Below are 115,343 nucleotides of genomic sequence, written 5' to 3' on the forward strand. Positions count from 1 at the left end.
AGCTTTTGGATTTCTTCAATTGTTAAATCCATCCCATATTGTTTAGCCATTTTTCGAATTTCTATATCGGATTTCGATAATAAAGATTCCCAAAATTCAATAATTTGATTCATTTCGTCATCCTTTCTTTTTATCAAGCAAGAAAACTTTACAAAGAAATGCAAATCCCTTATACTTACAAAATGTAAATCGTAATGATTTTGAATTAGAAAGAAGAGAAAAGATGAAAAAACCTTTTGTCGAGTTAGAAAATATTTCTTTTAAATATGGTTCGAATCTCGTTTTAAATAACGTTTCTTTAAAAGTAGAAGAAGGGGATTTTTTAGCTCTGATTGGACCCAATGGTTCAGGAAAATCGACTTTATTAAAAATCATTTTAGGTTTGCTTAAAGCAAAAGGAGAAATCAAGCTTTTTGACGAGCCGATTTCTTCATTTCAACATTGGGAATGGGTTGGGTATGTTTCCCAAAAGTCTAATGCCTTCAACACCGCTTTTCCCGCAACGGTAAAAGAAGTGGTGCAAAGCGGGCTGACGAAAAAAGTTGGTTTATTTAAACGAATGCCAAAAGATGCGAAAAAACGGGTGTATGACGCTTTAGCCGCCGTGGGAATGGAACAATTTCTTCACCGAAATATCGGTGAACTTTCTGGCGGTCAGCAGCAGCGGGTGTTTATCGCCCGAGCATTGATTGCAGAGCCGAAATTGCTCGTTTTAGATGAACCAACAGTAGGCGTGGATATCAAGAATGTTCAATCATTTTATGATATGTTGGAGGAATTAAATAAGAAACATCATTTAACCATCATTTTAGTAACCCATGACATTGAAACGCCTTCCCATCAGATTAGCCATGTGGCGTTTTTAAATCAACGCATTTTGTTTTATGGGGAAATGGAGAAATATAATCAACTTCCTAAAGAACAAATTTACGAATGGTACGGCCATTCCGTACGTGCAGTGTAAGGAGAGCGGTTATGTTAGATGCAATTGTACATTATGAATTCTTACAAAATGCCTTTCTTTCAGGAATGATCATTGGTTTTTTTGCGCCGCTCCTCGGTGTTTTTATTGTCGTTCGTCGAATGTCTTTAATTGCTGATGCGCTCTCTCACGTTACTTTAGCTGGGATTACGGGGGGGCTTCTTCTAAATCAGCAGTTTGTGGCCTTCAGTCTCTTCAATCCAATTTATTTCGGGATCGTTGCCAGCGTGCTTGGTTCCGTTCTAATCGAGAGGTTAAGAGCTTTATATAAACATTACGAGGAATTGGCGATTCCGATTATTATGTCGTGCGGCATCGGGTTAAGCGCCATTTTTATTTCCCTTGCCAATGGGTTTACGACAGATGTGATGGGGTATCTCTTTGGCACGGTTTCTGCTGTTTCAAGGCAGGATTTATGGATTATAATCGCCATTGCATTGATTGTCTTATTTTTTTTGGTACTCTTTTTTAAAGAAATGTTCGTTTTATCCTTTGATGAAGAATATGCCAAAGCATCCGGGCTTCCGGCGAAATTAATACATTTTTTATTTATGGTGGTCGTTGCATTAACTATCGCAGCCAGCATGCGAATTGTCGGTATTTTGCTCGTTTCTTCAATGATAACATTGCCGGTTGCCAGCGCCATGCGATTGGCGAAAGGGTTTAAAGGAACGATGATCTATGCAGTTATATTTGGCGAATTAGCGGTTATTGTAGGTTTAATTTTTGCTTTCTACTTAGATATAGCGCCAGGCGGAACAATTGTCGTAACCTCTATCCTTATTTTAATGATCGTTATTTTGTTCAAAAAAGCGATTCGGAAGGAGGCGCAGCAATGAATCGGGAAAAAGCTTGGGAAATATTAAAAGCCCATGGGTATAAAAAAACGGATAAACGGGAGCTCATTTTATCGATGTTTGAAGCGACCGATAAATATTTGACTGCCCGGGATTTATTGGAAGTGTTGAAAAAGGACTACCCTGGCATGAGCTATGATACGATTTATCGGAATCTAGCAACCTTTGTAGAGTTGGGTATTTTAGAAGAAACTGAATTGAATGGAGAAAAAAATTTCCGCATGCATTGTGAAGTGGATCACCATCATCACCATTTTATTTGTATGAAATGCGGAATGGTGAAAGAAGTTTCGTTATGTCCTTTGGAAATGATGGAATCCTTGCTACCAGGTTATTCCATTGAATCTCATAAATTTGAAATCTATGGAAAATGTCCGGCATGTAATGTATAATTTTTCTTATGATGCAAACAAAGGGGCAGAAGAAATACCATTTATAAGCAAATCTGTTCCTGGAAAATAAAGAAATAAAGAGGGGTAAGAAATGAAGCTGAAGAGAATCTATTTTTTACTTGCACTTATACTTGCCTTGGCATTAGCAGGCTGCGGCAAGGATGATGAAGCGGCGCCAAAAGAAACAGATGCCAAAAAATCCGGCGATTCCTATACGGTGGTGGATGACCGCGGGGTAGAAATTACATTTGATAAAGTGCCTGAAACCGTCATTTCGTTGCAGCCAAGCAATACGGAAATTTTGTTTGAATTAGGCGTGGGAGACAAAGTTATTGGTGTTACGGAATATGACGTATGGCCGGAAGAAGTGCAAAACATTGAAAAAGTATCAGACACAATCAATGTGAACTTGGAAAGGGTTATTGAATTGAATCCGGATGTGGTATTTGCCTACACAATGGGCGGAGAGGAACAAGTGGAGCAGTTGGAAAGCGCGGGATTGAAAGTGTTTGTCATCCAATCCGCCAGCTCCATCGAGGATGTGTACGGCGACATCGGACAAATTGCCCAAGTGATGGGCGTTGAAAACAAAGGTAAAGAATTGGTTGAAAAAATCAAAGGTCAATTTGCTGAACTGAAAGAAAAAACAGATAAAATAGAGCAGAAGAAAAAAGTTTATTTTGAAATCGCTCCTGCACCGGATATTTGGTCCATTGGTTCAGGCACATTCCAGCAAGAGTTAATTGAAGCAGCGGGGATTGAAAATATTTATAGAGATCAAAATGGTTGGTTTTCAATATCTGAGGAAGACATTATCAACCGCAATCCAGATGCAATTATTACAACGGTGAATTATGGCAAAGATCCAACAGTAGAAATTAAATCTCGCCAAGGTTGGGAATCTGTTACGGCTATTCAAAATGGGGCCGTTTATGAACTGGATGCGAATATTTTGGACAGACCTGGTCCACGCATTGCAGAAGCAGCCGAATTAATGGCCAAAACAATTTATCCGGAAATATTTGAATAATAAAACTAGAAGGGTGTCGTCTCAAAAGTACTTTTGAAACGACACCTTTTTTATTTTTGAAAGTATCTGTACTAAATGGAGAAGTAAACGCGCAAAAGGTGGAAGTATCCGCACCAAATGGGGGAGTAAACGCACAAAAGGTGGAAGTATCCGCACTAATTGGGGGAGTAAACGCACAAAAGGTGGAAGTATCCGCACCAATTGGAGGAGTAAACGCACAAAAGGTGGAAGTATCCGCACTAATTGGGGGAGTAAACGCACGAAACGGAGCAGTATCCGCACGAAATGAGGAGGTAAACGCACGAAACGGAGCAGTATCCGCACGAAATGAGGAGGTAAACGCACGAAATTTTATCAAATTCAGCAAGGAATCGAACGATTGTACACCGAACGAAGAATCACTCCTGTCTTGATTTTGGATGAGATGCATCTGGCTAAAGATGCCTTTCTGCAAGATCTTGCGATTTTGTTTAATTTTCAAATGGATTCGACGAATCCATTTGTCTTGATTTTAGCTGGCCTTCCGCATTTACAAACGCGGCTTCGGCTCAACCAGCATCGGCCGTTGAATCAACGTATCATCATGCGATATCAAATGGGGCCATTGACGAAAGAAGAAGTTGGTCAATATATAGAACAGCGAATGAAAATGGCGGGAGCGAAGATTCCGATTTTTACTCCAGCAGCGCTAGAGGCCATCGCTTTACAATCTCAAGGATGGCCAAGAGTGATCAATATCCTAGCCACGACTTGCCTCTTGTATGGATACCAAATGAAAAAAGAACAGATCGATGAAGAAATCGTTCGAATGGCGGCAGAGGAACATCATCTTTACTAAGCGATCGGAGCTCTTTGTACGGAGGGCTCCATTTTTTTCGAAGAGGGGCGGAAAAATCATCGAAAAACGACCGGAAAAATGTGCAAAGAACCTGGGGAAAATCGCAAAATCTAAAATAATCCGCAAAAAAATTGCACATTATTTCAGAAAACGAACCAAAATAATTTGAAAAAGTCAGCCTGAAATAATGTGAAAATTTACAGTATTTCAAATAGTCCATTATTACACAGAACCCTTGGTAACTCCTATTGGAGAAACCAAGGGCTGAAAAGTCTTGAAGCTCGTTATGAAAACTTGTGTCAATCATCTTAATTGAACCGCCGTATACGGAACCGTATGTACGGTGGTGTGAGAGGACGGGAGTTAATCGCTCCCTCCTACTCGATTTGGAAGAATAAAACATTGAGTGGGGATGAATAACTATTTAGTGCGGATAGGCTATTAATTAGTTTATATAGAAGAATGTTTGGTTCGGGTATCTCCTTAATTGGTGCGAATGGAATCTCATTTAGTGTGGATGCCCCTTCTATTGGTGCGAATGGACACACATTTAGTTCGGATACTCCTTTAATTAGTGTGGATGGAATCTCAATTAGTTCGGATACCCCTTCAATTGATGCGGATGGAACCTCAATTAGTTCGGATACCCCTTCAATTAGTGCGGATGGAACCTCATTTAGTTCGGATACTTCTTCAATGGGTGCAGATGGACCTCTATTAGTTCGACTCCTCCTAAATACTTTTCAAGTCATTAGAAAAAGACTGCTAGAAAGATCACCTTTCTAACAGTCTTTTTAAAATGTGGTGAGGGAATAATATAATTATAGGGAATTGCATTGCCTATCAAAAATAATTCTTTTCTTAATATACCTCTCTATTTATATCAAGAAGGGGATTTATCTGTTAAGAATGTTTTTCTGTCGCATTATTCAAGATATCAATTAATGTTGAATAATGTTCTGGAGCTTGGTTATTTAAAATTTCTCGTACTTTTAAATCCACAAGCATCTGCAATTTTTCTTTAATTGCTTTAGACATAGTTGCATCTACATTTAACATTTCAAGGGTACTGATGACTTCGCTCATTTCAGAAACGCGGCGCTCTACATGTATGGATGTACGGTTCAATAATAAATTGGCCGTTTCTTCCAAAGGGCGTTTTGTCACAGAATTATTAAGCGACTCCAGCACGATGTCAGATACTCCATAGATGCTGCTAGATTGAATCGTTTCAATGAGCAGCGCGGAAAAACCTTTCATGAAAATGCTTCTAAACATTTTTATGGCCGATGAACTGCCGGCTTTTTCGCTAATAAAAGTAACCTTCATATTATACGAAGAAGCAAATTCTTCAAAAACTTTTGCTCCTGTACCGCTGATAAACATCGGCACTTGGTGCTTCCATAACGGCACGCTGTCCATTACCGCCACATCAACAAAGGCTGCACCAGTATTTTCTAAAACTTCTGCAATTGCTTCCTTCACCATAGGGGAGGAAGCATTGATGTCAATATATACATGCTTTTCTGTCAAATAAGGAGCCACTTCCTTTGCTATCGGAAGCGCCACTTTAGCACTAGTTGCACAAAACACATAATTGCTTTTTTCCATTAACTCTTTCAAAGAATTCACCAATTCAACACCATTTTCTTTAGCCCGTTGTTGGATGACGGCGCCTAAAGATGGATGATTGGCATTGACATCAAACGCATAAATGGATTCAATTCCTTCTTGTTTTAATCCTTGGGAAATCAAGTAGGCAGCTTCGCCATATCCAATAAAACCGACGGATGGTGTTGTCATTTTTTCTTCCTCCAATAAAACTTAAGATTATTTGACATCGTGAATATGATCGTAATATATTACATTTTCTTTTTGAAGTACTTCTCTCAATTGATAGAAATCTAGGCTTAATTCACCCTTAGCAATTTTTTCTTTTGTACCTTGTTCTTTTTCAATTCGTTTTTGCGTTGCTTCTAATGTGGAATCAATATCTTCTTTTTTCACAACGACAACGCCATCATCATCCGCCAAAATAATATCACCTGGATTTACTTCTACTCCGCCACAGATGGCAGGTGCATTCACCCAGCCGCCGCGATTTTTTGTTGTACCTTCTGAGTAAACGGATTTTGACCAGACAGGGAATTCTAATTCACGAATGGCTCTTAAATCGCGAATGCCAGCTTCAATAATAAGCCCTTGTACACCGCGGTACATTAATGCGCGTACAATCAATTCCCCGATCATGCCAGAAACACTTTCGCCTATAGTGGAAACGACTAAAATATCGCCAGGTTTGCACACTTCAATGGCAGCATGAATCATCAAGTTGTCGCCTGCTGGACAAGTTACAGTAACAGCAGGGCCGCAAATCGTTTTGCCATATTGAACAGGTTTAATGGAATGATGGAATAATCCTTGTTTTCCTTGTGCTTCGTATACAGTGGAAACATCAAATTCTTTAAAGGTTTCAATGATTTTTCTAGAAGGGCGTTCAAAATCTTTTATCACATATTTTTGCATTAAATTAGCTCCTCTCCGACTAATGGGAAGAATCGGTAGAATGCTTCCGCATATTTATATTGATTCTTTCCGGAGCAGCGGCGAGCATGGTTGCCACGTAAAGCTGCTTTTGCTGCATAGTAATCAATTAAGTGTTTTTGAGCTTTGAAGCAATTCATGGCTGCTAGTTTTTGTTCATAAGTGTCTGTAATATCAACGATTACATCTGGTTTAAAGTCGCTGATTTCAGATTGATGAGGTTCAAAACCGAATAATTTTGCTTGCTTAATGCATGGCAAGTCCACATCGCGAACCCCGTTTGATGTAGCTAAAACGGATGTTTCAAAGACGAAGCTGGATACTGTTTCATGGTCTGGATTGAACGCATCTTTAGGACCGTGGGAAAGAATGATGTCCGGACGCACTTCGCGAATTTTTTGAAGCAATTGCAATGTACGTTCAGGTGTAATTTCCATATGGTAGTCTTCATAATCCCAAATTTCGTAATTTGTTACGCCTAGATGTTTTGCAGCTGCTTCGATTTCAGCTCTGCGAACGGCTTTAACATTTTCTAAAGTTTGCCCTTCAATATTCCAAAGGTCATTGGATTCACCGCGGGCACCGAAACTTAAAATAATTAATGTTACATTTGCACCTTCTTTTACATATTTGGCGATTGTACCTCCCGCACGCCAAATGAAATCTCCTGCATGTGCACTAACAACTAATAAATTTTTGTTTTTCATTTTCTACTTCCCTTATTATGTACATTATTGTTAAATAATCTTGTTGAAAGAGTTATAATCTCTGTTGAATTTTCTGTCAATAGTGATAACGAGAAATACTGTCCAGAAAAATATGGACAGTTTATGCTACATTAAGAAATTATGGTTTTCTTCAATGACTTTTCGAATATTGGCAATATGTGTACGCATCGCTTTTTTCGCTGCTTCTGGATCTCGATTTTTAAGCGCTTCAAGAATTGCTTTATGTTCATTGTAAGAATCAACATTTCGTCCTGGAACAAGAATAGTGCGGAGATGGTATTTCATTAATTGCGCTATGATCATATTGACCAATTCAACGGCTTGTTGATTGGAGCAAGCTTCATAAATAATTTTATGAAACTCTTTATTTAGGGAGGAGTAATCATCAAACTTTCCTTCATTTAAATAAATTCCCATTTGTTCATGTATGGTTTCTAATTTTTGAATAGCTTCATCGCTTAAACGAAGGGTTGAACTGTTGATGATCAGTTCTTCCAATGCTTCCCTGATTTCAAAGTAATTCAACACTTCCTCCAAAGTGTATGCTTTAACGGTTGCTCCCTTGTTTTCTTCGGTTTGAACAAGATGTTCTTGTTCAAGCTTCAATAATGCTTTTTTAATTGTATTTCGACTGACACCTATTTCTTTTGCTAGGTCACTTTCGTTTAATTTTTGGGAAGGAAGGAAAATCCCATTTAATATCCTTTCTTTAATATACTCATAAGCTAAATCCATAGGTCTCTTCATGACTAAAACATCCTTTGATATTTTTTGTTGAACAATATTATTATACATCATATCACGAAAGATGTGGTATATCTAGCAATGAGTATTTTTTCAAAATTCAATGAATAAAAGCCGACGACATTGACAAAGGGTAACCGTAATTGTACTGTATATCGTTCAATAAATTGGAACGAGCTTCTAATTCCTCTTTAAATTTTTCAGCAGTTGCATATTTTACGTGGCCTTCTTTTGCTTCATGGCCGAGTTTAAATGTATAAGTTTTTTCTTCCGATCCGGCATTGTTTGAATCTGAACCGCTGCTTGAATCATCTGAACTAGAACCACAGGCCGCTAATAGAATCATGGCAATTACCAATGTGAGAACGTAAAATAATGTTTTTCTCTTCATCCCAATTAACCCCCTATATAAAATTAACCCCTTTAATAAATCTAAATGATTTTAATAAAATATACGTATATCAATCATCTCCTCCTTTAAATCTAACATACATGTTTCAATAAATTGTAATCACTATTGTTTAACCATAATTATGACCACTCCTTTATTATTTTTGATAGAAAAACAAAATTGAAATCAAAATTGTTAAACAATAAGTTTCCTTAAATTATAAAGGAGTAAAAAAAGCGTGTCAATGTGTATTGGGGCCGTCTCAAAAATTTTTGCAATAAATGCAGGAAAATGGATAATCGAGGGAATATACAAGGCCTTTTTAAATAACATAAAAAAATACCTTCGCTACGAAGGGCTCATAGCGAAGGCATTTCTTTCAGCCGCTCTTTTACTCTTCTTTTTCGATAAAGCATATCTCCCGTTTCGGCAATGGTTTCAATCATGTTTTTATTCGCGATGGAGCCAAAAAGGATGCCTGCAATGGGAATCGCTTGAAAAAATTTTTTCCAGCCGAATTGATCCCGAAACGTATAAAACACTTCTTGCCACCCCTTTAGCTGCTGAATGACATCGGCGGATGATTTCTCATCTATCATTGATAAGTCTTTTAAAATCGCTTCTTTTCCAACGATGTCCGCGTTTGCAAATTGTAAACATTTTACAATGAAAATGCGCTCTTTTTTATCTTTTGGGTCATACCCATAAATCATGGCAATCTCTTGCAACGTTTTAAGAGAAATTCCTAAAATCATAGGAATGTCAACAACAAGGGAAAACAGTCCACCGACGCCAGTAGTGGCTCCTTGTATACTTGCAAATGCGGCACGGTTTTTGGCAAGCCCCTCTGAAATTTTGATCATATCTTCTAGAGGTAAATTCTTGATGTCTCCCAAAGACTGAATCTTTTTATATGAAGAAAGCTGATTGATCCATTTTAACATCGCTTCTTCACTCACTAAGTATTTCCCGCCGGTTTGAATGTAGCTTCCCAACTCATCCACTAATTCTCCAATCTTCTTTTGAATCCACTTTGGGGTGATTCGGTCTAACAATTTAAAAGGAATTCTTCCGAGTTTTTCCCAGAAAAAAAGATCTTTTTGTTTCTTTTCCCAAGTTTCAATTTCTTTTAAATACGCAAGCAATTGTTCTTTCGTTTCCAAATTTGTCTCTCCTTTGTAGACGTTTTTTCTATATACGAAGTCTGTGTTAAAAAGTTTCATCTCTCTTTAAAGGATTATTTCCAGCTATAAAGAATATTAAAGGAGGGGAGTGATAGAAATGTATAAGATTTTTGTTACAAGCAAAGTTAGTGATTCTGCCTTAAATATACTGAAATCTGTTGGAGAAGTAGAAGTTTGGGAAAAGGAAGAAACTTTGAATGGAAAAACTCTACTGGAGAAAATCAAAGAAAAAGATGCGGTTCTTACGATGGTGAATAATTTTGTGACTGATGACATCATCCAGCAAGCACCGAAATTAAAAGTCATTGGAAATTGCGGTGTCGGGTACAACAATATTGATATCGCTTCTGCAGAAAAGCATGGAGTGATTGTTACAAACACGCCTGATGTGTTAAATGATGCGACAGCTGATTTAACTTGGGCGATGATTCTTGGCATTGCAAGAAGAATCGTTGAAGCGGATAAGTTTGTTCGGGAAGGGAAATTTACCGGATGGCTTCCTCATTTATTTATCGGCAATATGGTTTATGGCAAAAAATTAGGAATTATTGGACTTGGAAGAATTGGAAGAGCTGTGTGCAAAAGAGCCAAAGGATTCAAAATGGAAGTGTACTATTATAATCGAAATCCGTTACCGAAAGCGCAAGAAGAAGCATTGAACGCAACCTATAAAAATTTAGAAGATTTGCTAAGGGAATGCGATTACATCACCATTCATGCTCCTTTGAATGAAGACTCTCACCATTTAATAGGGCGAGATGAATTAAACTTGATGAAAAAAGATGCCTATTTAATCAATACATCCCGAGGTCCATTAATTGATGAACAAGCATTGTATGAACATTTAAAAGATGGAAAAATTGCGGGAGCGGCTTTAGATGTATACGAACATGAGCCTGAAATTGTAGAGGGTCTCTTGGGATTGGATAATGTGATGTTGCTTCCTCATATTGGAAGCGCCACTTATGAGACGCGGACAAACATGGCGGAACTAGCGGCTAAAAATATCGCCAATGTGCTTTCAGGAAAAGAGCCGTTAACTCCTGTGACGAAAGGTTGGAGAAAATGAGAATTTTAGTGGCGCCGGATTCCTTTAAAGGGTCGCTCACCTCGGCAGAACTGTGCCGAATAATTCGAAATGGAATGGAAAAAGTGCTGGAGGCTGAAGTGATAGAGATGCCGATTTCCGATGGAGGGGAAGGATTTTTAGAAAGCATTTGTTCCATTCATCCATATCAATTGGAATTCGTGAACGCCAAAGACCCTTTAGGAAGATGGATTCAAGCAGAAATGGCGATTGATTATGAAAAGAAAACGGCTTACATCGAAATGGCAAAAAGTACGGGATTAACCCTTGTCAACGAAAAGGAAAGAAATCCATATCAGTCTTTTAGCTATGGCGTAGGAAATTTAATTTTACATGGTTTGGACAAAGGATGCCGTACTTTTGTGATTGGACTTGGCGGCAGTGCAACCAATGATGCAGGAGTAGGAATGCTTTCAGAGCTTGGGGTGGTTTTTCGGGATGAAAGTGGAAAGCCGATGACAATCGAATTATTAGAAGATATAAGAAAAATTGCAAGACTTGATTTAAAACAGGTGGATACGCGACTCTTTGAAGCAGAGTTTCTTTTAGCAACGGATGTCATTAACCCATTATGCGGCGAAAATGGTGCCACTTATATTTTTGGACCTCAAAAAGGAATAAAAAAGAATGACTTGTACAATATAGACCGCATCATTTTTCATTATGGTACTGTGCTGGAAAGACAGTTTCAAAAGGAGCTGCTCACTCAAGAAGGAGCTGGAGCTGCGGGTGGCATGCCTGCTTCCTTTTTAGCTTTATTTCAGACAAAAATTTGTCGTGGTATTGAAATATTAATAGAAACTTCCAAATTAAAAGAGATATTACCATCGATTAATTTAGTCATTACTGGGGAAGGAAAGCTAGATCAACAAACCTATAATGGAAAAGTCATTAAAGGTATTAGCGATTTCGTTAAACCATCCTCTATTCCTGTTGTTGCAATCTGTGGTAAAATTGAATTATCTAGAAAAGAATTAAAAGAATTGGGGCTTACTGCAGCCTTTTCCATCTGCAAAGGACCAATTTCATTGGAAGAATCAATGAAAGAGGCTAGAGGATTTGTGGAAGAATTAGCTGAAAATATGGCGGAGCTAATAAAAGTATCGATGTAGAAAAGGGGCCGGCTGAAATTTATATGGAGGCGGCCCCTTTGTTCCTATAATAGTGGAATCTTGTTAGAAGTGACTGTCCAGAAAGTTTATGGACAGCGCCTTCTCCAAAAAAAAATAAAAAGCCACTGAACGCAGCTTTTTATTCAGCAAAACAGAATGAAATTAAATAAGCTAAATATAAAACAAATCCAATGGCGATTGAAACTGAGGCCACATTAATCCCTCCTTAAAGTTAGAAAACATGGTTAATTCCTAACATATTTTACTATGAAAAAATAAAATAGGAAACCTTTTTCAATAAAAATCGTAAGTAGTTAATAGAATTGTACCAAAGTGGGTGAAACAATTGAAAAAGTGGTTGCAAAAAACGCTCGTATTTTTAGTCGCTTTTTTAACATTAGGGATCATCACGCCCAACCATTCAATTTGGGATTCACTGGAAAACGGTCAACAATCCAATCGAACTCCCAGCGCTGACTATAAAAATGTAGAGGCCTCAAATGATTCTGTAGAGAAAGTTCTCTCTGACGAATCGGAAGAGTCTCCGGATCCTATCGATACTATTATTCAAATGGCTAAAGAACAGTCATACATAAAATTCGGATCAAAAATCGCTCCGGTGATTGAAGATGAATTTGAACAAAAGATTTTCCCACATATCGAAAAAGTAATTGCCTCTACTTTAGGAAGCCTTGACGATGAATCGAAAAATTACTTAACGATTAGCGAACAACCTGGAGGGAATTATTCCGAGAAGATTTTTCATATAGCAAATGGCAGAACTGGCCAAGAGCTGCTCCGCTTCCATGTACGTACAGAAAAACGCCCGCTTGAGGGGTATTATTATAACTTCCATTATCATACCTATGAAGATGATTTTGTAACACATCATACAATCGGCGATATCTACTATTCGAAAAATACCCCGCCGAAATGGTTATCCTAAAAATATCTTTTGTTGACGTTATTATCATAAGTTGGCCTGTCGATGGCTAGGCTCAAATAAGCAAATCTGGGAAACCTTGTGTTTTCGGTTTGCTTATTTTTATTTGGTTTTGATAGTACTTTTTACTTTAAAAAACATAACCAAATGACTATAATTAGTTAATGAAATTTTATGACGATTATCTTAAATTTTTTATTGAAATTATAATATTTATACCTATATAATAGTTGCATCAGGGGGGCCTATGTAATGGAGTTTAGACAATTGATTCTCAGTATAAACGGAGCTGTAGATGCATTGGAATATGCTACAGCCAGAAGATTTATTGAAGAAAATTTTGACATTGTTTATGAATATAGACATTTGCTTAATAGCAATGCAAGAGAAATTTTGGAATTTGTAAAAGAGAAAATGCAATCAGGAGAAGAGCCATTAACTAAGAAAGAATTAAATGCAATTACGGTCATTAATACATATGCAAAAAGAATGGATATTCGCGGCTTAAAGTTATTTTTAAGCGAAAAAGGCAAAGAAAAAATTTTTGAAAAAAAGGATGCATTTGAAATCTTATCTTCTGATGCGAAGATTTTATTAGCGAGCTTAGGATTCATTAAAAATAAAGAATTAGTAAAATAAAACATAATACAAAGAGCTGATTCGAAACTGAATCAGCTTTTTTTTTAGTCCGTAAAACAGAGGCTAATTAAATAAAGCGTATACAAAATAAGTCCAATGGCTATTGAAATGTCTGCCATTATTATCCCCCCAATTCATTTGTCTATATTTAGTTTATACTAAATTTTCAGAATAATGAACTATAATGTTTTTTATTTAGACAAATTTTAGAAGTTGTATATTACCAAATAAAACTATATATTATAAAATTTGGTATTATAGTAGTATAATATATGACGTTACAATTACTGATGAACCATGAGGAATCATTGGGGTGGAGTATTACGAAGCAAATGGTGGAAACTGCCAAAGATGTTAGCGAAACAATTAAACAATCAAACTACTCAAGCCGACAAGTTGTGGATAGTACGGCTATAGTGAAAAAGCAGCGGATGCTCAAGAAGAAATTGTGTTGAAATTAAAAGAATCAACGGAACATCTTTTATCGAATGTACAAATGTTTGAGGACATTTTAAATAAGTACCGGGTATAGTTATTGCAGGTTGCCTAGAAAGGTAAGTTTTCTAGGCAACTTTTCCTTTTTGGAAGATTATCTCCCACTTGATGGGGAAAATAGTTATAATAAAGTAGTTCACATAAAAGGATTTTTTTTAATCAGTTATAAATGAGGTGTCAAAATTGGAAAAACATCCAGAATATCAATATTTAAATTTGTTGAAATACATTTTAGAAAATGGTGTAAAAAAAGCCGACCGCACTGGAACTGGTACAATCAGCATTTTTGGCTATCAAATGCGCTTTGATTTAAGCAAAGGATTTCCACTCCTTACAACGAAAAGAGTTCCGTTTAAATTGGTGGCGAGCGAATTGTTATGGTTCATCAGAGGAGATACAAATATCCGTTATTTGCTTGAGCATAATAACCATATCTGGGATGAATGGGCGTTTAAAAAATGGGTGGAATCCGATGAATACGACGGTCCGGATATGACAGACTTCGGACTTCGCGCAGCCCGGGATGAAGAATTTGCGAAAGTGTTGGATGCGCAAATGAAAATCTTCCATGAAAAAGTGCTTTCGGATGATGAATTTGCGAAAAAATATGGGGAATTAGGTCCGGTTTATGGCAAACAATGGAGAAGCTGGCCTGGAGAAAATGGGGAAGCGATTGACCAATTAAAAAATGTCATTGAGCAAATCAAACGAAATCCAGATTCCCGCCGTTTGATTGTTTCTGCTTGGAATCCTGCTGAAGTGGATGACATGGCGCTTCCTCCTTGCCACACGCTATTCCAATTTTACGTGGCGGAAGGGAAGCTGTCTTGCCAATTATATCAACGCAGTGCAGATGTGTTTTTAGGCGTGCCGTTTAATATTGCTTCTTATGCTTTGTTGACGCACTTGATTGCCCATGAATGCGGACTTGAAGTGGGCGAATTTATTCACAGCTTTGGTGATACGCATATTTATTTAAACCATTTAAACCAAGTGAAAGAACAGCTTTCAAGAGAACCGAAAGCTCTTCCTACTTTAAAAATCAACCCTGAGAAAAAATCCGTCTTTGATATGGAGCTTGAAGATTTATCCATTGAAGGATATGACCCGCATCCTGCTATTAAGGCACCGGTGGCGGTTTGAGAAATAAAAAATTGTTTTCACCACCTAATAATGGAAATCGCCATTCATTAGGTGGTATTTTTTGTAAATCAATTGCTTAAAAAATAATTGCTTGTGGGATAATTTTTTATTAATCTCGTATATACTTTGTATATACAAAGTATATACGAGGTGATATATTGAGATTAGATAAATATGTTGACAATCAAAAAAATATAGGGGGAATTCACATGGCCACGGTTACGGCACAAAAATGGGGAAACAGTTTGGGCATCCGTATACCAAAAGAGGTAGCTGATAAATTAGGTATCAAGCAAGGTTCGGAAATGATTTTAAGCATAAGTGAAAAGGATGAAATCATCACATTGCAACCGAAAAAAAGACGTAAAAAATACACTTTAGAAGAATTAGTATCACAAATCACTCCGGAGAATAGACATGAAGAAATTAGCTTTGAAATTGAGGGACGTGAATTAATTTAATGCCGAAAGAAGCGTTAGACAGAGGGAATTTTATTATTTTAAATTTTCATCCGCAAGCTGGCTGTGAACAAGCGGGTACAAGGATTGCTATTGTTTTGTCACCAAAAGCTTTTAACGAAGCAACGAATTTTACGGCTGTTTGTCCGATTACGAATCAACAAAAAGGTTATCCCTATGAAGTTGAATTGCCGAAAGAAGGTATCTTCGTTAAAGATGGCCATCCAATTACCGGTTCCATTTTAACCGATCAAGTCAAAACATTAGATTTATCTGCACGCTACTATAAAATTTTAAAGAAGTATGATCCTAAAGATGAACAAATTGAAATTATTGACGAAATCATCGAGGAATGTTTAGCCAAAATTGAAACATTTTTAGGGTTTTAATGGATATTACCGCTTTCAGTTAAGCAAACGATTCAAGAAAAAATAATTTTAGGAGCGAGAAAATGATTTCATTAATCGTAGCCCATGACAAGAATCGAGTAATTGGTTATAACAATCAGATGCCTTGGCATTTGCCAGGAGACTTAAAATATTTTAAAGAAACGACGATGGGAAAACCGTTAATTATGGGAAGAAAAACATTCGAATCCATCGGTCGCCCTTTGCCTGGAAGAAGAAATATTGTCATTACAAGAAATAAGGAATACCACCATGAAGGAATTGAAGTGGCTTCAAGTTTAGAAGAGGCATTGAAACTTGCTGGCAATGCAGAGGAAATTATGGTGATTGGCGGGGAACAAATTTTTAAGTTGGCCCTTCCCATAGCAGACCGATTATATATTACCCAAATCCATCATGAATTTAAGGGGGATACCTATTTCCCAGAGTATGGAGATGAGTGGAAAATCGTATCAGCTAGCGAAAAATATGAAACAAAAGAAGGATATATGTATCAATATCTTGTATATGAAAGAAAATAATGTATATGCAGATGATCGGCTGAGGCTGGGACATAAACAAAAAATGAAAGGGCAGTTGAAAGAGTTTTGATAAACAATTGAACTAACGAAAAATTGATTGAAGTGACGGGGCGAGTTTCTGTCGCGCACGCTTAGTCGCAAAGCGGAGCAAGCTCAAGGAAGTAAATTCAAAGCTTTCCTGCAACAATCCCTCTCAAGTCCACGAGGAGCGAAGGAATGACTCAGAGGAGAGTCTAGCCGAGCCCGCGGAAAGCGTCCCCGGAACGGAAATCAATTTTAATAACATATCAAAAAAACATCATTTTCTCTTTGGAGAAAATGATGTTTTTTTTAGATTTGTCCCAACCTCAGCTTTTTTTGGAAAAAATAATAGATTATTTCTCTAAAGTTAGGGTAATTGATTTGATAAGTAAAATTTTTGTCATTTATACTTCAACAATTCGATTTCTTTATTCTATTTTTTTGCAAAAAAGTATAAAATCTTTCTATTTTACATATAAAACTATGACGAAAATGTTGAGAGAAAGGGAGGCGCTTGAATATGTCAAAGGTGTTTGCATCCTTCGATGAAGCCATTAAAGACTTGAAGGATGGGAATACAATTATCGTTGGCGGATTTGGGTTATGCGGCATTCCTGAAAAAGCCATTGAGGCGATTTTACGGAAAGGGACAAAAAATTTAACGGTTGTCAGCAACAACTGCGGCGTAGATGATTGGGGGCTTGGATTGCTGCTTAAAAATAAGCAAATTTCCAAAATTATCGCCTCCTATGTGGGAGAAAACAAAATTTTTGAACAACAATTTCTAAATGGTGAAATTGAAGTGGAACTGACGCCTCAAGGGACGCTCGCCGAAAGAATTCGTGCAGGAGGAGCTGGAATTCCTGCTTTCTATACGGCAACAGGAGTAGGAACACCGATTGCGGAAGGAAAGCCAACAAAAGTTTTTGACGGAAAAACATACATTGAAGAAAGAGCCATCGTCGGGGATTTTGCTTTTGTGAAGGCTTGGAAAGGGGACAAGCTGGGCAATTTAGTTTATCGAAAAACGGCGAGAAATTTTAATCCTCTTGCCGCAATGGCTGGAAAAATTACGATTGCCGAAGTGGAGGAGCTTGTGGAAGTAGGGGAGCTCGATCCGGATCAAATTCACACACCTAGCATTTATGTTCAACGGATTTTAGTTGGCGACCAATACGAAAAACGAATTGAAAAAAGAACAACTCGTCAAATAGAGGAGGTTCAAGGATGACGCTTTCCACAAGAGAGAAAATTGTAAAACGGGCAGTAAAAGAAATTCAGGATGGTATGTACGTCAATTTAGGAATTGGCATGCCAACTCTTTTAGCCAATGAAATTCCAAAGGATTATCAAGTGATGCTGCATTCCGAAAATGGTTTGCTTGGCATCGGCCCTTATCCAACGGAAGAAGAAGTGGACCCGGATTTAATTAATGCCGGGAAAGAAACGGTGACGACTGTAAAAGGAGCAGTATTTTTTGACAGTGCCGAATCTTTTGCCATGATTCGCGGCGGACATATTGATCTGGCTATATTAGGTGGAATGGAAGTATCGGAAAAGGGCGATTTAGCCAACTGGATGATACCGGGAAAGATGGTCAAAGGCATGGGCGGCGCAATGGATTTAGTGCATGGTGCAAAACGGGTTGTTGTGATTATGGAACATGTATCCAAAAAAGGGGAGCCAAAAGTCCGAAAAGAATGCACATTGCCGCTCACGGGACAAGGAGTAGTGGACCGGTTAATTACAGATTTAGCGGTCTTTGAATTTACAGAAGATGGAATGGTTTTAATAGAAAAATCAAAGGATATTACATTGGAAGATTTAAAAAACAAGACGGAGGCAGATTATATTGTTTCTCCTAATCTAGTAGAGTGGTAAAAATTTTTGCTCAAATGTAAGTCATAAATTGCTAGAAAGACAAATATATTTTTACTAGTAATTTTATTTGTTTAACGTGGAACCGAAAGGCGGTAAAAAATGAAAAAAACATTGAAACAAAGAATCTTAGAAACATCTTTGCACTTATTTCAACAATACGGTTATCACGGCGTCACAGTGGATGAAATAGTAGCGGAAGCTGGGACATCGAAGGGCGGCTTTTATCATAATTACAAATCGAAAGATGAACTTCTATATGAAATCCATGATGTATTTATTTCCTATGTAATTGAAAAAGCGGAACTTTCCTATAAGGAAAATCATACACCTGTATTGAAACTTGCAGCCATCTTGCACTCATTTATTAAAGTATTCGATATGTATAAGCCTTATATTACGGTTTTTTATGAAGAAAGCGCTTACTTAAATGAAGAATTTAAACAAATCATCAATGAAAAAAGAGATCGCTATAGGAAATTGTTGGAAAAGGTCATTTCAGAAGGACAGCAAAGCGGCGATTTTCGAAAAGAATTGCCAGCTAATATTGTAACAATGGCGATTATCGGCATGATTAATTGGACATATAAATGGTTTAAGCAAGATGGACCACTTTCAATGGAAGAAATTACAGCCATTTTTAAAGATTTAATTTTACGCTCCATCGTGACGGAGCAAGGATTGGAAGAAGCCAAGCAATTGCACCAGTTATTAAATCTTTAGTATAAAACAAACCGACTAGTCGGTTTTGGATTGGGGGAAATGTTCATGAATTTTGAACTCACAAAGGAACAATTAATGATTCAAGAAATGGTACGAGATTTTGCGGAACGGGAAATTAAACCATTTGCTCGGGAACATGATGAAAATGCAACATTCCCGATTGAAACATTTAAAAAAATGGGGGAACTTGGCCTTTTAGGCATTCCGTTTCCGGAAGAGTATGGCGGTTCAGGGGGAGATACGATTTCCTACGTTATTGCGGTTGAGGAAATCGGAAAAGCCTGTGGTGGAACAGGATTGAGCTATGCGGCAGCCATTAGTTTAGGCGCATCACCAATCTATTATTTTGGAACGGAAGAGCAAAAGCAAAAATGGCTTGTTCCAATGGCAAGAGGGGAAGCCCTTGGTTCTTTTGGATTGACGGAGCCGAATGCTGGTTCAGACGCTGGCGGTACCCAAACAAGAGCGGAACTGGTCGGTGATGAGTATTTCATCAATGGAGAAAAACAATGGATCACAAACGCCGGCTACGCAAGACAAGTCATTGTTACAGCCGTAACTGGAAAAAGGGAAGACGGCAAGAAAATCATTACATCCCTTATCGTTCCTACTGATGCAGAAGGCGTAACGATCCGCTGCGATTATGACAAAATGGGCGTACGGGCATCCAACACTTGCCAAATTGTGTTAGAAAATGTCCGCGTTCCAAAAGAAAATGTGTTGGGCGAACCAAATCGAGGATTCAGCCAATTCTTAAAAACGCTGGATGGAGGACGCATTTCCATCGCTGCCCTTTCTGTAGGAATTGCTCAAGCCGCTTATGAAAAAGCGTTGAAATATGCAAAAGAAAGAGTTCAATTTGGTCAATCCATCTCTAAATTCCAAGCCATTCAGTTTAAATTGGCTGATATGGCAATGGAAATAGAATTGGCCCGCAACATGGTATATAAAGCAGCATGGCTAAAGGACAACAACAAACCTTTTGGAAAGGAGGCGGCAATGGCAAAACTTTTCGCATCGGAAATGGGCTTTCGAGTGTGCAATCAAGCCATCCAGATTCATGGGGGCTATGGCTATATGAAAGAGTACGATGTGGAAAGACATTTACGGGACATTAAATTAATGGAAATCGGGGAAGGTACTTCGGAAGTTCAACGTCTTGTGATTTCAAGATTAATTGGCTGCTAATAAAAATACAAAGGAGGAATGGAATGGCTGAACTTGTTTATAAAACGATCGGTCAATTGTTGGAGGAGCAAGCGGAAAAATATCCAGATAAGGAAGCGGTTGTTTACGCAGACCGCAATTTGCGTTTAACTTATAAGGAGTTTAATGCATGGGCTGACCAAGTGGCAAAAGCGTTGATGGCCCTTGGCATTGAAAAGGGCGACCATATTGCCGTTTGGACAACTAATGTGCCGGAATGGGTGGCATTGCAATTTGCCACTGGAAAAATGGGGGCGCCGCTCGTGACGGTCAATACCAATTACCGCACAGCAGAATTGGAGTATTTATTAAAACAATCCGATTCCAAAACATTGATTTTAATCGAGCAATACAAAGATCACCGCTTTATTGATACGGTTTATGAAATCTGCCCTGAGTTGAAAACTTCCAAACCAGGCGAGTTGAATTCAAAACGTTTGCCGATGTTAAAAAATGTCATTATTATTAGCGAAAAACAATTTGATGGTGTTTACAATTGGAATGATGTGATGAAATTAGCAGAGCAAGTGACAGACGAAGAGCTGGAAAAAAGAAAAGCTTCTTTACATTATGATGATGTTATTAACTTGCAATATACTTCTGGCACAACCGGTTTCCCGAAAGGCGTAATGTTGACCCATTACAATCTTGTCAATAATAGCACTAATATCGCGGAATGTATGAAATTAACCCATGAAGATCGCTTATGCATCCCTGTACCATTCTTCCACTGCTTCGGCTGTGTGATTGGCACGTTGGCGATCGTTTCTGTAGGTGGTACGATGGTGCCAATTCAAGAATACAATCCAGTGGAAGTATTGAAAACGGTGGAAAAAGAAAAATGTACAGCGCTGCATGGTGTTCCGACAATGTTCATTAGTGAATTGAACTTGCCGAATTTCGATGAATTTGATTTATCCACTTTGCGTACAGGTGTAATGGCTGGCTCCAACTGTCCAGAAGAGTTGATGAAGTCCGTTATTCAAAAAATGAATATGAAAGATATCACGATTTGCTATGGACAGACAGAATCTTCTCCGGTAATTACGCAAACGCGAACAGACGATTCATTTGATTTGAAAGTCAGCACAGTAGGCCGCGCGTTGCCAAATGTGGAAGTGAAAATCGTGGATCCGGTAACGGGTGTAGAGTTGCCGCCAAATACCCAAGGAGAACTTTGCACACGAGGTTACCATGTAATGAAAGGCTACTATAAAAATCCAGAGGCAACAAAAGAAGCCATCGATGAGGATAATTGGCTGCACACTGGAGACCTTGCCACAATGGATGAAAACGGCTATGTACGCATTACAGGCCGCTTGAAAGATATGATTATCCGCGGCGGTGAAAATATTTATCCTCGTGAAATTGAAGAATTTTTATATAAAAATCCAAAAATATATGACGTGCAAATCGTAGGAGTACCTGATGAAAAATACGGGGAAGAAGTGGCTGCGTTTATTATCTTAAAGCAAGGAGAAACAGCAACTCCAGAAGAAATTCGCGCATTCTGCGAAGGAAAAATTTCAAGACATAAGATTCCAAAATATATTTTCTTTGTGAATGAATATCCAATGACGGCATCAGGAAAAATCCAGAAGTTTAAATTGAGAGAGCAATTTACGGCAAAACTAGTTCATTAAAAATTAGAAAGGAGACGTATGCCGATGTTTCAAAAAATATTAATTGCAAACCGCGGTGAAATAGCTAGAAGAGTGATTAGAACATGCAAAAAACTGAACATTCAAACAGTTGCAGTTTACTCTGAGGCAGACCGGGATGCACTGTTCGTACGAGAAGCCGACGAAGCCTATGAAATCGGCAAACCCCCTGTTTCCTTAAGCTATTTAAATATTGAAAAAATCATTGAGGTGGCAAAAAAGGCAAAGGTGGATGCCATTCATCCAGGCTACGGCTTGCTTTCTGAAAATGCGGAATTCGCTAAGCGCTGCGAAGAAGAAGGAATTACTTTTATTGGACCGAAACCGGAAGTTATTGCGGCAATGGGAAGCAAGTTGGAGGCAAGGGTGAAAATGAAGGAAGCCGGGGTGCCAATTATTGAAGGGATGAATGTGGCAATTGAAAGTGTGGAAGAAGCAATAAAAGCGGCTGAGGAAATCGGCTATCCGCTCATGTTAAAAGCTTCTAGCGGCGGTGGTGGCATCGGCATGCAGCGAATTTATCATCCAGAAGAGCTCGAAAAAGCCTTTGAAAGCAATAAAAAACGTGCTGAATCCTATTTTGGCGACGGCACGTTGTATATCGAAAAATGTATTGAAAATCCCCATCATGTGGAAGTACAAATTTTAGCTGATGTATATGGAAATGTGGTGCCGCTTTTTGAACGGGAATGCTCTATCCAGCGCCGAAATCAAAAGGTCATTGAAGAAGCACCATCCCCAACCCTTTCTGATACGACTCGAGAGAAAATGCTGGAGACAGCTGTTCAAGCGGCAAAGTACATCGGTTATACCAATGCAGGAACCTTTGAATTTTTAGTAGATGAAAAAGAGAATTTTTATTTCTTGGAAATGAATACCCGATTGCAAGTAGAGCATCCCGTAACGGAGGCAATTACCGGTATTGATTTAGTGGAACAGCAAATTAGAATTGCACAAGGGCTTCCGCTAGAAATTAATCGAGAATCTATAAAAATGAAAGGACATGCAATTGAAGCGCGTATTTATGCGGAAGATCCAGTTACCTTCTTTCCTTCACCAGGGACAATTACCTTATTGGAGTTGCCAGAGGGAGAAGGAATCCGCCATGATTGTGCCGTTGAATCAGGTTTCAATGTAACGCCATTTTATGATCCGATGATTGGAAAATTAATTTGTTATGGCGAAACCCGTGAACAAGCATGCGAACGCTTAATTCAAGCACTAAAACAATATAAAGTGGAAGGCATTAAAACGAATATTCCAATGCTTATAAAAATTGCGAGCCATGAAGAATTTCTAAGAGGCAATATTACGACTAGTTTTGTAGAACATTATTATTTGCCTAATGTACAAGTAACGAAGTAATCGAATGTTCGGGGAAAAGGGTGTTGTTTTGATTGATATTGGATGAGGAAGTATTCGAACGAATTAAGGTGGTATCCGCACCAAATGGAGAAGCAAACGCACAAAAGGATGCCGTATCCGCACAAAATGAGGAAGCATACGCACGAAATGAGTAAACAAACGCACTAAATAAGGATCTATCCACCCTAAATTGGAATCTATCCGCACGAAATAGCATTCGAATGCCTCCTCATTCACTACCCTTGCTTCCCGTCACAAACCAATAAAATTTGTCGGAGGTTGATGATAATGACAATAGTAAAAGCAAATATGGCAGGATCCGTTTGGAAAATCGTTGTATCAGAAGGTGAACAAGTAGAAGAGGGACAAGATGTAGTTATTTTAGAATCCATGAAAATGGAAATTCCTATTGCTGCAGAAGCTTCCGGTGTCGTGAAGAGAATCTTAGTGCAAGAAGGCGATTTTATCAACGTGGATGATGCTATTTTAGAAATTGAATAGGGGGAAAGGGATGAAGCTTCCAACAAAAGTAACCATTAAAGAAGTTGGTCCAAGGGATGGATTGCAAAATGAATCCAAATTTATCGATACCAAAGACAAAATTGAATGGATTAACCGACTGAGCAAAACAGGTTTATCCTATATCGAAGTATCTTCCTTTGTTCATCCGAAATGGATTCCCCAACTAGCTGATAGCGAAGAAGTATTAAAGTCCATTCAAAAAAAGCCCGGGGTGACTTATGCGGCATTGGTGCCAAATATTCGAGGACTTGAACGGGCGTTAAACTGCCAGGTGGATGAAATCAGTGTATTCATGTCCGCCAGCGAAGGACATAACAAACAAAATATCAATAAAACCATTGATGAAACTTTTCCTGTTTTAAAAGAAGTGGTGGATGAAGCGAAAAAAGCCAATGTAAAGGTAAGAGGTTATGTTTCGACGGTCATTGCCTGCCCTTATGATGGCCTCGTTGCGCCGAAGCAGGTGTTAAAAGTTGCAGATCGCCTTTTTGATATGGGAGTCTATGAAGTTTCTTTAGGCGATACTATTGGCGTCGGTGTTCCAACCCAGGTGGAAAGCTTATTGGAAACTTTGTTAAAACATTTTCCACCTAACCTTTTGGCCATGCATTTCCACGATACGAGAGGAACGGCCCTTGCGAATGTGTTGAAATCGTTGGAAATGGGCATTACTACCTTCGACAGTTCTACAGGTGGACTAGGTGGCTGCCCATATGCAAAAGGGGCTTCTGGAAATGTCGCTACAGAAGATTTAAATTATATGCTTTCTGCGATGCACATTGAAACTGGCATCAATCCGGAAGCACTAATTGACTCAGCATTTTTTATGGAAGAAAAAATTGGCAAGATACTTATTTCAAAACAAATGGAAATTGCGAGAAACGAAAGGAGCGGAAACCTTGACAACGCTCGTACAGTTTAACGAAATCGAAAAAGGCATCGGGATGATTACATTAAATCGCGCGGAAGCTGCCAATGCCTTGTCCCTTCAATTGTTGAAGGAACTGAATGAAATGTTGCAATCTGTTGGCAAAAATAGAGCAATCCGTGTGGTCCTCATCATGGGCAGTGGAGAAAAATCCTTTTGTGCCGGTGCCGACTTAAAAGAACGAAAAAACATGAATGAACAAGAAGTGCGGGAAACCGTGAGATTAATCGGCAGCATTGTAAATCAAGTGGAAGCTTTGCCTCAGCCGGTCATTGCGGTCATCAATGGCGTGGCTTTTGGCGGGGGATTGGAACTGGCTTTAGCTTGCGACTTTCGTATTGCAGCAACTAATGCCAAAATGGGGCTCACAGAAGTTTCCCTAGGCATAATTCCGGGAGCAGGAGGGACACAGCGTTTACCGCGTTTAATCGGGATCGGAAAAGCCAAGGAACTTATTTATACAGCAAAAAGAATTTCAGCAGCGGAAGCTCTTGATATCAATTTAATCAACGCAATGTATGAAAAGGAAATTTTACTCGAGAAGGCTGTTGAATTTGCTCGAGAAATCGCAAAAAACGCACCGTTATCACTGATTCAAGCAAAAATTGCCATCAATAAAGGTGTAGAAGTGGATTTAACAACCGGGCTAAAAATTGAAGAACTTGCTTATAATGAGCTCTTGCACACAGAAGATCGAATGGAAGGATTAATTGCATTCCAAGAGAAACGACAACCGCAATATCAAGGAAGATAGAAACAAAGGAGGATTCGTCCATGAGTGATACGGTTACAAAAAAATCCCATGCTAGTTTAATAGAAGAAATCAAAAAAGGCGGCCAAGAAAAGTATCATCAGAAAAATAAAGAGCAAGGAAAATTATTTGTCCGCGACCGATTAAAATTGCTTCTTGATGACGATGTGCAAATCGAGGACGGCCTTTTTGCCAATTGTATGGCAGGGGATTTACCTGCTGACGGCGTAGTGACAGGAATCGGAAAAATTAATGGGCAAACAGTATGCTTTATGGCCAATGATTCTACCGTAAAAGCCGGTTCTTGGGGAAAGAGAACCGTTGAAAAAATATTGCGCATTCAAGAAACGGCAGAGAAATTGGCTTGTCCAATCATTTATTTGGTGGATTCTGCGGGTGCCCGCATTACAGATCAGGTGGAGATGTTCCCTGGGCGGAGAGGAGCCGGTCGCATTTTCTATAACCAAGTAAAACTCTCTGGAAAAGTGCCGCAAGTATGTTTATTGTTCGGTCCTTCTGCAGCGGGTGGAGCCTACATACCTGCCTTCTGTGATGTGGTCATTATGGTGGAAGGCAATGCTTCCATGTATTTAGGTTCACCAAGAATGGCTGAAATGGTGATTGGAGAAAAAGTAGATTTGGAAACAATGGGCGGAGCAAAAATGCATTGTTCTGTTTCTGGCTGTGGAGACGTGCTTGCGAAAACGGAAGAAGAAGCCATTGAATACGCAAGAAAATATTTAAGCTATTTTCCGAATAATTACCGGGAAAAGCCGCCTGCTGCAGCGCCAAAACTGCCAGCAACCTTTGAAAAATCAATTGAAGAAATCATTCCAAAAAATCAAAACGTGCCATTTAATATGTATGATTTAATCGACCGCATTATCGACGAAGGCTCCTTCTGTGAAGTGAAAAAGCTGTTTGCAGCAGAACTTATTACAGGTTTTGCAAGAATTGATGGACAAGTGGTAGGAATAGTAGCCAATCAGCCACGGGTTAAAGGCGGAGTATTGTTCCACGATTCGGCCGATAAAGCGGCGAAATTCATCAGCCTTTGTGATGCGTTTCATATTCCGCTCGTCTTTTTAGCGGATGTTCCGGGATTTATGATAGGCACTCAAGTAGAACGGCAAGGAATCATCCGCCACGGCGCAAAAATGATTTTTGCCATGAGCGAAGCAACGGTGCCGAAAATTACGGTGATTGTGAGAAAAGCGTATGGTGCAGGACTTTATGCAATGGCTGGCCCTGCCTTTGAACCGGATTGCGTCATTGCTTTAACAACGGCGCAAATTGCTGTGATGGGTCCGGAAGCGGCGGTGAATGCGGTATATGCCAATAAAATTGCCCAGCTGCCAAAAGAAGAGCAGCAAGCCTTCATTGAACAAAAACGCCAAGAGTATCGAGAAGAGATTGATATTTATAAATTGGCTTCAGAATTGATTGTTGATGACGTTATTGAGCCGAACGATTTGCGGCAGGCATTGGTATCCCGTGTCCATGCCTATTCTTCCAAGTATCTTCTATTCTCAGAACGGAAACATGGCGTCAGTCCAGTATAATCGAAATCGAATGCGGATTAGAAAAGAGGATTTTCTAATTCGCATTTTTTTGTTTTGTTGTCCTCCCGCTTATAAATAAACCGCCACGCAATACACCATGCAAACGCAGCCTGCTATGACAAAGATATGCCAAATGGCGTGATTATAAGGAAGCTTCCTCCAAGCATAGAATATAGAACCAATCGTGAAAAATAGCCCTCCTGCAAAAAGTACACAAAATCCTTCCCAATGAATGAAGGCATAGAGTGGTTTGACGGCGAATATAATGAGCCAACCCATTGCTAAATACAACACTAAAGAAAGCGCTTCATACCGATGAATAAATAAGCTTTTAAATACAATGCCAAATATGGCAATTCCCCAAATGATGCATAGCAAGACAATCCCAAGCGTTCCTCCAATGGCAATCGAGAGAAACGGGGTATATGTTCCGGCAATCAATACATAAATGGATGAATGGTCAAGGATGGAGAAGAACCTTTTATATTTTTCAGGCATGCTATGTAATAAAGTAGACATGCAAAATAAGATGATTAAAGAAGCACCGAAGATAGAATATGATGCAATTTGCACGGCACTATCGGATTGTGCAGCGAGAATGATTAAAAAAACACAAGTAGGAATGCTAAAGAGTAATCCCACTCCATGGGTAATGGCATTCCATAATTCTTCCTTTCTATTTTTATAATCAAAAGCATGAATGTTGTTCATTATAACTACCTCCTATTTTACTAACAATACAGTAATTTTTCCTGAAGCAATACTATCAATTGTCATATATTTCAAATTGGTGAGAAAGATGATTATTATCACTTTCCGAAGTGTCTTTTCTCTTTGTATAATGGTTTAAATTTCATTGGAGGAAGTGGATAGGTGGGTAAAATTCACATTGTGACGGATTCTTCATGCGATATTTCAAAAGAAGAAGCGGTGCAAAAAAATATTCATATTGTGCCGCTAACGATCCATATCGATGGGAAAACTTATATTGATGGAGAGGATCTTCACCCAGAATCTTTTTTAAATATGATGGATGAAGCAAGGGAATTGCCGAAAACTTCACAGCCAGCTCCAGGTCAATTTCAACAATTGTTTGAACGATTAGAAAAGGACGGCGCAGAAATTCTTTCCATCCACGTTGCAGGAAAATTAAGCGGCACATTAGAATCCGCCCGACAAGGGGCAGAAATGGCAAATGCAAAAGTGGAAGTGTTTGATTCCCAGTTTATTTCATCCGCATTGGCAATCCAAGTTCGAGAAGCGGTTCGAATGAGGGATGAAGGCGCTACGATTAAAGAAATTATAAAACGCCTAGAAGCTGTTCGAGAGAATACGAAAATGTATATCTATTTAGAAACACTTAAAAATTTGCTAAAGGGCGGTCGGATCGGGAAGGGGAGAGTGCTTTTAGGTTCGCTCTTAAACATTAAACCGATTGCGATGTTGGATCAGGGAGAGTATTTGCCCATTTCCAAAGTAAGAAGTTATAACCAAGTAGTGAAATTTCTATTTAAAGAGTTTAAAAAGCATACAGAAGGGAAAAGTGTTAAAGCAGTATGCATTGCCCATGCCGGGGGAATGGAGAATGTAGGAACACCACTAAAATCATTAATAGAACAATCCGGATTTCATCATATCGAAGTGGCCATGACTTCTCCTATTATCAGCACTCATGCAGGACGAGGGGCTATTGCATTAGTGTTTTTTGCTGAATAAAATAAATAATAAAGTGTCAACAACCTTTTAAAGGATTGGCACTTTTTCTTTTACATACTGTAAGCAAAAATATTTATAAATTAATATTAAAAATTTTATAATAAAAATAGAAAAAGCAAGTATATTTTATAGAGTTTGAAGCATACTAAAAAATTAGTGCTGATCGATTTTGTGTTAATGCATTGATTGGAGTGTCTTATGAATGAACATTTGGAAAGTCGCCTTTTTTATATTGTCAGGTACGATTATTTTGATTGCAGCTTTAGTCATTTACTGGGCGACTTCACCAATGGAAACAGAGATTCCAACACCAAAGGCAACAGAATCTGAATCCACGGATAGTGTCTTATCCGTCGAAACGACAGCGGAAGATTTTGAAAAATTGGCGATTAAATATATTAAGCAAGAATTAAGTAGTTCTGAGATTCCTATAGATATTCAAGTGAATGATTCCGTTCAATTATCCAGTGAAATTGTTGCGTTTGGATATAATATTCCTGTTTCCATGAAATTCAATCCAGTTGTGAACGAACAAGGCAATATCCATTTAGTTCAAAGAGAAGTAAATGTAGGAAGTTTAAATATCCCACCTTCCATGGTATTAAAGTTAATGAATCAGGCAGTTCAATTTCCAAATTGGGTCACCATACGACCTGATGAAAAAGAAATTTTTGTCGATTTATCCAAATTGACCCTTCCTTCTGGTGCGAAGGTAAAAGCGAGGGACATCGATTTAGCTAATAATCGCATTCAATTAGAAATCGTCATACCAAATCAATAGGAGTGAAGAGGATGGCATTAGAACTTGCTACTTTTGCTGGTGGCTGTTTTTGGTGTTTGGTCAAGCCCTATGATCGCCTTGAAGGAATTGAAAAAGTAGTGTCCGGCTATACAGGCGGACATGTTGAAAATCCGACTTATCAACAAGTGTGCACAGGTACGACCGGTCATGTAGAAGCAGTGCAAATTACTTTTGATTCTGATAAGATTTCTTACAAAGATTTAGTAGAAATTTATTGGAAATTAATTGATCCAACTGATCCAGGAGGTCAATTCCATGATCGGGGCGAATCTTATCAAACAGTCATATTTTATCACAATGAGGAGCAACGGAAAATAGCCGAAGAGTCTAAACGGCAGCTGGAAGAATCAGGTAAGTTCAGCAAGCCGATTGTCGTCAAATTATTGCCTGCCAAGCCTTTTTATCCTGCTGAAGAATATCATCAAGATTTTTATAAGAAAAAACCGTTCGATTATGAACGTTATTTTATAGGTTCAGGGAGAGCCCAATTTATTAAACAACACTGGGGAGATATTGTATGAATAAAGAAGAGCGTTTAAAGCAGTTAACGCCAATGCAATATTATGTGACGCAGCAAAACGGAACAGAGCCGCCATATCAAAATGAATATGACCAACATTTTGAAGAAGGCATTTATGTAGATATAGTATCCGGCAAGCCGCTGTTTAGTTCAAAAGATAAATTTGATGCGGGATGCGGCTGGCCAAGCTTTGCAAAATCAATCGATCCAGATGAAATTGTTGAGAAATTGGATACTTCATATGGTATGCGTCGCATTGAGGTGCGCAGCAAAACAGCTGGCTCTCATTTAGGGCATGTATTTCCAGATGGCCCAAGAGAGCTGGGAGGGCTTCGTTATTGCATCAACTCTGCAGCCTTAAGATTTATTCCAAAGGAAAAATTGGAAGAAGAAGGATATGGCGAATATTTAAAACTTTTTGATGAAGCATAAAGAACATGATGATCCGAACGATTCATCGGATCACCATGTTCTTTTCGTTTAAGGGGTCTCAATCGTATTTTTATAAATCGTTCTTCCTGCTTTTACTTTTTCGACAGTAACTTTTACATCTATGGAATCCTCTGTTAAAGGAATGACGCCGTTTTTCTGAAGTTTTTTCCATACGCCTACATGCCGCCGATATAATGATTCTGAAAGCCGATACACATCGCTGTTTTTTTCTAATCCTAATTTATAGGTTTCGATTACTTCTTTTTTTACGGCTTTTTCTACCGCTTCACGGACGATCTTTTCTGATATGTTTATATCAAAGCTATTCACTAATGTACTCAATGAAATATGAATGTGAAATTTCACTTCATTTCCTTTTACTATTGGGGTAATTTTGACACTTTTATTTTTATTTGTAAATGTAAAGTCGCTTCCATCAATGGTTGTTGTTATGTAACTAGTGATGGATTCTTTAGAAATCCATTGCAGTCCATTGGCGTCCTCCTTTTTTAAATAGCCTTTAAAATCCGTTGGTGTTGCAAGGGCTACTCCTTCAAAATGGAAAGATGGGTCATCGCCTTTTTTCGTATTCCAGTTTTCTTTTACTGTTACATATGGGATTCTAGTGATATGGCTCGGTTCATTTAAATGAATAATTAATTTCCGCACATTGACGGGTTCAATAAAGGAATCTTGTTCATAGGAATTTAATGGGTTAGCCAGTTTCGTCAAGGTGATCGGTTTTCTCAACATAGGAGATTCAAGAAAAAATTGTTCCAATGGCTCGTTTGTAGCATAGGTCCAAGTTTGGTAACGAGTATTGATATGTCTTGTAAATGAATTGAGCACTTCATTTAATTTTCCATATTTTAATAAATCTTCGCTGAAAATTAAGAAGGATAAATGACCGAAAAATAATTTTTCATCCACGCTTCGATACAATTTTGCAAAGGCTTCGTCGATCGTTTTTCCTTTGATGAAACCTACTTCAGATTGCATCACATCTTGATTGATTTGTTCAGCTCTTGCCACAGTGGCAAAACTAATAATTTGCACATACACATGAAATTCCTCTTCTTTATAATCAATTCCTATTCCATGAACGTAAAGCATGCGGACGCTTTCTTCTGAATCCCAACAACCAGCAAGCAAAAAAGTTGCGATGAAGAGAAGATACTTTAAGTGTTTCATTTATTTCCCTCAATATTTGTTCTTGTTTTGTCATTAGGTTTTAATATATTTGGCCTTTCTTTATAGTTTTCAGGCGTTAAACGAAGCAAGGATTTGCCAATATTGGACCAATTTAAATCAACGGAAAGACTAAAGTAAGGCACTCCAAAAATCCGCATATTTGCCATATATAAAATGAGCAGGAAGATGCAAATGAAAAATCCAAAAAGCCCAAAGAAAGAAGTTATAAGTATAATGATGAACCGAATGATTGTAACTAATGTAAGCAGCGACTGATTCGCAATGGTAAATGTAGCAATAAAAGATAATGCAATTACAACAAGCATTGCTGGACTTGTAATACCTGCCCGGATGGCGGCATCTCCAATAATTAACCCGCCTACAACGCTGATGGTGCTACTAATTGAGGTAGGAAATCTCATCCCTGCTTCCCGGAACATTTCAAACATGAGTAGTAGTACGATCATTTCTAACGCAGCGGGAAAGGGCAATCCTCGGTTGTTCACAACAACGGTTGCAAGAAGCTGCAATGGCAACTGATTTTGGTGAAAGGTTGTTAAAGCAAGCCAAAAGGCAGGGAATGTAATCCCTACAAAAACCCCTATTAACCGTAATATTCGTTCGAAGGCGCTGAATAAAATCGGGTATTCTAAATCTTCGCCAGTTTTTAATAAGTAAAGAAAGTTGACTGGCGTGATGATGGCATAATTGACCCCATCTACAAGAATCACAACCCTTCCTCTAACTAATGATTGAACGGCGAAATCGGGTCGTCCAGTATCGTTGGTCCACGGCAATAGCCATCCTTTTTTATCAATTTTTTCCACCAACGAATCTCCATTGACTATTATATCCGTATCCACACTTGTAATAAGTTCTTTTATTTGATTGAGAATCTCTTTATTCGTAATATCATCCATATATAAGAGAGCCACGGTCGTTTTTGAACGAGCGCCAACGGTTATTTTTTCCACACACAAAGAATTGGTCGGAAGACGTTTTCGAATCAAAGCAATATTGGTTGAAAGATTTTCAATAAAATTATCCCGTGGCCCTTTAATGGATATTTCCAATTTTGTTTCATCAGGATTGCGGGTTGGTTTCTTTGCAATATTGCAAGTCAGGAGCAAATGTATTTCATTTAAATAAATGGCCAGCTTTCCGGTAAAGACTTCAGAGATGATGATCTCTTTTTGGTCAATTTTTTTTAAGTCTGGCAAAGGCAACTTGAGAATTTGTTCCTCGTTTATTTCATGATCCAAATTTTCGATGAACTTTTCTATCGTCGGCAAAATATATTGAAACAATATTTGCTGATCAATCATTTCTTCACAAAAAATCAGTGTAAATGGAATATCTTGAATTTCAAAAGGGTAGAAAATAACATCTTGAGATTTTTGGAATAGCTCTTTTAAGGTATGGAACTTGATGGCCGCTTCATCCATCTTCATTCACTACTTTCATTCATATATTGTTTTTGCTTACGAAAAGAGGTTTGATCCAACATAGCAATCAAAAGAAGCACAATTGATAAAATAAAAATGAAAATAAATGTAATTTCTAAGAAATAATAATTGCTCCATAGAAGGAAAACCTCATCTTGAACGAGAACTAAAGCAAAATTTAAGACCATGAAAGGCGGCATCATATAGAGCCAAATTTTCTTTGGTTGTCCTGTGAAATTTAGTATGTCGCAAACGATGAATAATATGATTCCAACACGAATAAATGTTCCTGAAAGCCATTGGTAAATAGATAAGAAATCCATATGTTCAATGAATCGGCCAAGGGATACTAATGTCCATTCTTCATAAGCCGGAAAATGTTGTTTTGCAGCTTCTTCTGGCCCAAATTCCACGATGGCGCCAACCAAAGGTCCTATCGTTAAACCGATAAAACAAAATAATATAATGCCAAGATGATACCATTTTATAGGTTTTTTTAAATAATGCTGCAGGAAAAGGAATAGATATAATTCGATAAATCCTGAAGCGGGATAAATCATGGCATTGACTACAGGACGAAACCCGTGTTCCAAGAGAGGTAACAGGAGTTCATGATTTTTCACTTGGATGTTGGTGATTGCTACGTAGAAACCAAAGACGATAACGAAAAAAAGAATAATCGTATTCACACTAACAATCGTTTGAAGATTGGTGGAAACTAATAGGAAACATACGATAATATAAATTATTAATAAAAAAGGAATCGGTGTATTTTCCAGAAAAGTGGAAGTCATCCAGAGAATGGTTTCCCTTAAGGTAAATGCGGCAAGGAAATAACTAAATATGACGATGCTATATAAAATGATGTTTGCTCCTATTTTGCCGATTTTTTCAGTGAGCCAAACTTTCATTGGTTTTAATTTCGATTTTTTTTGTATATAGATTATCCACAATATCCAAGGGAATAGGAAAATGCCGGCTAATAAAACCGACATCCAACCATCTCGTTTCGCTGCTTCCAAAATCGGTGAAATGATCATGACATGGTTTTTTAAACCGATGGAAGTTAAACTGATTAAAATAATATGTAAAATGCTAATTTTATAAGTATTCCTCATTTTTCCCATCTCCCGATTCCTTTATAAGTATATTTAGTCTTTCCAAAAATAAAAAAAATTCGCCATTTTCACTGAAAATAGCGAATTTTTTCATTGTTTAAATTTTGAATTCACTGACTAAATGTCTTAAATCATCCGCCTGTTTTGCCAGTTCTATTGCGCTGGCGTTGATTTCCTGCATCGCTGCGGAACCTTGCATTGCGGCTTTTGCCGATTTTTCTGTTGCAAGATTTGTGTGTTGGCTGAGGGTATTTACTTCGTTGAAGGAAGCAGTCAACTCATTCACAATCTCTAAAGTGGAGCTGATTTTTTCCACCATGGAGATGATAATGTTCGTAGTTTTATTTGTTTGATTCAGGATATCTTTTAATGCTTCATTCGTTTCATCTGTCACTTCCACTCCGCGTGAAATAGATTGCACCCCTTTTGCGTTCTGCATAACAATTTCATCGATTTCATGCTGGATGGAATGTACAATGTTTGTCACTTCTTTTGCTGCTTCCTGGGATTGAATCGCAAGTTTTTTCACTTCATTACTTACCACTGCAAAACCTTTTCCGTGTTCGCCGGCGCGGGCTGCTTCAATGGCAGCATTTAATGCCAGCAAATCCGTTTGTTCAGCAATGGCTGTAATTGTTGATATGATAAAATGAATGTCTTTTGATTTTTGCCCCAATGCTTCCACCGTAGCAGTGGTGCTTTTTATTGTATTTTCGATGAAATGAATCACATCGTTTGAATCTGCTACGGATTTGCTTCCATTTTGTGCAGCAGATTGCATTTCCTTTGCAGCTTTCTGCACTTCAAAGGCTTCCTGATTCAATTCTAACATGGACTGTTCTAAAGCTTTCATTTTAACTGCTGCATCATTCATGCGCTCCATCGTTGTGTTGGAATCATCTGCAATATCATGGGTTGAGCTTGCAATCTCATCAATGGCTTTTGCATTTTCTTCCGCAAGGGCCATTAACTCTTGAGAGCTGGATGAAACATGATCGGCTAAGTTTGCCACTTTTCTGACTAATTTAGATATCGATTCAATCAGCAAGTTCGTTGAATGGGCAATCACCGCAAATTCATCCTTCGTTGATACTTGGACTCGTCGTGTTAAATCTCCGCCCGCTTTAGCAATATCCAAAATGGAATCATTAATTTTATCTGTATTGATTCGAATTGAACGCAATAATAGATAACTAAAGATGACAGCGATGATTAAGGCTAAAGACGATAAAGCAATAAAGGCGATGCGGGAATATTGGGCAAATCTTTCAATTTCTTTAATAGCTTCCGCATTTTTCTTTTCCAATAGCTTTAATAATTCTTCAGTGTGTTTCTCAATATTTTCTTTAATCGCCGGACCTTCGCTTCTTTCAAATAATTTTGCTGCCAATTCATAACCAAAATATTGTCTAGAATCAATGATTCCAGATGAAAAGTATAGATAGGAACGGAAAAATTGTTGTATGTATGTAGCAAGTTGTTTTTCTTCTGGTCGATTTTCAAAAGCTGAAATTAGTTCATCTAGTTTTCGATCGATGGACAGTTTAATGTTACTGTAGTTCGATAAGCTTTCTTCATCCCCATAAATAATATAGTTTTGTTCGTAAATCGTTAAATCGGATATTTCCGTTGACAATTTATAGATTTCCGTTTGCTCTTGCAGGTTTTTTTCAGAGAAATCGTGCAAACTTTGTTGTAGTCGAGTAATATTCATATAAGATAGAATAAGCATAATGGCAATAATCGTAATAAGTATTATAAAGGTGAGCAAAATTCTTCCGCGCAGTGTCTGATAGAAACGCCCTTTCATCGAAGGGTTCTGTTTTTGTTTTTTTTCTTTTTGTTTTTTACCCCTATATTGAACTTTTTTCGAGGTATTCGAGTTCAGTTCTTGTTTCATGATTTCTTCATCCCCTTTTTACATTGTTGCCTAACATTGTAGAACAATCTCGATACTATTCTACTATGAATTAAAAAACTATTCTAGTAAAAAATAGTCTGAAAAGTCCTGAAAATTATTTGTGGTTGTGGGTAGGAGGTAATATATGAGCCAGAGTTTTTATCATTTCGCCTTAACTTATCGTGGTGGAGATCAATCTGACCCAAAGACTAGATTCGCTGAAAAAATGTTTAAAGACCATAGTTTTCCAAAAGTAAGCACTTCTTTTGAAGAATTATCCAGCTATATTGAAACGTTGGCAGATGATGATTTATCTGCTAATGCTTTTGACGAACTATGGGAAATGTATTGTTTAAAAGAAAATTTTGAGGAATGAAGAGGAAAGGAGCATTGCATAATTCTTGAAAAAAACGTATATTTTACTTTGAAACCAATGAAATGAGGGGAAGCCATTGAGTATTCATATTAATGCAAAACAAGGTGAAATTGCAGAAATTGTATTGCTGCCAGGAGATCCATTGCGGGCGAAATATATTGCAGAAAATTTCCTTGAGAACGCTGTTTGCTATAATGAAGTACGCAATATGTTCGGATTTACTGGAACTTATAAAGGACATAAAATTTCGGTGCAAGGAACAGGTATGGGAGTTCCTTCCATTTCTATTTACATTACGGAATTAATGCAAGATTATGGCGTGAAAAAATTGATTCGCGTCGGGACTTGTGGAGCACTGCAAAAAGATGTGAAAGTGCGGGATGTGATTTTAGCTCAATCAGCTTCTACGGATTCGAAAATGAATGAAATTATTTTCAACGGTATCGATTATGCACCAACAGCCAACTTTGAGTTGTTATTAAAGGCTTATCAAGCTGGGCAAAAAGCTGGATTACAATTAAAAGTTGGAAATGTTTATACAGCCGATATGTTTTATTCAGATGAACATCAATATGACAAACTCGCCCGCTATGGGGTATTGGCAGTGGAAATGGAAACGGCGGCATTGTATACGTTGGCTAGTAAATTTAATAGACAAGCTCTTTCCGTTTTAACCGTTTCCGACCACATTTTAACGGGAGAACAAACGACTGCAGAAGAGAGACAAACAACCTTTCATGACATGATACACGTGGCGTTGGAGGCAGCGATAGAAGCATAATTTTACTAAATTAAAATTATGTAATGTCATATAGGTTTCTAAGAAACAATATGTCGACTGTCATAAAATGTTGACAGTCTTTTCCTTTTCGGAATGGATTGAAACTGTTAATATGAAATATGAAATTATTCACATAAGAAAGTGTATATGAGAGTGGTGAAATTTATGGAAGAACAAAATCAGCAAGAGAAAGAGAAGCAGCCAGAACAAAACAAGCCTGCTGCAAGATATATTCGGTTAAAACCTTTTAATTTCATTATGCTCATGGTTTTAACGATTCTATTTACATCGGGTTTGACAATTTTCGCCTTAACCTTTGGCGATAAAAAAGTAGTGGAAGTGCCTAAGGAAAGGGAAGAGTTTTCCCAATTATACGATGCCTATGATGAACTGAAAGAAAAATATTATACAGAAATTGATGATGAAAAAATTATCCATGGCGCTATCAATGGCATGTTTGATGCTTTGGATGATCCATATTCCGATTATATGGAGAAGGAAGAAGCAGAACAATTTAATTCGGATCTTTCATCCAGCTTTCAAGGGATTGGCGCGGAAATTCAAGAACGGAACGGCAATATCGTTGTTGTTTCTCCTATAAAAAATTCCCCTGCGGAAAAGGCTGGACTGTTGCCTGAAGATATAATCGTTTCGGTTGATGGAAAAAGCTTGCAAGGCATGAGCGCGACGGAAGCGGTGCTTTTAATCCGCGGGAAAAAAGGAACTCCTGTAACGTTAACGATTAAACGAGGCGATTCTGAAGAGTTAATTGAAATGACGATTATTCGCGATGATATTCCGATAGAAACGGTTTATGGAGAAATGGGAGATGACAAAATCGCCCATATTCAAATTACATCTTTCAGCGAAAGTACAGCAGAAGAATTAAAAGAAGTGTTGGAGCAATATGAAAAAGAAGGCATGAAGAGCATTATCTTGGATGTGCGTCAAAATCCAGGAGGCTATTTGAATGCGGCCATCGATATTTCCAATTTATTTGTTGATAAAGGAAAACCGATTGTTCAATTGCAAGGCCGCAAAGGTGAACCGGATATCGTTTTTGCAGAAGATGGCAAAAAATATAACTATCCAATCATTGTATTAATCGACAATGGTAGTGCCTCTGCTTCAGAAATTCTTGCAGGTGCGCTAAAAGAATCTGCAGGTGCAACAATCGTTGGCCTATCTTCCTTTGGTAAAGGAACTGTTCAAACGGTTACTCAGCTTCCAGACGGTTCCAATTTGAAATATACAACAGGCAAATGGTTGACACCTAATGGCAACTGGATTCACGAGAAAGGGATTAAACCAGATGTGGAAATTCCATATCCGGATTACTTAAGCATTGCTTATGTGGATCCAAAAACAGAATTGCAGAAAGGCACAGTATCTAATTATGTAAAATCCGTGGAGCAAATGTTGGATGCTTTAGGATATAATGCAGGTACAATTGACGAAACTTATGATGCCTCTACAGAAGCGGCGGTAGTTCAATTCCAAAAAGATAAAGGACTTGAACGAACAGGCAAAGTTTCTGGAGACACAACTTATGCATTGATGGATGCATTGCGTGAAAAAATTCAAAAAGAAGATCCGCATGTATTAAAAGCAAAAGAATTATTGCAAAATCAATAATCGTAGCATGGAAAGGGCTGCATTCCAATCTGTGGATGGCAGCTCTTTCTTCTGATTGGAGGAAAGACAATGAAAGAGGTTTATTTATTTAGCGGATTTTTAGGAAGCGGCAAAACTTCCATGCTAGTAGATGTTTTGCGGCAGTTAAAAGAAGAGGGGCTGAAGCCTGCCGTCATCATGAATGAACTCGGGGAAATTCCTTTTGACTCCCAAGCAGTTGATGAAGACATTCCTTTGAAAGAAATTTTAGATGGCTGTATTTGTTGTACTAGAGGGGAGAAGACGGAAGCCCAAATTCAGTCATTACTGTATGAAGCGGATTTTGATGTATTGATTATTGAGACAACAGGAGCTGCCCATCCTGTGGAAGCATTGGATGCCGTATATTCCCCATTATTTGCAGATGAGTTGAACATCAAGGGAATTGTAACGGTTGCAGACAGCCGCCGATGGATGGAAAGGAATCAACTTTCTCCCCAAGCTAGAAGCCTCTTTTTGGAGCAAATCCGCCATGCTCATCTCATACTGGCCAATAAGTGCGATTTACTGACGGAAGCGGAGCAGGCAAAAGTGGTGTTTGAACTGCAAGGTGTGAATCCAAATGCTTTTATTTTGCAAACTAGCCATGGACGAGTGCCTTTAAAATTATTAAAGGGGTTGCAAGCAACAAAAGCCCAACAAGCAATAGAACCTGCTCAAATCGGCAAGCACCTACATCTAAGTTCAAGAGTCATTGAATTTAAAAGAAGTTTTTCCCAGGAAGAATTTGAAGCGTGGGTAAGGGAACTCCCGGCAACGGTATATCGGATGAAAGGATATGTGCCGATTGAAGGGATGCAGCATCCGATGTTGTTTCAATATGCTTATGGATTAGTGCAATGGCTGCCGGAATATATAAAAATGCCTCCAAAAATCGTGATGATTGGGGAAAATGTGGACTCTATTCCTGTCATTGGGGAAATGTAAAACTTGTAATGAAAATGGATGCCGGCGAAAATTTATTCAAAATCATCCATCATTTGATGGGTGATTTTTTTGGAATGACTGATTCATAGCAGAAAATGGTTAAAGATTTTTAATAAATAATTCCTTCTTCCACTTCCCATTGTTTCTTTAGCCCAATATGATAAAATCAGTGATGATAGCATAATGTAAACATCAAGAATGCAGTTTCATGAGAATAGGAGAATTACTGTGAACAAAAAAACCATTATTTTAACTGGCGGGGGAACGGCAGGGCATGTATCTTTAAACGAAGCGATTATCCCTGCTTTAGAAGAGGAGGGCTATTCCATTCATTACATCGGTTCCCATGATGGAATCGAAAAAGAGCTGATTTCGAAAAACTTTCCTGAAATTCCCTACCATGGAATAGCAAGCGGAAAATTAAGAAGATATTTTTCATTAAAAAACTTTACCGATCCATTTAAAGTGTTGGCAGGCATCGGCCAAGCATTTGCGATTATAAAAAAAGTAAAACCGTCCATCGTTTTTTCAAAAGGCGGTTTCGTTTCGGTTCCTGTTGTTATTGCGGCGAAATTATCAAATATTCCGGTTGTCATTCATGAATCCGATGTGACGCCAGGACTTGCCAATAAATTGGCCCAGCCTTTTGCATCGCACATTTTTACGGTTTTCAAAGAAACCTTAAACTATTTGCCGAAAGAGAAGGCGACATGCACCGGTTCTGTCGTTCGTGAACAACTATTTAAAGGAAATAAAATGCGGGGGCTTAAGCTTTGCGGATTTGAAACGAGAAAACCCGTTTTGCTTGTGATGGGGGGCAGTTTAGGTTCCGTAGTATTAAATGATGCAATTCGCAGCAATCTGCCTGAAATATTGAAGGATTTCAACGTCATCCATCTTTGCGGAAAAGGAAATGTGGACTCAGCTTTAATAGAGTTGAATGGATATAAACAATTCGAATATGTGACGACTGAATTGCCGGATTTAATCAGCGCAGCGGATTTTGTTGTATCAAGAGCAGGTTCCAACTCCATCTTTGAATTTTTGGCATTAAAAAAACCTATGCTTCTTATTCCATTATCCTCTGCAAAGAGCAGAGGAGATCAAATTTTAAATGCGACACTCTTTAAAAAACAAGGATTTGCGGAAGTGTTGGAAGAGGAACAATTGACGAAAGAAACGTTTATGGAATCTTTGCAAAGCTTAATAAAACATAAACAATCCATACTGGATGCAATGTCAAAAGCAGAAAGTCCTAAAACGCCAAAAGAAATGGTCCAATTAATATTACGGTATGAAAAATAAGAAATAAACACCAAATCTTCTTATTGATTTGGTGTTTATTTCTTTTTATTAAATAACCTGTTCTTCTTCATTTTCTTTTTCATGGGCTGTAACCAAGTAAAACAAATCTTTTGGGATTTTATATAAATCATATTTTGCTTCTCCGCTATTGATTTCCTCATATAAAGTTGGATGTAATTCATTTGCGCTGATTACATATTGCAACTTCAAGGAGGCACGTTTTGATTTTTCATTTTCTTTTCGGATTCTTAGAAATACTGTATGGAAATTGTATTTGAAAAAAATTTCGCTTAAAAATTCTCTTTTTGCTATTTGATTGTATCCCTTTCCTTGAAAAGGAGCCCCGATCCAAGTACCTAAAAATCCTGCTCCGTCTTGAATATCGTATAAACTGATCGTGCCAATCGGTTGTCCCCACTCATCAAGAATGGTTCTTGAAATTGTTTTCCCTAAAGCTTCTTCTTCGATAATCTGCTTTGTCATAAATAAATATTCCTCTGGGCTTGTTGCCTTGTGGCGGACATACGGGAAAACCGATGGATGGATCAGCAGCTGATACAATTCATTCGTTTCAAATAAGTCGCGAGGTTTTAGCATATAAACGCCTCCTTTTTTAGGATAACTTCAAAAATGCCAATCAACAAAGAATAAAATACTTTCCTAATAAAATAATAAAAATAATAAATATATAGCAATTGGCAGTCGACTAGTTTATCTTATACTAAATATAATCGAGTCTACAAGAATTTGTTTTTAAAAATACGGTATTTCCTGTGTACAGTTTGTGAACGTAATGAAACAATTTTATAAAAAAATAATTAATTACACAACTAATATACTTAGATAGGATACAGTTGGAAAGAATTGGCCTTATTATCGAATATATTAGACATTTTTTACGAAAATAAAAGAGACATAAAAATAACATATGCTATTACCAAAAAAAATTTACGGATAAAAAAATGCCACAATTTAAGCGGTTCTTAAACTGTAGCAATAAAGCAAAAATCCTCATGAAAAAGTGTTTGGGGTGTAATTATTAATTAACCATTTTTCATTAGGTTTAAACCTAAAAAAATTTTATTTTAAAAATATTTTAATCAAAAATTGTTCAAATCGTTGACATTTCGTTAAGAATACAATTTACAAGATGGATTGTACATTCAGAGCATAAAGGGAAGGGCATTTTCTTTATTCAATCTATAAAATTACACAAAATGATCGATATCTAAAAGGGAAGAAAAATAAATGATAAAACAGAAGCTGAATTGCTTGAAGTTGAATTTTCAAATGCTACAATTAGTAATGATTCCAAAAGTATGAATTTGAAAATGGATTCCCTAATTTTCTGTACATATAATGAACAAGAAAAAACAAAACAGAAAATTTTTCATTTTCAAATTTCTTTAACTGCAAATAATAATGATATGTGCTTTGATTTGAATTTTAGCCTTTTAAGGAATATTCCTTCATCCCCAAATAAACCTAAAATTATTGGAGGTGGTTGGATTTATCGGCAACTAAGAATTGTTAATTTAACAATTTTTGGTGCTTCATAACCCCTATCCATTACATGGATAAAAAAATTTTTTTCTTCCTTTAAAATTTTTCATTTAATTTTGTGAAAAATAGTTGTATTTTTTGTGAAGAGTAGTAAGATTGATATGGAAAAATGGTTCTTCTTAATCTTAATATAAATGAATATTAATAGAAGAATTTGAAAATTAAAACGGATTGCTATTCAGCAAAATTTGGAGGTTTTTCTCATGTCAAACAATGTTTTTACAGCTGGATCTCCTTGGTCAGCGTTTTCTGGTCCAAACTTAGGGTATTTAATGGAACAATATGATTTATTCCTGCAAAACCCAGAAGAAGTAGATGCAGAATTAGTTGAGCTATTCCAACAATACGGTGCTCCAGTATTAGAAGAAGCTTCAAGTAGTGCTCAAACAACTCAAACAGCTCAAACAGGAGACGTAAAAAAAGTATTGGCGGCTATTCGTTTAGCTGATGCAATACGCGCTTTTGGCCACTATGCAGCGGATGTATATCCACTTAAAGATCGGCCATTAGATTCTACAAAAATTGAGCCTACAACTTATGGATTAACAGATGCTGATTTGGCTGAACTACCTGCTTCGTTGTTCTTTAATAATAATGTTCCTGCAAACGTTTCCAATGGAAAACAAGCGGTAGAGTATTTACGTTCGCTTTATACAGACAAAATCGGCTTCGAATATGCCCATATAGAAAATGAATCTGAAAGAAATTGGATTCAATCTAAAATTGAGTCAGGTTTCTTTAAAGCAACATTATCTGCAGACGAGAAAAAGGCAGTTTTAGAACAATTAACACGTGTAGAAAACTTCGAAAAATTCCTTCATAAAACTTTTGTCGGACAAAAACGATTCTCTATTGAAGGATTAGATACACTTGTAGTTCTTATTGATGAAATTGTAAAATCTGCAGAACAAAATAAAATGAAATCATTGCAAATCGGTATGGCGCACCGCGGACGTTTAAATGTGTTGACTCATATCGTGAAAAAACCTTATGAAATGATGTTTGCGGATTTTGCCCATGTGCCAAACGATTATTTCTTCCCTAAAGACGGTTCAATCGAAATTTCAAAAGGTTGGACTGGCGACGTGAAATATCACATGGGAGCAACTTATTATAAGCCATCCGGTTTAACAGTCAAACTTGCTTACAACCCATCCCACTTGGAAGTAGTAAGCCCTGTTGTTGTGGGATCTACTAGAGCCGCTCAAGAAGAGACATCCAATTCCGGCGAACCAGTGCAAGATACTTCAAAAGCATTAGCTGTTATTGTTCACGGGGATGCTGCATTCAGCGGTGAAGGAATTGTACAAGAAACTTTTAACTTGGCAGGAACAAAAGGATTCACAACTGGCGGATCCATCCATATCATTTCAAACAACATGATTGGATTCACCACTGAATATTACGATTCCCGTTCAACACATTATTCATCTGACTTGGCAAAAGGATATGGCATTCCTGTTGTTCACGTGAATGCTGATGATCCAGAAGCAGTTATCCAAGTAGCGAAATTTGCTTTTGAATATCGCCAAACATTTGGAAAAGACATTTTAATCGATTTAATCGGTTACCGCAGATATGGACATAATGAAACAGATGATCCAACTGTAACGAATCCGCTTACTTACTTGCTAGTGGATAAACATCCAACTGTTCGCGCATTATATGGAGAACGTGTAGTAAATGAAGGAATCGTTTCAAAAGAATATGTAGAGCAGTTAGATAAAGATATTTATGCTGAAATGCAAAAATGCTACGACTACGTGAAAAAAGTCGGTGAAGAAAAAGGACCATTTGAAATTGAAATGCCTGAAGCGGTGAAACAGCCATATCCTGTAGTGGAAACAAGCGTTCCAGCAGATGAATTAAAACAAATCAATGAAGAATTGTTAGCATGGCCTGAAAACTTCGAGCCTCAAAATAAATTGGCAAGAATTTTAAAAAGACGTACAGAAGCGTTGGAAACAGGCAAAATTGATTGGGGTCATGCGGAAACACTAGCCTTTGCATCCATTTTACGCGAAGGAAATCCAATCCGCATTACTGGTCAAGATGCACAACGTGGTACATTCTCTCAACGCCATTTAGTGCTTCATGATAAAAACAACGGTTCTGAATGGACACCATTGCATAATATTTCTGGTGTTAAAGCATCCTTTAGTGTATATAACTCTCCATTGACAGAAGCGGCAATTGTTGGTTACGAATACGGTTACAATCTTGAAAATGAAAAAGCTTTAACAATTTGGGAAGGCCAATTCGGGGACTTCGCAAATATGGCTCAAGTAATGTTCGATAACTTCATTTCAGCTGCTCGTTCAAAATGGGGAATTAAATCAGGACTTGTTCTATTGTTGCCAAATGGTATGGAAGGCCAAGGTCCAGAACACTCTTCAGCACGCATTGAACGCTATTTACAACTATGCGCTGAAAACAACTGGATTGTTGCCAACTGCTCAAATGCAGGAAACTACTTCCATTTACTTCGCAGACAAGCAAAAATGCTTGGAACAGAAGCTGTTCGTCCATTAGTGGTGGCTACACCAAAATCATTGCTTCGCCATCCATTGGCAGCAGCAACTTTAGAGCAGTTATCTGAAGGCAAATTTGAAGAAGTCATTGAACAACCAGGACTTGGACAAAATCCTGAAAAAGTAGAACGCATCATTTTAGCATCAGGCAAAGTGACAATCGACTTGGCTGAAGCTGTAAATGATGGTGAAGGTTTCGACAAACTTCACATCATTCGCATTGAACAATTATATCCATTCCCAATGGCTCAATTAAAAGAAATCATTGCTCGCTACCCTAATGCAAAAGAAATCGTTTGGGTGCAAGAAGAGCCTAAAAACCAAGGGCCATGGAGATTTGCACTTGAATATTTACTTGAACTTGCTGAAGGCAAAAAAGTTCGCTATGTTGGTCGTCCAGAAATGTCTTCTACTTCTGAAGGCGACACTGATTCACATAAAGTAGCTCAAGCGAAAGTAATTTCTGAAGCTTTAGCAGATTTATAATTTTACACATTCTAGAATAGAGAAAAATAAGATTTGTGTGGAGAATTAAAGGAGGAACCTAAAGTGGCTGAGATTAAAGTCCCTGAATTAGCAGAATCGATTACAGAAGGTACCATTGCACAATGGGTGAAAAAAGTTGGAGATCGCGTTGAAAAAGGCGAATTCATCGTTGAATTAGAAACAGATAAAGTAAATGCAGAAATTATTTCTGAAGAAGCAGGCGTGTTAACGCAAATTTTGGCTCAAGAAGGCGACACTGTGCTTGTTGGCCAAACAATTGCAATTGTGGAACCAGTAGAAGGAGGGGCAGAACCTGCTCCAGCACCACAAGCAGAGCCAGCAAAAGAAGCTGTGAAAGAAGAGCCAGCTGCTCCAGCACAACCTGCTCAAGCAGCACCAGTTGTTGAAGAAACAACAAGCGGACGCGTTGTAGCTTCCCCTGCGGCTCGTAAACTTGCTCGTGAAAAAGGCATTGACTTGGCAGCAATTTCACCAGTTGATCCACAAGGCCGTGTTCGCGTTCAAGACGTTGCGGCACATGCGGCACAACCTGCTCAACCAGCAGCGCAACCTGCTCAACCAAAAGCACCAGCTGTTGCACCAGTTGACGATTCCCGCGTAACAGTTGAAAGAATGAGCCGCCGCCGTCAAACAATTGCAAAACGCTTGCTTGAAGTAAAACAAAGCACAGCAATGCTTACAACATTTAACGAAATCGACATGACAAACGTGATGGAACTTCGCAAACGCAAACAAGAACAATTTGTAAAAGAAAACGGCATTAAACTTGGCTTCATGTCATTCTTTACAAAAGCCGTTGTTGCAGCATTGAAAAAATATCCATATGTCAATGCTCAAATTGTTGGCGATGAAATCCATAAGTTCAATATCTATGATATCGGTATTGCCGTTTCTACAGAAGAAGGCCTAGTTGTTCCTGTAGTACGCGATGCAGATCGCAAAAACTTCGCTGAAATTGAAAGAGAAATTGCAGAACTTGCTCAAAAAGCACGTGAGAAAAAATTGGCTATTTCTGATTTGCAAGGTGGAACATTCACTATTACAAACGGCGGTGTCTTTGGTTCATTAATGTCAACACCGATCATCAACGGTACACAAGCAGGTATTCTTGGTATGCACTCTATTGTGAACCGACCAGTAGCTGTGAACGGTCAAGTTGAAATTCGTCCGATGATGTATGTAGCACTTTCTTACGACCACCGCATCATCGATGGAAAAGATTCTGTAGGATTCCTAAAAACTGTAAAAGAGTTAATTGAGAATCCAGAAGATTTACTTCTAAATTCTTAATAGCGTAGTACAGATATACTCCCCATCTAATTTCTTGGGGAGTATATTTAATGATTGCCTATGTATTATTGACAACTAAGTATAATTTACGGTATTCTTTTTGTAACAATTAAATAATTACTAGCCTCACTTTGTGGGGATAGAGGTGCGGTATTTATTAGGTTCTCATTTAGCTGAGCGAGCGATGAGGTGGGAAAGTAGGAAATACCGCCGAAGCATAGTTGCCTGCTCAAACAACTATGCTGGGGTTGCAGTGAATAACTGCAGCACTGTCTTACATAGTAAATATGTAAGGTGAGCTATCCAAAGTGGAACTAGGGGTATTTGTTTAACAATGATGCGACCTTAAGTTCTTCTTAGGTCGCTTTTTGTTTGCAATGCTGCTAAACGAAATAACAGACGGAATTAGGAGGAAGCTTATGAAAAAGAAACTTTGGACGTTGCTATTAACCATGATCACCATTCTAGTACTTGCAGCTTGCGGCTCAAGCGATGATTCAAACAGCGGTGATTCAAAAGATTCAGAAACTTCATCAGATTCTAAAGGTGTATTGCGCGTAGGAATGGAAGCAGCTTATGCGCCATTTAACTGGTCTCAAAAAGATGATTCGAACGGTGCAGTGCCAATTGCGGGTTCGAAAGAATATGCAAACGGTTATGATGTGCAAATTGCAAAACGCATCGCCGAAGGACTTGGTATGAAACTTGAAATTGTGAAAACAGATTGGGATGGATTGATTCCATCACTTCAATCAGGAGCCATCGACCTTGTAATTGCTGGTATGTCTCCTACACCTGAACGCATGGAAGTCATTGATTTTACGGATAACTACTATACAAGCGACTTTGTTATCGTTGTGAAAAAAGATGGTCCATATGCTAATGCAAAATCCATCCACGATTTTAAAGGAGCAAAAGTTACTGCTCAACAAGGGACAACTCACTATAATGTAATCGATCAAATGACAGGTGTTCAAAAACAAGTACCTGCTACTGACTTTGGTCAGATGCGTATTCAATTATCTTCTGGAGCTATTGATGCTTACATCTCTGAACGCCCAGAAGGAATGTCTGCAGAAGCTGCTATTGAAGGATTCACTTATATCGTTCCAGAAGACGGCTTTGAAGCAGATGAATCTGATACGGCCATCGCGGTAGGATTGAAAAAAGGTTCTGAATTAAAAGAAAAAATAAATGAAATCTTGGCAGGAATTTCTGAAGAAGAACGCCAACAAATCATGGAAGAAGCTATTAAAAATCAACCATCACAACAATAGTGTGGTGAAAGGTTGTCTTGAGTTTTTCAGTTTACAAGACAACCTTTTTCCATTTCCCACCCTTTACTTAAAACTTCAATGATGAGCAAAACTAAACTATGAACAAGGAGATTTCTTTATGTCTTTCTTAGAAACAGTATGGAATATTTTCCTGAATAACTGGGATCTCTTTTTACGTGGTGCATGGATCGCTTTAATTCTTGCCATTCTCGGCACCATTTTCGGAGCGATCATCGGTTTTTTCATCGGGATTATGCACACCATTCCAATGCCAAAAAAAACTTTTAAGACTGTTATATTAAAAATTATTAATTTTATACTAACTTGTTATGTGGAATTATTCCGTGGAACGCCAATGATGGTACAAGCTATGGTTGTTTTCTACGGATTGTACGCCATTGATATTCAATTAAACCGCTTCGTTGCCGGTTTAATCGTCATTAGTTTAAATACGGGAGCTTATATGGCGGAATATGTTCGCGGTGGTATTGTCTCCATTGATAAAGGCCAATTTGAAGCCAGTGAAGCCATTGGGATGAGCCACTTTCAAACAATGCTCTATATCATCCTTCCTCAAGTAGCTCGCAATATTCTGCCTGCGACTGGGAACCAGCTTGTTATGAATATTAAAGACTCTTCTGTATTAAGTGTTATCAGTGTTGTGGAATTGTTCTTTACGACAAACTCAGTTGCGGGAAGTACATATCGTTATGCGGAAGCTTTCTTGATTGCCTGCGTATTGTACTTTATTATGACGTTTACTGTAACGCGTATATTGTTATGGTTTGAAAAGAAAATGGACGGTTCAGATTCATATCGCGTTGAGCTTGTAACAGGCAACAAGCCAAAATTAGGTGGTGAGTAGCGAATGTCAATAGTCATCGATATACGGCATTTAAATAAAAGATTCGGCAACCATGAAGTATTAAAAGATGTGAACTTCCAAGTAAAAAAAGGGGAAGTGGTGACATTAATCGGTTCTTCCGGTTCAGGAAAATCCACATTATTGCGATGCATCAACTTGCTGGAAATTCCAACAGCTGGGGAAATTATTTTTAATGGCCAAAATATTTTGGATGAAAAACATGACAGAAAACAATACCGCACTCATTTGGGTATGGTGTTTCAACAGTTTAATTTATTCAATAACTTAGATGTGCTAGGAAACTGTACTATTGGTCAAATCAAAGTTCTGAAACGTTCAAAAGAAGAGGCTATAAAAAATGCCATGAAATATTTAACCGTTGTTGGAATGGACAAATTTAAACATGCAAGACCTCGCCAGCTTTCCGGTGGACAAAAACAGCGGGTAGCCATCGCAAGAGCGCTAGCCATGGATCCGGAAGTGATGTTGTTTGACGAACCAACTTCCGCCCTTGACCCGGAAATGGTAGGGGAAGTGTTGAAAGTAATGCGGGATCTTGCCAATGCTGGGAACACAATGCTCATTGTGACTCATGAAATGGAATTTGCAAGGGAAGTTTCCGATCGCGTGGTCTTTATGGACAAAGGAGTCATTGTGGAGGAAGGACCGCCTGAACAAGTGCTTGTCAATCCAAAACATGAAAGAACAAGAGAGTTTTTAAGACGTACATTAAATAAATAATTAAAAGGACCGTTTTCATTTTCAGGAAACGGTCCTTTTTAACTTACTTTATTTTGATATTCCTGAATATGGCTGGAGATAGCTGAATTAAATAGTTCAGGTTTTTCAATATTTGATAAGTGTCCTGCATTTTCAAAAATAATCAAGTTGGAAGATTTAATCATGTAGTGCATCAGATAGGCGTTTTGAATCGGCACTACCTTATCTTCTAAAGAACCGATGATCAGTGTTGGAACGTCAATGGAGAATAAATCATAAAAGTAATTTCTTCCTAAAGCTGATTGAATGGACCTAAAGTAAGTATCTTCCCGGATATAAAAGGCATCTTTCGCTAATTCATACACTTTTTTCTCTTTTGGATTGTATAAACATTTATTGATAAGACGTTCATTTAATTGGTCGATCGTATTTCTTTTCAAAAATCGTTTTGTTTTTTCAAGGGTTAAATTTCCAAACAATGTTGGTATATAATAAGTAGTATTACATAAAATAAGCGATTTCACACGTTTTTTAAAACGCTTACATATTTCTAATGCAACAATACCACCGAGAGAAAGGCCGACAAAATGCGCTTTTTCAATGTTTAAATAATCCAAAACTTCAATAATATCTTTTGCAAAGTATTCCACTTGAATATTTTCTTTTTCCGGAGAGTAACCATGTCCCCTTAATTCAATCATAATGAGACGATATCGCGTTGTCAGTTCCAGCTGCGGAGCCCAAGCCTGGATGCGATTGCCCAATCCATGAATAAAGACAATTTCCTCGCCTTTGCCGACATCCAAGTAGTTTAGCATCGTCATCACCTTTTCGAAAAGAGTTATAAATAGCTTAGGGATGGTGTACGCTATAGTTTTTTCCACTAATCCATTTTTATACATAATTTTGGAAAAGCAGATCGGTTTATTCCTATTATATGTAAATTACACAGAAGTGTGTTAGACAGCTGTCCTCATTATCAAATTTTAGGGGAAAATGGAGAATCGGTATCTTCAGGCTGGGACAAATTTGAAATCTTTTATGTATAAACTCTAGAATTTGATGTTATAATGATAGACGATAGATTAAAGAAAAGAGAGGGTATGAGTATGCTAAATCTGAAATGGAAGGATGCACCTACCATCCGTAAAGTCAAATGTGTGAATACAAATGCCAAAAAATATTTAGTATCCAATGTGTTAACGGTTGGAAAAGAATATGAAGTAAAAAATGAAACAGAAGAATTTATTTTCATTATTGATAACACTGGTAAAGTGGGCGGATATTATAAAGAGTATTTTGAATAAAAAAATCGAGGCTGGGACAAATCTAAAAAAACATCATTTTCTCCAAGGAGAAAATGATGTTTTTTTGATATGTTATTAAAATTGATTTCCGTTCCGGGGACGCTTTCCGCGGGCCCTCCTCTGAGTCATTCCTTCGCTCCTCGTGGTCTCGAGAGGGCTCGTCGCAGGAGTCGCCCCGTCACTCCAATCAATTTTTCGTTAGTTCAATTTTTTATCAAAACTCTTTCAACTGCCCCTTTCATTTTTTGTTTATGTCCCAGCCTCTTTATTTTTTTCGATTGCATGAATGGTTTTTTCAAACACTTGCTGTTTTTCGTTTTGATCTTTTTGGATTTTTAATGTTTCTTCAATTGATTCAATGAGTTGGTATTGAGTTTCTTTTAATTGTTCCAAGTCAGCATGTTCGGCATTGTTAATAGTTTCAGCCATTTTTTCAGAAGCATTGGCCAGACGTTTCGTAGTTTCATTAGCCCGATGTTGGCGATTGAGGTTGACGAGCATGGAAATTTGTGATTGCCATAACGGGATGGTCGATAAAACGGAAGATTGGATTTTTTCAATGAGCATTTCGTTCGTTGATTGAATCATCCGAATTTGAGGAGCTGTTTGCAACGAAATTTCCCTTGATAATTGCAAGTCATACATGCGCCGGTCTAACCATTCCACTGCATTCCGCATATCGGCTAATTTCTGTTCCAATAACGGGTTGTTCAAGTCGCCCCCTTTTTCTAATCGCTGGATTTCCTTTAAAACATCCAGTTTTTTCATTTCTAAGGCCGCGATATGTAAATGAATGTGTTGAAAAAATTCTTCATTTTTTTCATAGACTTTATTTAACAGTTCATTATCAGATAATAAATTTTTCTGCGCTCGCCTTAAATGAACGGTTAAACGGTCGATTTGCACACTTAAACGATGATATTGGGAAACCAGTTGTTGAATCGGTTGTTTCCGCTTAAATAATTTGCCGAACAAGCCTTTTGCTTGGACTTTAAAATCATCTAAATGAATGGAATCTAATTGTTCAATCAACTGGGATAAAATTTCACGAATCGGTGACGTATCGCTCCTTTGCACTTCTGTTAATAATTGATGGGTAAAATGTTTTAAAGAATTTTGAACCTCTTCTCCAAAACGAAGGATCGTTTCATATCGAGTAATATCCAATTGGCTTGCTAAATATAATGCTTTAGACTGCTCTTCTTGCGTGAGGGTAGGGAAGATATTTGCATCCCTTAAAGAAAAAGAGCTCCCATCATTATTTGAAATGGCTTCTAAAGATGATTGTGAGCTCTTTTTCAAGTTCATTGGTCTTCCCTCCGAAATTCAATTTGCTGCTGTTTCTTTTCTCTTTCCATTTTGACATAATCCAACTCTAACTTTAAATTCTCAATATCCGCACTAAGAGCAGCTTTTAAATCCTCTTCCATTGTGTCTTGCAAGCTTTTCATGGCTTTCCGCGCTTCTTCTAGGGCGAGGTTCACATCTCTATCTTTGATTTGCTGTTGCACGAGCATTGTATAATTTTTGCTAAGTTGCACTGCTGATGGAAGATGGGAATAAAAAAATTCTTCTACGGTGTAAAATTTTTGCGGATTTGCTTGAACGATATTCACAATTCGTCTTGATAATTTCGTCATTTCATTAATCAATTTAAAGGATCGGATGGAACGCACCCGAATATATTGTTGAGTTAATGAATTGATATGACTTCTAGCCTGCTTTATTTGCGATTCAATTAAAGAATATTCTGAGCGAGTCAGGCCAAATGCTTTTGATTTTTTATATTTTTGAACGTTTTTGATGCTGACATTGCTGATTATATATATCAATATGGCTGCAATAATTGAAAACCATCCGTCGACTATATCAAAATAATCTAATAATACGACTGAAATGATGGTAAATAAAAAATTTAATAAATGGCGCACTAAAAAATTCGTTAACCCCAGCATAAACTGACCTCCTTGCGTTCTTAGTATAATTACGTATGGTGGAGGGGAAAAGTTTCAAAACGGATTAATTTCATCATACAACTTTTATCATACTTTTCAAATATGAAAATGAGGATGTCCTAAAAGCATAAAACTTTCAGGACATCCTCTCTTATATAGACAACCTCAAAGATAGCGCCTCAAATTGGCTTTCCAGACGCCGCCATTTAAACAATATCAATTTCCATTTTCTCATAACCTTTAAAATGGTCAAACATTTCAATGGAAAATAAATTAGATGCCTTTTCATCCCTTGTTCCTTTTTGCACAAAACGAACAAATTCATCAATTGAAATTTCTTTTCCTTCCACTTCGATTTCAAGAAGGTTGTTTTCGTTGATTCTGCAATATCCCTTCAATCCTAATGTCTGCGCTTTTTGTTTAATGAAAAAACGGAGACTAATTTCATTATTTAGGTAACCATTACAAAGGATGCGCACTCTTTTTGCCATCGATTCCACCTATATTAGAATTATTACTTTCGTAAAGTTTTTAACATATGAATTAAATCGTTTAAATAGTAAATTACTTTATCGGATGCTTTCTCGATTTCTGATAAATGGAATTCAGCTTTATGAGTATTGCCTTTCGTTAATTCAATGACAGCATTTTTAGCTGCTATATGCACAAGTTCATGATAATGATCTAACTCTTTAAAGGATTGTACATCTTTAAACTGTGCTTGGGTTGTTTCTGAATAATACCATTTTCCTAAACGGCAATCTTTATGAGAAGATACTTCATCAGGAGATAATGTTTCCACTCCTAATAACATGTTGTAAACTCGCCATTTCCATAATAAATGGTCGGTTTTTGACAATTGCAGAAGTGCTGTATTTGATAATTGAACAGGATTGTTTTCCACCACATCGTTTCGGAAGCGAGTCATTTCTTTACTTAGTTCATAGACGCTTTCGGATGTTTGTTTACTTAATTGATGAATTTGTTCTTGTAAATTGCTCATCTGTGTCATACGTTGCGTAATTTCATCCACCGCAGCAGCCTGCTCTTCTGTAATAGCAGCCGTATTGGCGACATCATCCTGAATACTTTCAATGGCCGTGACAATTTGGTTTAATAAAGGCAGTGACTGTTTTGCTTCTGTTGTAGCTTCCTTAATTTTTTGAGAAGCTTCCGTGATGGAAAGGGAAACAGTATTGGAATAATCTTTTAAAGCGTTCACATTTTGGATTACATTATTTAGAGCATTGACTGTTCCTTCTGCCAGTTTGCGAACTTCTTGGGCTACGACGGAGAAACCTTTTCCGTGTTCGCCGGCACGGGCTGCTTCAATGGATGCGTTTAGTGCAAGCAAATTCGTTTGATCGGCAATTTCATTAATGAGCGTTACGATGTTTTCAATTTCATTCACATAATTTTGCAAATCATAGAAAGATTTCACAATTTCTTGGAACGTTTCATCGGTTTCGAAAATATCATTTAATGCTTTTTCAATGGTATTTTTCCCGTTGGTGATATTGCTCACAGATTGAGTCGTTTTTTCAGAAATTTCGGATGAAGAACGGGCTACCTCGCCGATGGAAGCTGAAATTTCTTCGGTCGCTGATGTAGAATTTTGAATTTCTACCGTTTGTCGGTCGACGCTATGTATTAAATCTTTCATAAACATAATTTTAGTGTTTGTTTCAATGAGCGAAGAAATTTCTGTAATGACATTTTCGATCATGCTCTCTGTCAGCACTTCGACAAGCAGTTCTTGGTCCACATTCATCGCAGCGTTTAATGAGCGCAAATATTCAAAAGCTTTTTTAGGTTTCAGACCGAAGTTATATAAAATGTGGGTGCTAATATAAAAAGCAAATTGATTAAATAATACGATTAATTTACCTGTCTCAAATTTATGTATTCGAAATAACTGGAAAAATGCTATCGTGTTCTCGACATATTCATTGTTTCGTTCAGATTGGAAAAAGCGCTGCAAATATTGATCGATGTCATCCTTTGAAAATGGATTTTGCTCTATCGGCGAAATTTCTTCCAGATAATGATGGAAAATGTTGCTCATAGTCGGTATAAAGTTTTCTATTTTATTATAGATTTCTTTTAAATTTTCCTGATCATTTTTGGTAAAATGATTATATTGAAGCGTTTTTAAAAAGCGGCCGGAAGCTTCAATATCTGTTCCGCGCTTCAATAAATCATCCAAATGGGCTCTTGGTTTAAATACTGAAATCATTTATAAACCTACCTTTCCATAATAAATTCCTTATCATCAATATTTTAACATAAGCTAAATAAGAAGATTGGGGTTTTTTTAAGTATGTATAAAATAATTTATATGAAAGCAGATTTTGAACCGTGGTGGCAATTGGAAGACTGGGAAAAACAGATTGTTTCTGAATATGTTTATGATACAAAAGAACAAATGGAAGAGGCGCTGGAGAAAATGCTAAAATCCTTCCGTGAAAAATATCAACATGAGGAAAGTAGGGAAGGGAAGTATTTTGCCTTTTGGTCTGATAATGAAAAAAGCTTTTGTGAAGCCTGTGATGAAGATTTACAAATTTTTCATGGTTTAATTGTGCAGGAATTGGGAATAATGTATAATGGAAATTGAATAAAGACATTCCCGATCCAATTATCAACGATTAAAAATATATTTAAAAAATCGTTTGACATTTTGTAATATGATGGTATATAATGATTATACAATTGAATTGTAAGGCCGGAAACATAGATTCACATATTACAAAGAGTGATCGGTGGTTTTTACGGTACTCTTCGTAATATGTGAATTTTTTATTCTAGGAATAAAAAATTCCATATTGTAAAATATTTTTATCTTTTTGGAGGTTTTTTAAATGAAACAAGGTACAGTAAAATGGTTTAACTCAGAAAAAGGTTTTGGATTCATCGAAGTTGTAGGTGAAAACGACGTATTCGTACACTTCTCAGCTATTCAAGGTGAAGGCTTCAAAACTCTTGAAGAAGGTCAAAAAGTGGAATTTCAAGTGGTTGAAGGTAACCGCGGACCACAAGCTGCTAACGTAGTTAAATTATAATTTGAACCTAAGCTAATTAAACGGGGCTTCCTTTGGGAGGCCTCTTTTTGTTATGAAAAAAACAGTGAGGAACAAAAATCCCACTGTTTTTTCATATTATTGCGCCGTATAGCCAGCATCTAAAACGATGGATTGCCCAGTGATGCCTTTAGCCGCATCGCTTGCAAGGAAAAAGGCAAGGGAGGCAATTTCCTGGGGAGAAATCAGCCGTTTTTGCGGCACTAAAGGATAAAGCACTTCTTCCAACACATTTTCAACGGGAATATTACGGGTTTTGGCTAGATCTTCAAATTGCCCCCGCACTAATTCCGTATCTACATAACCAGGACAGAGCGCATTTACTGTAATAGGGTAGGATGCTGTTTCGAGCGCTGCTACTTTTGTTAAGCCGATGACACCGTGTTTGGCGGCGTTGTAGGCTGATTTTCCAGCAAATCCAATCAAACCGTTGATCGATGCAATATTAATAATTCGGCCAAAGCCATTTTTCTTCATGTGTGGAATTGTATATTTCATTGTAAGAAATGGAGCCGTCAGCATAATTTTAATCATCAATTCAAATTTTTCAGTAGGAAAGTCTTCAATGAATGCCACATGCTGAATGCCTGCATTATTGATTAATATGTCAACAGATCCGTATTTTTCCACGGTTAAATCAATGGCTCGTTTGATTTGCTCTTCACTTGTCACATCGCAAACTACGCTGGATGCATGATGGGGCAATTTTTTCAAAGCTTCATCCAGTTTTTCTTGGTGAATATCAGAAATAACGACATTTGCTCCCGCTTCAAGAAAAGCTTTAGCAATGGAAAAGCCAATCCCTTGAGCACTTCCGGTTATAAATAGTGTTTTCCCTTTCATCTATAAGACCTCCGCAGTGATTTTATAATCCGAGTGTGAATAAGATAATGGCGAGTATGGTTCCTAGCAATGGGATGATGACGGTCAAAGCTCCCATGGCTGGATAAGCCTCTTTGTGGGTTTCTTTTGCAATGGCAGTAATGGTTGTGACAACATATCCGCTATGTGGCAACGTATCCAAGGAACCTGAAGCAATGGCTACAACACGGTGCAATTGTTCTGGTTGGACGCCCATATCTAAATAATGGGGTGCAATTAAAGGTAAAGCGATGGATTGTCCCCCAGATGAGGAACCTGTTAAACCAGCTAATACTGCAACCGCAATGGCGCCGCCAATCAGCGGATTGCCCGGAATATTTGTCATATAATCAACGGTAGTTAAAAATGCTTCTGTTTGCTTCACTACGCCGCCATATCCGACAACAGCCGCGGTATTAGCAATAGCAATCATGGCACCCATTGCACCGTCAGCAATTGCTTTTTCGCGATTTTGCATATATTTGAAACTGATGAGATAAGTCGTAATGATTCCGCCGAGCAAAGCAATGATTAATGCAGATGTTCCTAAAGAATCGTGGAAAATAAATGAAAATCCTAATACCACTACCAATGGTAATAAACTAAGTAAAGGGCTTGGAAGCGGACGATGTACTGTTTGGTCGATTTGATCGGATAACTTTTCAACAAAGGTTTCTCCCCGAGCGATTGCCCGATGAATCATCCACTTTAACCAGAAGTAGCCTGCTACAGCCATAAAAATGGCAACAATTAGACTGACTTCCCAACCTGCATAAGGTGTCGTTCCTAAATATTGAATAGGAATCCAGTTTTGAATTTCCGGCGAACCAGCTGAAGTCATAGTGAAGGTAACAGAACCTAAGGCAAGAGTGGCAGGAATAAATCGTCTAGGAAGATTAGCTGCTTTAAATAAACTTAATGCCATCGGGAAGACTGAAAAGGCAACGATAAATAAACTAACTCCTCCATATGTTAAAACAGCGCAGGCAACAATGACCGCAAGAATCGCATGTTTCGCACCGATTTTTTCGATAATCCATTTGGATACACTATCGGCAGCACCGCTATCTTCCATCACTTTTCCGAAAATTGCCCCCGCTAAAAACATCAACCACCAGGAACCAATTAATCCTGTAAAGCCGCCCATATAGCTTGTAATAAAATCAGGTGAACCTTCAGATGCTAATTGCGGAAAAATGGTTATCCCGCTAAAGATAGCCGCAATGAAGGCCGCAAAAGGGGCTGCAATGAGCAAGTTGACGCCTCTCATTGTTAAATAAATCATTAAAGCTAAGCTTCCCAACAATCCAATAAACCCAATAACCAAATAGTTCCCCCCTTTGATACTGAATAAGAGATTTCTATTGTATTTCAAAGATTTGTATTAGATTTCTATGTGGATGTAAATGAATTTATTCTTTTCAGTACTTCATTTCATATAAATTAGCAAAAAGTCTAATGGGGAAATGGCACCAGTAGTTCTTTTCTGATTGGTTGGAAAGAGAAGAGGATAATTATTCTATAGTTGTGATGGATTGTAATGCAGAAGTAACTGTATAGGTTTCCCCTTGATTGGTGTCCATGATTGATTCCGTCTTGATTTCTCCAAGACCTTCAACAAAATATTTTCGATTCACATAATTTTCTCCCTTTTCTTCAAGAACAATGGCCTTTTTAAAAGTTTTATAAGGGGTTTCAACAGTTGTATTCGTTTCTACAATTTTCCATTTACCAAAAGACGTACCTTTTTGAATCGGTGTTGCCAGATAGGTTTCGACAGGTTGAAGGTGTTCAAGCTCTTCTATTGTTGGAAAGGGTGTGTCGAAATCTATCGGTTCTTTGAAAATAATTTCGATTGCATCCTCTGTGATTTTGTAAATGGTCATTAATGAAACACCGCCATTATCAACAATCGTTCCCACAAATTGTTCATTTAACCAATTGGTTTTCTCCGTATAAGAAGCAAATTCGTTTCCATCGCCTAAAAAATTTGCAACTGTATTATCTGGCTTGAAAAAATTTTTTAAATCCACTTCATTTTGTTTTCCCGCTTCTTCTGTTATTGTTTCTTCCTTCCCTTTATCTGGCATATTTCCTTGTTCCTTTGATTGACAGCCAAATAATAGAACAAGAAGGCAGAGAATTGAGGAAAATGCCCGCATCGAGTTCATCTCCTTTCGATATTATTACTAATCATTCTATTAGGTGAAAGAAGGGCTTACATTTATTTTCAAATAATATTATTATGTAAACTTAAAGTGATAATATTGGAGTCAACGATTCAAAAGCAGGGGAATATAATATTTACAAAAAAGGCCGTTAAAAAGCTATAACTTTTTAAGCGGCCGGTAATCCAACAATTCAATTTATTATAAAAGTCCTTGTGCTTCTTTCCATTCTAAAAATTCATCGTACGTGCATTGTTTATCGATAATCGAACCATCTTCTTGAATTTCAATCACGCGGTTGGCAATGGTTTGAATGAATTGGTGGTCATGGGATGTGAAAATCATAGCCCCTTTAAAAGCGATTAAACCGTTGTTCAACGCTTGAATCGATTCCAAGTCCAAATGGTTTGTCGGTTCATCAAGAAGCAGTACGTTTGCGCCAGAAAGCATCATTTTGGCCAGCATGCATCGAACTTTTTCGCCTCCGGATAAAACAGAAGGGGATTTTTTTACTTCTTCGCCAGAAAATAGCATACGGCCTAAGAAACCGCGCAAAAAGGTTTCTGTTTGGTCTTCTGGTGAAAATTGACGGAGCCAATCAACAAGGGTTTTTTCTTCGCCCTCAAAGTATTTGGAGTTGTCCATAGGGAAGTAGGCTCTTGAAGTCGTGACGCCCCATTTAAACGTGCCTCCATCTGCTTGGCGTTCTTCCATCAAGATGTCAAGCAAAGCGGATTTTGCTAATGGGTTGCCAAGGAGCACAATTTTATCATCCCGGTTCATTATGAATCGGATATCTTTTAATAGAACATTATCATCTTGTATAGCTGTTAATCCATCTACAGATAAGCAGTCATTGCCGATTTCCCGGTTCATTTTGAAGTTAATGTATGGATATTTTCGGCTGGAAGGTTTAATATCTTCCAATTGGATTTTTTCCAGCATTTTTTTGCGGCTTGTTGCCTGCTTCGATTTTGATGCATTCGCTGAGAAACGAGCAATAAATTCTTGCAATTCTTTAATTTTTTCTTCTTTTTTCTTGTTTTGTTCCTGAGCCATTTTTAATGCAAGCTGGGAAGATTCATACCAGAAATCATAGTTTCCAACGTAAATTTGAATTTTTCCATAGTCCAAATCGGCAATATGGGTACATACTTTATTTAAAAAATGACGGTCGTGGGATACAACGATGACCGTATTTTCAAAATTGATTAAAAACTCTTCCAGCCAGCGAATCGCTTTTAAATCCAAGTGGTTTGTCGGCTCGTCTAAAAGCAGGATGTCTGGCTTTCCAAATAGAGCTTGGGCAAGCAATACTTTTACTTTATCGGATCCTTCCAAATCCGCCATTTTCATATAGTGTTTATCATCTGTGATTCCAAGACCATGTAATAGAGTGGCAGCTTCAGATTCTGCCTCCCAACCGTTCAATTCCGCAAATTCTGCTTCCAATTCTGCTGCACGCATGCCATCTTCATCGGTAAAATCTTCTTTCATATAGATGGCATCTTTTTCTTTCATCACATCATAAAGGCGTTTATGGCCCATAATGACCGTCTCTAACACCGTATATTCGTCATATTCGAAATGGTTTTGTTTTAATACGGCAATGCGTTGGTCTTTTCCAACAATCACTTGACCTTCCTGCGGTTCAATTTCTCCTGATAATATTTTAAGGAACGTGGATTTTCCCGCTCCGTTTGCTCCGATGAGACCATAACAATTTCCAGGTGTAAACTTGATATGAACATCTTCAAATAATTTTCGATCGCCATAACGAAGACCTACATTGCTTACTTGAATCATGTAAGTTCCTCCTTTTATTACTACTTCAATGTACTTTTACACATAATGCTCCAATTATATCAAGAAGTGAGGAGAAAAGCTATAAATGGTTGAAAGAATAAAATAAAAGTGGCTGTCCAGAAAGTCGAACACTTTCGGAAACAGCCTTACTTCTTATTAGTAAGTAATATTCTCTTAAAAAATTTGCTCCATTAAACGCGCCTCCTCGTCGCAATTATCTGCGGCTGTATGTCAATTAAATAAGTTTTTTTCTTCTAAACCATAGCGTTGCAATCCATTTTTCGCCTGTAACAACCGGAGCACCGCCATGTAATGTCAGTTCATTTAGCATTTGGTCATTGTAGAAGTATTCAAAGTAAACAGCCATTCCTTTTTTCGGAAACACTTTAAGGCCAAGTTTCGGAAAATACGTTTCACCGCCGTCTTCTACATCACTTAAATATAAAACAAAAGTGCAAATTCGGTTATTGCTCGCTGCTCGGCTCGTTTCTGCAAAATAATCGAAATGCTCTTTGTATTCTTGGCCTGGTTTATAGTTGATGACATGCAAACCTTCTGCATGTTCAACCGGGATGCCGACAATTGAAGCCACTCTTTTTTCAACCCTTTTTATGATTTCGTCATTCACATCTGTTAGAAAAGCTCCACTGCTTGTTCGAATATCGCTGACGATTTTATCAGCGCTGATTTTCGAACGTTCGAGGCGATTTTTAGACAATTCAATCAGCCGGTCGCATTCTTCTGCATCTAATACAGAATCCAACACAACAACTAGAGGCTGTTCATACTTAACAAGTACATCAATTTTCTTGTCCTCAGTTTTGATTTTATTTCCAGTGAAGTTGAAGAGATTTTGTTCCTTTGAAAGAGTATCAGCTATAAATGTCGTCAATGCTCATTCCTCCATTTAATGGGATTAAAAGGAATAAAAAGGAATTTATATTTACATCTAAATTTTACAATAAATTTTTAGATTAAGCACTACTAATGTGAAAAATAGTTGCTTAAAGTACGATATTAGCTAGGAATGAGCATTATTCTCTTTTATTTAATTGTGTTTCAGCGACACATCGGCTCCTAATACGCCGATTACTTCTCCTTCATTCATAATGGGGAAGGAAAGGGTAATGCAATACTTTTTTGTAACAGCAGAAATGTATGGTTCTGATACATACTCTTTGCCGGACATCGCTTCTATAAACCAAGGGCGCATTTTTGCGTTGACAAGCCCAGCAGGCGGATTGGAGTAGATAAATGTTCCATCGTCCCGATTCGTCCATATCGTTTCCAGCTGAGGATTAGAATATAAAATTTCATCAAGTATTTGTTTATGAACTTTTTCCTCCAGATTTAATAGTTCTTTTAGTTGGACTTTTGCGGAAAGCATTGTTTTCATTTGGTTCAATAGTGTTTCATCATATTGGATGCTTTGGCTGTTTTGATGCACTAATGTTTGCAGTTCGGCTGAAGTTTTTGTTAGCGACTGATTAATAGAACGAATATCTTCAATATTTTTATGTTGAGCTTTTAAATCTTTTGTTACTTGGTCGACGTATTCTTTATTTTCAATCGCCATTTGGGCAATTTCTTGAAGAAGATTGGAAATATCGACTACATTATCTCTTTGTTCGTCAACTGATTCTGAAGACTCTTGAACCATTTTTGTAATGATGTTCAGCTTTTCTTTGAAGGACTGTAAAGCGATTAAAATTTTGTTCATTTCATTGGAACCTTCGTGCACTTGAACTGTTTCCGTTTTTACTTTCTCCGCTGTCGATTTGATTTCTGTTTGAATGATTTGAATGGTTTCTCTTGTTTCTTCCACAGCTTTGGATGTTTGATTAGCCAAATTTCCAACTTCTTTTGCAACTACTGAAAATCCTTTTCCACGTTCACCGGCTCTTGCAGCTTCAATGGAGGCATTAAGCGCTAGGATTTTCGTTTTTTGTGAAATCGCCCCAATAGTGAAAACAATGTCTTGGATTTTGTTGGAGTATTCGACTAATTGCTGCATTTGTTCAAGCAATAGATTGTGGCTTTGGCTCAGGGCTTCAAATTTCTTTTGCAACAATTGAAAGGATTCAAAGGAGTTTTGCAATTCATCATATGAAGTTTGGCTATTTGATAAAATTTCTTGAGAAAAAGAGGATATATGAAGAGCAGAAGCTTCGATCTTCTTCATTTTTTCTGATGCCCGCTGAGAGAAATTCATGGTTTGTTCACTGTGGGAAAATAGGCGAGAGGTTTTTGCGGCTGTGGATTTGGAAATTTCCTCAAGAGACAGGGAAGTTATATTCATTTGCTCCACAACGCCTTTTAATTGGTCTACAGCTACTTGAATTTGTCCGCCAATAAGTGAAGAAGTGCTTGTTTCTTTCGTTTCAGTCACTTCCGGTTTCTTTTTTGTAAATAACATAACCGCATCCCCCTTATATAACAAAAAGTTAGAAGTATATAGTATAAATATAACATTATTAGTTTCTTTTTCAATAAAATATTCCGAATAAATGGAAAATTCTAATTATCATTCAGTATTTGAGATGGATTTCATCAATAATTGATGCCGATGAGGAATATATTCACTTATCATATAGGGATTATGTATTGAGTCTGCAATTTTATTGATGATAAAATAATTATGTAAACTAATAACGTGCGCCAAAAGAAATAAGCGGCTGGAGTGCCGCCTGTTCTTTAAATTTGCCAATGTTTTTGAATGAATTCATCTCTCCCAGATTTTCTGCGGTCTTCTTCATAATGTTCCGGATTTTTTTTATAATAATCTTGATGATATTCTTCCGCTTCATAAAAAGTGGTTGCAGGACGAATTTCTGTCACGATGGGCTTTTTAAAACGACCGCTTATTTCAAGGGCCTTTTTTGATTTTTCCGCTAATATCCGCTGTTCTTCAGTATGATAAAAAATAGCTGTTTTGTATGATTCCCCGCGGTCATGGAATTGGCCCCCATCATCTGTCGGGTCAATTTGCATCCAATAAATTTCAAGGAGTTTCTCATACGGGAAAATTTCAGGATCAAATTCAATTTGCACCACTTCTAAATGTCCTGTTTTCCCTGATTTCACTTGTTCATAGGTTGGGTTTTCTACATGGCCTCCCATATATCCAGAAGTGACTTTTTCAATCCCTTCCCATTCCACGAAAGGCTTCACCATGCACCAAAAACATCCACCGGCAAAAGTTGCTTTTTCCAATTTTTCCACTTCCTTCTGCTTAAAATCCTATATTTTGTCACAACCTATATAGTAACAAAAATAGGGCATTCATATATAGTTGAAAGCTTTTCGAGATAGAACATAGTATAATGATTGGTAGAACTTCTCCGTTGTTTTTATCGTTTATTCTATTATGAATATTAAAGTTAAGCAAATATAAGGGGAATAAGAAATGGAAGAACATGAAATCCGCAGCCGAAAAGAAAAAAGAATAAAGAAAAAACGATTAAGAATAGGAAGATTAATCGTCGCCTTATTTTTATTGATGATTATAGGGGTCATTGCCTATTCAGTTCATCAATATCGAATGGGATTGGAGCTTGCAGGAGATGTTGAAAAGGAAGAAGTGGATTTTCTCCCGGATGAAGACAACGAAGGGTTTGTCAATTATTTAATCATCGGTGTAGACAGTAGGGGAGAAGAAAAGTCCCGTTCCGATACAATGATGCTCCTTTCCTGGAACAAAGAAACGAATGATGTAAAACTTGTTTCATTTATGAGAGATATTTATGCGAATATTCCAGGATATGATTCATGGAAATTAAATACGGCCTATTATTTAGGCGGCGTCCAATTATTGAAAAAAACGTTAAACGAAATGTTTGATATTCCAATTCATCATTATGTGGTGATGGATTTCAAAAGTTTTGAATCCCTCATTGACCTGATTGCGCCAAATGGGGTTGAAATCGAGGTGGAAAAGGATATGTCTGCTTATATTGGCGTCACTTTAAAAAAAGGTGTACATCGATTAAACGGAAAAGAGCTTCTTGGATATGCCCGTTTCCGTCATGATGAACAAGGGGACTTCGGACGAGTAGAGCGGCAGCAAAAGGTGATTGAAGCATTAAAAGATGAAGTGTTGAGGCCAGCAAATATCAAAAATTTGCCGAAGTTGATTGGAGCAGCGCAAGGATATATACAGACGGATATGACGTCCGGCGAAGAAATCAAAACCGTTTTTTCTGTATTAAAAGGCGGTGTGCCTGATCTCCAAAAAATGACGATTCCTGTCGAAGGAACTTATCGTTTCAATTCTTATCAACATGCAGGTTCTGTTATTGAAATCGACTTGGAAGCAAACAAAAGGAAGTTGCATGAATTTTTAGGCTATTAAGAGTTGAAAAGTTTTCTTCCATTATTATTCATGCTAAAATAAATTTGTCGAAATATGATGAGGTGGTTTTTTGAAAAGAGAGAAAGAATTAGAAGGCGAAATAAGATCCAATCATTCCATCTTTACTTCAACGAAATTTATACGTTTTCTTGGCGGGAAAAATCTATTATTCTCACTCCTTGTGCTCTTGCTTTTAGGTCTTGTGATTTATATTTTTAATAAAATTTCTTTTATTTTCTATCCGTTCCAAGTGCTGTTTGAAGTGGTGATTTTGCCAGGAGTACTAGCGGGTATTTTATATTATTTATTTAGACCTATATTAAAAATATTGGAACGGTGGATTCCAAGAGTCTGGTCCATTTTTTTGATTTTCTTGCTTGCTGCCGGGGCAATTACACTGCTTGTACTTTTGGTCTTTCCTTTTTTGCGGGATCAATTTACAAATTTAGTGTATGAATTTCCTGTTTATTTCAAGGCAGCTGTTGAAGGAATCGTAACGTTTTTAAATAACTCAGGCGTGAATGAACTGTTTTCAAAATATAATATTAATTATGACCGAGTTTTAACGGACGTAACCAACAATTTGATTACGACGGTTAGAGAAACTTTCACCAATTTAGCAACGAAAATCGCGAGCGGCATCACGGGACTAGTTTCGGCCGTAACAGGCTTTATTCTATCGCTGGTGACGGTTCCGTTCATTTTATTTTACTTATTGTATGAGGGGGAGAAACTTCCAAAATTTATTTTAAGTATTTTTCCTCCGCGTACACGGGAAGATGCTTCAAGAGTTATGAAGGCAATGGACCATCAAATCAGCCATTACATACTTGGACAAATTTTAGTTTCTTTCTGTATCGGTGTGATGATGACAATCGGCTTTTTAATTATTGGTCTTGATTATGCCTTCTTATTAGGTTTTATTGCAATGATTACAAGCGTCGTTCCATATTTAGGACCAGCAATTGCCATCACGCCTGCCATCATTATTGCGTTGGTTAATTCGCCTTTCATGGTGTTGAAGCTTATTATCGTCTGGACGATTGTACAATTAATCGAAGGAAAACTAATTACACCAAATATCATGGGTTCATCTTTAAAAATACATCCAATTACCATTATTTTTGTGCTGCTGACTGCCGGTTCATTATTTGGCGTGGCAGGTGTAGTACTTGGAATTCCAGGCTATGCTATATTGAAAGTGTTGGTTTCTTATTTATTCGAACTGTTTAAAAAGCGCTATAATCGTTATGAAGAGGACGAATCATACAAATATAAAGTATAAAATCGGCTGTTCATCGGCCGATTTTTTTCGTTTTGCAAATCCTATGCTGGATGTTGTTTACGGAGATGAAAAAAAGGATAAGCTATACATCCTAATTTTTTGAATGATAGCTTATCCGGAAAATTTAACATTTTAATTTGCGCAATCTTTCTATTGCTTCCTGCAACCGCTCTTTTTCTTGAAAAAGGGCGATGCGCACATAACCTTCGCCTTCAGAACCGAATGAAGTGCCAGGCACCATTACAACGCCAGCTTGCTTAATCGCTTGAAATGCAAAGGAAACGCTGTCGATGGCAAATGGATATTTAGCCCATACAAACATGCCGCCAGTGGATGGGGCATATTCCCATCCGATGTTTTCAAGCCCTTTTGTCATGATGCGATGTCTTTCGGCAAAGGTTTTGCGCAAATGATCAGTAATGATTTCAGAATGGTCTAATGCAAGGGCTGCAGTTGATTGAATAGGTTCAAAAATGCCATAGTCTAAATTGGACTTGAGTTGTTTCATAATTTGAATCATTTCACTATTTCCTACGATGTAAGCCACTCGGGCGCCGGCTAAGCTGAAACTTTTCGATAATGAATTGATTTCTATTCCCACATCTTTTGCGCCCGGAGCGTTTAAGAAGCTGATTGGGCCGTTTCCGTCAAAGTAAAATTCAGAATAAGCAGCATCATGCAATACGATAATATTATATGTTTTGGCAAATTCCACGACTTCTGTGAAATATTCTAATGATGGCATTGCTGGCACGGGATTGCCCGGCAAATTCAAAATCATTAATTTGGCGTGTTTTGCCATTTCCTCAGGAATGGCCGACAAATCTGGAAGATAGCCTCTTTCTTTATTTAATGGTATGTAATGGGCTTTTGCGCCTGCTAAATGAATTCCGGCCATATATGCCACGTAGGCGGGATTGGTTGTTAACACTATATCGCCTGAATCGCAAAAGGCAATTGGAAGATGCACTAATCCTTCCTGGGAACCCATTGTCAACAACACTTCTGTATCGGGATCAATATCCACTTTATTGACCCGTTTATAATAGCGTGCAACGGCTTCATTGAATTCTTTCGTTCCGGTTAGTGTATATCCATAGGCATCCGGATTTTTGCTTTTTTCAGCCATATGATTTCTCAGCAATTCATGGGGAGGCAGGTCTGGGCTGCCTAGACTTAAATCAATAATTTTCAGTCCTTTCGCTTCTTCCGCTTTTGCAGCTTCCTTTAATTGTCCAAATATCGCTGGTTCAAATAAGGACATCTTCTTCGATGGAACTATTTTCAACATAAACACTCCTTAAGTCTAACAAATTCAAACAGTAAAAATATTTTAGCATATTTTGATTCTTTCAAAATTATAGAAATTAAGGATTTTGCTTTCCGTTCATATTTTGTTTATGATACAAGAAAGAAAAGGTGTTGGAGTGAAAAAAATGAAAGTTTATTCATTAAGCGGCCCAAGCGGTTCAGGGAAAAGCACAAGCGCTTTGCAATTCGCCCATGATCATGAAATTGAAGCAATCATTGATGACGGATTGCTAATCAAAAATGGACAAAAAATCGCAGGGACTTCAGCAAAATTTGAAAAAAATACAATTAAAGCCATTCGAAGAGCCGTTTTTCAAGATGAAGAACATCGGAAGGAAGTAATGGATGCCATCCAGAAGCATAATATTCAATCCATTTTGATCATTGGCACAAGCGATAAAATGACAAAAAAAATCGCGGAGCAGCTGGATCTAGAACCCATCCAAGCATTTTATTACATCAATGATATCCGCTCAAAAAATGAAATCCAATTATCCCAATTTATCCGCACCACGCAAGGAAAGCATTTGATGCCCATTCCATATAGGCAAGTGGAACAAAACTTTTTTAAACGGATTATTCAAAAGGGGTTTGATATTTTTTCAAAAAATCGGGTGAAATTAGGGGAGACAACCATTGTTCAACCGGATTTCCATCGGCAAACGATTGAGATTTCATTAAATGTTTATACGGATTTAATTCAATTTGTCGTTGCCAATAATCCTTTCATTGCAAGAGTGGATGCAGTGCAATTTACGATGAAAAAATTGCAGCCAAAAATTTATGTTTCTCTCCATCTAAAGACACCGGTTAATTATGATGTAGTTTACATATTGGAACAGCTTCAAAAACAGATTGATTTTGAATTCCAGCGGCATTTTGAATTTGCGCCGATGCATATTCTCATTTTCGTTAAAGGAATCATGTAAAATGTGGTTGGCGAATTGCCAACCACATTTTTTCATCGTTTTCTTGTGAATTGAGGCATCCGTTTTTCGACGAAAGCGCGGACACCTTCCGGAAAATCGACAGAATCCACAAATGGTGTAGAGCCTTGCCAAAGAGCAGGGGTAGAAGTAACACACTCTTTTACTGCATTTTTCACGGCAAGTAGTGAAGCAGGGGACATGCTTGCTACAAGTTTACCTAAACGAATGGAAAATCTCGTTAATTCTTTTTCGGGCACCAAGTAGTTTAACATGCCAGCTCGATACGCTTCTTCGGCTTTAAAAGTGCGGCCGGTGAATACAAAATCTTTCGTTGTAGATGGTCCGACTAAATCGACAAGGCGTTTTGCAAATTTGTTATTTAACGTAATGCCAAGCTTGCCGACGGGAATGCCCAAACGAGCTTTTTCTGAGCCGATGCGTATGTCGCAAGCTAAAGCAAGCTCAAGACCGGCGCCCATGGCAGGCCCGTTAATGACGCCGATTGTAGGGAGCGGCAAATTTTCAATAGTTGAAATCGTATTTTCCATTCTTACAAAAGCTTCTTCTGCTTCTTCTAATGACATCCGATTGAATTCCTTAATATCTGAACCGGCAGTAAAATTTTCACCGGAACCGCGAAGAATCAATACTTTGTTTTTTGGATTTTCAATCGATTGTGTTGCAATTTTTGCAAGTTGATCCCACATATTAGCTGTCAATGCATTTTTTAATTGCGGCCGGTGGATGGTAATAATGGCTAAACCAGCAGTTTCCTGATAAACAATTTTGGCTTCTTCTTCTTCCATTCTTGTTGTTCGAACTTGCATCCCTAGATACCTCCTTAACATTAGTTCCATCTTACTTGAAACAAGGAAATCATCCTAGAGTTATTTCAATATTCATAAAAAATTAAACAATTTTCAGAAAAAATCAACTGTTTTATAACAGATTACTTAATGGAACTGTATTGATAAATGAAAAAAGCTGAGGTTGGGACAAATCTAAAAAAACATCATTTTCTCCAAGGAGAAAATGATGTTTTTTTGATATGTTATTAAAATTGATTTCCGTTCCGGGGACGCTTTCATGCGAATGAAAGACGACTATATGAAAAACGGTCAATTGAAAGCTGGATACAATGTACAAATCGCAACAGAAGGTCAATACGCACTAGCTTATAGCATCTTTCCAAATCCTACTGATACACGTACATTAATTCCGTTCTTGAATAAGATAGAAAAGAATTATTTTCCGTTGCCAAAGTATATTGTCGCAGATGCTGGTTATGGTAGTGAACAAAACTATGAAGACATCCTTTCGAATCGAAAATGTGAGGCACTCATTCCATATACCATGTATGAGAAAGAACAAAAGAAGAAATATAAACAAAATCCATTTCATCCAGACAATTGGATGTACGACGAAGAAAGTGATACCTACATTTGTCCAAATCAGCAGCGAGTAACCTTCCGTTATCGTTCTGTACGTACAGATAAGACTGGTTTCAAACGAGAATTGAAAATTTATGAATGTGAAAACTGTTCAGGATGTCCATTTCGTTCATCATGCACAAAAGCAAAGGAAGGCAATCACCGAAAGGTCATGGTGAATGAAAAATGGGAACAACAAAAAGAATATGTAAGAGCGAAGCTTTCAGAAGAAAAAGCTGGTTCTATTTTCCGTCAACGTAAAATAGACGTAGAACCAGTTTTTGGATTCTTGAAGGCTAATTTGCGTTTCACTCGATTTTCCGTTCGAGGAAAATCGAAAGTGGAAAATGAAATGGGCATTGCCTTAATGGCCGTGAATTTACGAAAATACACGGCCAACAAAGATCAACTAACCAAAAACAATGGGGATAAATGGAAAAAAGGAGAATTTGAGTTGGCTCAAATTCTCCTTTTTCCTATCTAGAAGCTAGTTTTGTCCCAGCCTCTTTTATACATTGTTTTACATCATTGGAGGATATCCCTGATGAACGATTGTCATGATTGTAAACCAACCAAAAACAAGTCCAGCAGCTAGTCCAAAAATAATAGCAAGAACATTTTTAGCTTTGATAGCACGGAATGCCGCAACTAATGAAAGAATAGCAATTAAACCAAAGATTAACATTAATAAGTTCATGAAAAATATTACACTCCTTTCGACATCCACAGAGTATGTCGGTAAAACAATATTCCTTCTTTATTTTATAGCAACGGTCATAAAATGTCGAGGATTAAAAGTGACGTTTATTTGAACAACCTCAATTATTTCGTCCATAAGATACAAATAGCTATGGAATGTTCATTTTTTCCAAACCATTGTATAATACGCTAGAGGTGATGAAATTGTTGGATGTAAAAATTTTAACTGTTGGACCTGTACAGGCCAATTGCTACATCGTAAGCAATAAAGAGAAAGATTGCATCATTTTTGATCCCGGTGAAGAAGGAGAAAAAATTCTTTCAACGATTCAAAAAGAGCAGTTGAAGCCGAAAGCGATTTTTTTAACTCATGCTCATTTTGACCATATTGGCGCCGTCGATATAGTGAGAGAAGCTTTTCATATCCCGGTTTATCTTCATAAAGAAGAAGAGGATTGGCTTTTTGATCCAAATAAAAATGGCTCTGGAAAATACGTTGGGCTGCCGACATATCGTTTAAAGCCGGCAGATGAAATCATCAACAAAGAGCAATCCTTTGAAGTGGCGGGCATGAAGTTCCGTGCAATTTTTACACCAGGGCATTCTCCGGGAAGCATTTCTTATATTTTTGAAGAAGATGGTTTTGCGATTGTAGGAGACACGCTGTTTCAAGGAAGCATTGGCCGGACTGATTTGCTTGGCGGTTCCTTGGAGGTATTACTGAAATCCATTCATGAGAAATTGCTTGTGTTGCCTGATGACTTTATTATTTATCCAGGCCATGGTCCTTATACAACACCTGCCCATGAGATGGATTCAAATCCGTTTCTGCATGGTTTTTAATTGATGTGCAAAATAAAAAGCATCGAAAAAATCCGATGCTTTTTTATTTTCATTTATTAATGTCCTGCACCAGGAACGTGGATAAAGGTTGTGTAATAAGTAAATCCAGCAAAGAATATTGTTAAATATGCTCCAAAAATGTACATATACATGCGTTCTGAAAGGTTTAAGAAGCCTAATAATAAGAATAATACCGAATTACCAATAAATAATAGCGAAACCTCGACCATATCGCCAAGGTAGAACATTACGGCGAAAATACCTGTCCAGAATGCTAAAACTTTATACATATTAGCCATGTCGATTCCCTCCTTTTTGTAGCGACACAATATTTCAATGCTTATTATAAATGATAATTGACAATATTGTAAACTGAATACTTCAATAGATTTGTGACAATCAAGTGTAAAATTTTAGAATGTTACATTTGGAACATTGATTTCATATTTGCAAAAGTCGCATTCGTGAATCATACTTTCAAATTGGACAAAATTATTTTCTTCAAATAACGCGTCGATTTGTCCGTTTAGATATGACTGGTGCAAATCACAAAGAATATCGCTATATTCAGTAATTTGGCTTCTGAAAGGGCAATTATAAATCGTTAAAATCACTTTTTTCCCTTTTTCAGTATCGACAATTTTTGGAATGTAGCCTACAAGTAAAGCCGCTTCAGATAATATTTCCACCTTTTTTTCAAAAGATACTGGCAAATTTATTTTAGCAAGACGGGTGCGCATTTCATTGTATCCATCTTTGTAGCTGATTTTTTTTGCTTTTTTTAATCCTTCTTCTCCAAAGGCTTGTACGAGTTCAATCGCCCATTTGACTAAATATTTATCTTCCCTTTTTGGAAAACTTAAATCGACGCCTTGTTCTGACACTTTATATATACGGCCAGGTCTTCCGCCTTTGCCTGATTTTAAAAAGTCCGCAGTGATTAAATGGATTTCTGCAAGTTTTGTTAAATGCAATCTTGCCACATTGGGATGTATATTAAATTTATCTGCTATATCTTGTACGGTAAAAAATCTTTTTTGCTGCAACATATATTCATAAATTTGAAAACGAGTTTCGTCAGCCAATGTGCTAGTAATTTTTAATGGATGCAACATTCTGTAATCCCACCTTTAAGTATATATATTATGCTAATTCAATTGTATCTTTATTTTTAATGAAATGATAGTGAAAATATAATCACTCTCTAGAATCTTAGGAAAATATTCAAAAAATGTAACAAAATTTGTCAATATCTTTTTGAAAATAAATATTTTGATTGGAAAAAAGGCCGAAATAAAAATTTTCAGAAAAACCCTTTTCGAAGGGTGCAGTTCGGCTTATACTAAATAAAAAAGCGGTCACAATTCTTGGGGAAGAAGGTGATATGTTTGGAAGTTGAGTCCGTCGTTGAGACGAAAGCCAATCAGCTTTTGTTAAAGGCCATGCATTTTGGGGCGAGCGATATTTATATAGAACCGGGGCCGAATCATTATATTGTTCAATTCCGGAAATATGGAAAAGTATTCCCTTCCGGCCAACTTCCCATCGATTTAGGGGACCGAATCATCTCTTTTTTTAAATTCAAATCTTCATTAGATATCAGTGAAAAAAGAAAGCCTCAAAGCGGTTCCTTTGAACAAAAGATTTCGGATTGTTTGTATTCCTTTCGAATATCCACTTTGCCTTCCGTCTATAAAAAAGAAAGCCTCGTGATTCGTTTATTTCTTCAAAATGCCTCCTATCCAATTACTTCATTATGTTATTTTCTCCCGACAGCTGAAGAGTTATTAAAATTGGTTTCGAAAAGCCAAGGATTGATTTTATTCTGCGGTGCAACGGGTTCCGGCAAAACGACGACTCTTTATTCGTTAGTGAAATATTGCAGCGAAACATTGGGCCGGCATGTGATTTCATTGGAAGATCCTGTCGAAAGCAGCCAGTCGTATATGCTTCAAATTCAAGTAAATGAGCGGGCAGGGGTAACATATGCAAGCGGATTGAAAGCGATTTTAAGACATTCACCGGATGTCATTATGATTGGCGAAATCCGGGATGAAGAAACGGCGCAGATTGCAGTCAGAGCAGCGCTTTCAGGGCATTTAGTGCTTTCCACCATTCATGCGAAGGATACGGTTAATTGCATTTACCGGTTGATGGATTTACACATCTCCATTGAAGAAATTCGGCAAGCTGCGGTAGCGATTATTGCCCAGTGTTTAATCCATTTAAAGGACAGCGACAGCCGCAAAGCAATCTATGAAATTTTAGCTGATGATGTTTTGCATGATGCCATGAAAGCAATCATTGAGGGAAGGGAGTATCAACTGCCTGTTGAGAGAACGTTGGAGTATCAAAGGGCTTGGATTGAATCAGGAAAAGACCAGGTTACAACGAATGGGTCAATTCGCTGATGCCTTCTTGCATAAGAAAAAGGAAAAAGTGCGGGATGTTCCATCGCTTTTAAAAAGAACGAGCGTTTTATTGAAGGAAGGATATATTTTTTCAGACGCTTTATTCATGCTGCTACCTTACCATGTGCAAGAGTTGGAAAAATGGAATGGGAAGCTTCAGCAAGATTTTAATAACGGTGCATCGGTGACGGATATTTTAAAAAATTTTCCCATTCCAAAACATCTTCTGTTGACGATTCAACTGGCGGAAGAAAAAGGGGAATTGGCCGAAACCTTGTCACAAGTTAGTGAACAGATGAAATTTCAGCAGGATTTGCAGAAAAATGTGGGGAAGTTGCTTGCCTATCCTGCATTTTTAATGATGATTTTAACGATCATTTTTGTTGTATTTCGGAATTACTTTTTGCCAAATATCCAGCAGATTACTGCAAACAGTGATTCAGAAGAGTTAACGAGCTTAAAATTAGCGGTTGTATTGCTCCATTTTCCGGATTTTCTGCTTCTATCTCTTGTTATCACTTTTATATTCATCGTTTCATGTCGCCATTATTTCAGAAAATGGAAGGTTCGTGAGCAATTAAAGATTATCATGAAAATTCCCATTGTTCGTTCGGTCTATCAATATCATTTTACAAGACAATTCTCTTATTTAATTGGGAGTTTATTAGTATCAGGAATTTCTCTTCAACAAGCATTGTCCATTTTGGAAGAACAGAAAACAAGCCACTATGTTTCCTATATTGCAACTCAATTAAAACAGCGGGTCATTTTTGGAGATTCTTTATCTGAGGCTGTAAAAGTAACGCAATTTTTTGCCTCGAATTTTGAAGAATTTATTAAGCATGGAGAGAGGAGCGGTTACTTAGGACGGGAAATGCTTATTTTCAGCGAAATGCTTTATGAACGGATGCAATCGATATTAAAAACTTGCATGGCCGCCATTCAACCGCTTTTCTTTATACTGATTGCCATTTGCATTATTGCTGCTTATATCAGCATGTTGCTTCCAATTTACGACCTAGTTGAAATTATGTAAAGGGGTGGGAGATTGAACCAAAAAGGCTTTACATTAATTGAAATGTTAATCGTACTTTTTATTATCTCCATCTTAATTTTAATTACCGTTCCGAACGTTACAAAACATATGAATTCCATCGATGAAAAGGGCTGCAGCGCCTACCTGCAAATGGTTCAAGGGCAAGTGGAATCTTACCGGATTGATCATAAAACGATTCCTACAATGGTGGACTTACTGAATGAAGGGTATTTAAAAGAAGACATGGACAAGTGTCCGAACGGAAAAGCAATTTCCATTCATGAAGATGGAACGGTTTCTTTAGTTGAATAGCTGGGGACGGATTGGCATGAAAGACGAAAAAGGCTTTACTTTGCTTGAAATGCTGTTGGTGTTAATGATTGTTTTATTAATTGGTGGAATCACTTCATCTTTCTCAATCAAAGTGACGGAAAAAATGATTGTTGACCAGTTTTTCCATCAATTAAAATTAGATATTCAAATGGCGCAAATGTGGGCAATTGAACATGAAAAGAGCTGCTATGTTTCCTTTTCATCCTCCAAAAAATATAAGATTTTTCATCAAATGAATGAAGTACTCCTTGAGAGGGAAATTCCTGAACTAATTACATTCAGCAATTTAAGTACTTTATCAACCCTTTCCATCAATTCGAAAGGGATTGTGAGGAATTTTGGCACGCTCACTTTTCATACCCCAGATGGTGTAAAGCTTCTCATTATCAATATTGATAAAGGGCGAATTCGTTATGTGGAATGAAAAGGGTTTTTCCATGATTGAATCACTGTTAACTATCAGCATTCTTTTTATGTTGATCAGCCTAGTACCAATCGTTTTCCAATTGAACCATTCGTTTTATAACAAAGTCCTTGAATACCATGCCATCCAAGTTGCCTATGAGGGAGTGCTGATTGCAAAGACAACGGGGATGATGGTAGGGAGCAAATGGATTGATGAAGTGGAATTTCATTGGAATTTTCAACATGATGGAATTTGTGTCCAATACCATGATTTAGATAAGGAACGATCAAAATGCGTCAATGGAAACGGGGAGTTTTAAAGCATCAGAAAGGATTTACCCTCATCGAAGCGCTTTTTCAATTAGTGGTTTTTGCGCTATTTACTCAATTGGCGATAGGTTTTTATCTTCTAATTCAACATTGGAATGCAAGTTTTTTTACAGAAGAATCTATAGAATGGGAAATTTTTATCCAAGATTTTCAACAATATTTGCTGGAAATTGAAGAGATTTATCAAACGGGGAATGCTTTATATATTGTAGATTCGTCGGCGGAGAACATAAAAATTGACAAAATTTCAGACGTGCTGCGGCTTCAGATAAACAATAAAGGATACGTACCTTTGCTCATGGGCATCAAAAATGTCGATTTTTCCATCTCTGATCCTTTTCTGACGGTTAAGATAGAGTTTTTAAATGGTATTGTAAAGGAGAGAGAGTTGTTTATCCAATATGTTGAAAAATGAAAAAGGAATAATGTATCCCATCGCAATTCTATTATTGTTTTTTGTCACCTCTTTTGTAATCTTTTATAGCACATCCTATTTAACTCAATTTTCAATCATTAATTCATTGGAAAACATCTATGTTCGTGCTACGATTAATTTATTGAATAGATAGTTGAGAGTTTTGTGCAGAAAGGTGTCAAAAAATGAGGAAAATCTATTTGGTAGGATTCATGGGATGCGGTAAAAGTGCAATCGGACGCCGATTAAGCTACACATTAAGATTGCCTTTTTACGATATGGATAAAGAAATCGTAAGGCAACAAGGCATGTCGATTCCAGAAATATTCGAAAAATACGGTGAGGAGCATTTTCGAAATTTAGAGACGGAATTTTTAAAAAATTTCCGCGACGAAGCATGCATCATTGCGACGGGCGGCGGTGTTGCGATGAGGCCAGAAAACCGGCAAATTATGAGAAAAACAGGTTTAGTCTTTTTTCTCGATGCTCCTTTTGAAGATATTTATAATCGAATCAAAAATGATAAAAATCGACCAATTGTACAACGGTCAACGAAAAAAGAATTGGAGCGGCTATTTTATTACAGACGGAAATTTTATCGAAGAGCTGCTCATATCCGTGTCTTTACCCATAATCGCAGCATGCGGCAAATCGTCAATTATATGGCTTTCCAAGTGAATCGATTAAAAGGCGAATAAACATAAAATTATTTTAGAAAAATGTTCGTATTTTTAGCGGAATTTTAAAAAAATGTTGCCTTCTTTTCTATTCAATGTTAGGATATTTCCAAAGATATCTATGAATGAAAAAATTTCATATTGAGCGGATGATTGTGCGGGGAGAGAACGTTTTTACGTCGCCGAAGGAGCAAGTAGTGGAACTATGAATCTCTCAGGCAAAAAGACTCGTACGGGACGCAACTCTGGAGAGTGCTGATTTTCAGCCACCCAAGAGGAAAGCCTGCTTGCCAATACTGCAGGTGTAACTTTCAGGTGAAAGGACAGAGAATTCCCAAAACAAGGGGGATTTTCTGTCCTTTTTTACCTAATATTATTTATGAATATGTTTTTAACCAATCATTCAAGGGAGGTTTCTCGATGGGAGAATTAAAAAGAACCCCGTTATATGATGAGTACGCAAAATATGGAGCAAAAACCATTGATTTTGGCGGGTGGGAATTGCCAGTGCAATTTTCATCGATTAAAGAGGAACATGAAGCTGTAAGAAACCGTGCTGGTCTTTTTGATGTTTCGCATATGGGAGAGATTATTGTCGAAGGGGAAGATTCCCTCTCATACCTTCAAACATTGTGTTCCAATGATATTTCTAAAATTTCTGTCGGTGGTGCACAATATAATGTTATGTGCTATGAACATGGCGGGGTGGTGGATGATTTAATTGTTTATCATCTTAAAGAACATCAATACTTGCTTGTTGTCAATGCGGCAAATATCGAAAAAGATTTTGAATGGCTGAAAAAGCATGCACAAGGCGATGTAAAAATTACAAACAAATCCGATGAGTACGCCATGATTGCTGTTCAAGGCCCTCTTTCAGAAAAAATATTGCAAAAATTAACAAATACACAATTGTCAGAAATTAAACCGTTCCAATTTAAATCTTCTGTCGATATTGGCGGTTATTCTGTACTGCTTTCTCGGAGCGGCTATACAGGGGAAGATGGTTTTGAACTTTATGGGGAACCGAAAGCCATTGTTGCATTATGGAATCGCTTATTAGAAGCAGGAAAAGAGGACGGGCTTATTCCATGCGGCCTTGGCGCTCGTGATACCCTTCGTTTTGAAGCATGCCTTCCACTTTACGGACAAGAATTATCGGAAGAAATTTCTCCTCTTGAAGCAGGCATTGGCTTTGCTGTGAAACTTCAAAAAGAGTCGGACTTTATCGGCAAGTCTGTACTTATAAAGCAGAAAGAACAAGGACTTTCAAGAAAACTTGTAGGGATTGAAATGATTGAAAAGGGAATCCCTCGCCATGGCTATAAAGTCTTTAAAGGAGATCAAGAAATCGGCGTTGTCACAACGGGAACACAGGTGCCTTCCACAAAGAGAAATTTAGGACTTGCCTTGTTGGACATCCAATATACAGACATTGGCACAGAAGTGGATGTGGAAATTCGAAATAAGAAGGTAAAAGCGCAAGTTGTGCCGAAACCATTTTATAAGCGGGAAAAATAATACATGGAGGTCAAAAAATGAAACATCGATATCTTCCAATGACGGAACAAGATAAACAAGAAATGCTTGCTACAATCGGGGTAGAAAGCATTGACGATTTATTTTCGGACATTCCAGAAGAGGTTCGTTTTAAAGGGCTTTACAATATTAAAGAGGCAATCTCTGAGTCTGCATTATTGAAAGAACTAAAAGCATTAGCAGATAAAAATACGAATACGGAAACGGCTGTTTCATTTTTAGGTGCAGGCGTCTACAATCACTATAAACCTGCCATCGTTGATCACGTCATTTCCCGTTCTGAATTTTACACAGCTTACACGCCTTACCAGCCGGAAATTTCACAAGGGGAATTGCAGGCAATTTTTGAATTCCAAACGATGATTGCCGAATTAACGGGCATGGATTTGGCAAACTCCTCTATGTATGATGGCGGAACGGCGCTCGCTGAAGCAGGGATGCTTGCCGCTGGTTCAACTCGACGCAAAAAACTTATCGTTTCTGAAGCGATTCATCCGGAATACCGTGAAGTGGTGAAAACATATGCTTACGGCCAATCCATTGAAGTAGTGGAAGCGCCAATCAAGGATGGAGCCACAGATATCGAAGCGCTTAAGTCCCTGCTTGATGAGCAAACAGCCGGGGTGATGGTACAGTATCCAAACTTCTTTGGTCAAATTGAAGATATTAAAAAAATCGGCGACCTTGCTCATGAAGCAAAAGCGTTATTCATCGTTTCAGCTAATCCGCTTGCATTAGGCATTTTAACGCCTCCTGGAAAACTTGGTGCGGATATTACCGTTGGAGATGTGCAGCCATTTGGGATTCCTGAAAATTTTGGTGGGCCGCACTGCGGATATTTTGCCACAACTTCCAAATTAATGCGGAAAGTTCCAGGGCGTCTTGTCGGTCAAACGGTAGACCAAGAAGGCCGTCGCGGCTTCGTGTTGACATTGCAGGCCCGCGAGCAGCATATTCGCCGTGAGAAAGCAACTTCCAACATTTGCTCCAACCAAGCATTGCTTGCCCTTGCTGCTTCTGTTGCAATGACGGCATTAGGCAAACGGGGCATTCAAGAAATGGCAACGCAAAATATTATGAAAACTCGTTATGCAAAAAATGCATTTGAACAAGCTGGCTTTACCGTTCCATTCCAAGGTTCTCACTTCAACGAAATCGTTGTGAAGGTCAATAAGCCAGTAAGTGAAATCAATCAAAAATTATTAGAAAAAGGCATTATTGGCGGCTACGATTTAGGCCGTGATTATCCGCAGTTAGAAAACCATGTGCTAATCGCTGTTACAGAATTGCGTACGAAAGAAGAAATCGACCAACTCGTACAGGAAATGGGGGCTTACAATGCATAACGAAAATCAACCGCTCATTTTTGAAATTTCGAAAGAAGGGCGCATCGGCTACAGTTTGCCAGAGTTGGATGTGCCAGAAGTGGAGCTTTCTGAACTGATTCCACAAGAATATATACGCGAAGAGCCAGCTGAACTTCCTGAAGTTTCAGAACTGGATATTATGCGTCACTATACAGCGCTTTCCCGCCGCAATCATGGGGTGGATTCCGGCTTTTATCCACTTGGCTCATGTACAATGAAATATAATCCAAAAGTAAATGAAGAAGTTGCCCGCTTCTCAGGATTTGCCAATATTCATCCTTTGCAAGATGAATCGACTATCCAAGGGGCAATGGAGTTAATGTATGAGCTGCAAACGGCTTTAAAAGAAATTACCGGTATGGATGAAGTCACATTGCAGCCTGCTGCCGGCGCCCATGGGGAATGGACAGCGTTAATGATGATTCGAGCATATCATGAAGCAAATGGAGAAGGACATCGAAATAAAGTCATTGTTCCTGACTCTGCCCATGGTACAAACCCTGCTAGTGCAGCAGTTGCAGGATTTGAAATCGTCACAGTGAAATCAGACGAAAATGGATTAGTTGACTTGGAAGATTTGCGCCGCGTCGTTGGAAAAGATACAGCGGCACTCATGCTTACAAATCCAAATACCCTTGGTTTATTTGAAGAACATATTGTCGAAATTGCTGAAATCGTCCATAGTGTTGGCGGGAAAGTGTATTATGACGGGGCAAACCTCAATGCCATTATGTCGAAAGTGCGTCCTGGCGATATGGGATTTGACTGCGTTCACTTAAACTTGCACAAAACTTTTACAGGTCCGCACGGTGGTGGAGGTCCCGGTTCTGGTCCAGTAGGGGTGAAAAAAGATTTAATTCCTTTCTTGCCAAAACCAGTGCTTGTGAAAAAAGAAGATGGCACATTCCATTTTGATTACGACCGTCCACAATCCATCGGCCGCGTCAAACCATTCTACGGCAACTTCGGCATCAATGTGAGAGCCTATGCCTATATTCGCTCCATGGGGCCTGAAGGATTAAAATTGGTAACAGAATATGCGGTGTTAAATGCCAACTACATGATGAGAAGACTGGCACCATATTTCGATTTGCCATATGATCGCCATTGCAAACACGAATTCGTATTATCTGGCCGCCGTCAGAAAAAACTTGGCGTTCGCACGTTGGATATTGCTAAACGGCTTCTTGATTTCGGCTATCATCCGCCGACGATTTACTTCCCGCTTATCGTGGAAGAGGGCATGATGATTGAGCCAACGGAAACGGAATCAAAAGAAACTTTAGATGCCTTCTGTGATGCCTTAATTCAAATTGCAAAAGAAGCGGAAGAAAACCCTTCGATTGTACAAGAAGCGCCTCATACAACCGTTGTAAGCCGTTTAGATGAAACTCAAGCGGCAAGACATCCGATTTTGCGTTACCAAAAACAATAATAAAAAATATCCATGAGCTTAGCCCTCATGGATATTTTTATATGATTTTTATATGTTTTCATAAGATAGACGTATCAGAATAAACATAACGAGAAAGTTAATTTTTTGTTTTCACTTTTCCTGTCCAAGTTTTAAAACCGCCTTGTAGTTGATAAAGCTGGTTGTAGCCTTTTTTCTTTAAGAATAAAGCTGCCCGGGAACTTCTTGTCATATTTTGGCAATATAAATAGACAGGTAAATCTGGTCGAATTTCTTTGTAACGTTGACGCAATTGGGTGAAAGGAATATTGCGAGCCCCTAAAATGTGGCCCGATTCGAATTCTTTTGTTTCGCGAACGTCAATCAACTGAGCTTTTCGATAGCCTTTAATAAATTCCTCCTGCGTCAAATTTGTGACAGCTTTTTTCAATCGGAATGAGCTAATGAGTACATAGATAATGATAGCACCTAGTATAATTGCAATCGTATATAATACTGTTGCCACTTCAAAATATCTCCTTTCTATTACAAGAACATTATAAATAAGAATAGGGCATAATGCTAGGAATTTCTTTAGCCTCAATGATTGATAGCCATTTATAAATATTGCTCACACACTTTGTTTTACACGGAGATCTAAACGACTGCAAAACTCCTTGGAATTGGGGAAATCATGCAGATGTACTATTGAAAAACACAATCCAATCAAAAGAGCCGAAACGATTCATCGTTCGGCCTTTTTGATTGGGTCTATTGTATATAGTTGGAAAGATTTTTTTAGAACATCAATTTTGCCGGAAGTTGACAACGACTTTTCTATATAGGAATTGAAATAAACGGGAATATCTTAAAATACTGTTTGACAAAGAATGTGGGAAGCGAATAACTGGATGAAATAGGATGGTTATTTTGGGCGAGATGAGAGATTCCAATCATCAGAAGTTGAAATGGCTATTTTTCAGTTTCATATTGTTCTTCGGCTAATTCGAGCAGATTCAATTTTTGTAACTTGTTCTTTGGAATCAAGAAGGTTGCTGTCACAACACCTGGATGGCGTCCAATTTCGATTGATCCATTAATTGTAGCGCGGTTCATGACTTCGGGTACCGACATATCCAATAAATTGGCTGCACGGTTTAATGCGTTGTCTGTTGCGATGTTTAAGTTTTCACCCGTACCAATAAAGGAAAGAGGGAGAGATTCCTCAAGGGTTTCAAAGCCAAACGTTTTTGCCAATTTTTGTGCGGCAATGAGTTCTTCTTTTGAAAATGGTTTGGCTGTGTATGGTAAATCTTCTATATTTGGTAGTAAAATCGGTCCTTCAATGGTCAATCCTTTTAATACATGTACTTCCAGTTCCACAAGTCCCGCAACGTCTGTTGTATGACCGGCGATTTCTCCATCCCCTTGCATTGCGTGCATATCTCCCACATAAACGCCACCACCCGGAACTTTTACCGGACAAATTAGGATGGCTCCTTTACGTACCCGGCTTATATCCATATGACCATCTGTACGGTGTGTATCCAATTCCTCTTTTGTTACGCTGTATTCGTGGGGTGCTCCAATTAAAAAGGATCCGAAGTCTCCAGCGTTGTGTGAATCAGGCAAGGCAATTGAAGGGGTTGTCCCTAATTGTCCCAGAAATGGGCGCATTCGAGCGATGGCACCGACTAAGTCGCCTGGAGCAAAAGTGGTAATGGGGTTTTGCTGAGAGTTTTCAGGAATACGCATATATTTGTATGATTGTTCAGCGATTTTTTCTGCCGTTTCTTTTGGTACTGTGACACCAATGGGAACTTTGGGATGGAAGGTCATAGTGTAGCCATGATCGATTTTAAAAGGTGAAGCTTCTGATCCACAGTTGGCACATCGTACAGCTGATTGGCCGATTCCTTTTAATACTGTCTTTGGTGCAATTTCTCCACAATTCGGGCATTTTCCAGCTACAAACGGATCGCCGATGAAACGATCTGAAATTGTCACATCATGACCGGATGCTGTGGCGATTGATTTCACTTCGATGGATTTGATTTTTATGGCAATCGCGTCACCAACTTCAGCACCTTCAACATATACAGGTTTTGTTACTTCATGTCCACCGCGAATCGATGGCGTAATCATCGGACCCCAACAACCGGGGGCGGTATTTGCAATAATTGTGCCACCATCACGTACAGGTCCCAGCATTTCATCTTCAGGATTTAAAATGCCGTTTGTAAATTGGTTGACGAATAGCGTTTCTACCGCTTTCGCAGCAGTATGTGTTTTTCTAGACATTTGATTAGCCCCTTTCAAAATAAATTAATATAACTTATATTACCATTTTTTTATAAGTTGTAAAACTATTTAGAATATTTTATATTTTGAGTTTTGCAGATGAATACCAAATGAAATTTTCATTCGTCTTTCGAAGCGAATTCTATCAACTATATAAAACCTTTTATTCGTGTCGATATTAACTTTTGGAATTGAGGTTACTTACCTTATATGAAAGTAACAAAAAACAAAGAAGTAATAGAATAAGTGTTCTTTTTTTATGTAAAAAATAATTAAAAATCCGATGCAGTCATCTCTGTTAAATGCTGTCTAATTGTTTAAGTTCAACTTTTTGATCTAAGCTAAATGGAATGTTTTTGGTGCAAGCTACATAATTCATTTGAGCTCTTTCAATTTCCTGTTCTAAGAAAGTGGCATTCGTCCATTCAGTTTGATACAATGAGTTAGTTGTGAGGTGGGAAACGAATGAAAACAAAATGGTATTTTATTAATTCGGGGCCATGCAGTCCATCTTATAATATGGCTTTAGATGAAGCGCTGCTTGATTTCCACAGCAAAGGGGAAATTCCGCCGGTGATTCGCTTTTATCAGTGGAATCCGCCGACGCTTTCCATCGGCTACTTCCAAAAGGTGCAGGATATCAATTTGGAAGCGTTAAAAGCGCAAAATATTGGGTTTGTCAGAAGACCGACCGGGGGAAGAGCCGTATTGCATGACAGTGAATTAACATACAGCATCATCGTGACTGAACAATATCCAAACTTGCCTGAAACGGTGACAGAAGCTTATCGCTTTTTAAGTGAAGGTTTATTGAAAGGTTTCCATAATTTGGGGTTGGATGCCTATTTCAGCATTCCGGATACTGGAGAGAAACAGGAAGCGTTGAAAAAGCCGAAAAGCGCGGTATGTTTTGATGCCCCAAGCTGGTATGAACTTGTTGTAGAAGGTAAAAAAGTCGCTGGCAGTGCACAAACTAGACAAAAAGGTGTTGTGTTGCAGCACGGTGCGATTTTATTGGACCTTGATGAGGACAAGCTGTTGTCTTTATTTAATTTTCCTTCAGAAGAAGCGAAAAATAGAATGCGCATCCATTTACCTGAGAGAGCCGTTGCCATCAACCGGCTCACAACCCGCCGAATTACCATTGAGGAATGCATTGATGCGTTCAAAAAAGGGTTTGAAGAGGCTTTGCAAATCGATTTAGTCCCATATGAATTGACAGAAGAACAAAAGAATTATGTAAGAAAAATTGAAGAAGAAAAGTATGCAAATGACGAGTGGAATTTTAGAAAATAAATGTCTAAAATTGCGATAAAAATTTAACAATTTGCTCTAAAGCTAGATTTTTCAATGCATTCATAGATTTAATAAAAAATCAACTCTTGAAAGGTCTCTCAATATGAGGTAATCTTTTTTAAGTAATTACAACTAACAATATATTGTATGTTCTTTTCAGTGGACATACAATATATTGTATTTTATTGTTTTAATACGGTATTATTTTAGATAAATTATAGATGTACTAAGGGAGGCTGGCAGATGGTAATGACGTATACGACCATCCTCATTGATCAATTGAACAAGGATATAGAGCAATTTCCGCAAGTCCATCCGATAACTCCGGATATGCACATTACGCATAAAGGTGTATCGAGACTTGTCATGATTGACCGATATTCCTTCAAGGATACGGAAAAAAAGACATTAAAGCCTGGAGATTTTGTCGTTTTGACGATTAAAGAAGATCCAAAATTTCCAGCCCGCGGTTTAGGGTATATTCAATCAATTGATTGGGAAGACAATAAAGCGGAAATTTTAATTGAAGAGGAATATCGCAATGTGCTGGATGATCCGAAAGAACAGGAAACAGGCATCATTGTACGTTCCCTTGATGTCATTGAAAAACCGCTTGAAATTTTTTATGAACAGATTGCAAAACGAAATGCTACTGGTTTAGCGGCTGTTGAAAAAACGGAAGAGAAGCGCAAAGAATGGTTCCAAAAGTTTTATGAACAATTAGCTTCGTTGAAATTTGTGCCAGCCGGACGAGTTCTTTACGGTGCAGGTTCAGGTAAACAAGTTACATATTTCAACTGCTATGTAATGCCTTTCGTTCCTGATAGCCGTGAAGGAATCAGCGAACATCGCAAAAAAGTAATGGAAATAATGAGCCGTGGCGGCGGTGTTGGGACAAATGGTTCCACATTAAGACCTCGCAACACCCTTGCAAGAGGAGTGAATGGCAGATCAAGCGGTTCTGTTTCATGGCTTGATGATATTGCGAAATTAACCCATCTTGTTGAACAAGGTGGATCCCGCCGTGGTGCTCAAATGATTATGCTTGCCGATTGGCATCCAGATATTGTGGAATTCATCATTTCCAAAATGCAAAATCCTCGTATTTTGCGTTATTTGATGGAAAATATGGAAGATGAATCCATCATCCGTCATGCGAAAGAGAAGTTGAAATTCACTCCTTTAACTCCTCTCGAAGAAGCGATGTATCAAGGAATTGTGAACTATAAAAATATTCCTGGTTTAGGAGGGTTCAGCGAGGCGATAATCAAGGAAGCGGAAGCAAAACTGCGCGATGGCGGAACCTACAGTGTGCATAATCCTGACTTTTTAACAGGCGCTAATATTTCCGTCACAATTACAAATGAGTTTATGGAAGCGGTGGAAAAAGATGAAGAATATCCGCTTCGATTCCCAGATGTGGAAACTTACACGCCGGAAGAAATGGCGATTTACAACGAGAAATGGCACAAAATTGGCGACGTAAGAGAATGGGAAGCGCTTGGCTATCGGGTGCGCACTTATCGAAAAATCCGAGCAAGAGAGTTATGGAAACTCATCAACATCTGTGCAACTTATGCAGCAGAGCCAGGTATTTTCTTCATCGATAATGCTAATGAAATGACAAATGCCCGCGCTTACGGCCAAAAAGTGGTGGCAACAAACCCATGCGGTGAACAGCCATTAGCGCCATATTCAGTATGTAACTTAGCAGCCATCAATTTGGCAAATTTTGCATTGAAAGACCAAAAAACAGTCGATTTTGAAGCATTAAAAGAAACAGTGCGCGTCGGCGTCCGCATGCAAGACAACGTCATCGATGCAACGCCGTATTTCCTTGAGGAAAATCGCAAACAAGCCCTTGGAGAGCGACGTGTTGGCCTTGGCGTTATGGGCTTAGCAGATTTACTCATTTACTGCGAAAAAGAATACGGTTCGAAAGAAGGCAATGAGCTGGTTGATAAAGTGTTTGAAACAATTGCAACTACCGCTTATGAAACGTCCATTGAACTTGCAAAAGAACGCGGCAGCTTCCCATTTTTAGTAGGTGAAACGGAAGAAGAAACTAAACGGTTGCGTGAAGCTTTCATCAACACTGGCTATATGAAGCGCATGCCGGAACATATTCGTCAAGGAGTGCTTGAACACGGCATTCGCAATTCTCACTTGCTCACAGTTGCGCCGACTGGTTCAACAGGAACAATGGTTGGAGTAGCAACGGGCTTAGAACCTTACTTCTCCTTCGTATACTATCGTTCTGGCCGCTTAGGAAAATTCATCGAAGTGAAGGCGGAAATCGTTCAAGAATACTTGAAAGAACATCCAGAAGCAGATGAACACAACTTGCCACATTGGTTTGTCACAGCGATGGATTTAACACCGGAAGCCCATGCAGACGTACAATGCATCATTCAGCGTTGGGTGGATTCTTCCATCTCCAAAACGGTGAATGCGCCAAAAGGATACACGGTGGAACAAGTACAAAAAGTGTACGAACGCTTATATAAAGGCGGAGCAAAAGGCGGAACAGTTTACGTGGACGGCAGCCGCGATTCACAAGTTTTAACATTAAAAGCGGAAATGACTCATGAAGAACAGTTAACATTTGAGGAATTGGAAGACGAAACGATTGAAAAACCGGTTGTGCTAGTTGAAACGATTGCGCCGCTTCAACAAACAAATGTGAAAATCGGTTCAGAAGTAGGCGATACTTGTCCTGTCTGCCGCCAAGGTACAGTGGAAGAGATTGGTGGATGTAACACTTGCACAGTTTGCGGTGCGCAGTTGAAATGTGGTTTGTAATATCATAAAATATATCCCCTTTAGATTTGATGGATCTAAAGGGGATTTTTATGTTTATTTTCCTATTTTGCGATTATCCGAGATGGAGTAAGGCTAATTTTTCACCTGGCGATTATCTTTATAGTTTTTGGTGATTCTAACTTCCAATGTGGCGATTATTTATCTCATCTTGGCGATTATCCGACAGCATGAAGGGACAGTTTTTAATCCTAACGATTATCTTTTACGATAACTGGCGGAAAAGAAAATTTCACGTAAAGCCTCTTGTGCCCGTAGCGTTCAACGTCCTTTCAATCATATCGATAGGCTATGTGGAAAGAACTCTGCAATGGGGACAAATAGAGGATGTATAATGAAGAACTCCCAAAATGAAACGTTAGGCACGTTTTAATCGTAATGATGAAATAAAAACATGTATATTGCTTGGAATATTTTAGAATTGCAATTCATGCGTCGGATTTCCAAAAAGGTTTTGGACTCATTATATCTTCCAATCCTCATTCAGCTTTTGGAATTCTTGCGTATTGCCTACTGGCGGTTGCCTTATTTGAATTGAATCGGAACATAAGAAAGAAAATAGTTCAGAAGATGAAAAAAGAAAAAACACAAGATTCAATTATTCCAAAATTTAAAAATGTTCTGTACATATATCGTTTATGTTGTCCCAATCATTGTTTTAACAGCATTTCTCGAAACATACGTAGCTGGATTCCTATTTACAATGTTTCGATAAGGGTGGAACAAAATATGGTGAAGCTCAGTTCCCCCTATTTTTCAATTCACGGCCTCAAGCTTTATAACAATTATAGATGTATAGTTTGATGCAACGTTTTCAAACTTTTCAACATCTTATGTATGAAGAAACATAAGGAGTTTTTTATCAAATGATATTTTTTAAAAAGTTTTAAATTTTATTATAATATGTTCTTTTCAAAAAAAGATTTTTTATGATAAAACTAGTTTACAAGGGAGGAAATAAAATGAAAAACTATAAAGAAATCGAACAACGACTGCTTACATTTTTATCAAAAGAACAAGTAACAACGAACGAAACGGTTCGGCAGCTTCATGGACAAGATGAATCTTATCACACACCAGCCTTGCCTGATCTTGTTGTATTCCCTCGTTCAACGGAAGAAGTGAGTAAGATTTTAAAAATCGCCAACGAATATGAAGTGCCTGTAACTCCCTTTGGGGCAGGTTCTAGCTTAGAAGGCCATGTGATTCCTTATGAGGGCGGCATTTCCATCGATTTTAATGAAATGAATCAAATTCTTGAAATCGATCCGGAAAGTTTTATTGTGCGCGTACAGCCAGGAGTTCGGCGTGTGCAATTAAATAAAGAGCTGAAAAAATATGGTTTGTTTTTCTCGGTTGACCCAGGTGCAGATGCAACGTTGGGCGGAATGGCTGCGACGAATGCCAGCGGAACAACAGCCGTAAAATATGGCGTGATGCGCGACCAAGTATTGGATTTGGAAGTGGTATTGGCAAACGGCGACATTATTCATACAGGTAATAAAGCAAGAAAATCCTCATCGGGCTTGCATTTAAATGGTTTATTTGTAGGTTCAGAAGGCATTTTGGGCTGTATTACAGAGCTTACATTAAAAGTCTATGGCATACCTGAATTTGAAGTGGCAGGACGGGCAGTGTTCAAATCCACTCATGAAGCAGTGCAAGCGGTGACAGCTCTTAAACAGGCAGGCATTCCGATTGGCCGGGTGGAACTCGTCGATGCGGAATCCATCCAAGTGGTGAATAAACACAGCGAAACCAATTATGCAGAAGCACCGACTCTATTTTTAGAGTTCCAAGGAAATGAAGCAGGCCTTCAAAGCGATATCGAATTTGCCAAAGAAGTGTTAAAAGAATTTGACTGCGAAGATATTCAATTTGAAAAAGATACGGCTGCCCGCAATACCCTCTGGCACGCGCGGCATAATTTGGCTTATGCATATAAACACGCATTTCCTGGAAGAAAGCTGATGACAACAGATGTATGTGTGCCAATCAATGAACTGGCTAACAGCATCGAATACGCCCGCTCTTTATTAGAAGAATTAAAAATTCACGGTGGCTTATTGGGCCATGTGGGTGATGGAAACTACCATGCCTGCATCATGATTGATCTTAACGATGAAGAAGAAGTAGCCCGGGCTAAAAAATTTAATGAAATGATTGTAACAGATGCGATTAAACGCGGCGGCACATGCACGGGAGAACACGGTGTCGGCGTTGGAAAACGGATGTATCAGGAATTGGAACATCGAAATGCTCTTGAAGTCATGCGGGCGATTAAAAAAGCCCTCGATCCAAAAGGCATTTTAAATCCAGGAAAAATTCTTTAATTGCAATCTTGGGACTGGATGGCTTGTTGTCATCAGTCCTTTTTTTTGCAAACTTAAAATTATTGAATTTTTAGAAAATTTATGATATTGTATGGCATTATATTTTAAAGTGTCAACCTTTGGGAGGGTCTGAAATGAAAAAGAATATTGCTGTTTCGCAACATCGCCAAAAAGCAGATTTCATATTACGAAATGCGAAAATTGCAGATGTTTTTTCCCTTAAGTGGAAAGAGGCGGATCTTGTCGTTGCCAATGGAAAAATTATCGCCCTTGATACGGAAGGGAAGTATGAAGCGGAAAAGGTGGAGGATGCCAGAGGACGATGGGTCATTCCTGGTATGATTGATACCCATATTCATATCGAATCAACGATGCTCACCCCTGAACAGTTCAGCCGAATTATATTGCCTTTCGGTGTCACTTCCGTCATAGCGGATCCCCATGAAATCGCAAACGTCTCCGGAACAGAGGGCTTAAAATATATGCTTGATGCCGCAAAAAACAGCCCCCTAGATATTTACTATATGCTTCCATCAAGCGTGCCGGCCACTTCCTTTGAACATGCAGGTGCAGTGTTGAAAGCGTCCGATTTAGCGCCGTTTCTAAAAAATGAACAAGTGCTTGGAATTGCAGAAGTGATGGATTATCCAGCGGTTTTATCCTGCGATGAGGAAATGCTTGCGAAAATTCAGCTAGGCCATGAACATGGCATGATGATCGACGGCCACGGCGCTGGTTTGAATGGACAACAATTAGCAGGTTACCGTGCAGCAGGCATTCATACGGACCATGAATGCATCACGCTAGAAGAAGCGTTGGAGCGCATTGAAATGGGAATGTATGTATTAGTACGGGAAGGTTCTGCATCGAAAAATCTAAAAGCTTTGCTCCCCGCAATCACCCCTTATAACGCCCGCCGTTTTGCATTTTGCACAGATGACAAACATTTAGATGAAATCATTCAAGAAGGCACCATCAACCATAGTGTGAAATTGGCCATTGCGGAAGGAATTGAAGTGCTTCAAGCAATTCAATTGGCCACATTAAATGCGGCTGAATGTTACCGCCTATACGACAAAGGAGCTGTTGCACCAGGATTTACGGCAGATTTTGTTTTATTGGATGATTTGGAAGAAATGAAGATTGCCGCAGTATGGAAAAATGGTGTAAAAGTTGCGGAAGACGGAGAAATGTTGCTTCCAGAAACGGCTCCAATCGATGTGCCTGCCCGCATTTGCCATTCAGTCCATTTGCCAGAAGTAAAGGTGGATGATTTGGCATTGCCATTAAAAAGCTCCTTTGTAAACATCATTGGCATTATTCCGAATCAAATCGTGACTAAAAAATTGCAAGACTATGTGGATGTACAAGACGGAAAGTTCGTGCCAAATATAGAAAAGGACTTTTTAAAACTCGCTGTCTTTGAAAGACATTTGCACCGCGGAACAAAAAGTGTAGCTATTGTACATGGCTTGGGACTAAAAGCGGGAGCCATTGCCACAACAATAGCCCATGACTCTCATAATGTTATAGCAGTTGGTACAAACGATAAAGATATGGTGCTTGCCTTAAATGAAATTCAAGCCATTCAAGGAGGACTGGTTGTTGTAAAGGATGGCAAAGTGTTAGCGAACCTAGAGCTGCCTGTTGCAGGACTCATGACGAATATTCCTGCCCGAGAAGCTGCCGAAAAACTGAGAGCATTGCATGATGCATTACATGAATTAAATCCACCCCTTCATTTCCACCTATTTTTGACATTATCTTTCTTAAGCCTTCCAGTTATTCCAGCATTAAAGCTCACAGATACCGGATTATTTGATGTGGAACAATTCCGGCATATTCCTATAGAAGCGGAACAGCCTAGCCAAATCAAAATCAGCAGCTAACGAGTTTTATTCTATTTTGCCTTGATTAGCAGCAAGCTTTTCAAGGTTTTTATTTTGATGAAAGGTGAAATCATGCGGCTATGCCATTTATAAAAAAATACCCATTTTTTATACATTTTGGATGAAGATTTCTTGGGTAAATTGACTTTCAATTCTGAAATTTGTTAATATATCAAAAAAGCATGAGTAGGTGATTTATTCATGTCAAAGATGTATGAATTGAAAGAAATTTATTCCAATATTGAGAAAGCTTGGGCACAACAAGAAAAAGCGGTTTTAGTTATTTTAACGGATGTGAAGGGCTCGGCCTATCGTCTGCCAGGGAGTAAAATGCTGATGACATCAAGCGGAAAAATGGTTGGGACGATTAGTGGAGGATGTTTAGAAGCGGATTTATACGCTTGGGCTGAAAAAGTATTTGAATCCAATCAACCCTTCGTGCATCAATATGATTTAAGCGATACCGAAATTTGGAGCTTAGGCATTGGTTGCAAGGGTGATTTGCAGTTTTTATTTTTGCCGGTTCTGAAGGAAGATCCATCATGGCGGACTATCCAGCAATTGATACAGGAAGAAAAGGAGTTTTCGATGGTGATTAATATGAAAACAGGTGGAAAAGCAATTCTAGCAGAACAATTTTTTGAAAATCAAGAAATTCCAGAAGCAGTTTTACAAGAGGCGAGACAATTAGCAGAACATCAAACTCGGGCAAAAGTGTTCACATATGAAAAAATTCCATATTTGATTGATGCAATTAAGTCAAGTGAACGCGTAGTGGTTGCAGGCGCCGGGCATGATGCAATTCCGGTGGCAGAGCTTGCCCATCAAGCGGGATTTAGAGTAACCGTGATTGATAGCCGCACCCATTTCAATAATGATAAGCGATTCCCCAATGCCATCCATATTACAAAAGAGTTTGATGAGATTTCCCGGAAAGAATTTTCGAATAGTTGGTGGGTGATTATGAATCATCATCAGCTGAAGGATGAGGAAGCGCTTCGACTTGCCATCGAGAGCAAACCAAAATATATCGGTGTATTAGGTCCAAGATATCGGACAGCGGAAATGTTAGAACATATTGGTTATGATTTCGCAAGTGGTCCGATTTACTCGCCGGTAGGATTGGATTTAGGAGCAGAAACCATGTATGAAGTTGCAGTAAGCATTGTATCCGAAATGATGAGTTTACGTGCAGGGCGGACAGCTCAATCCCTTCATGGCAGGGAAAAAATCCATGTGTAAAATTGGAGCCGTTATTTTAGCAGCAGGAAAATCCACCCGCATGGGAAAACCAAAGCTTTTATTACCATATAAAGGAAAACCTCTTTTTATGCATCCACTTCAACTAGCACTCCAACATCAATTGCATCCTATTGTTTGTATTACAGGTTGTTACCATGAACAAATGAGACACCTATTATCTCCTCTTGAAAAGGATGTGGCAGTAGTATTCAATTCCTCTTTTGAAAGCGGGATGGCCTCTTCTTTAAAAATCGGTATCCAATCGATGCCAAAACAGGTCGATGCGGCGCTAATTTTTTTAGGAGATCAGCCCCTTATACCAGAAAAAGTGGTGCAAAGAATCATGAAGGAATTTAAAAAAAGCAAAAGGGAAGGAATCAAAATTATTCGGCCGCTATTTGGCAAGCGGTTGGGGCATCCGATTTTATTTGAAAAAAGCCTATTTCGAGAATTTGAAGGATTAGAAGGAGATGAAGGAGGAAAATCCATCATCAATCGGCACAAAGAGGCTTTAAAGCTTTTGCACTTTGAAAGGGAGGAATGGGGAATCGATATTGACACGGAAGAAGAATACAGGATTTTAATTGAAAAGGACTGAGGAGCGATGACGATTTTTGACGCATGCGCTAGACCACTCCATAGTGTAAGAATTTCCGTAATCGACCGCTGCAATTTGCGCTGCACTTATTGCATGCCTGCTGAAGTTTTCGGAAAAGATTATCCCTTTTTGCCGGCTAGTAAATTATTATCCTTTGATGAGATTGAAAGGCTAACGCGGATTTTTGCATCCCTCGGAGTCAGAAAAATTCGTTTAACAGGGGGTGAACCGCTGCTCCGTAAAGGGTTGACGAAACTTGTTGAGCGATTGTTGAACATCAAAGACATTGAAGATGTATCCATTACGACAAACGGGTTGTTACTTGGGGTGTATGCTGCGCGACTTGCAAAAGCCGGCTTGAAACGCATTAATGTAAGTTTGGACAGTTTAAATCCCCAAATCTTCGGCCGGATGAATGGGCGCAATGTTTCGGTGGAAAAGGTGCTTTCTTCCATTGAAAAAGCGGCAGAACAAGGTTTGAAAATTAAAATTAATATGGTTGTGCAAAAGGGCATAAATGATGGGGAGATTTTAGAAATGGCGAAGTTTTGTTATGACCATGATTATACATTGCGCTTTATTGAATATATGGATGTGGGGAATACAAACAGTTGGGAGCTGTCGCAAGTTTTTCCCAATAGAGAGATTCTAAAAATTCTCAAGCAGCACTATGAAATCATCCCTGTTTCTGATATGGAAATGGGGGAAGTGGCAAAACGGTACAAATATAAAGGAACCCATAAAGAAATCGGCTTCATTTCATCTGTCACAGAACCTTTCTGCTCGGGCTGTAACCGGCTGCGCATTTCTGCAGATGGTAAACTTTATACTTGTTTATTTGCATCCCAAGGAAAAGATTTACGGCATTTGTTGCAAAAGGGCAGCGATGAGGAACTGAAACAGATGATTTCAACTATTTGGCAAATGCGAAAAGATCAATATTCAAACGAACGGGGTTCAATGGTCAACAATAAAAGCAAAATAGAAATGTCATACATTGGTGGTTAATATTTTTTATTTTTCTTTTTATTCCAGGTAAGTCTCTTTGTTTACATTATTTAAGCTGATCGGCTAACGAATATGCAAGTTTTTTCGACGAAATCTAAATCCTCTTAGAAGCTGCAAATCGTTTATTTCCTCTAGAAAAACATTTCCTCTCAGAAACTGGCATGTTAGTTTTTGTGACATCAATTTGTAAGATTTTTTATTATGTTTGTTTAATATATACAAAAAAATTCTTAATTTTTAGTGATTGTATTGATAGTTATTCCATTTTTCTGTTGATATCATGTAATAAAATCTTACATGAAAATTGAAATGAAAAGGAGGAGTGTGAATGGCGGTTCAAAAAGTTTCCTCTCAAATCTCGACTGTTTGGATACCATCCAGCATACAAGAAGCGGTTTCGCTAAAAAATCGTCTTGCCCCGGATGCAGCATACGTTTCAGGTGCAACATTGCTTCAACTTAAATGGCAAGCAGGCGTAGAGATGCCAAAGCATCATATTAGTTTGGAAAAAATTCCTGATTTACGGCAGCTGAACGTAGATAAGGGCCATTTAGAAATTGGTGCGGGTACGACACTAAGCACATTGCGTAACCATTCTGTGATCAGAACGGTACACCCAATCATTTCGGAAGCTGCAAAAACCATTGCAGCGCCAGCCGTTCGAAATCGAGGAACAGTAGGCGGCAATGTCATGTGGGGGGAAGGGGATTTAATCCCTTTGTTATTAACCATGGAAGCCCAGTTGACATTCTTTGCAAAAAATGGCTTTCAAACCGTTGAAATGGCAGATTGGTTAAACAGCTCCGATTTTCGCGATGTATTATTAGTAAAAGTGGCCATTCCTGAAAGAGATTCCTCCACCCAATCCTTTTACAGAAAAATTGGCAGAAGGGAAACATTCACGGCAGCAATTGTAACCATTGCCGGTCAAGTGCGGTTTTCCAATAAAGATGGGTTTACGGAAGTTCGTCTTGCCATTGGCGGAGGAAGCAATAAACCTTTGAGGCTTGTTAAAATAGAACAATATTTATTGGGAAAATCAGTGGAGAAAATCCATTGGCCAACTGTTTATCAATGGATTTTAAAGGAATTTCATCCGTCAAGCGATGCATTTGTCTCTAGCGAGTATAAGAAAAAAGTGGCTGCCAATTTAATCATTTCGGAACTTCGGCGGTTGTTGTTCCTACAAGAGGAGGCATGTGTATGAAAGGAAACATACAAGAAAAGGAAAAACGCATTCGGCCAGATGGTGTGGAAAAAGTAACAGGAAAAATAAAATATTTAACAGATTTATCATTTCCAAACATGCTTGTTGGCAAAGTGCTTCGAAGTGAATATCCCCATGCTAAGATTCTTTCCATCAACACAGAAAAAGCAAAACAAATTCCTGGTGTTCATGCGGTGATTACCCACGAGGACATACCAGCAATGAATGGATTCGGTTTAGTAACGCCGGACCAACCGGTATTTTGCGTCGATCGAGTGCGCTATATCGGGGATGCCATTGCGGCAGTGGCAGCTGAAAGTCTTGAAAGTGCCGAAGAAGCATTGCGTTGTATTGAAGTAAAATATGAGCCTTTGGAAGTGCTGGATAGCCCAGAAAAAGCATTGCACCCGGATGCAATCAAACTGCACCCACAAGGCAATATTTGCCATAAAGCTTCCTATAAAAAAGGAAATGTGGAAGAAGCGTTTAAACAATGTACTTACATAATAGAAGAAACTTACGAACTTCCAAGACAAATGCATGGGTTTATTGAAACTGAAGGAGGCGTTTTTGTTCCAGATGAAGACGGCGGCATCACGGTGTTTGCAGGCACACAGCACGGATTTAAAGACCGCTTTCAACTTTCAAGAATTTTAGGAATTCCTGAAACGAAAATTCGGGTGATTTCCAGTCCAATGGGCGGCTCATTTGGCGGAAAGGATGAATTGAATATCCAACCTTATGGCTCACTGCTTGCCCTTAAAACGGGACGCCCTGTGAAAATTCACAATACAAGAGTGGAATCTGTTCGAGCTGGAATAAAGAGACATCCGATGAAAATTACCATGAAAACCGGCGTAGATGCAAATGGCAAGCTCCTAGCGCACAAAGTCAACATCGTGGCGGATAAAGGGGCTTATACGACATTGGGTCCGGCAGTATTAGATTTCGCCGTTGAACATGCAGCAGGGCCGTATATGATACCAAATATCGACACAGAAGGGGTATTAGTTTTCACCAATAATGGAATGTCTGGAGAGTTTCGTGGATTTGGCGGCAATCAGGTAACCTTTGCTTTAGAAGGGCAACTGGATCGTTTAGCGGAAAGGCTTCAAATGGATCCTATTGAGTTACGGCGAAAAAATTTAAGAAAAGAAACGGACTTGGGGCCAGTAGGGCAAATGATCGCTCCAACCGATGGCGCTTCACTTGTATTAGAAGGTGTAAGCAAATTGATGAACACCAACCGAAAGCAACAGGATGAGCAGCCTTGGATTTTTAAAGGCACAGGAATAGCTATTGGCATGCATGGCGGAGGTCTCGGAAAAGGGCGAATTGACCATGCAGGAGGACGGTTGTCATTAGCGAAAGATGGGAAAATTGAAATTTCCTTTGGTTTTGAAGAATGCGGCCAAGGATTAGTGGCAGTGATTGAAAATTTAACGATTTCAGAGCTTGGATGCGGCAAAGATGATATTCGGATTGTCATCAGCGATACAGATCGGGTGCCGATTTCCGGTTCATCCACTGCTTCACGCAGCACGAATATGGTTTGGCAATCTTTAAAAAGATTAAAAGAACCATTTATGAAAATGTTATACGAAGAAGCTGCTGAACTGCTGAAATTGCCGGAAGATGAAATGACATTGGGCGTCGGCGGCATATGGCTTAAAGGTCGATCAGATGGTCCGTGTATCACGTATGAAGAAATGGCGAGAAAATCCGAAAAGGAACTTTCCTATACAACGAATTTCCATTTCCCTATTACACCAACCCCTGATGCCATACCTGGTGCACATTTTTTATATACCTTTGGCGGCATCAAAGTGGACGTGGAAGTAAATGGATTAACAGGCAAAGTGATAGTAACATCCATTGACCATGTAATTTCGGCAGGGCCGGTGGTGAGCCCGAATGGCTACGTTGGGCAAATTGAAGGCGGCGGGGTCATGTCCCTTGGGTATACATTGCTGGAAGAAGCAAAAATGATTGATGGAAAATATGCATCAGAAAATTTTGATACGTATTTGATGCCAAATATTGTAGATGTACCATTCGATACAAATGTTTATGCCATTGAGGAATTGGCTGAAGGAGATGAGTATGGGCCTAGAGGTGTAGGAGAAATTGGAACAATCGCCATTATCCCTGCTATTGCCAAAGCCGTTCATGATGCAACCGGCCTTTGGATCAATAAACTTCCGATTTCGCCAGAGGAATTGCTAAATCATATGGAACAAAAGGGGATGATTCCATGGGTATTAAACAAGATGTGAAATTAGAAATGTCGGCTTTACATTATGAAAACCTTATGACGTTAAGCGTCCGAATCAACGATGAAAAAGTGGAAGTCAAAGTGCCGCCGACGCTATCGCTTGCGGTCATTTTAAGAAATTATTTTCAATTGACTGGCACGAAAATTGCTTGCGGCATTGGACGATGCGGCGCTTGCTCCATTTTGCTGGATGATGAGCTGGTCAATGCTTGCTTGGTGATGGCTTACCAAGCTAATGGTAAAAGCATTACGACCATTGAAGGGCTCAGCAAACTATCTTTAGATGAGGTACAGGAAGCCTTTTTAAAACAAGGCGGTTACCAATGCGGATATTGTACACCAGGGATGATTATGGCGGTAAAGGCAATGTTTGATCGAAACCCACATCCCCAAGAATCGGATATTGAAGAAGCGTTGGCGGGCAATTTATGTCGCTGTACAGGATATGGAGGCATATTACGGGCAGTCAAATATGTTATGAATCAAAAACATTATTGAAAGGAGGGGATTTCATGGAATCACCGCTCTATGCCATTGACATGCAGGATATTGTAAAAAAATTCGGCAGCGTTATTGCTCTTGACCATGTGAACTTTCAAGTGAAAAAAGGAGAGATTCATGCGTTATTAGGGGAAAATGGCGCCGGCAAAAGCACCATTATGAGTATATTATCAGGAATTTATCGGGCAGATAGCGGAACGGTTGCCATTAATGGAAAGATGGTGGATATCCGTTCTCCAAAAGAGGCAATAGAATTAGGGATTGGAATGGTCCATCAAAACTTCCGCTTAGTAGATTCCCTAAATGCTATTGAAAACATCATTTTAGGGGAAACAAAACATAAATGGCGCGGCGCTTCCTGGATGAAAAAGAAGAAGCAACAAATAGCAGAAATTAGCGAGCGGTATGGATTGATTTTTCCAACCGATGTCCCGATTTGGCAACTATCCGTTGGGGAGCAGCAGCGGGTTGAAATTGTCAAAACCCTCTATAAAGAGGCAGATATTATTATTTTTGATGAACCGACATCGGTGTTGACGCCCGGGGAAGCCGAGCAGCTTTTTGTTACAATGCGCGCTTTAAAAAAAGCTGGAAAAACGATGATTATCACAACTCATAAATTAAAAGAAGTTATGGCCGTTGCCGATCGCATTTCTGTCATGAGAAAAGGGAAGATGATTGCCCAATTCGATCGGAAGGAAACAACAATGGAACAGTTGGCAAATTTAATGGTTGAAAATGCAGCAGCACATGAAATTCCTATTCCTTTTCTTCCATTGGGAAAACCTATTTTGGAAGTGAAAGATTTAACCGTAAAAACAAAGCAGCATTATGAGGCGCTGAAAGGAATCGAGTTTACCGTTCATGAACATGAGATTGTAGGAGTCGCCGGTGTTGCCGGAAATGGTCAAAAACAGTTGGCCGAGGCGTTAACCGGATTAATTCCTTGGACACAAGGGTCAGTCACATTAAATGGAGAAAAGCTAGCCTCCACAACGGTAAAAGAGTTGATTGATAAAGGCGTTGCTCATATCCCCGAGAATCGCATGAAAAGCGGTTTAGCTGGAAGTTTAGGTTCGGTCGATAACTTGCTAATGAAGTCGTATCGAACAAATCAGCGCACAAAATATGGACTATTGAAGAAAAAGCAAAATGACGCATGGGCCATGGAGCTAATAAAAAAATTTAATGTACGGACGCCTGATTTAATAAGCCCTGTACGCCAGCTTTCAGGCGGCAATCAGCAAAAGCTGCTGTTTGCTAGAGAAATGGATTTGAATCCAAAGCTAATGATTGCTGTGCATCCTACCCAAGGGCTTGATGTCGGGGCGACAAAAGCTGTACATGAAATGCTTTTATCCCTGCGGCAAAAAGGAAGCGGCGTATTGCTGATATCTGAAGATTTAGATGAAATTTTGCAGCTGTCGGATAAAATTTTAGTTCTTTACAACGGCCGCATCACGGGTGTATTGAGCCGTCAAGAAGCGACAAAAGAATGGATTGGCCGATTGATGGCCGGATTAACATATGAAGCGGAAGCGGGTGGCAGAAATGATTCAAAAATCGTCGTATGACAAATTATCACCAGACCTTCAACCCTCAAGAAAAAAAGCATTCTTCTTTCCCTATAGTTTGCAATATGATCCCCATAAAAAATCGAATCCATGGCTGGTGCCAATTTTATCTGTAGTTGCAGCTTTATTCATTTGTTCCGTTTTTCTATTATTCAATGATTATAATCCGATAGAAGTTTATCAAAGAATGTTTTCAAGCGCCTTTGGTTCCAGTTTTGGCATCAGTGAAACGATTGTCAAAGCCATTCCATTATTATTGTGTGGTTTAGGTGTGGCCATTGCTTATAAAATTGCTATTTGGAATATTGGGGCGGAAGGGCAATTTGTATTAGGAGCGATTGGGGCAACAGCCATTACCATTTATTTTCCTAATTTGCCTGGAGTCCTGTACATTCCATTGATGATGTTTGCAGGAATTGCAACAGGCGCCTTATGGGGATTATTTACCGCCATTCCTCGAACTTATTTTAAAGTGAATGAACTCATTACTTCCCTCATGTTGAATTATGTGGCATTGCTTTTGCTCGACTACTTAGTCTATGAACCTTGGCGCGATCCGGAAGGGTTCAATTTTCCGGGCACCCCTCAGTTTACCCCCTTTCAAATGTTAGCGAATATCGGAAGCACCCGTCTTCATTTTGGTTTGATATTTGCAATTGCTGCTTTGATTATATTTGCCTTTTTGCTGACAAAAACTCGCTGGGGATATGAATTGAAATTATTAGGGGCAAATAAAGAGGCAGCTCAAAATGCCGGGATTCATATCAACCGACATATTTTGCTTGTGATGCTAATCAGCGGTGGTTTGGCAGGATTTGCAGGGGCAATCGAAGTTTCAGGTGTAGCCCATCGATTAATGTATGGCATTTCACCGGGATATGGTTATACCGCCATCATTGTGGCATGGCTCGCGAAATTAAATCCTTGGGCAATGGTAATCACTTCTCTCTTTATTGGCGCTTTAATTGTCGGGGGCTATAGTGTGCAACTGATTGGGCTGCCATCCTCATTTTCGTCCATGATTCAAGGACTGATTCTCATTTGCTTATTGAGTGGTGAAATGCTCAGCAAATATCGATTGAAAAGAATGTAATGGTAAAAGGAGGCTACCGCTATGGACGTCATTCCACTGATACTTGTAGCAGCTATTTCCGGAGGGACAACGCTTTTATTTGCCGTACTGGGCGGCATTTTAAATGAAAAAGCGGGCGTCACCAATTTAGGCACGGAAGGAATTATGTTGATGGGGGCTGTGATTTCAGCAACCACTTATATTCGGACAGAAAGTATTTTGTTTGCGGTTTTCGTCACGTTGATTGTAGCAGGCATATTAGGACTTGTTCATGCGATACTTTGCGTTACTCTCAGGACGAATCAAACGGTGACAGGGCTTGCCATGACGCTCTTTGGAACGGGTTTTAGCGCATATTTAGGAAAACCGGTGGCAGGATTGCCGATTTCTGCAAAGATCCCCTCTTTTGATATACCAGGTTTGAGCGCCATTCCATTCATTGGCGTCATGTTTCAACAGTTCAATCTATTTATATTGTCAAGTATTTTACTTGCCATTTTCTTATATGTTTATATGTTTAAAACCTCTTGGGGGCTCCATCTGAAAGCAGTAGGCGATAACCCATCCACATCGGATGCGATGGGGATTTCGGTTGTAGGTATCCGCTATTTTCATGTGATTGCAGGTTCCATGCTCATGGGGTTGGCCGGCTGTTATTTAGTGATGGTGTATTCCCCTAGCTGGATTGAAGGGATGACGGCAGGAAGAGGATGGATTGCCATTGCTTTAATCATTTTCGCTCGTTGGAATCCATTATTTGCAATTTTTGGTTCTTATTTCTTTGGCGGTTTAGATTCCCTCGGCTTCCGTTTGCAGCTGGTGGAGATTGCGGTGCCATCCTATTTCTTGAAGATGATTCCATATATTGCAACCATTCTAGTGCTGATGTTTATTGGATGGAAAAATCGCCATAAACCTTCAATCGAGCCAAAATCTTTAGGCATTCCTTATTTTCGTGAACAACGCTTTTAATTAAAGGTGGTGGTGTGAAGGAGAAGATGCTTTTTTTAAAAATGGAAAATTGCAGGAAATGGAGGAAAATGAAATGGAATTCAGAAAAAAATGGATTAGCCAATTCTTATTTGCTACTTTCATGCTTGTTTTGCTTTTTGCATTAACTGCTTGCTCACAAGGTTCAGATAGCAGCGAAGGGACAAAGGAGAAGGAAGAAAATACGGCAGCAGAAAATTCATCAGATGATTCCAAAGAGAAAAAAATGCCTAGAGTGGCCTTCGTCTATATTGGCGTACCTTCTGATGGCGGTTGGACGAAAACCCATGATGAAGGACGGGAACTCGTTGATAAAACTTTTGGCATCAAATCGACAACAGTTGAAAATGTGCCAGAAGGTCCGGATGCCGAGCGCGTCCTCGAAGAATTAGCGCAAGATCATGATATTATTTTTGCGACAAGCTATGGTTACATGGATTATGTCATCAATGTGGCTAAAAAATATCCGAATGTAACATTCCTTCATGCAACAGGCTATAAAAAAGCTGAAAACGTTGGCACATATCAAGTGAAAGGCTGGGAGTCCAGCTATTTAGCGGGTACCGCAGCTGGTTTGCTGGCGAAAAACGGAAAAATTGGATATGTTGGGGCATTCCCAATTCCAGAAGTCATTTATTCCATCAACGCCTTTACATTAGCAGCAAAAGCAGTAAATCCTGATGTTGAAGTATCCGTAGTGTGGAGCAACACTTGGTTCGACCCAACAGCTGAAAAACAAGCAGCTGAAACTTTGCTTGATCAAGGCATTGATGTACTAGCAAACTATCAAGATTCTCCAACAGGCATCCAAGCAGCGGCTGAACGCAATGTTTGGGGAATGGGCAACGATGCGGATATGAGTGCTTATGCACCTGAAACATATATTACAAACCCGATAATTAACTGGGGCGACTACTATGTTCAAACCGTTCAAAGCTGGATTGATGGTAGATGGAAATCTGAGTCTTATTTGGGCGGATTGAAAGAAGGAATGGCCAATATTGCCCCATTCGGCAAAAATGTTCCGGATAAAGTAAAACAAAAAGTGGAAGAAGTCAGAAAATCCATCATGTCTGGCGAAACTGTAATTTTCAAAGGCCCACTTTATGACAACACTGGACAACTTCGTGTAGCGGAAGGCGAATCTTTAACAGATGAGCAAATTTTATCCATGGATTGGCTTGTAGAAGGCGTAAAAGGCAGCATTCCGAAAAATTAACGTTTTCGAAATTTGGGCTTCCAAAAATAAGATACCCTGTAAAAGTTAGATGCTTATCTAATTTTTACGGGGAATTTTTTTCTTTAGTTTGAAGATTGATATAGTTATAGTTAATATTAAAATTTTTTAAAAGGGTGAAATAAACAAATACAGCGCCTACTTTATAAATATTGAGATAACTGCCATTTTTCCTTTTCTTTTTTAAGGTTCTATCTGTTGTTTGTTGGAATAACAGAAGAGGTCTTTATTGAAAATGAAAAACCTCCCATGAAATAGTTTATTGCAATTTCATGGGAGGTTTTCGTTGGAAGGATAGATTTTATCCCAACCTCATTAAACGAAATTTAATATGGAATTTTTTCATCTGCTCGTTCCCAATATTCAAAGGGTTTTAAATAGCCTTCTGGTTGAACTTGTTTCATTTCGATAAAACGTTGGGATTTATCTTTTGCTAATTCTTCATATATGAAATGATCATCGAATCCAATTTGAGCTGCATCGTGTTGGGTCGCTGCATAATAAATTTTTTCAATTCTTGCCCAATAAATCGCGCCTAAACACATAGGGCATGGTTCACAGGAAGTGTAAATCTCGCAATGATCTAATTGGAATGTATTTAAATTTTTACAAGCATCGCGAATCGCCATAATTTCCGCATGGGCAGTCGGGTCATTCTTCGTTGTTACAGAATTTTTTCCAACCCCTACGATTTTTCCATCTTTCACAATAATGGCTCCAAAGGGTCCTCCATTTTTCGATTGTGCGCTTTGTAAAGCCATTTCCACCGCTTGGCTCATCAACTTTTTTTCCATCGAAATCCCTCCTTTTCTCTTAATGTAACATTCTGAATTTTTTTGAAATATAGTTAAACTGACTAAAAATATTGGGCACATTTGACAATTGCACCGATGCAATTTGTATGAAAATTATTTACAATAGGTGCAAATATAGGAGGAGTTGTACATGAACGAGATTTATAGGAATGAAAAAGTGGAAATGGCCCCTTTAAAAGAAGGGCGATTGTCAGGATATACCTTTGCGGTGAAGGATGTATTTGCCGTGGAAGGAGAAAAAAACAGCGCAGGAAATCCAGATTGGCTGGTTACTCATGAGGCGAATACATTCACGGCGCCGGTAATCGAGCACCTGCTCTTGAATGGAGCAACTTTAAAAGGGCTGACCCATACAGATGAGCTGATGTATAGCTTAAATGGTGAAAACATTCATTATGGCACGCCGCCAAATCTGCTTCATCCGGACCATATTCCAGGGGGATCATCGAGCGGTTCTGCCAGTGCGGCGGCGGAGAGGGATTTTACCCTTGGCACAGATACTGGCGGTTCTGTTCGTGTACCGTCCAGCTACTGTGGTCTATATGGCATCCGACCAACCCATAATGCTATTTCGATGAAAGGTGTCATACCCCTTGCCCCAAGTTTTGATACGGTCGGCTGGATGTCCAAATCGAGCCGCATATTGAAAGAAGTGGGAGATGTTTTGTTGCATGATGAAATCATTGAGTTTACAAACATCACCATTGATCTGCAAGGTTGGAATTTTTTGCAGCCAGAGGACCGGCATTATTTAGAGGCGGCAATAAACAAATTAGAGGTTGAAACTAAGGAAATAACAGGGCCATTGGAAGAGTGGGCGACCTTATTTCGAACAATACAAGGAATTGAAATTTGGAAAGTCCATGGGGAATGGATTCGTTCTGTAAAACCAACTTTTGCACCGTCCATAGAAAAACGTTTTCAATGGGCAAGTACACTGGATGCAGGTATGTATGATGAGTTGAAGTTAAAGCAATTGGCTATTCAAGAGTATTTGCAAAAACAAATAGGAGAGAAGGGCTTGCTTGTCATTCCAACAACTCCTTCCATAGCTCCTAAGAAAAAGGCAACATCTGAAGAAGTGGAAGACGTTCGTACCAAAACGATGCAGCTTACCTGCATTGCAGGGTTGAGCGGTTTTCCGCAAGTGACCGTTCCTATTATGCGGGCAGATGGATTAGCGCTAGGATTATCCTTTATCGCGACAAGGGGACGGGACCGTGCTTTGCTTCATTTTGTAGATCAATATTTTGGAAGCTAGCAGGTAAGATGATTAGTCAAGAATTTATCATGACACAAAGGGTTTAAATAGGATGAAGGGGGAAATGAAATGCAGTATCGTGCAACAACAATGGGGGTTAATGGTATGGTGACAACCCCTCATTATTTAGCTTCACAAGCAGCATTAAAAGTTTTACATAATGGGGGAAATGCAGTCGAAGCAACGATTGCGGCCGCTTCGGTTCTTGCCGTCGTCTATCCGCATATGAACAGCATTGGCGGGGATAATTTTTGGTTGATTTATAATGCGAAAACTAAGGAAGTCAAAGCATTAAACAGCAGCGGCCGTGCCGGGGAAAAGGCGACCATTGATTTTTATAAACAACAAGGTTTCGATAAAATTCCAGCCCGTGGAGCCCTTTCTGCCAATACCGTTCCAGGAGCGGTAGCCGGGTGGGGAGAAGTGCACCTGTATGCGGAAAAGGAAATGGGTAATGGATTGACTTGGCAAGAGTTGCTGGAGCCGGCGATTGGTTATGCGAGGGACGGCTATCCCGTTACAGAAAGCCAACATTATTGGACAACTGTGAATTTAGAAGAAGATGCAGAGTTTCGTGGTTTACATCGTTTTGATGAGTTTGCCCGCATCTTTTTGCACAACGGAAAAGTCCCGAAAGTCGGTTCCATTTTCAAACAGCCGGATTTAGCGGATACGTTGGTCTATATTGCTGAAAATGGAGCAAAAAGTTTTTATGAAGGCGAGATTGCCGAAAAAATCGTGAAAGATTTGGAACGGTTGGGAGGCATCTTAACAATCGATGATTTTAAAGCTCATAAAAGCGACTGGGTCGAACCGCTTTCCGTTGATTACCGCGGATATAAGGCGTATAATTTGCCGCCGAATACCCAAGGATTTGCGAGCCTGTCCATTTTAAATATATTAAACCATCTAAATCTTCAAGAAATTGAAGAAGGTTCGCCGGAATATTATCACATCTTAGTGGAAGCGGTGAAACTTGCCTTTATGGATCGGGACCAATATTTAACAGACCCGGAATTTGTCGAAATTCCTCTCGATGATTTATTAAGCCCGGAACATGGCAAAGAGCTGGCGAATCAATTAAAACAAAACCTTCAGGCAAGAAAGTTGCAGCCCCTTGATGCAAAGGGCGATACGGTATGGTTTGGCGTTGTGGATAGAGAAGGGAATGCGGTTTCCTGCATACAAAGCATTTATCATGAATTTGGCTCAGCCATTATTCCTCGGGGCACTGGCGTGGTTTTACAAAATCGGGGCAGCTTTTTCTCATTGGATGAAAATCATGTCAATTGTTTAGCGCCGAGAAAACGTACATTGCATACGTTGAATCCTGCCATGCTCTTAAAAAATGGCCGTCCCGTTCTTGTATACGGAACGATGGGTGGGGAAGGGCAGCCGCAAACACAGGCGATGCTTGTAACCCGCATTATTGATTATGGAATGAACGTGCAGGAAGCTATTGAAGCCCCTCGTTTTCTATACGGTCGCACATGGGGAGCCTCATCAAATACATTAAAACTGGAAGGACGCATTCCTCCAACGGTTCAATCTAAGCTTCGAGAGTGGGGACATGAAATTGAGGTACTTCCAGACTTCACAGATACGATGGGGCATGCCGGGGCAATTTGGATTGACCAAGAAACAAATGTAAAATTTGGCGGTGCTGATCCTCGTGGAGATGGGGCTGCAATCGGTTATTAAAATACAAGGCTGCTCGAAGGAGAGCGGCCTTTTCTATAGGGGTGAGAATATGTGGAAAAGGCAAAAGGAAATTTTTATTGCATTTTTTCGTTCTGGAATATTAGGGTTTGGCGGCGGTCCATCTTCCATTCCACTTATGCATAAAGAAGTAGTGGAAACCTTTGAATTTATGAACGATGAAGAATTCAGCGACTGTTTGGCCATAGGAAATACGCTGCCTGGTCCAATTGCTACTAAAATGGCCGGCTATATCGGCTATCGGGTCGGAGGGATGTTAGGATTGCTGAATGCATTAATTGCCACCATCCTTCCTACAGCGGTCGTTCTGATTTTATTTTTAACGGTGCTTCATGAATATAGTGATTTGCCCTTTATTCAAGGCATGACAAATGGCGTTGTACCAATTGTGGGGGTTATGATGTTTGTTTTAACATGGGAATTTATAAAAAAGGGGAAAAATGCCCTCGGATGGAAAAAAGGGATGTTGATTTTTTTAGCTTCATTTGCGGGGATTTGGCTGTTCCATATCAATCCGGGCATAATCATTGCCCTACTGCTTGGTCTAGCCCTGTTATTACCGTTGAAAAAGGGGGATGAAGCATGATTTATATACAAATATTTTTGGCCTTTTTCATCCCCAATATTATCGGTTATGGGGGCGGACCAGCAGCGATTCCACTGATTGAACATGAAGTAGTGGATCGCTATCGCTGGATGACGACAGAAGAGTTTTCGGATGCATTGGCTCTTGGCAATGCGCTTCCTGGCCCCATCGCAACAAAAATGGCGGCCTATATCGGATATGAGCAGGGAGGCGTTTTAGGAGCAATCATTGCGCTGTTTGCAACAGTAGGCCCTTCCTTAATTTTAATGCTCTTATTGCTTGGACTTTTGTATCGAAATCGCAATTCGCCGCGTGTCAAACGTTTGTCGACTTTTGTTTTGCCTGCCATTGCCATTTTAATGGCGGAATTGACATTTGATTTCTTTCAAACTTCCGTTGAGTTGATTAACTGGCTGCCAACTATTTTCATTGCTTTTATTGCCTATTTTGCTTTGGAAAAATGGAAGGTGCATCCGGCTGTAGTGATTGGAATCGGACTTGTTGCGGGAGGATTGTTTTTAAGTTAAAGGGGAGTCTTTAAGGATTCTCCTTTTTTGTAGGAAAAGTTCATAGAACATGAGAAAAACCGATCTGCTTTTTTCAGATCGGTTTTTTTACTAGGCAACGGGAGTGGAGGAGGATGGTAAATCTGCTATAAATTCTTCCTCTTGATATTCATAGAATTCTTTTAAAATAAATGCTTTGTCTTCTACAAACAATTCATCTGCAATGCCTTTCACTAGTTTTGGAATGGCAAAACGGATGCCGGATAAAGCGGAAGCAGAAAGGCCGCAGCTCACTAATGCCGAATAGTTGAAGGCGAAAATGCCGCGCACTCGGTTTTGGCCATCTTTATCCAAAGGGACAAATTCGAATTCTGGAGTTAAATAAGGATGGCGGTCGACTAATGGATTGCGGATTTCATCAGGGGCCTTGATGACATCTCCCCATGTGGCAATTGACTTGTGAATCAGGCGCAGTTCAGGGCGTAAACTTGGATCTGAAATAAGACCGGTGCTAATAATTAAAAAATCGTATTCGTATTCATCGTGAGGGGTTACGACTTTAACGCCATTTATTGTCGGTTCAACGGAAAGCCATGGGGAATCTGTAAAGAGTGCAAAACCAGGGAAGCTTGCCGCACGCTGGAAAGTATCATTCGTCGGAGGTTGATTGTATTTAAAGAAATGGGAGATGACAGCGTATTTTTCAATATCGGATAATGTATGGAAGCGTTCGATGATGCCTGAATGTTCCAGGTGGCGAATCGGATTGATTCTTTGCATTTGTTTGCGGCGAATAAACACATGCGCTGCTTTCGCCCCATGCAATAGAGCATAGTTGGCATTGTCAAAGGCTGACGCACCGCCGCCTAAAATTCCAATCCGTTTTCCTTTCAACTGCTGAAAATCGATTTGTTCAGACGTGTGGGCATATAAATGTTTTGGCAATTCTTTGATAAATGCTGGCACATGCCATTCTCCACCGCCTTGTATGCCTGTGGCCAATACCACTTTTCTTGCGAGTATAACCTTTTGTTCACCTTTTTCGATAACATGGAGTTTATGGTATCCTTCATCAGTCGGTTCAATAAGGTCCAGTTTCACTTCATTTTTTACGGGAATCTTCAGCACGTTTCTATACCATTTTAAATACTCCATCCAATCGGTGCGGGGAATTTTATCAAGCTTCTCCCAAGCTTCGGCACCATTTTTTGCGATATACCATGATTTGAACGTTAGAGAGGGCACTCCTAAGTCAATGGAAGGAAGTTCTTTTGGGGTGCGGAGTGTATACATGCGGGCGTAAGTAATCCAAGGGCCTTCAAAGCCTTCCGGATTTTCATCGATGACAAGGAAATTCGTAATCCGCTCCCGCATTAAACCGAAAGCAGTTCCTAACCCGCTTTGACCCCCGCCCACAATGACCACATCGTAAACATGCCCTTCCTTAGTCAATTTTGGCTTTACCCATTCTTTTTTGCTGAGTGAAATGGAGGATAAATCGGACAGTACTTGTTTATTTAGCTGTAGTAAACTCATTGGCTACATCTCCTTTATGCAGAATTGTTTAAATTGCATATTATCACGAATTTTCAGAAAAACATTTAGATAATATGACTAATAATGTTGCAAGTATTGTAGAGGTTTAACAAAGGGTGCTAACTGCCGCGGTAAACTTGATAACCCCATGGAGAAACGAGCAGTGGGACGTGGTAATGGCCGCCGCATTCTTCCATCGTAAATTGCACTGGAACAGTAGTTAGGAAAGGGGGATTAGCAAGGGGAGTCTGCAAAGATTGAAAATAGTCGGCAATATAAAAGACTAGTTGATAAGTAGTAGGCTGCCAATCATCCTCTGCGATCAGTTTTTCATCGGTGCGCCCGTCCGCATTGGTTGTGACGGTTTTGACAAGCTTCCATTCTTTTTCTTCCGTTCTGCAATAAAGCTCAATTTTTACATTTTGCGCAGGTTTACCATGAACTAAATCCAATACATGGGTAGAAAGTGAAGGCATCCAAAATTCATCCTTTCTTTTTTAATCTGATGCAGCAATCTGGTTAAAACGGTTCCGTGCAATTTTATAGATTTCATTTAGGGCTGTGTGGAATTCGACAGTTTTGTTGTTTTGAAGCCTCGATTCCATAGCTTTCATAATAGACTGTTTATCAAGACCCGCAACGAAAATGATAAAAGGAAACTGGAATTTTTCTTTATATTGTTTGTTTAGTTTCGTCATCGTTTCGAATTCTTCAGAAGTGAGCGAATGAAGGCCGGCAGAAGCTTGCTCCTTTTGGGAATAATTGCTCATGGAGATGCGGCTAGCAAGCTCTGGATGTTTTAAAATTAACTTCTCTTTTTCTTCTTCACTAGCCTTTTCCACAATATTGCGCATTGCTTCAAAAGCGCTCTCCATGGATGGAAAAGGCCTTAATTGAGCCGCTTTTTCCGCAATCCATGGAGAATCTTCAAAGATTCCACCAAATACTTCTACAAATTGTTCTTCCGTGAATTGATTAATGTCTTGTAATGTGGCCATTTCAACAACCTCCCAATATAAACTGTAAAAACTAAGACGACTCAACTTTTATGTCATCTTTTATCAAAAATAAATAAGAATTTCATCTATGTCTTTGGAGAAAATAACGAATGGTTTTGCCCTGTTTGGATAGGGTAACTAAACTATTGCTCTAAAATGAGATGATTGCGGATGCGCAAAGCTAGGCGAAGTTGGATGGTTACTTCCGGATCTTTCAAATCTTTTTGGAGAAGTGCGCTACATTTTTCCAACCGGTAAATCACCGTATTGCGATGGACAAAAAGCTTTTTCGCTGTCTCAGAAATTTGGCAATGATTTTCTAAATACTCATACAACGTTTCAAATAAGATTTGCTGTTCTTCCATCGGCAAAGCAAGCAATGGTTTAAAAATCATTTGTTGGTAGTTCCTTAAATCATTTTCTGGAATCATTTGAAGCAGCTCGTCTATTTCTTTAATGGTATAGAAGGATATAAGCGGGGATTGAGGGCTGATAAAATGTACGGCACTTTGGGCTTCTTTCATAGCCCGGTGGATGTCGAAAAAGTTTGGAATCATATTGCTGGCTCCAAATGATATTGTTTGGTGGAAATATTGCTTAATGGACATGGAAAGTTCTTTAAATAACTCAGTGATGAATAATTTAAAATCCATTTCGGGATATTGCAGTTCATATAAAAAGACAAGGTCGTTTTTCACTGTAAAAATGTGCATATGAATCCAAGGGCTTTGCAGCGATTCCTCGCAAAAACTATGAATTTGGTCCAGCAATTGCTGCATTTGATAAGGATGCAAGTTGCCGATATGTCTTAGCCGCCCAACGATGCAGACATACGCCTGAAGTAACGGAATATGAAGTTCTTCCGCTTTGCTTTTAATCGTATCATTGGTGATTTGCGGAATCTCCAGCAAGTCTGAAAATTGCTGATTGCGGATTTTTCGCTTTTGCTGCTGCAAGGCTTTTTCCTGCAAGATGGCAAAAGACAGTACATTAATAGCCTGTTCAATTAATAAACGCAGCTGTGTATCGTTTGGTTCAACCATGCCTTCAATCAATAAAAAATGCTTTCCAGAATTAATGTTGATGGGGAAAAAAGAGTAGGTACTCCGATTGTCTAGCAATGAAAAGTGCCAAGAAGAAGTTGAAAAAATCGGGATTTCGAAATGGTGCTCCATCATTTTTTGGATGGATGCTAAGGCTTGAATGTATTGTTGAGATGAGTGGTAGGGGCGCAAATACGAATTGATTAAGTAGACTTCCCGTTTGATGAGGGAGGACAAATGTTTCACTAACTGGTTGATTCCTTGCCCTTTAAAAATAATATCCGTAAATTGGCGATGGGCATTCATTGCATAGGTCAATAAGGCAGCCTCGCTATGCAAAATAAACTGAGTGACAATCAAGTTAATCTCACCGAGGGATAAATGTTCCGGCAATTCAATAAAAGGCACTTCCAGCTCATCTGCCAGTTCCAAAATATCTTTCGGAAATTCGTAAAGAAACCGATTTTTTTTAATGCCGATACCCGCACATTCCTTTTTCGCCATTTCGATAATCAATTCTTTAAAATAAGCTAAGTTATTTTTTAAATGGTAGGCAGTCGTAATGATAAATTGGTCTGGATTTAAATATGGGATTATATCTGGAGCATCCATCATGGTGATGGTGCGGATTTGTCGATGTTTCGCCCTTTTGCCGGCAACAATCTTAATAGGCTGTAATTCTTTTTGATTTAATAATTGGGCAATGTCCATGGCATCACGCTCCTTCATTCAACTAAAAAAATACTTATGTAAGAAAATCTAACATAGAAAAGAAGATTCGCCAAGAGTGATTGTGCAAATTATCTAAAAATTTATGCTTTTTTAGCAGTTCTACCAGTGATGATGGTGAAATCATTCTTTAAAATTTGAGCTAATCAACCATGAAAGGTGGAAAAAACATGATACATGAACAACTTTCTTCCATCCACTTAGAACATGAATGGACCATCGAATCATTGATTGAGTGGTTAGCTCAATTTGGGAAAACCGAAGAAGGCGGCGTTACCCGTTTACTATATAGCAATGTGTGGCAAAAGGCGCAGCAAGCCTTGCAGCAAAAAATGGCCCTTGCTGGATTGACCGCTTATTGTGATTCTGTAGGAAATTTGTTTGGGCGAATCACAGGCACTGAAAAACCGAATGAAGTAATTTTAACCGGTTCGCATATTGATACGGTTGTGCAAGGAGGAAAATATGACGGGGCATACGGAGTGTTAGCAAGCTTGTTGGCAGTGCAAAGGCTCCTTTCCACCTATGGGCCTCCCAAAAAAACGTTGGAAGTAGTTTCCCTTTGCGAAGAAGAAGGCAGCCGTTTTCCGCTGACTTTTTGGGGGTCTAAAAATATTGTGGGGGAATATGATTTGTCGGATATTGAAGGCGTAAGGGATGCAGATGATATTTTATTTCAAGATGCAATGAGAGAAGCCGGTTTTCCTTTAGAAAATTATCAATCCTTGAAACGTTCTGATATCGTCCATTTTGTGGAGGTACATATTGAGCAAGGTCCGATATTGGAAAAAAAAAACAACAAGTTGGCATCGTGACGCATATCGTTGGGCAGCAGCGCTACATGATTACCTTTTTTGGCCAGACGAATCATGCGGGCACTACGGAGATGGCTGGCAGAAGCGATGCAATGGTAAGCGCCGCCAATGCCATTACGAGGTTGACTTCTTTGGCGAGTGAAAAATATGCTCCGGATTTGCGGGCAACGGTCGGCATGATAAAGGCTAAACCAAATGTTTCCAATGCCATTGCAGGAGAGGTATGTTTTACGATTGATATACGCCATCATGACCAGACAGTCATCGATCAATTTGTAAAGGAAATGCACCGTATTTTGAAGGATATCGATAAAAAATGGAACGTCACCCATCAAACGGAACTTTTTGCTATGGATGAACCGGTGCCGTTGGATAAAAAAATGCAAAAAGTGGCAATGCAGCTGGCGAAGAAACGCAAGTTGAAGGCCATTGAAATGGTAAGCGGGGCAGGGCATGATTCCCAAGTATTTGCCAAGCATGTCCCCACAACTCTTCTTTTTGTTCCTAGCCGCAACGGAATCAGCCATTCGCCATTGGAATTTACTGAAGCGAAGGAACTAGAGAATGGGGTCCGTTTATTGCAGGACATTTTATACTATTTAGCATATTGAAAGGGCGTGTAATCCATGAAAATGAAACCTTTGCAAGTCCCAAAACGCACTATTATGACGCCTGGGCCGGTGGAGGTGGACCCTCGTGTTTTGCAGGCAATGAGCACCCCTATTTTAGGGCAATTTGATCCTTGTTTTACAGATATTATGAATGAAGTGATGGAAATGCTGAGGGAATTGTTCCAAACGAAAAATCATTGGGCATTCCCCATTGATGGTTCTTCCCGTTCCGGCATTGAAGCCTTGCTTTGCAGCGTCATAGAACCAGGGGATAAAGTGCTTATTCCCATTTTTGGACGGTTCGGCCATTTGCTTGTTGAAATTTGTGAACGTTACGGAGCCGATGTATATACGATGGAATGTCCATGGGGCGAAGTGTTTGACCAGCAGAAAATCAT

General features: G+C 38.7%; 113 protein-coding genes, 3 pseudogenes and 3 riboswitches (2 of these 119 running past the window's edge). Of the genes and pseudogenes, 79 read left to right on the forward strand and 37 right to left on the reverse strand.

Annotation, left to right across the window (positions count from 1 at the left end):
- On the reverse strand, positions 1-113 hold the start of the coding sequence (locus DKZ56_RS08890) for an isopropylmalate synthase (protein WP_208649657.1). It extends 136 nt beyond the left edge of the window; the window shows 113 of its 249 coding nt (coding positions 1-113); its start codon is at positions 111-113; the stop codon falls past the left edge of the window.
- Positions 114-223: 110 nt separating this feature from the next.
- Between DKZ56_RS08890 and DKZ56_RS08895 the strand changes: the two genes are divergently transcribed.
- The 6 genes and pseudogenes from DKZ56_RS08895 to DKZ56_RS08920 form a co-directional block, all read left to right on the forward strand.
- Positions 224-964, forward strand: a complete 741-nt coding sequence (locus tag DKZ56_RS08895) for a metal ABC transporter ATP-binding protein (protein WP_208649658.1) — start codon at positions 224-226, stop codon at positions 962-964.
- Between the two features lie 11 nt (positions 965-975).
- Positions 976-1,821 (forward strand): metal ABC transporter permease, encoded by an 846-nt coding sequence (locus DKZ56_RS08900; RefSeq protein WP_208649659.1) that lies wholly within the window; start codon positions 976-978, stop codon positions 1,819-1,821.
- A complete protein-coding gene (locus DKZ56_RS08905; RefSeq protein WP_208649660.1) occupies positions 1,818-2,231 on the forward strand; it encodes a Fur family transcriptional regulator in 414 nt (137 codons plus the stop codon). Before DKZ56_RS08900 ends, DKZ56_RS08905 begins: the two co-directional genes overlap by 4 nt.
- Before the next feature lie 91 nt (positions 2,232-2,322).
- Positions 2,323-3,261 (forward strand): ABC transporter substrate-binding protein, encoded by a 939-nt coding sequence (locus DKZ56_RS08910; RefSeq protein WP_208649661.1) that lies wholly within the window; start codon positions 2,323-2,325, stop codon positions 3,259-3,261.
- Positions 3,262-3,317: 56 nt separating this feature from the next.
- Positions 3,318-3,674: a hypothetical protein gene (locus DKZ56_RS08915; protein WP_208649662.1), complete on the forward strand. Its 357-nt coding sequence runs from the start codon at positions 3,318-3,320 to the stop codon at positions 3,672-3,674.
- Positions 3,611-4,099, forward strand: a pseudogene (locus DKZ56_RS08920) (ExeA family protein); the annotation flags it as partial. The gene DKZ56_RS08915 and the pseudogene DKZ56_RS08920, both read left to right, overlap by 64 nt.
- Positions 4,100-5,002: 903 nt before the next feature.
- Here DKZ56_RS08920 and DKZ56_RS08925 read toward each other — a convergent pair.
- The 6 genes from DKZ56_RS08925 to DKZ56_RS08950 all read right to left on the reverse strand — a co-directional run bounded on the left by DKZ56_RS08925 (position 5,003) and on the right by DKZ56_RS08950 (position 9,669).
- Positions 5,003-5,902: a DUF1932 domain-containing protein gene (locus DKZ56_RS08925; protein WP_208649663.1), complete on the reverse strand. Its 900-nt coding sequence runs from the start codon at positions 5,900-5,902 to the stop codon at positions 5,003-5,005.
- Positions 5,903-5,929: 27 nt separating this feature from the next.
- On the reverse strand, positions 5,930-6,625 hold the full coding sequence (locus DKZ56_RS08930; protein ID WP_208649664.1) for a 4-carboxy-4-hydroxy-2-oxoadipate aldolase/oxaloacetate decarboxylase: 696 nt from the start codon (positions 6,623-6,625) through the stop codon (positions 5,930-5,932).
- Positions 6,625-7,350: a PIG-L deacetylase family protein gene (locus DKZ56_RS08935; protein WP_208649665.1), complete on the reverse strand. Its 726-nt coding sequence runs from the start codon at positions 7,348-7,350 to the stop codon at positions 6,625-6,627. The genes DKZ56_RS08930 and DKZ56_RS08935 overlap by 1 nt, the downstream gene beginning before the upstream one ends.
- A 126-nt stretch (positions 7,351-7,476) precedes the next feature.
- Entirely contained in the window at positions 7,477-8,118 is a 642-nt protein-coding gene (locus tag DKZ56_RS08940) for a GntR family transcriptional regulator (RefSeq protein WP_208649666.1), read from the reverse strand.
- A 97-nt stretch (positions 8,119-8,215) separates the two neighbouring features.
- A complete protein-coding gene (locus DKZ56_RS08945; protein WP_208649667.1) occupies positions 8,216-8,506 on the reverse strand; it encodes a hypothetical protein in 291 nt (96 codons plus the stop codon).
- Between the two features lie 359 nt (positions 8,507-8,865).
- Entirely contained in the window at positions 8,866-9,669 is an 804-nt protein-coding gene (locus DKZ56_RS08950) for an EcsC family protein (protein WP_208649668.1), read from the reverse strand.
- A gap of 118 nt (positions 9,670-9,787) precedes the next feature.
- Here DKZ56_RS08950 and DKZ56_RS08955 point away from each other — a divergent pair, with 118 nt between their 5' ends.
- The 20 genes from DKZ56_RS08955 to DKZ56_RS09045 all read left to right on the forward strand — a co-directional run bounded on the left by DKZ56_RS08955 (position 9,788) and on the right by DKZ56_RS09045 (position 27,112).
- Positions 9,788-10,759, forward strand: a complete 972-nt coding sequence (locus DKZ56_RS08955) for a 2-hydroxyacid dehydrogenase (protein WP_208649669.1) — start codon at positions 9,788-9,790, stop codon at positions 10,757-10,759.
- Complete coding sequence (locus DKZ56_RS08960) at positions 10,756-11,889, forward strand: glycerate kinase (protein ID WP_208649670.1); 1,134 nt, start codon at positions 10,756-10,758, stop codon at positions 11,887-11,889. Before DKZ56_RS08955 ends, DKZ56_RS08960 begins: the two co-directional genes overlap by 4 nt.
- A 346-nt stretch (positions 11,890-12,235) precedes the next feature.
- Complete coding sequence (locus DKZ56_RS08965; RefSeq protein ID WP_208649671.1) at positions 12,236-12,835, forward strand: YpjP family protein; 600 nt, start codon at positions 12,236-12,238, stop codon at positions 12,833-12,835.
- 249 nt (positions 12,836-13,084) lie between these two features.
- On the forward strand, positions 13,085-13,471 hold the full coding sequence (locus tag DKZ56_RS08970; protein ID WP_208649672.1) for a hypothetical protein: 387 nt from the start codon (positions 13,085-13,087) through the stop codon (positions 13,469-13,471).
- A 272-nt stretch (positions 13,472-13,743) separates the two neighbouring features.
- A complete protein-coding gene (locus DKZ56_RS08975) occupies positions 13,744-13,926 on the forward strand; it encodes a hypothetical protein (protein ID WP_208649673.1) in 183 nt (60 codons plus the stop codon).
- Positions 13,927-14,149: 223 nt separating this feature from the next.
- Positions 14,150-15,109 carry a thymidylate synthase gene (locus DKZ56_RS08980; RefSeq protein WP_208649674.1) on the forward strand — a complete coding sequence of 320 codons (960 nt, stop codon included), beginning with the start codon at positions 14,150-14,152 and terminating at the stop codon, positions 15,107-15,109.
- A 209-nt stretch (positions 15,110-15,318) separates the two neighbouring features.
- On the forward strand, positions 15,319-15,570 hold the full coding sequence (locus DKZ56_RS08985) for an AbrB/MazE/SpoVT family DNA-binding domain-containing protein (RefSeq protein ID WP_208652219.1): 252 nt from the start codon (positions 15,319-15,321) through the stop codon (positions 15,568-15,570).
- The gene (locus DKZ56_RS08990; RefSeq protein WP_208649675.1) at positions 15,570-15,956 is read left to right on the forward strand and encodes a type II toxin-antitoxin system PemK/MazF family toxin; all 387 of its coding nucleotides are present in this window, start codon (positions 15,570-15,572) and stop codon (positions 15,954-15,956) included. The genes DKZ56_RS08985 and DKZ56_RS08990 overlap by 1 nt, the downstream gene beginning before the upstream one ends.
- 62 nt (positions 15,957-16,018) lie before the next feature.
- The gene (folA, locus tag DKZ56_RS08995; RefSeq protein WP_208649676.1) at positions 16,019-16,495 is read left to right on the forward strand and encodes a type 3 dihydrofolate reductase; all 477 of its coding nucleotides are present in this window, start codon (positions 16,019-16,021) and stop codon (positions 16,493-16,495) included.
- 541 nt (positions 16,496-17,036) lie between these two features.
- Positions 17,037-17,747 (forward strand): CoA transferase subunit A, encoded by a 711-nt coding sequence (locus tag DKZ56_RS09000; protein ID WP_208649677.1) that lies wholly within the window; start codon positions 17,037-17,039, stop codon positions 17,745-17,747.
- Positions 17,744-18,397 carry a CoA transferase subunit B gene (locus DKZ56_RS09005; RefSeq protein WP_208649678.1) on the forward strand — a complete coding sequence of 218 codons (654 nt, stop codon included), beginning with the start codon at positions 17,744-17,746 and terminating at the stop codon, positions 18,395-18,397. Before DKZ56_RS09000 ends, DKZ56_RS09005 begins: the two co-directional genes overlap by 4 nt.
- Positions 18,398-18,496: 99 nt before the next feature.
- On the forward strand, positions 18,497-19,117 hold the full coding sequence (locus tag DKZ56_RS09010; RefSeq protein WP_208649679.1) for a TetR/AcrR family transcriptional regulator: 621 nt from the start codon (positions 18,497-18,499) through the stop codon (positions 19,115-19,117).
- Positions 19,118-19,162: 45 nt separating this feature from the next.
- Complete coding sequence (locus DKZ56_RS09015) at positions 19,163-20,305, forward strand: acyl-CoA dehydrogenase (protein ID WP_208649680.1); 1,143 nt, start codon at positions 19,163-19,165, stop codon at positions 20,303-20,305.
- 23 nt (positions 20,306-20,328) lie between these two features.
- Positions 20,329-21,966, forward strand: coding sequence for an AMP-binding protein (locus tag DKZ56_RS09020; protein WP_208649681.1), 1,638 nt, complete (start codon positions 20,329-20,331; stop codon positions 21,964-21,966).
- Positions 21,967-21,990: 24 nt separating this feature from the next.
- Positions 21,991-23,349 (forward strand): acetyl-CoA carboxylase biotin carboxylase subunit, encoded by a 1,359-nt coding sequence (locus DKZ56_RS09025; protein WP_208649682.1) that lies wholly within the window; start codon positions 21,991-21,993, stop codon positions 23,347-23,349.
- Between the two features lie 32 nt (positions 23,350-23,381).
- Complete coding sequence (locus DKZ56_RS15740) at positions 23,382-23,504, forward strand: hypothetical protein (protein WP_281275648.1); 123 nt, start codon at positions 23,382-23,384, stop codon at positions 23,502-23,504.
- Between the two features lie 133 nt (positions 23,505-23,637).
- Entirely contained in the window at positions 23,638-23,850 is a 213-nt protein-coding gene (locus tag DKZ56_RS09030; RefSeq protein WP_208649683.1) for an acetyl-CoA carboxylase biotin carboxyl carrier protein subunit, read from the forward strand.
- A 10-nt stretch (positions 23,851-23,860) separates the two neighbouring features.
- On the forward strand, positions 23,861-24,793 hold the full coding sequence (locus DKZ56_RS09035) for a hydroxymethylglutaryl-CoA lyase (RefSeq protein WP_208649684.1): 933 nt from the start codon (positions 23,861-23,863) through the stop codon (positions 24,791-24,793).
- Positions 24,771-25,553: an enoyl-CoA hydratase gene (locus tag DKZ56_RS09040; protein ID WP_208649685.1), complete on the forward strand. Its 783-nt coding sequence runs from the start codon at positions 24,771-24,773 to the stop codon at positions 25,551-25,553. Before DKZ56_RS09035 ends, DKZ56_RS09040 begins: the two co-directional genes overlap by 23 nt.
- Positions 25,554-25,573: 20 nt before the next feature.
- Positions 25,574-27,112 carry an acyl-CoA carboxylase subunit beta gene (locus DKZ56_RS09045; protein WP_208649686.1) on the forward strand — a complete coding sequence of 513 codons (1,539 nt, stop codon included), beginning with the start codon at positions 25,574-25,576 and terminating at the stop codon, positions 27,110-27,112.
- Between the two features lie 69 nt (positions 27,113-27,181).
- On the opposite strand, the gene trhA is transcribed toward DKZ56_RS09045, so the two are convergent.
- On the reverse strand, positions 27,182-27,823 hold the full coding sequence (gene trhA / locus DKZ56_RS09050) for a PAQR family membrane homeostasis protein TrhA (protein ID WP_208649687.1): 642 nt from the start codon (positions 27,821-27,823) through the stop codon (positions 27,182-27,184).
- A gap of 162 nt (positions 27,824-27,985) precedes the next feature.
- On the opposite strand from trhA, the gene DKZ56_RS09055 reads away from it, so the two are divergent.
- From DKZ56_RS09055 to msrB, 4 genes are all read left to right on the forward strand, one after another.
- The gene (locus tag DKZ56_RS09055) at positions 27,986-28,828 is read left to right on the forward strand and encodes a DegV family protein (protein WP_208649688.1); all 843 of its coding nucleotides are present in this window, start codon (positions 27,986-27,988) and stop codon (positions 28,826-28,828) included.
- A 202-nt stretch (positions 28,829-29,030) separates the two neighbouring features.
- Positions 29,031-29,609: a YpmS family protein gene (locus DKZ56_RS09060; protein WP_208649689.1), complete on the forward strand. Its 579-nt coding sequence runs from the start codon at positions 29,031-29,033 to the stop codon at positions 29,607-29,609.
- An 11-nt stretch (positions 29,610-29,620) separates the two neighbouring features.
- Positions 29,621-30,151, forward strand: a complete 531-nt coding sequence (gene msrA, locus DKZ56_RS09065; RefSeq protein WP_208649690.1) for a peptide-methionine (S)-S-oxide reductase MsrA — start codon at positions 29,621-29,623, stop codon at positions 30,149-30,151.
- Positions 30,148-30,582, forward strand: a complete 435-nt coding sequence (gene msrB, locus DKZ56_RS09070) for a peptide-methionine (R)-S-oxide reductase MsrB (protein WP_208649691.1) — start codon at positions 30,148-30,150, stop codon at positions 30,580-30,582. Before msrA (DKZ56_RS09065) ends, msrB begins: the two co-directional genes overlap by 4 nt.
- A gap of 48 nt (positions 30,583-30,630) precedes the next feature.
- Here msrB and DKZ56_RS09075 read toward each other — a convergent pair whose 3' ends face one another.
- The 4 genes from DKZ56_RS09075 to DKZ56_RS09090 form a co-directional block, all read right to left on the reverse strand.
- Positions 30,631-31,773 (reverse strand): Ger(x)C family spore germination protein, encoded by a 1,143-nt coding sequence (locus tag DKZ56_RS09075; RefSeq protein ID WP_208649692.1) that lies wholly within the window; start codon positions 31,771-31,773, stop codon positions 30,631-30,633.
- Positions 31,770-33,224 carry a spore germination protein gene (locus DKZ56_RS09080; protein ID WP_208649693.1) on the reverse strand — a complete coding sequence of 485 codons (1,455 nt, stop codon included), beginning with the start codon at positions 33,222-33,224 and terminating at the stop codon, positions 31,770-31,772. The genes DKZ56_RS09075 and DKZ56_RS09080 overlap by 4 nt, the downstream gene beginning before the upstream one ends.
- Positions 33,221-34,336 (reverse strand): endospore germination permease, encoded by a 1,116-nt coding sequence (locus DKZ56_RS09085; protein ID WP_208649694.1) that lies wholly within the window; start codon positions 34,334-34,336, stop codon positions 33,221-33,223. Before DKZ56_RS09085 ends, DKZ56_RS09080 begins: the two co-directional genes overlap by 4 nt.
- Positions 34,337-34,433: 97 nt before the next feature.
- Entirely contained in the window at positions 34,434-36,236 is a 1,803-nt protein-coding gene (locus tag DKZ56_RS09090) for a methyl-accepting chemotaxis protein (protein ID WP_208649695.1), read from the reverse strand.
- Between the two features lie 145 nt (positions 36,237-36,381).
- Here DKZ56_RS09090 and DKZ56_RS09095 point away from each other — a divergent pair, with 145 nt between their 5' ends.
- The 5 genes from DKZ56_RS09095 to DKZ56_RS09115 all read left to right on the forward strand — a co-directional run bounded on the left by DKZ56_RS09095 (position 36,382) and on the right by DKZ56_RS09115 (position 41,299).
- On the forward strand, positions 36,382-36,612 hold the full coding sequence (locus DKZ56_RS09095; RefSeq protein ID WP_208649696.1) for a YozE family protein: 231 nt from the start codon (positions 36,382-36,384) through the stop codon (positions 36,610-36,612).
- 76 nt (positions 36,613-36,688) lie between these two features.
- On the forward strand, positions 36,689-37,393 hold the full coding sequence (gene deoD, locus DKZ56_RS09100; RefSeq protein WP_208649697.1) for a purine-nucleoside phosphorylase: 705 nt from the start codon (positions 36,689-36,691) through the stop codon (positions 37,391-37,393).
- 165 nt (positions 37,394-37,558) lie between these two features.
- Positions 37,559-39,028, forward strand: coding sequence for a lmo1851 family serine protease (locus DKZ56_RS09105; protein ID WP_208649698.1), 1,470 nt, complete (start codon positions 37,559-37,561; stop codon positions 39,026-39,028).
- A gap of 69 nt (positions 39,029-39,097) precedes the next feature.
- Complete coding sequence (locus DKZ56_RS09110) at positions 39,098-39,994, forward strand: CobW family GTP-binding protein (RefSeq protein WP_208649699.1); 897 nt, start codon at positions 39,098-39,100, stop codon at positions 39,992-39,994.
- A gap of 228 nt (positions 39,995-40,222) precedes the next feature.
- Entirely contained in the window at positions 40,223-41,299 is a 1,077-nt protein-coding gene (locus DKZ56_RS09115) for an undecaprenyldiphospho-muramoylpentapeptide beta-N-acetylglucosaminyltransferase (RefSeq protein ID WP_208649700.1), read from the forward strand.
- Positions 41,300-41,347: 48 nt separating this feature from the next.
- Here DKZ56_RS09115 and DKZ56_RS09120 read toward each other — a convergent pair whose 3' ends face one another.
- Positions 41,348-41,896, reverse strand: a complete 549-nt coding sequence (locus tag DKZ56_RS09120) for a GNAT family N-acetyltransferase (RefSeq protein ID WP_208649701.1) — start codon at positions 41,894-41,896, stop codon at positions 41,348-41,350.
- 671 nt (positions 41,897-42,567) lie between these two features.
- Here DKZ56_RS09120 and DKZ56_RS09125 point away from each other — a divergent pair.
- The 6 genes from DKZ56_RS09125 to DKZ56_RS09150 all read left to right on the forward strand — a co-directional run bounded on the left by DKZ56_RS09125 (position 42,568) and on the right by DKZ56_RS09150 (position 50,073).
- Positions 42,568-42,858: a hypothetical protein gene (locus DKZ56_RS09125; protein WP_208649702.1), complete on the forward strand. Its 291-nt coding sequence runs from the start codon at positions 42,568-42,570 to the stop codon at positions 42,856-42,858.
- A gap of 207 nt (positions 42,859-43,065) precedes the next feature.
- Complete coding sequence (locus DKZ56_RS09130) at positions 43,066-45,879, forward strand: 2-oxoglutarate dehydrogenase E1 component (RefSeq protein WP_208649703.1); 2,814 nt, start codon at positions 43,066-43,068, stop codon at positions 45,877-45,879.
- 63 nt (positions 45,880-45,942) lie between these two features.
- Positions 45,943-47,190, forward strand: a complete 1,248-nt coding sequence (odhB, locus tag DKZ56_RS09135) for a 2-oxoglutarate dehydrogenase complex dihydrolipoyllysine-residue succinyltransferase (RefSeq protein WP_208649704.1) — start codon at positions 45,943-45,945, stop codon at positions 47,188-47,190.
- A 132-nt stretch (positions 47,191-47,322) separates the two neighbouring features.
- Positions 47,323-47,500, forward strand: a riboswitch (Lysine riboswitch).
- 109 nt (positions 47,501-47,609) lie between these two features.
- On the forward strand, positions 47,610-48,467 hold the full coding sequence (locus DKZ56_RS09140) for a transporter substrate-binding domain-containing protein (RefSeq protein WP_208649705.1): 858 nt from the start codon (positions 47,610-47,612) through the stop codon (positions 48,465-48,467).
- 118 nt (positions 48,468-48,585) lie between these two features.
- Positions 48,586-49,332 carry an amino acid ABC transporter permease gene (locus DKZ56_RS09145; RefSeq protein WP_208649706.1) on the forward strand — a complete coding sequence of 249 codons (747 nt, stop codon included), beginning with the start codon at positions 48,586-48,588 and terminating at the stop codon, positions 49,330-49,332.
- Between the two features lie 3 nt (positions 49,333-49,335).
- On the forward strand, positions 49,336-50,073 hold the full coding sequence (locus DKZ56_RS09150; RefSeq protein WP_208649707.1) for an amino acid ABC transporter ATP-binding protein: 738 nt from the start codon (positions 49,336-49,338) through the stop codon (positions 50,071-50,073).
- Between the two features lie 38 nt (positions 50,074-50,111).
- Here DKZ56_RS09150 and DKZ56_RS09155 read toward each other — a convergent pair whose 3' ends face one another.
- Positions 50,112-50,870 carry an alpha/beta fold hydrolase gene (locus tag DKZ56_RS09155; protein WP_208649708.1) on the reverse strand — a complete coding sequence of 253 codons (759 nt, stop codon included), beginning with the start codon at positions 50,868-50,870 and terminating at the stop codon, positions 50,112-50,114.
- A 291-nt stretch (positions 50,871-51,161) separates the two neighbouring features.
- Between DKZ56_RS09155 and DKZ56_RS09160 the strand changes: the two genes are divergently transcribed.
- Entirely contained in the window at positions 51,162-51,359 is a 198-nt protein-coding gene (locus tag DKZ56_RS09160; RefSeq protein ID WP_208649709.1) for a DUF6501 family protein, read from the forward strand.
- A 249-nt stretch (positions 51,360-51,608) separates the two neighbouring features.
- Here the strand turns inward: DKZ56_RS09160 and DKZ56_RS09165 are convergent, their stop codons facing one another.
- The 4 genes from DKZ56_RS09165 to DKZ56_RS09180 all read right to left on the reverse strand — a co-directional run bounded on the left by DKZ56_RS09165 (position 51,609) and on the right by DKZ56_RS09180 (position 55,550).
- A complete protein-coding gene (locus DKZ56_RS09165; RefSeq protein ID WP_208649710.1) occupies positions 51,609-52,667 on the reverse strand; it encodes a toxic anion resistance protein in 1,059 nt (352 codons plus the stop codon).
- Positions 52,664-53,314 carry a 5-bromo-4-chloroindolyl phosphate hydrolysis family protein gene (locus DKZ56_RS09170; RefSeq protein WP_208649711.1) on the reverse strand — a complete coding sequence of 217 codons (651 nt, stop codon included), beginning with the start codon at positions 53,312-53,314 and terminating at the stop codon, positions 52,664-52,666. Before DKZ56_RS09170 ends, DKZ56_RS09165 begins: the two co-directional genes overlap by 4 nt.
- Before the next feature lie 206 nt (positions 53,315-53,520).
- Positions 53,521-53,805, reverse strand: coding sequence for an acylphosphatase (locus DKZ56_RS09175; RefSeq protein ID WP_208649712.1), 285 nt, complete (start codon positions 53,803-53,805; stop codon positions 53,521-53,523).
- 23 nt (positions 53,806-53,828) lie between these two features.
- Entirely contained in the window at positions 53,829-55,550 is a 1,722-nt protein-coding gene (locus DKZ56_RS09180) for a globin-coupled sensor protein (RefSeq protein WP_208649713.1), read from the reverse strand.
- An 84-nt stretch (positions 55,551-55,634) separates the two neighbouring features.
- Between DKZ56_RS09180 and DKZ56_RS09185 the strand changes: the two genes are divergently transcribed.
- Both DKZ56_RS09185 and DKZ56_RS09190 read left to right on the forward strand, forming a co-directional pair.
- Positions 55,635-55,931 carry a DUF1033 family protein gene (locus DKZ56_RS09185; protein WP_208649714.1) on the forward strand — a complete coding sequence of 99 codons (297 nt, stop codon included), beginning with the start codon at positions 55,635-55,637 and terminating at the stop codon, positions 55,929-55,931.
- Positions 55,932-56,175: 244 nt separating this feature from the next.
- Complete coding sequence (locus DKZ56_RS09190) at positions 56,176-56,376, forward strand: cold-shock protein (RefSeq protein ID WP_208649715.1); 201 nt, start codon at positions 56,176-56,178, stop codon at positions 56,374-56,376.
- A gap of 96 nt (positions 56,377-56,472) precedes the next feature.
- On the opposite strand, the gene DKZ56_RS09195 is transcribed toward DKZ56_RS09190, so the two are convergent.
- The 7 genes from DKZ56_RS09195 to msrA (DKZ56_RS09225) form a co-directional block, all read right to left on the reverse strand.
- The gene (locus DKZ56_RS09195; RefSeq protein WP_208649716.1) at positions 56,473-57,237 is read right to left on the reverse strand and encodes a 3-hydroxybutyrate dehydrogenase; all 765 of its coding nucleotides are present in this window, start codon (positions 57,235-57,237) and stop codon (positions 56,473-56,475) included.
- Between the two features lie 22 nt (positions 57,238-57,259).
- The gene (locus tag DKZ56_RS09200) at positions 57,260-58,582 is read right to left on the reverse strand and encodes a GntP family permease (protein WP_208649717.1); all 1,323 of its coding nucleotides are present in this window, start codon (positions 58,580-58,582) and stop codon (positions 57,260-57,262) included.
- Between the two features lie 187 nt (positions 58,583-58,769).
- Complete coding sequence (locus DKZ56_RS09205; RefSeq protein WP_208649718.1) at positions 58,770-59,417, reverse strand: hypothetical protein; 648 nt, start codon at positions 59,415-59,417, stop codon at positions 58,770-58,772.
- 207 nt (positions 59,418-59,624) lie between these two features.
- A complete protein-coding gene (locus DKZ56_RS09210; protein ID WP_208649719.1) occupies positions 59,625-61,229 on the reverse strand; it encodes an ABC-F family ATP-binding cassette domain-containing protein in 1,605 nt (534 codons plus the stop codon).
- A 235-nt stretch (positions 61,230-61,464) separates the two neighbouring features.
- The gene (locus tag DKZ56_RS09215) at positions 61,465-62,121 is read right to left on the reverse strand and encodes a 2OG-Fe(II) oxygenase (protein WP_208649720.1); all 657 of its coding nucleotides are present in this window, start codon (positions 62,119-62,121) and stop codon (positions 61,465-61,467) included.
- A 156-nt stretch (positions 62,122-62,277) separates the two neighbouring features.
- Positions 62,278-63,645, reverse strand: a complete 1,368-nt coding sequence (locus DKZ56_RS09220; protein WP_208649721.1) for a methyl-accepting chemotaxis protein — start codon at positions 63,643-63,645, stop codon at positions 62,278-62,280.
- A gap of 278 nt (positions 63,646-63,923) precedes the next feature.
- Positions 63,924-64,442, reverse strand: a complete 519-nt coding sequence (gene msrA, locus DKZ56_RS09225; protein WP_208649722.1) for a peptide-methionine (S)-S-oxide reductase MsrA — start codon at positions 64,440-64,442, stop codon at positions 63,924-63,926.
- A gap of 193 nt (positions 64,443-64,635) precedes the next feature.
- Here msrA (DKZ56_RS09225) and DKZ56_RS09230 point away from each other — a divergent pair, with 193 nt between their 5' ends.
- Positions 64,636-65,580 (forward strand): LCP family protein, encoded by a 945-nt coding sequence (locus tag DKZ56_RS09230; protein WP_208649723.1) that lies wholly within the window; start codon positions 64,636-64,638, stop codon positions 65,578-65,580.
- Between the two features lie 70 nt (positions 65,581-65,650).
- Entirely contained in the window at positions 65,651-66,865 is a 1,215-nt protein-coding gene (locus DKZ56_RS09235; protein ID WP_208649724.1) for an AI-2E family transporter, read from the forward strand.
- 124 nt (positions 66,866-66,989) lie between these two features.
- Here the strand turns inward: DKZ56_RS09235 and DKZ56_RS09240 are convergent, their stop codons facing one another.
- Entirely contained in the window at positions 66,990-68,129 is a 1,140-nt protein-coding gene (locus DKZ56_RS09240; RefSeq protein WP_245989651.1) for an aminotransferase class I/II-fold pyridoxal phosphate-dependent enzyme, read from the reverse strand.
- 172 nt (positions 68,130-68,301) lie between these two features.
- Between DKZ56_RS09240 and DKZ56_RS09245 the strand changes: the two genes are divergently transcribed.
- The gene (locus DKZ56_RS09245) at positions 68,302-69,105 is read left to right on the forward strand and encodes a hypothetical protein (protein WP_208649726.1); all 804 of its coding nucleotides are present in this window, start codon (positions 68,302-68,304) and stop codon (positions 69,103-69,105) included.
- A gap of 32 nt (positions 69,106-69,137) precedes the next feature.
- On the opposite strand, the gene DKZ56_RS09250 is transcribed toward DKZ56_RS09245, so the two are convergent.
- Positions 69,138-69,932, reverse strand: a complete 795-nt coding sequence (locus tag DKZ56_RS09250; RefSeq protein WP_208649727.1) for an enoyl-CoA hydratase/isomerase family protein — start codon at positions 69,930-69,932, stop codon at positions 69,138-69,140.
- Between the two features lie 256 nt (positions 69,933-70,188).
- Between DKZ56_RS09250 and DKZ56_RS09255 the strand changes: the two are divergent.
- Positions 70,189-71,019 (forward strand): annotated as a pseudogene (locus tag DKZ56_RS09255) (transposase); the annotation flags it as partial.
- Between the two features lie 36 nt (positions 71,020-71,055).
- Here DKZ56_RS09255 and DKZ56_RS09260 read toward each other — a convergent pair.
- Positions 71,056-71,232 (reverse strand): DUF2759 domain-containing protein, encoded by a 177-nt coding sequence (locus DKZ56_RS09260; RefSeq protein ID WP_208649728.1) that lies wholly within the window; start codon positions 71,230-71,232, stop codon positions 71,056-71,058.
- Between the two features lie 200 nt (positions 71,233-71,432).
- Here DKZ56_RS09260 and DKZ56_RS09265 point away from each other — a divergent pair, with 200 nt between their 5' ends.
- The gene (locus DKZ56_RS09265) at positions 71,433-72,077 is read left to right on the forward strand and encodes an MBL fold metallo-hydrolase (protein WP_425471021.1); all 645 of its coding nucleotides are present in this window, start codon (positions 71,433-71,435) and stop codon (positions 72,075-72,077) included.
- 56 nt (positions 72,078-72,133) lie between these two features.
- Here the strand turns inward: DKZ56_RS09265 and DKZ56_RS09270 are convergent, their stop codons facing one another.
- Positions 72,134-72,376: a DUF2626 family protein gene (locus DKZ56_RS09270; protein ID WP_208649730.1), complete on the reverse strand. Its 243-nt coding sequence runs from the start codon at positions 72,374-72,376 to the stop codon at positions 72,134-72,136.
- A gap of 114 nt (positions 72,377-72,490) precedes the next feature.
- A complete protein-coding gene (locus DKZ56_RS09275; protein ID WP_208649731.1) occupies positions 72,491-73,192 on the reverse strand; it encodes a helix-turn-helix transcriptional regulator in 702 nt (233 codons plus the stop codon).
- Positions 73,193-73,459: 267 nt separating this feature from the next.
- On the opposite strand from DKZ56_RS09275, the gene comGA reads away from it, so the two are divergent.
- The 10 genes from comGA to gcvPB all read left to right on the forward strand — a co-directional run bounded on the left by comGA (position 73,460) and on the right by gcvPB (position 82,025).
- Entirely contained in the window at positions 73,460-74,488 is a 1,029-nt protein-coding gene (gene comGA, locus DKZ56_RS09280; RefSeq protein ID WP_222837154.1) for a competence type IV pilus ATPase ComGA, read from the forward strand.
- Entirely contained in the window at positions 74,472-75,524 is a 1,053-nt protein-coding gene (gene comGB / locus DKZ56_RS09285) for a competence type IV pilus assembly protein ComGB (RefSeq protein ID WP_208649732.1), read from the forward strand. The genes comGA and comGB overlap by 17 nt, the downstream gene beginning before the upstream one ends.
- A gap of 12 nt (positions 75,525-75,536) precedes the next feature.
- On the forward strand, positions 75,537-75,836 hold the full coding sequence (gene comGC, locus DKZ56_RS09290; RefSeq protein WP_208649733.1) for a competence type IV pilus major pilin ComGC: 300 nt from the start codon (positions 75,537-75,539) through the stop codon (positions 75,834-75,836).
- 16 nt (positions 75,837-75,852) lie between these two features.
- Complete coding sequence (gene comGD, locus DKZ56_RS09295; protein ID WP_208649734.1) at positions 75,853-76,281, forward strand: competence type IV pilus minor pilin ComGD; 429 nt, start codon at positions 75,853-75,855, stop codon at positions 76,279-76,281.
- Complete coding sequence (locus DKZ56_RS09300) at positions 76,271-76,582, forward strand: hypothetical protein (protein ID WP_208649735.1); 312 nt, start codon at positions 76,271-76,273, stop codon at positions 76,580-76,582. The genes comGD and DKZ56_RS09300 overlap by 11 nt, the downstream gene beginning before the upstream one ends.
- The gene (gene comGF / locus DKZ56_RS09305) at positions 76,555-77,007 is read left to right on the forward strand and encodes a competence type IV pilus minor pilin ComGF (protein ID WP_208649736.1); all 453 of its coding nucleotides are present in this window, start codon (positions 76,555-76,557) and stop codon (positions 77,005-77,007) included. Before DKZ56_RS09300 ends, comGF begins: the two co-directional genes overlap by 28 nt.
- Before the next feature lie 185 nt (positions 77,008-77,192).
- Complete coding sequence (locus DKZ56_RS09310; protein ID WP_208649737.1) at positions 77,193-77,705, forward strand: shikimate kinase; 513 nt, start codon at positions 77,193-77,195, stop codon at positions 77,703-77,705.
- A 128-nt stretch (positions 77,706-77,833) separates the two neighbouring features.
- A riboswitch (glycine riboswitch) is annotated at positions 77,834-77,924 on the forward strand.
- A gap of 3 nt (positions 77,925-77,927) precedes the next feature.
- A riboswitch (glycine riboswitch) is annotated at positions 77,928-78,013 on the forward strand.
- A 91-nt stretch (positions 78,014-78,104) separates the two neighbouring features.
- Positions 78,105-79,205, forward strand: a complete 1,101-nt coding sequence (gene gcvT, locus DKZ56_RS09315) for a glycine cleavage system aminomethyltransferase GcvT (RefSeq protein WP_208649738.1) — start codon at positions 78,105-78,107, stop codon at positions 79,203-79,205.
- A gap of 17 nt (positions 79,206-79,222) precedes the next feature.
- Positions 79,223-80,569, forward strand: coding sequence for an aminomethyl-transferring glycine dehydrogenase subunit GcvPA (gene gcvPA, locus DKZ56_RS09320; protein WP_208649739.1), 1,347 nt, complete (start codon positions 79,223-79,225; stop codon positions 80,567-80,569).
- A complete protein-coding gene (gene gcvPB, locus DKZ56_RS09325) occupies positions 80,562-82,025 on the forward strand; it encodes an aminomethyl-transferring glycine dehydrogenase subunit GcvPB (protein WP_208649740.1) in 1,464 nt (487 codons plus the stop codon). Before gcvPA ends, gcvPB begins: the two co-directional genes overlap by 8 nt.
- A 97-nt stretch (positions 82,026-82,122) precedes the next feature.
- Here gcvPB and DKZ56_RS09330 read toward each other — a convergent pair whose 3' ends face one another.
- Positions 82,123-82,509 (reverse strand): rhodanese-like domain-containing protein, encoded by a 387-nt coding sequence (locus DKZ56_RS09330; RefSeq protein WP_208649741.1) that lies wholly within the window; start codon positions 82,507-82,509, stop codon positions 82,123-82,125.
- 446 nt (positions 82,510-82,955) lie between these two features.
- A complete protein-coding gene (locus DKZ56_RS09335; protein WP_208649742.1) occupies positions 82,956-84,284 on the reverse strand; it encodes an acetamidase/formamidase family protein in 1,329 nt (442 codons plus the stop codon).
- Positions 84,285-84,749: 465 nt separating this feature from the next.
- Here DKZ56_RS09335 and DKZ56_RS09340 point away from each other — a divergent pair, with 465 nt between their 5' ends.
- From DKZ56_RS09340 to DKZ56_RS09405, 14 genes are all read left to right on the forward strand, one after another.
- On the forward strand, positions 84,750-85,580 hold the full coding sequence (locus DKZ56_RS09340) for a lipoate--protein ligase family protein (RefSeq protein WP_208649743.1): 831 nt from the start codon (positions 84,750-84,752) through the stop codon (positions 85,578-85,580).
- A gap of 243 nt (positions 85,581-85,823) precedes the next feature.
- Positions 85,824-88,382, forward strand: coding sequence for a vitamin B12-dependent ribonucleotide reductase (locus tag DKZ56_RS09345; RefSeq protein WP_208649744.1), 2,559 nt, complete (start codon positions 85,824-85,826; stop codon positions 88,380-88,382).
- Between the two features lie 980 nt (positions 88,383-89,362).
- Positions 89,363-90,733 carry an FAD-binding oxidoreductase gene (locus tag DKZ56_RS09350; RefSeq protein WP_208649745.1) on the forward strand — a complete coding sequence of 457 codons (1,371 nt, stop codon included), beginning with the start codon at positions 89,363-89,365 and terminating at the stop codon, positions 90,731-90,733.
- 134 nt (positions 90,734-90,867) lie between these two features.
- A complete protein-coding gene (gene ade / locus DKZ56_RS09355) occupies positions 90,868-92,622 on the forward strand; it encodes an adenine deaminase (protein ID WP_208649746.1) in 1,755 nt (584 codons plus the stop codon).
- 201 nt (positions 92,623-92,823) lie between these two features.
- Positions 92,824-93,864, forward strand: a complete 1,041-nt coding sequence (locus DKZ56_RS09360; RefSeq protein ID WP_208649747.1) for an XdhC family protein — start codon at positions 92,824-92,826, stop codon at positions 93,862-93,864.
- Positions 93,857-94,462, forward strand: coding sequence for a nucleotidyltransferase family protein (locus tag DKZ56_RS09365; RefSeq protein ID WP_208649748.1), 606 nt, complete (start codon positions 93,857-93,859; stop codon positions 94,460-94,462). Before DKZ56_RS09360 ends, DKZ56_RS09365 begins: the two co-directional genes overlap by 8 nt.
- 6 nt (positions 94,463-94,468) lie before the next feature.
- Positions 94,469-95,470, forward strand: a complete 1,002-nt coding sequence (moaA, locus tag DKZ56_RS09370; protein WP_208649749.1) for a GTP 3',8-cyclase MoaA — start codon at positions 94,469-94,471, stop codon at positions 95,468-95,470.
- 328 nt (positions 95,471-95,798) lie between these two features.
- Positions 95,799-96,677 carry an FAD binding domain-containing protein gene (locus DKZ56_RS09375; RefSeq protein ID WP_208649750.1) on the forward strand — a complete coding sequence of 293 codons (879 nt, stop codon included), beginning with the start codon at positions 95,799-95,801 and terminating at the stop codon, positions 96,675-96,677.
- Positions 96,674-98,953: a xanthine dehydrogenase subunit D gene (gene pucD, locus DKZ56_RS09380; RefSeq protein WP_208649751.1), complete on the forward strand. Its 2,280-nt coding sequence runs from the start codon at positions 96,674-96,676 to the stop codon at positions 98,951-98,953. Before DKZ56_RS09375 ends, pucD begins: the two co-directional genes overlap by 4 nt.
- An 8-nt stretch (positions 98,954-98,961) precedes the next feature.
- On the forward strand, positions 98,962-99,450 hold the full coding sequence (locus DKZ56_RS09385; protein WP_390263324.1) for a (2Fe-2S)-binding protein: 489 nt from the start codon (positions 98,962-98,964) through the stop codon (positions 99,448-99,450).
- 14 nt (positions 99,451-99,464) lie between these two features.
- Positions 99,465-101,027, forward strand: coding sequence for an ABC transporter ATP-binding protein (locus DKZ56_RS09390; RefSeq protein ID WP_208649753.1), 1,563 nt, complete (start codon positions 99,465-99,467; stop codon positions 101,025-101,027).
- Positions 101,005-102,120, forward strand: a complete 1,116-nt coding sequence (locus DKZ56_RS09395; protein WP_208649754.1) for an ABC transporter permease — start codon at positions 101,005-101,007, stop codon at positions 102,118-102,120. Before DKZ56_RS09390 ends, DKZ56_RS09395 begins: the two co-directional genes overlap by 23 nt.
- 21 nt (positions 102,121-102,141) lie before the next feature.
- Positions 102,142-103,071 (forward strand): ABC transporter permease, encoded by a 930-nt coding sequence (locus DKZ56_RS09400; RefSeq protein WP_208649755.1) that lies wholly within the window; start codon positions 102,142-102,144, stop codon positions 103,069-103,071.
- 73 nt (positions 103,072-103,144) lie between these two features.
- Entirely contained in the window at positions 103,145-104,308 is a 1,164-nt protein-coding gene (locus tag DKZ56_RS09405) for a BMP family ABC transporter substrate-binding protein (protein ID WP_208649756.1), read from the forward strand.
- A 344-nt stretch (positions 104,309-104,652) separates the two neighbouring features.
- Here DKZ56_RS09405 and DKZ56_RS09410 read toward each other — a convergent pair whose 3' ends face one another.
- On the reverse strand, positions 104,653-105,120 hold the full coding sequence (locus DKZ56_RS09410; protein ID WP_208649757.1) for a nucleoside deaminase: 468 nt from the start codon (positions 105,118-105,120) through the stop codon (positions 104,653-104,655).
- A 151-nt stretch (positions 105,121-105,271) separates the two neighbouring features.
- On the opposite strand from DKZ56_RS09410, the gene DKZ56_RS09415 reads away from it, so the two are divergent.
- The 4 genes from DKZ56_RS09415 (at position 105,272) to DKZ56_RS09430 (ending at position 109,234) form a co-directional block, all read left to right on the forward strand.
- On the forward strand, positions 105,272-106,402 hold the full coding sequence (locus DKZ56_RS09415) for an amidase (protein WP_208649758.1): 1,131 nt from the start codon (positions 105,272-105,274) through the stop codon (positions 106,400-106,402).
- Positions 106,403-106,471: 69 nt separating this feature from the next.
- Positions 106,472-108,103: a gamma-glutamyltransferase gene (gene ggt, locus DKZ56_RS09420; protein ID WP_208649759.1), complete on the forward strand. Its 1,632-nt coding sequence runs from the start codon at positions 106,472-106,474 to the stop codon at positions 108,101-108,103.
- 49 nt (positions 108,104-108,152) lie between these two features.
- Positions 108,153-108,707, forward strand: a complete 555-nt coding sequence (locus tag DKZ56_RS09425; protein ID WP_208649760.1) for a chromate transporter — start codon at positions 108,153-108,155, stop codon at positions 108,705-108,707.
- Complete coding sequence (locus DKZ56_RS09430) at positions 108,704-109,234, forward strand: chromate transporter (protein ID WP_208649761.1); 531 nt, start codon at positions 108,704-108,706, stop codon at positions 109,232-109,234. The genes DKZ56_RS09425 and DKZ56_RS09430 overlap by 4 nt, the downstream gene beginning before the upstream one ends.
- Positions 109,235-109,324: 90 nt before the next feature.
- On the opposite strand, the gene DKZ56_RS09435 is transcribed toward DKZ56_RS09430, so the two are convergent.
- From DKZ56_RS09435 to DKZ56_RS09450, 4 genes are all read right to left on the reverse strand, one after another.
- Positions 109,325-110,749: an NAD(P)-binding domain-containing protein gene (locus DKZ56_RS09435; protein WP_208649762.1), complete on the reverse strand. Its 1,425-nt coding sequence runs from the start codon at positions 110,747-110,749 to the stop codon at positions 109,325-109,327.
- A 119-nt stretch (positions 110,750-110,868) separates the two neighbouring features.
- Positions 110,869-111,225 (reverse strand): hydroxyisourate hydrolase, encoded by a 357-nt coding sequence (gene uraH, locus DKZ56_RS09440; protein ID WP_208649763.1) that lies wholly within the window; start codon positions 111,223-111,225, stop codon positions 110,869-110,871.
- 21 nt (positions 111,226-111,246) lie between these two features.
- On the reverse strand, positions 111,247-111,747 hold the full coding sequence (gene uraD / locus DKZ56_RS09445; RefSeq protein WP_208649764.1) for a 2-oxo-4-hydroxy-4-carboxy-5-ureidoimidazoline decarboxylase: 501 nt from the start codon (positions 111,745-111,747) through the stop codon (positions 111,247-111,249).
- Positions 111,748-111,890: 143 nt separating this feature from the next.
- Positions 111,891-113,501: a PucR family transcriptional regulator gene (locus DKZ56_RS09450; protein WP_208649765.1), complete on the reverse strand. Its 1,611-nt coding sequence runs from the start codon at positions 113,499-113,501 to the stop codon at positions 111,891-111,893.
- A gap of 188 nt (positions 113,502-113,689) precedes the next feature.
- Here DKZ56_RS09450 and allC point away from each other — a divergent pair.
- A pseudogene (gene allC, locus DKZ56_RS09455) lies at positions 113,690-114,945 on the forward strand (allantoate deiminase).
- 15 nt (positions 114,946-114,960) lie between these two features.
- A protein-coding gene (locus tag DKZ56_RS09460) for a pyridoxal-phosphate-dependent aminotransferase family protein (protein ID WP_208649766.1) crosses the window boundary here: on the forward strand, positions 114,961-115,343 show its 5' portion. It continues 874 nt past the right edge of the window; the window shows 383 of its 1,257 coding nt (coding positions 1-383); its start codon is at positions 114,961-114,963; the stop codon falls past the right edge of the window.

The sequence above is a fragment of the Ureibacillus thermophilus genome (assembly GCF_004331915.1).
Taxonomy (GTDB): domain Bacteria; phylum Bacillota; class Bacilli; order Bacillales_A; family Planococcaceae; genus Ureibacillus; species Ureibacillus thermophilus.

Excerpts from the sequence above, each read along its gene's own strand:
- DKZ56_RS08895 (WP_208649658.1), top strand. The coding sequence starts at position 224 with ATGAAAAAACCTTTTGTCGAGTTAGAAAATATTTCTTTTAAATATGGT.
- DKZ56_RS08900 (WP_208649659.1), top strand. The coding sequence starts at position 976 with ATGTTAGATGCAATTGTACATTATGAATTCTTACAAAATGCCTTTCTT.
- DKZ56_RS08905 (WP_208649660.1), top strand. The coding sequence starts at position 1,818 with ATGAATCGGGAAAAAGCTTGGGAAATATTAAAAGCCCATGGGTATAAA.
- DKZ56_RS08910 (WP_208649661.1), top strand. The coding sequence starts at position 2,323 with ATGAAGCTGAAGAGAATCTATTTTTTACTTGCACTTATACTTGCCTTG.
- DKZ56_RS08925 (WP_208649663.1), bottom strand. The coding sequence starts at position 5,902 with ATGACAACACCATCCGTCGGTTTTATTGGATATGGCGAAGCTGCCTAC.
- DKZ56_RS08930 (WP_208649664.1), bottom strand. The coding sequence starts at position 6,625 with ATGCAAAAATATGTGATAAAAGATTTTGAACGCCCTTCTAGAAAAATC.
- DKZ56_RS08935 (WP_208649665.1), bottom strand. The coding sequence starts at position 7,350 with ATGAAAAACAAAAATTTATTAGTTGTTAGTGCACATGCAGGAGATTTC.
- DKZ56_RS08940 (WP_208649666.1), bottom strand. The coding sequence starts at position 8,118 with ATGAAGAGACCTATGGATTTAGCTTATGAGTATATTAAAGAAAGGATA.
- DKZ56_RS08945 (WP_208649667.1), bottom strand. The coding sequence starts at position 8,506 with ATGAAGAGAAAAACATTATTTTACGTTCTCACATTGGTAATTGCCATG.
- DKZ56_RS08955 (WP_208649669.1), top strand. The coding sequence starts at position 9,788 with ATGTATAAGATTTTTGTTACAAGCAAAGTTAGTGATTCTGCCTTAAAT.
- DKZ56_RS08960 (WP_208649670.1), top strand. The coding sequence starts at position 10,756 with ATGAGAATTTTAGTGGCGCCGGATTCCTTTAAAGGGTCGCTCACCTCG.
- DKZ56_RS08970 (WP_208649672.1), top strand. The coding sequence starts at position 13,085 with ATGGAGTTTAGACAATTGATTCTCAGTATAAACGGAGCTGTAGATGCA.
- DKZ56_RS08975 (WP_208649673.1), top strand. The coding sequence starts at position 13,744 with ATGACGTTACAATTACTGATGAACCATGAGGAATCATTGGGGTGGAGT.
- DKZ56_RS08985 (WP_208652219.1), top strand. The coding sequence starts at position 15,319 with ATGGCCACGGTTACGGCACAAAAATGGGGAAACAGTTTGGGCATCCGT.
- DKZ56_RS08990 (WP_208649675.1), top strand. The coding sequence starts at position 15,570 with ATGCCGAAAGAAGCGTTAGACAGAGGGAATTTTATTATTTTAAATTTT.
- folA (WP_208649676.1), top strand. The coding sequence starts at position 16,019 with ATGATTTCATTAATCGTAGCCCATGACAAGAATCGAGTAATTGGTTAT.
- DKZ56_RS09000 (WP_208649677.1), top strand. The coding sequence starts at position 17,037 with ATGTCAAAGGTGTTTGCATCCTTCGATGAAGCCATTAAAGACTTGAAG.
- DKZ56_RS09005 (WP_208649678.1), top strand. The coding sequence starts at position 17,744 with ATGACGCTTTCCACAAGAGAGAAAATTGTAAAACGGGCAGTAAAAGAA.
- DKZ56_RS09010 (WP_208649679.1), top strand. The coding sequence starts at position 18,497 with ATGAAAAAAACATTGAAACAAAGAATCTTAGAAACATCTTTGCACTTA.
- DKZ56_RS09015 (WP_208649680.1), top strand. The coding sequence starts at position 19,163 with ATGAATTTTGAACTCACAAAGGAACAATTAATGATTCAAGAAATGGTA.
- DKZ56_RS09020 (WP_208649681.1), top strand. The coding sequence starts at position 20,329 with ATGGCTGAACTTGTTTATAAAACGATCGGTCAATTGTTGGAGGAGCAA.
- DKZ56_RS09025 (WP_208649682.1), top strand. The coding sequence starts at position 21,991 with ATGTTTCAAAAAATATTAATTGCAAACCGCGGTGAAATAGCTAGAAGA.
- DKZ56_RS09030 (WP_208649683.1), top strand. The coding sequence starts at position 23,638 with ATGACAATAGTAAAAGCAAATATGGCAGGATCCGTTTGGAAAATCGTT.
- DKZ56_RS09035 (WP_208649684.1), top strand. The coding sequence starts at position 23,861 with ATGAAGCTTCCAACAAAAGTAACCATTAAAGAAGTTGGTCCAAGGGAT.
- DKZ56_RS09045 (WP_208649686.1), top strand. The coding sequence starts at position 25,574 with ATGAGTGATACGGTTACAAAAAAATCCCATGCTAGTTTAATAGAAGAA.
- trhA (WP_208649687.1), bottom strand. The coding sequence starts at position 27,823 with ATGAACAACATTCATGCTTTTGATTATAAAAATAGAAAGGAAGAATTA.
- DKZ56_RS09060 (WP_208649689.1), top strand. The coding sequence starts at position 29,031 with ATGAACATTTGGAAAGTCGCCTTTTTTATATTGTCAGGTACGATTATT.
- msrA (WP_208649690.1), top strand. The coding sequence starts at position 29,621 with ATGGCATTAGAACTTGCTACTTTTGCTGGTGGCTGTTTTTGGTGTTTG.
- msrB (WP_208649691.1), top strand. The coding sequence starts at position 30,148 with ATGAATAAAGAAGAGCGTTTAAAGCAGTTAACGCCAATGCAATATTAT.
- DKZ56_RS09075 (WP_208649692.1), bottom strand. The coding sequence starts at position 31,773 with ATGAAACACTTAAAGTATCTTCTCTTCATCGCAACTTTTTTGCTTGCT.
- DKZ56_RS09080 (WP_208649693.1), bottom strand. The coding sequence starts at position 33,224 with ATGAAGATGGATGAAGCGGCCATCAAGTTCCATACCTTAAAAGAGCTA.
- DKZ56_RS09085 (WP_208649694.1), bottom strand. The coding sequence starts at position 34,336 with ATGAGGAATACTTATAAAATTAGCATTTTACATATTATTTTAATCAGT.
- DKZ56_RS09090 (WP_208649695.1), bottom strand. The coding sequence starts at position 36,236 with ATGAAACAAGAACTGAACTCGAATACCTCGAAAAAAGTTCAATATAGG.
- DKZ56_RS09095 (WP_208649696.1), top strand. The coding sequence starts at position 36,382 with ATGAGCCAGAGTTTTTATCATTTCGCCTTAACTTATCGTGGTGGAGAT.
- DKZ56_RS09105 (WP_208649698.1), top strand. The coding sequence starts at position 37,559 with ATGGAAGAACAAAATCAGCAAGAGAAAGAGAAGCAGCCAGAACAAAAC.
- DKZ56_RS09110 (WP_208649699.1), top strand. The coding sequence starts at position 39,098 with ATGAAAGAGGTTTATTTATTTAGCGGATTTTTAGGAAGCGGCAAAACT.
- DKZ56_RS09120 (WP_208649701.1), bottom strand. The coding sequence starts at position 41,896 with ATGCTAAAACCTCGCGACTTATTTGAAACGAATGAATTGTATCAGCTG.
- DKZ56_RS09130 (WP_208649703.1), top strand. The coding sequence starts at position 43,066 with ATGTCAAACAATGTTTTTACAGCTGGATCTCCTTGGTCAGCGTTTTCT.
- DKZ56_RS09140 (WP_208649705.1), top strand. The coding sequence starts at position 47,610 with ATGAAAAAGAAACTTTGGACGTTGCTATTAACCATGATCACCATTCTA.
- DKZ56_RS09145 (WP_208649706.1), top strand. The coding sequence starts at position 48,586 with ATGTCTTTCTTAGAAACAGTATGGAATATTTTCCTGAATAACTGGGAT.
- DKZ56_RS09150 (WP_208649707.1), top strand. The coding sequence starts at position 49,336 with ATGTCAATAGTCATCGATATACGGCATTTAAATAAAAGATTCGGCAAC.
- DKZ56_RS09155 (WP_208649708.1), bottom strand. The coding sequence starts at position 50,870 with ATGCTAAACTACTTGGATGTCGGCAAAGGCGAGGAAATTGTCTTTATT.
- DKZ56_RS09160 (WP_208649709.1), top strand. The coding sequence starts at position 51,162 with ATGCTAAATCTGAAATGGAAGGATGCACCTACCATCCGTAAAGTCAAA.
- DKZ56_RS09165 (WP_208649710.1), bottom strand. The coding sequence starts at position 52,667 with ATGAACTTGAAAAAGAGCTCACAATCATCTTTAGAAGCCATTTCAAAT.
- DKZ56_RS09170 (WP_208649711.1), bottom strand. The coding sequence starts at position 53,314 with ATGCTGGGGTTAACGAATTTTTTAGTGCGCCATTTATTAAATTTTTTA.
- DKZ56_RS09175 (WP_208649712.1), bottom strand. The coding sequence starts at position 53,805 with ATGGCAAAAAGAGTGCGCATCCTTTGTAATGGTTACCTAAATAATGAA.
- DKZ56_RS09180 (WP_208649713.1), bottom strand. The coding sequence starts at position 55,550 with ATGATTTCAGTATTTAAACCAAGAGCCCATTTGGATGATTTATTGAAG.
- DKZ56_RS09185 (WP_208649714.1), top strand. The coding sequence starts at position 55,635 with ATGTATAAAATAATTTATATGAAAGCAGATTTTGAACCGTGGTGGCAA.
- DKZ56_RS09190 (WP_208649715.1), top strand. The coding sequence starts at position 56,176 with ATGAAACAAGGTACAGTAAAATGGTTTAACTCAGAAAAAGGTTTTGGA.
- DKZ56_RS09195 (WP_208649716.1), bottom strand. The coding sequence starts at position 57,237 with ATGAAAGGGAAAACACTATTTATAACCGGAAGTGCTCAAGGGATTGGC.
- DKZ56_RS09205 (WP_208649718.1), bottom strand. The coding sequence starts at position 59,417 with ATGCGGGCATTTTCCTCAATTCTCTGCCTTCTTGTTCTATTATTTGGC.
- DKZ56_RS09210 (WP_208649719.1), bottom strand. The coding sequence starts at position 61,229 with ATGATTCAAGTAAGCAATGTAGGTCTTCGTTATGGCGATCGAAAATTA.
- DKZ56_RS09220 (WP_208649721.1), bottom strand. The coding sequence starts at position 63,645 with ATGTTATTTACAAAAAAGAAACCGGAAGTGACTGAAACGAAAGAAACA.
- DKZ56_RS09230 (WP_208649723.1), top strand. The coding sequence starts at position 64,636 with ATGGAAGAACATGAAATCCGCAGCCGAAAAGAAAAAAGAATAAAGAAA.
- DKZ56_RS09240 (WP_245989651.1), bottom strand. The coding sequence starts at position 68,129 with ATGTCCTTATTTGAACCAGCGATATTTGGACAATTAAAGGAAGCTGCA.
- DKZ56_RS09245 (WP_208649726.1), top strand. The coding sequence starts at position 68,302 with ATGAAAGTTTATTCATTAAGCGGCCCAAGCGGTTCAGGGAAAAGCACA.
- DKZ56_RS09250 (WP_208649727.1), bottom strand. The coding sequence starts at position 69,932 with ATGCAAGTTCGAACAACAAGAATGGAAGAAGAAGAAGCCAAAATTGTT.
- DKZ56_RS09260 (WP_208649728.1), bottom strand. The coding sequence starts at position 71,232 with ATGAACTTATTAATGTTAATCTTTGGTTTAATTGCTATTCTTTCATTA.
- DKZ56_RS09265 (WP_425471021.1), top strand. The coding sequence starts at position 71,433 with ATGAAATTGTTGGATGTAAAAATTTTAACTGTTGGACCTGTACAGGCC.
- DKZ56_RS09270 (WP_208649730.1), bottom strand. The coding sequence starts at position 72,376 with ATGGCTAATATGTATAAAGTTTTAGCATTCTGGACAGGTATTTTCGCC.
- DKZ56_RS09275 (WP_208649731.1), bottom strand. The coding sequence starts at position 73,192 with ATGTTGCATCCATTAAAAATTACTAGCACATTGGCTGACGAAACTCGT.
- comGB (WP_208649732.1), top strand. The coding sequence starts at position 74,472 with ATGGGTCAATTCGCTGATGCCTTCTTGCATAAGAAAAAGGAAAAAGTG.
- comGD (WP_208649734.1), top strand. The coding sequence starts at position 75,853 with ATGAAAGACGAAAAAGGCTTTACTTTGCTTGAAATGCTGTTGGTGTTA.
- DKZ56_RS09300 (WP_208649735.1), top strand. The coding sequence starts at position 76,271 with ATGTGGAATGAAAAGGGTTTTTCCATGATTGAATCACTGTTAACTATC.
- comGF (WP_208649736.1), top strand. The coding sequence starts at position 76,555 with ATGCGTCAATGGAAACGGGGAGTTTTAAAGCATCAGAAAGGATTTACC.
- DKZ56_RS09310 (WP_208649737.1), top strand. The coding sequence starts at position 77,193 with ATGAGGAAAATCTATTTGGTAGGATTCATGGGATGCGGTAAAAGTGCA.
- gcvT (WP_208649738.1), top strand. The coding sequence starts at position 78,105 with ATGGGAGAATTAAAAAGAACCCCGTTATATGATGAGTACGCAAAATAT.
- gcvPA (WP_208649739.1), top strand. The coding sequence starts at position 79,223 with ATGAAACATCGATATCTTCCAATGACGGAACAAGATAAACAAGAAATG.
- gcvPB (WP_208649740.1), top strand. The coding sequence starts at position 80,562 with ATGCATAACGAAAATCAACCGCTCATTTTTGAAATTTCGAAAGAAGGG.
- DKZ56_RS09335 (WP_208649742.1), bottom strand. The coding sequence starts at position 84,284 with ATGTCTAGAAAAACACATACTGCTGCGAAAGCGGTAGAAACGCTATTC.
- DKZ56_RS09340 (WP_208649743.1), top strand. The coding sequence starts at position 84,750 with ATGAAAACAAAATGGTATTTTATTAATTCGGGGCCATGCAGTCCATCT.
- DKZ56_RS09345 (WP_208649744.1), top strand. The coding sequence starts at position 85,824 with ATGGTAATGACGTATACGACCATCCTCATTGATCAATTGAACAAGGAT.
- DKZ56_RS09350 (WP_208649745.1), top strand. The coding sequence starts at position 89,363 with ATGAAAAACTATAAAGAAATCGAACAACGACTGCTTACATTTTTATCA.
- ade (WP_208649746.1), top strand. The coding sequence starts at position 90,868 with ATGAAAAAGAATATTGCTGTTTCGCAACATCGCCAAAAAGCAGATTTC.
- DKZ56_RS09360 (WP_208649747.1), top strand. The coding sequence starts at position 92,824 with ATGTCAAAGATGTATGAATTGAAAGAAATTTATTCCAATATTGAGAAA.
- DKZ56_RS09365 (WP_208649748.1), top strand. The coding sequence starts at position 93,857 with ATGTGTAAAATTGGAGCCGTTATTTTAGCAGCAGGAAAATCCACCCGC.
- moaA (WP_208649749.1), top strand. The coding sequence starts at position 94,469 with ATGACGATTTTTGACGCATGCGCTAGACCACTCCATAGTGTAAGAATT.
- DKZ56_RS09375 (WP_208649750.1), top strand. The coding sequence starts at position 95,799 with ATGGCGGTTCAAAAAGTTTCCTCTCAAATCTCGACTGTTTGGATACCA.
- pucD (WP_208649751.1), top strand. The coding sequence starts at position 96,674 with ATGAAAGGAAACATACAAGAAAAGGAAAAACGCATTCGGCCAGATGGT.
- DKZ56_RS09385 (WP_390263324.1), top strand. The coding sequence starts at position 98,962 with ATGTCGGCTTTACATTATGAAAACCTTATGACGTTAAGCGTCCGAATC.
- DKZ56_RS09390 (WP_208649753.1), top strand. The coding sequence starts at position 99,465 with ATGGAATCACCGCTCTATGCCATTGACATGCAGGATATTGTAAAAAAA.
- DKZ56_RS09395 (WP_208649754.1), top strand. The coding sequence starts at position 101,005 with ATGATTCAAAAATCGTCGTATGACAAATTATCACCAGACCTTCAACCC.
- DKZ56_RS09400 (WP_208649755.1), top strand. The coding sequence starts at position 102,142 with ATGGACGTCATTCCACTGATACTTGTAGCAGCTATTTCCGGAGGGACA.
- DKZ56_RS09405 (WP_208649756.1), top strand. The coding sequence starts at position 103,145 with ATGGAATTCAGAAAAAAATGGATTAGCCAATTCTTATTTGCTACTTTC.
- DKZ56_RS09410 (WP_208649757.1), bottom strand. The coding sequence starts at position 105,120 with ATGGAAAAAAAGTTGATGAGCCAAGCGGTGGAAATGGCTTTACAAAGC.
- DKZ56_RS09415 (WP_208649758.1), top strand. The coding sequence starts at position 105,272 with ATGAACGAGATTTATAGGAATGAAAAAGTGGAAATGGCCCCTTTAAAA.
- ggt (WP_208649759.1), top strand. The coding sequence starts at position 106,472 with ATGCAGTATCGTGCAACAACAATGGGGGTTAATGGTATGGTGACAACC.
- DKZ56_RS09425 (WP_208649760.1), top strand. The coding sequence starts at position 108,153 with ATGTGGAAAAGGCAAAAGGAAATTTTTATTGCATTTTTTCGTTCTGGA.
- DKZ56_RS09430 (WP_208649761.1), top strand. The coding sequence starts at position 108,704 with ATGATTTATATACAAATATTTTTGGCCTTTTTCATCCCCAATATTATC.
- DKZ56_RS09435 (WP_208649762.1), bottom strand. The coding sequence starts at position 110,749 with ATGAGTTTACTACAGCTAAATAAACAAGTACTGTCCGATTTATCCTCC.
- uraH (WP_208649763.1), bottom strand. The coding sequence starts at position 111,225 with ATGCCTTCACTTTCTACCCATGTATTGGATTTAGTTCATGGTAAACCT.
- uraD (WP_208649764.1), bottom strand. The coding sequence starts at position 111,747 with ATGGCCACATTACAAGACATTAATCAATTCACGGAAGAACAATTTGTA.
- DKZ56_RS09450 (WP_208649765.1), bottom strand. The coding sequence starts at position 113,501 with ATGGACATTGCCCAATTATTAAATCAAAAAGAATTACAGCCTATTAAG.